Annotated in this window: 109 protein-coding genes, 1 tRNA gene, 1 other RNA gene and 1 pseudogene (1 of these 112 cut by a window edge); 47 read left to right on the forward strand and 65 right to left on the reverse strand. The window is 66.0% G+C overall.

The genetic code is table 11. The features are described 5' to 3' along the window. Positions 1-736: the 3' portion of an EamA family transporter gene (locus NNX38_RS02540; RefSeq protein WP_255796580.1), read on the forward strand. The gene continues 179 nt to the left of window position 1, outside the view; 736 of the gene's 915 nt are visible here — the last part of the coding sequence; its start codon lies off the left edge, out of view; the stop codon is at positions 734-736. An 11-nt stretch (positions 737-747) separates the two neighbouring features. After that, positions 748-1,641: a dihydrodipicolinate synthase family protein gene (locus NNX38_RS02545; protein ID WP_255796581.1), complete on the forward strand. Its 894-nt coding sequence runs from the start codon at positions 748-750 to the stop codon at positions 1,639-1,641. A gap of 579 nt (positions 1,642-2,220) precedes the next feature. Here NNX38_RS02545 and NNX38_RS02550 read toward each other — a convergent pair. The 4 genes from NNX38_RS02550 to NNX38_RS02565 all read right to left on the reverse strand — a co-directional run bounded on the left by NNX38_RS02550 (position 2,221) and on the right by NNX38_RS02565 (position 8,016). After that, positions 2,221-5,130 carry a molybdopterin cofactor-binding domain-containing protein gene (locus tag NNX38_RS02550; RefSeq protein ID WP_255796582.1) on the reverse strand — a complete coding sequence of 970 codons (2,910 nt, stop codon included), beginning with the start codon at positions 5,128-5,130 and terminating at the stop codon, positions 2,221-2,223. Beyond that, entirely contained in the window at positions 5,127-6,047 is a 921-nt protein-coding gene (locus tag NNX38_RS02555) for a xanthine dehydrogenase family protein subunit M (RefSeq protein WP_255796583.1), read from the reverse strand. Before NNX38_RS02555 ends, NNX38_RS02550 begins: the two co-directional genes overlap by 4 nt. A 10-nt stretch (positions 6,048-6,057) precedes the next feature. Then, positions 6,058-7,197: an XdhC family protein gene (locus tag NNX38_RS02560; RefSeq protein WP_255796584.1), complete on the reverse strand. Its 1,140-nt coding sequence runs from the start codon at positions 7,195-7,197 to the stop codon at positions 6,058-6,060. 288 nt (positions 7,198-7,485) lie between these two features. Continuing rightward, complete coding sequence (locus tag NNX38_RS02565; protein WP_255796585.1) at positions 7,486-8,016, reverse strand: DUF3995 domain-containing protein; 531 nt, start codon at positions 8,014-8,016, stop codon at positions 7,486-7,488. 238 nt (positions 8,017-8,254) lie between these two features. Here NNX38_RS02565 and uraD point away from each other — a divergent pair, with 238 nt between their 5' ends. From uraD to NNX38_RS02610, 9 genes and pseudogenes are all read left to right on the forward strand, one after another. Next, entirely contained in the window at positions 8,255-8,782 is a 528-nt protein-coding gene (uraD, locus tag NNX38_RS02570; RefSeq protein ID WP_255796586.1) for a 2-oxo-4-hydroxy-4-carboxy-5-ureidoimidazoline decarboxylase, read from the forward strand. Continuing rightward, positions 8,779-9,120 (forward strand): hydroxyisourate hydrolase, encoded by a 342-nt coding sequence (gene uraH / locus NNX38_RS02575; RefSeq protein ID WP_255796587.1) that lies wholly within the window; start codon positions 8,779-8,781, stop codon positions 9,118-9,120. Before uraD ends, uraH begins: the two co-directional genes overlap by 4 nt. Before the next feature lie 3 nt (positions 9,121-9,123). Next, positions 9,124-10,074 carry a factor-independent urate hydroxylase gene (gene pucL, locus NNX38_RS02580; RefSeq protein WP_255796588.1) on the forward strand — a complete coding sequence of 317 codons (951 nt, stop codon included), beginning with the start codon at positions 9,124-9,126 and terminating at the stop codon, positions 10,072-10,074. Next, positions 10,074-11,561: a nucleobase:cation symporter-2 family protein gene (locus NNX38_RS02585; protein ID WP_255796589.1), complete on the forward strand. Its 1,488-nt coding sequence runs from the start codon at positions 10,074-10,076 to the stop codon at positions 11,559-11,561. The genes pucL and NNX38_RS02585 overlap by 1 nt, the downstream gene beginning before the upstream one ends. Positions 11,562-11,571: 10 nt before the next feature. Next, positions 11,572-12,897, forward strand: coding sequence for an aldolase/citrate lyase family protein (locus NNX38_RS02590; RefSeq protein WP_255796590.1), 1,326 nt, complete (start codon positions 11,572-11,574; stop codon positions 12,895-12,897). Beyond that, on the forward strand, positions 12,897-13,721 hold the full coding sequence (locus NNX38_RS02595) for a bifunctional allantoicase/(S)-ureidoglycine aminohydrolase (protein WP_229950767.1): 825 nt from the start codon (positions 12,897-12,899) through the stop codon (positions 13,719-13,721). Before NNX38_RS02590 ends, NNX38_RS02595 begins: the two co-directional genes overlap by 1 nt. After that, a pseudogene (locus NNX38_RS02600) lies at positions 13,721-14,476 on the forward strand (hydroxypyruvate isomerase family protein); the annotation flags it as partial. The gene NNX38_RS02595 and the pseudogene NNX38_RS02600, both read left to right, overlap by 1 nt. Further along, the gene (gene allB, locus NNX38_RS02605; RefSeq protein WP_370646356.1) at positions 14,465-15,865 is read left to right on the forward strand and encodes an allantoinase AllB; all 1,401 of its coding nucleotides are present in this window, start codon (positions 14,465-14,467) and stop codon (positions 15,863-15,865) included. The pseudogene NNX38_RS02600 and the gene allB, both read left to right, overlap by 12 nt. A gap of 82 nt (positions 15,866-15,947) precedes the next feature. Further along, entirely contained in the window at positions 15,948-16,793 is an 846-nt protein-coding gene (locus NNX38_RS02610; protein ID WP_230022352.1) for a CoA ester lyase, read from the forward strand. Here NNX38_RS02610 and NNX38_RS02615 read toward each other — a convergent pair. The 3 genes from NNX38_RS02615 to NNX38_RS02625 form a co-directional block, all read right to left on the reverse strand. Beyond that, positions 16,790-17,377 (reverse strand): dienelactone hydrolase family protein, encoded by a 588-nt coding sequence (locus NNX38_RS02615; RefSeq protein WP_255796591.1) that lies wholly within the window; start codon positions 17,375-17,377, stop codon positions 16,790-16,792. The genes NNX38_RS02610 and NNX38_RS02615 overlap by 4 nt on opposite strands. A gap of 8 nt (positions 17,378-17,385) precedes the next feature. After that, complete coding sequence (gene rraA / locus NNX38_RS02620) at positions 17,386-17,853, reverse strand: ribonuclease E activity regulator RraA (protein WP_255796592.1); 468 nt, start codon at positions 17,851-17,853, stop codon at positions 17,386-17,388. Between the two features lie 201 nt (positions 17,854-18,054). Further along, positions 18,055-18,621, reverse strand: coding sequence for a TetR/AcrR family transcriptional regulator (locus NNX38_RS02625; RefSeq protein ID WP_255796593.1), 567 nt, complete (start codon positions 18,619-18,621; stop codon positions 18,055-18,057). Positions 18,622-18,748: 127 nt separating this feature from the next. Between NNX38_RS02625 and NNX38_RS02630 the strand changes: the two genes are divergently transcribed. Beyond that, positions 18,749-20,272, forward strand: coding sequence for an MFS transporter (locus tag NNX38_RS02630; RefSeq protein WP_255796594.1), 1,524 nt, complete (start codon positions 18,749-18,751; stop codon positions 20,270-20,272). Positions 20,273-20,351: 79 nt separating this feature from the next. Here the strand turns inward: NNX38_RS02630 and NNX38_RS02635 are convergent, their stop codons facing one another. Next, on the reverse strand, positions 20,352-20,792 hold the full coding sequence (locus NNX38_RS02635; RefSeq protein WP_255796595.1) for a universal stress protein: 441 nt from the start codon (positions 20,790-20,792) through the stop codon (positions 20,352-20,354). Between the two features lie 219 nt (positions 20,793-21,011). Here NNX38_RS02635 and NNX38_RS02640 point away from each other — a divergent pair, with 219 nt between their 5' ends. After that, on the forward strand, positions 21,012-21,920 hold the full coding sequence (locus NNX38_RS02640) for an SDR family oxidoreductase (RefSeq protein ID WP_229950751.1): 909 nt from the start codon (positions 21,012-21,014) through the stop codon (positions 21,918-21,920). Positions 21,921-22,395: 475 nt separating this feature from the next. On the opposite strand, the gene NNX38_RS02645 is transcribed toward NNX38_RS02640, so the two are convergent. Next, complete coding sequence (locus NNX38_RS02645) at positions 22,396-23,583, reverse strand: hypothetical protein (protein ID WP_255796596.1); 1,188 nt, start codon at positions 23,581-23,583, stop codon at positions 22,396-22,398. Between the two features lie 196 nt (positions 23,584-23,779). Here NNX38_RS02645 and NNX38_RS02650 point away from each other — a divergent pair, with 196 nt between their 5' ends. Together NNX38_RS02650 and NNX38_RS02655 are read left to right on the forward strand one after the other, a co-directional pair. Further along, positions 23,780-24,280 carry a DUF456 domain-containing protein gene (locus tag NNX38_RS02650; protein ID WP_229950747.1) on the forward strand — a complete coding sequence of 167 codons (501 nt, stop codon included), beginning with the start codon at positions 23,780-23,782 and terminating at the stop codon, positions 24,278-24,280. 42 nt (positions 24,281-24,322) lie between these two features. Further along, positions 24,323-25,078 (forward strand): class I SAM-dependent methyltransferase, encoded by a 756-nt coding sequence (locus tag NNX38_RS02655; RefSeq protein ID WP_255796597.1) that lies wholly within the window; start codon positions 24,323-24,325, stop codon positions 25,076-25,078. A gap of 3 nt (positions 25,079-25,081) precedes the next feature. Here NNX38_RS02655 and NNX38_RS02660 read toward each other — a convergent pair whose 3' ends face one another. Further along, the gene (locus NNX38_RS02660) at positions 25,082-26,563 is read right to left on the reverse strand and encodes a S10 family peptidase (protein WP_255796598.1); all 1,482 of its coding nucleotides are present in this window, start codon (positions 26,561-26,563) and stop codon (positions 25,082-25,084) included. 196 nt (positions 26,564-26,759) lie between these two features. On the opposite strand from NNX38_RS02660, the gene NNX38_RS02665 reads away from it, so the two are divergent. Both NNX38_RS02665 and NNX38_RS02670 read left to right on the forward strand, forming a co-directional pair. After that, complete coding sequence (locus NNX38_RS02665) at positions 26,760-27,641, forward strand: manganese catalase family protein (RefSeq protein ID WP_255796599.1); 882 nt, start codon at positions 26,760-26,762, stop codon at positions 27,639-27,641. 216 nt (positions 27,642-27,857) lie between these two features. Continuing rightward, the gene (locus NNX38_RS02670) at positions 27,858-29,219 is read left to right on the forward strand and encodes an MFS transporter (protein WP_255796600.1); all 1,362 of its coding nucleotides are present in this window, start codon (positions 27,858-27,860) and stop codon (positions 29,217-29,219) included. Between the two features lie 5 nt (positions 29,220-29,224). Here the strand turns inward: NNX38_RS02670 and NNX38_RS02675 are convergent, their stop codons facing one another. The 5 genes from NNX38_RS02675 to NNX38_RS02695 all read right to left on the reverse strand — a co-directional run bounded on the left by NNX38_RS02675 (position 29,225) and on the right by NNX38_RS02695 (position 33,681). After that, complete coding sequence (locus NNX38_RS02675) at positions 29,225-29,614, reverse strand: META domain-containing protein (RefSeq protein ID WP_255796757.1); 390 nt, start codon at positions 29,612-29,614, stop codon at positions 29,225-29,227. Beyond that, the gene (locus NNX38_RS02680) at positions 29,614-30,609 is read right to left on the reverse strand and encodes a magnesium and cobalt transport protein CorA (RefSeq protein WP_255796758.1); all 996 of its coding nucleotides are present in this window, start codon (positions 30,607-30,609) and stop codon (positions 29,614-29,616) included. The genes NNX38_RS02675 and NNX38_RS02680 overlap by 1 nt, the downstream gene beginning before the upstream one ends. A gap of 34 nt (positions 30,610-30,643) precedes the next feature. Beyond that, a complete protein-coding gene (locus NNX38_RS02685; protein ID WP_255796601.1) occupies positions 30,644-32,569 on the reverse strand; it encodes a heavy metal translocating P-type ATPase in 1,926 nt (641 codons plus the stop codon). 74 nt (positions 32,570-32,643) lie between these two features. After that, entirely contained in the window at positions 32,644-33,360 is a 717-nt protein-coding gene (locus NNX38_RS02690; RefSeq protein WP_255796602.1) for an IclR family transcriptional regulator, read from the reverse strand. A gap of 96 nt (positions 33,361-33,456) precedes the next feature. Next, positions 33,457-33,681: a hypothetical protein gene (locus NNX38_RS02695; RefSeq protein WP_255796603.1), complete on the reverse strand. Its 225-nt coding sequence runs from the start codon at positions 33,679-33,681 to the stop codon at positions 33,457-33,459. A gap of 147 nt (positions 33,682-33,828) precedes the next feature. On the opposite strand from NNX38_RS02695, the gene NNX38_RS02700 reads away from it, so the two are divergent. Both NNX38_RS02700 and NNX38_RS02705 read left to right on the forward strand, forming a co-directional pair. Continuing rightward, positions 33,829-34,347: a DinB family protein gene (locus NNX38_RS02700; RefSeq protein WP_255796604.1), complete on the forward strand. Its 519-nt coding sequence runs from the start codon at positions 33,829-33,831 to the stop codon at positions 34,345-34,347. A gap of 5 nt (positions 34,348-34,352) precedes the next feature. Next, positions 34,353-34,622, forward strand: a complete 270-nt coding sequence (locus NNX38_RS02705) for a hypothetical protein (RefSeq protein ID WP_255796605.1) — start codon at positions 34,353-34,355, stop codon at positions 34,620-34,622. An 8-nt stretch (positions 34,623-34,630) separates the two neighbouring features. Here NNX38_RS02705 and NNX38_RS02710 read toward each other — a convergent pair whose 3' ends face one another. Beyond that, positions 34,631-35,038, reverse strand: a complete 408-nt coding sequence (locus tag NNX38_RS02710) for a four-helix bundle copper-binding protein (protein WP_255796606.1) — start codon at positions 35,036-35,038, stop codon at positions 34,631-34,633. Positions 35,039-35,247: 209 nt separating this feature from the next. Here NNX38_RS02710 and NNX38_RS02715 point away from each other — a divergent pair. The 6 genes from NNX38_RS02715 (at position 35,248) to NNX38_RS02740 (ending at position 38,775) form a co-directional block, all read left to right on the forward strand. Then, positions 35,248-35,320, forward strand: a tRNA-Ala gene (locus NNX38_RS02715). Positions 35,321-35,413: 93 nt separating this feature from the next. Further along, on the forward strand, positions 35,414-35,701 hold the full coding sequence (locus tag NNX38_RS02720; protein ID WP_255796607.1) for a hypothetical protein: 288 nt from the start codon (positions 35,414-35,416) through the stop codon (positions 35,699-35,701). Positions 35,702-36,202: 501 nt separating this feature from the next. Beyond that, complete coding sequence (locus NNX38_RS02725; protein ID WP_255796608.1) at positions 36,203-36,379, forward strand: hypothetical protein; 177 nt, start codon at positions 36,203-36,205, stop codon at positions 36,377-36,379. A 24-nt stretch (positions 36,380-36,403) separates the two neighbouring features. After that, positions 36,404-36,949, forward strand: a complete 546-nt coding sequence (locus NNX38_RS02730) for a GNAT family N-acetyltransferase (RefSeq protein ID WP_255796609.1) — start codon at positions 36,404-36,406, stop codon at positions 36,947-36,949. Between the two features lie 33 nt (positions 36,950-36,982). Then, positions 36,983-37,903, forward strand: a complete 921-nt coding sequence (locus NNX38_RS02735; protein WP_255796610.1) for an ABC transporter ATP-binding protein — start codon at positions 36,983-36,985, stop codon at positions 37,901-37,903. Then, the gene (locus NNX38_RS02740) at positions 37,900-38,775 is read left to right on the forward strand and encodes an ABC transporter permease (protein WP_255796611.1); all 876 of its coding nucleotides are present in this window, start codon (positions 37,900-37,902) and stop codon (positions 38,773-38,775) included. Before NNX38_RS02735 ends, NNX38_RS02740 begins: the two co-directional genes overlap by 4 nt. A gap of 16 nt (positions 38,776-38,791) precedes the next feature. On the opposite strand, the gene NNX38_RS02745 is transcribed toward NNX38_RS02740, so the two are convergent. Genes NNX38_RS02745 through NNX38_RS02755 form a run of 3 tightly spaced genes read right to left on the reverse strand, consistent with a single transcriptional unit; the run spans position 38,792 to position 40,350 of the window. Continuing rightward, positions 38,792-39,349, reverse strand: coding sequence for a GNAT family N-acetyltransferase (locus tag NNX38_RS02745; RefSeq protein WP_255796612.1), 558 nt, complete (start codon positions 39,347-39,349; stop codon positions 38,792-38,794). Next, the gene (locus NNX38_RS02750; RefSeq protein WP_255796613.1) at positions 39,346-39,807 is read right to left on the reverse strand and encodes a hypothetical protein; all 462 of its coding nucleotides are present in this window, start codon (positions 39,805-39,807) and stop codon (positions 39,346-39,348) included. The genes NNX38_RS02745 and NNX38_RS02750 overlap by 4 nt, the downstream gene beginning before the upstream one ends. 24 nt (positions 39,808-39,831) lie before the next feature. Then, positions 39,832-40,350, reverse strand: coding sequence for a GNAT family N-acetyltransferase (locus tag NNX38_RS02755; RefSeq protein ID WP_255796614.1), 519 nt, complete (start codon positions 40,348-40,350; stop codon positions 39,832-39,834). A gap of 106 nt (positions 40,351-40,456) precedes the next feature. Between NNX38_RS02755 and trxB the strand changes: the two genes are divergently transcribed. Then, positions 40,457-41,434, forward strand: coding sequence for a thioredoxin-disulfide reductase (gene trxB, locus NNX38_RS02760; protein ID WP_255796615.1), 978 nt, complete (start codon positions 40,457-40,459; stop codon positions 41,432-41,434). A 2-nt stretch (positions 41,435-41,436) separates the two neighbouring features. On the opposite strand, the gene NNX38_RS02765 is transcribed toward trxB, so the two are convergent. The 8 genes from NNX38_RS02765 to NNX38_RS02800 form a co-directional block, all read right to left on the reverse strand. Continuing rightward, positions 41,437-42,693, reverse strand: coding sequence for an Nramp family divalent metal transporter (locus tag NNX38_RS02765; protein ID WP_255796616.1), 1,257 nt, complete (start codon positions 42,691-42,693; stop codon positions 41,437-41,439). 161 nt (positions 42,694-42,854) lie between these two features. Beyond that, entirely contained in the window at positions 42,855-43,343 is a 489-nt protein-coding gene (locus NNX38_RS02770; RefSeq protein ID WP_255796617.1) for a DUF5684 domain-containing protein, read from the reverse strand. A 61-nt stretch (positions 43,344-43,404) separates the two neighbouring features. Further along, a complete protein-coding gene (locus tag NNX38_RS02775; RefSeq protein WP_255796618.1) occupies positions 43,405-43,764 on the reverse strand; it encodes a DUF1622 domain-containing protein in 360 nt (119 codons plus the stop codon). Between the two features lie 157 nt (positions 43,765-43,921). Then, positions 43,922-44,248, reverse strand: coding sequence for a hypothetical protein (locus NNX38_RS02780; protein WP_255796619.1), 327 nt, complete (start codon positions 44,246-44,248; stop codon positions 43,922-43,924). 32 nt (positions 44,249-44,280) lie between these two features. Beyond that, on the reverse strand, positions 44,281-44,721 hold the full coding sequence (locus NNX38_RS02785; RefSeq protein ID WP_255796620.1) for a hypothetical protein: 441 nt from the start codon (positions 44,719-44,721) through the stop codon (positions 44,281-44,283). Positions 44,722-44,842: 121 nt separating this feature from the next. Then, positions 44,843-46,309: an amino acid permease gene (locus NNX38_RS02790; protein ID WP_255796621.1), complete on the reverse strand. Its 1,467-nt coding sequence runs from the start codon at positions 46,307-46,309 to the stop codon at positions 44,843-44,845. Positions 46,310-46,705: 396 nt separating this feature from the next. Continuing rightward, the gene (locus NNX38_RS02795) at positions 46,706-47,626 is read right to left on the reverse strand and encodes an SMP-30/gluconolactonase/LRE family protein (protein ID WP_255796622.1); all 921 of its coding nucleotides are present in this window, start codon (positions 47,624-47,626) and stop codon (positions 46,706-46,708) included. 102 nt (positions 47,627-47,728) lie between these two features. Beyond that, positions 47,729-48,391 (reverse strand): nucleoside/nucleotide kinase family protein, encoded by a 663-nt coding sequence (locus tag NNX38_RS02800; protein WP_255796623.1) that lies wholly within the window; start codon positions 48,389-48,391, stop codon positions 47,729-47,731. Between the two features lie 114 nt (positions 48,392-48,505). On the opposite strand from NNX38_RS02800, the gene NNX38_RS02805 reads away from it, so the two are divergent. The 7 genes from NNX38_RS02805 (at position 48,506) to NNX38_RS02835 (ending at position 53,926) form a co-directional block, all read left to right on the forward strand. Further along, positions 48,506-49,000, forward strand: a complete 495-nt coding sequence (locus NNX38_RS02805) for a hypothetical protein (RefSeq protein WP_255796624.1) — start codon at positions 48,506-48,508, stop codon at positions 48,998-49,000. Between the two features lie 52 nt (positions 49,001-49,052). Continuing rightward, a complete protein-coding gene (locus tag NNX38_RS02810; protein ID WP_370646353.1) occupies positions 49,053-49,349 on the forward strand; it encodes a hypothetical protein in 297 nt (98 codons plus the stop codon). A gap of 167 nt (positions 49,350-49,516) precedes the next feature. Further along, positions 49,517-49,886: a transfer-messenger RNA gene (gene ssrA, locus NNX38_RS02815) on the forward strand. A 138-nt stretch (positions 49,887-50,024) separates the two neighbouring features. Then, complete coding sequence (locus NNX38_RS02820) at positions 50,025-51,077, forward strand: glucose 1-dehydrogenase (RefSeq protein WP_255796625.1); 1,053 nt, start codon at positions 50,025-50,027, stop codon at positions 51,075-51,077. 99 nt (positions 51,078-51,176) lie between these two features. Next, on the forward strand, positions 51,177-51,464 hold the full coding sequence (locus tag NNX38_RS02825; protein WP_255796626.1) for a hypothetical protein: 288 nt from the start codon (positions 51,177-51,179) through the stop codon (positions 51,462-51,464). 167 nt (positions 51,465-51,631) lie between these two features. Then, on the forward strand, positions 51,632-52,354 hold the full coding sequence (locus NNX38_RS02830) for a trimeric intracellular cation channel family protein (protein WP_255796627.1): 723 nt from the start codon (positions 51,632-51,634) through the stop codon (positions 52,352-52,354). A 192-nt stretch (positions 52,355-52,546) separates the two neighbouring features. Further along, positions 52,547-53,926: an NAD-dependent succinate-semialdehyde dehydrogenase gene (locus NNX38_RS02835; protein ID WP_255796628.1), complete on the forward strand. Its 1,380-nt coding sequence runs from the start codon at positions 52,547-52,549 to the stop codon at positions 53,924-53,926. Between the two features lie 44 nt (positions 53,927-53,970). Here the strand turns inward: NNX38_RS02835 and NNX38_RS02840 are convergent, their stop codons facing one another. The 8 genes from NNX38_RS02840 to NNX38_RS02875 all read right to left on the reverse strand — a co-directional run bounded on the left by NNX38_RS02840 (position 53,971) and on the right by NNX38_RS02875 (position 61,595). Further along, entirely contained in the window at positions 53,971-55,014 is a 1,044-nt protein-coding gene (locus tag NNX38_RS02840; RefSeq protein WP_255796629.1) for an ABC transporter substrate-binding protein, read from the reverse strand. 26 nt (positions 55,015-55,040) lie between these two features. Then, positions 55,041-55,934, reverse strand: coding sequence for an ABC transporter permease (locus tag NNX38_RS02845; protein WP_229950701.1), 894 nt, complete (start codon positions 55,932-55,934; stop codon positions 55,041-55,043). Then, positions 55,931-56,698: an ABC transporter ATP-binding protein gene (locus tag NNX38_RS02850; RefSeq protein WP_229950699.1), complete on the reverse strand. Its 768-nt coding sequence runs from the start codon at positions 56,696-56,698 to the stop codon at positions 55,931-55,933. The genes NNX38_RS02845 and NNX38_RS02850 overlap by 4 nt, the downstream gene beginning before the upstream one ends. Next, positions 56,695-57,660: a DUF6282 family protein gene (locus tag NNX38_RS02855; protein WP_255796630.1), complete on the reverse strand. Its 966-nt coding sequence runs from the start codon at positions 57,658-57,660 to the stop codon at positions 56,695-56,697. The genes NNX38_RS02850 and NNX38_RS02855 overlap by 4 nt, the downstream gene beginning before the upstream one ends. 172 nt (positions 57,661-57,832) lie before the next feature. Further along, entirely contained in the window at positions 57,833-58,303 is a 471-nt protein-coding gene (locus NNX38_RS02860) for a GtrA family protein (protein ID WP_255796631.1), read from the reverse strand. 142 nt (positions 58,304-58,445) lie between these two features. Then, positions 58,446-60,008: an ATP-binding protein gene (locus NNX38_RS02865; protein WP_255796632.1), complete on the reverse strand. Its 1,563-nt coding sequence runs from the start codon at positions 60,006-60,008 to the stop codon at positions 58,446-58,448. Between the two features lie 7 nt (positions 60,009-60,015). Continuing rightward, positions 60,016-60,831, reverse strand: a complete 816-nt coding sequence (locus tag NNX38_RS02870) for an alpha/beta fold hydrolase (protein WP_255796633.1) — start codon at positions 60,829-60,831, stop codon at positions 60,016-60,018. 221 nt (positions 60,832-61,052) lie between these two features. After that, complete coding sequence (locus NNX38_RS02875) at positions 61,053-61,595, reverse strand: dihydrofolate reductase family protein (protein WP_255796634.1); 543 nt, start codon at positions 61,593-61,595, stop codon at positions 61,053-61,055. A gap of 230 nt (positions 61,596-61,825) precedes the next feature. Here NNX38_RS02875 and NNX38_RS02880 point away from each other — a divergent pair, with 230 nt between their 5' ends. Then, positions 61,826-63,619 carry a thiamine pyrophosphate-requiring protein gene (locus tag NNX38_RS02880; RefSeq protein WP_255796635.1) on the forward strand — a complete coding sequence of 598 codons (1,794 nt, stop codon included), beginning with the start codon at positions 61,826-61,828 and terminating at the stop codon, positions 63,617-63,619. 90 nt (positions 63,620-63,709) lie between these two features. Here the strand turns inward: NNX38_RS02880 and NNX38_RS02885 are convergent, their stop codons facing one another. The 3 genes from NNX38_RS02885 to NNX38_RS02895 form a co-directional block, all read right to left on the reverse strand. Continuing rightward, positions 63,710-64,996: an ammonium transporter gene (locus NNX38_RS02885; RefSeq protein ID WP_255796636.1), complete on the reverse strand. Its 1,287-nt coding sequence runs from the start codon at positions 64,994-64,996 to the stop codon at positions 63,710-63,712. Between the two features lie 244 nt (positions 64,997-65,240). After that, positions 65,241-65,837 (reverse strand): HdeD family acid-resistance protein, encoded by a 597-nt coding sequence (locus NNX38_RS02890; protein WP_255796637.1) that lies wholly within the window; start codon positions 65,835-65,837, stop codon positions 65,241-65,243. Positions 65,838-66,001: 164 nt separating this feature from the next. Continuing rightward, positions 66,002-66,679, reverse strand: coding sequence for a phosphoribosyltransferase (locus NNX38_RS02895; RefSeq protein WP_255796638.1), 678 nt, complete (start codon positions 66,677-66,679; stop codon positions 66,002-66,004). 134 nt (positions 66,680-66,813) lie between these two features. Between NNX38_RS02895 and NNX38_RS02900 the strand changes: the two genes are divergently transcribed. Beyond that, positions 66,814-67,566, forward strand: a complete 753-nt coding sequence (locus tag NNX38_RS02900) for an SDR family oxidoreductase (protein ID WP_255796639.1) — start codon at positions 66,814-66,816, stop codon at positions 67,564-67,566. An 83-nt stretch (positions 67,567-67,649) separates the two neighbouring features. On the opposite strand, the gene NNX38_RS02905 is transcribed toward NNX38_RS02900, so the two are convergent. Genes NNX38_RS02905 through NNX38_RS02915 form a run of 3 tightly spaced genes read right to left on the reverse strand, consistent with a single transcriptional unit; the run spans position 67,650 to position 71,007 of the window. After that, complete coding sequence (locus NNX38_RS02905) at positions 67,650-68,522, reverse strand: VOC family protein (RefSeq protein ID WP_255796640.1); 873 nt, start codon at positions 68,520-68,522, stop codon at positions 67,650-67,652. A 9-nt stretch (positions 68,523-68,531) separates the two neighbouring features. Then, positions 68,532-70,142: an FAD-dependent monooxygenase gene (locus NNX38_RS02910; RefSeq protein WP_255796641.1), complete on the reverse strand. Its 1,611-nt coding sequence runs from the start codon at positions 70,140-70,142 to the stop codon at positions 68,532-68,534. A gap of 28 nt (positions 70,143-70,170) precedes the next feature. Further along, positions 70,171-71,007, reverse strand: coding sequence for a fumarylacetoacetate hydrolase family protein (locus NNX38_RS02915; RefSeq protein WP_255796642.1), 837 nt, complete (start codon positions 71,005-71,007; stop codon positions 70,171-70,173). A 180-nt stretch (positions 71,008-71,187) separates the two neighbouring features. Between NNX38_RS02915 and NNX38_RS16885 the strand changes: the two genes are divergently transcribed. Beyond that, positions 71,188-71,862 (forward strand): GntR family transcriptional regulator, encoded by a 675-nt coding sequence (locus tag NNX38_RS16885; protein WP_255796643.1) that lies wholly within the window; start codon positions 71,188-71,190, stop codon positions 71,860-71,862. Between the two features lie 59 nt (positions 71,863-71,921). On the opposite strand, the gene NNX38_RS02925 is transcribed toward NNX38_RS16885, so the two are convergent. The 13 genes from NNX38_RS02925 to NNX38_RS02985 form a co-directional block, all read right to left on the reverse strand. Beyond that, positions 71,922-72,638, reverse strand: coding sequence for an SDR family oxidoreductase (locus NNX38_RS02925; RefSeq protein ID WP_255796644.1), 717 nt, complete (start codon positions 72,636-72,638; stop codon positions 71,922-71,924). After that, a complete protein-coding gene (locus tag NNX38_RS02930; protein WP_255796645.1) occupies positions 72,635-73,279 on the reverse strand; it encodes a TetR/AcrR family transcriptional regulator in 645 nt (214 codons plus the stop codon). Before NNX38_RS02930 ends, NNX38_RS02925 begins: the two co-directional genes overlap by 4 nt. A 99-nt stretch (positions 73,280-73,378) precedes the next feature. Continuing rightward, positions 73,379-75,358 (reverse strand): NAD(P)/FAD-dependent oxidoreductase, encoded by a 1,980-nt coding sequence (locus NNX38_RS02935; protein ID WP_255796646.1) that lies wholly within the window; start codon positions 75,356-75,358, stop codon positions 73,379-73,381. Beyond that, positions 75,355-76,188, reverse strand: a complete 834-nt coding sequence (locus tag NNX38_RS02940; protein WP_255796647.1) for an ABC transporter ATP-binding protein — start codon at positions 76,186-76,188, stop codon at positions 75,355-75,357. Before NNX38_RS02940 ends, NNX38_RS02935 begins: the two co-directional genes overlap by 4 nt. Next, complete coding sequence (locus tag NNX38_RS02945) at positions 76,181-76,954, reverse strand: ABC transporter permease (protein ID WP_308219811.1); 774 nt, start codon at positions 76,952-76,954, stop codon at positions 76,181-76,183. Before NNX38_RS02945 ends, NNX38_RS02940 begins: the two co-directional genes overlap by 8 nt. Further along, complete coding sequence (locus NNX38_RS02950) at positions 76,951-77,775, reverse strand: ABC transporter permease (protein WP_255796648.1); 825 nt, start codon at positions 77,773-77,775, stop codon at positions 76,951-76,953. The genes NNX38_RS02945 and NNX38_RS02950 overlap by 4 nt, the downstream gene beginning before the upstream one ends. 82 nt (positions 77,776-77,857) lie before the next feature. Next, entirely contained in the window at positions 77,858-78,856 is a 999-nt protein-coding gene (locus tag NNX38_RS02955; protein WP_255796649.1) for an ABC transporter substrate-binding protein, read from the reverse strand. Next, complete coding sequence (locus NNX38_RS02960; RefSeq protein WP_255796650.1) at positions 78,853-80,568, reverse strand: bifunctional 3-(3-hydroxy-phenyl)propionate/3-hydroxycinnamic acid hydroxylase; 1,716 nt, start codon at positions 80,566-80,568, stop codon at positions 78,853-78,855. Before NNX38_RS02960 ends, NNX38_RS02955 begins: the two co-directional genes overlap by 4 nt. Continuing rightward, on the reverse strand, positions 80,565-81,311 hold the full coding sequence (locus NNX38_RS02965) for an HpcH/HpaI aldolase/citrate lyase family protein (protein WP_255796651.1): 747 nt from the start codon (positions 81,309-81,311) through the stop codon (positions 80,565-80,567). Before NNX38_RS02965 ends, NNX38_RS02960 begins: the two co-directional genes overlap by 4 nt. After that, positions 81,308-81,760, reverse strand: coding sequence for a nuclear transport factor 2 family protein (locus NNX38_RS02970; protein ID WP_255796652.1), 453 nt, complete (start codon positions 81,758-81,760; stop codon positions 81,308-81,310). Before NNX38_RS02970 ends, NNX38_RS02965 begins: the two co-directional genes overlap by 4 nt. Continuing rightward, a complete protein-coding gene (locus tag NNX38_RS02975) occupies positions 81,753-82,553 on the reverse strand; it encodes a 2-keto-4-pentenoate hydratase (RefSeq protein WP_255796653.1) in 801 nt (266 codons plus the stop codon). The genes NNX38_RS02970 and NNX38_RS02975 overlap by 8 nt, the downstream gene beginning before the upstream one ends. Before the next feature lie 3 nt (positions 82,554-82,556). Further along, entirely contained in the window at positions 82,557-83,423 is an 867-nt protein-coding gene (locus tag NNX38_RS02980; RefSeq protein WP_255796654.1) for an alpha/beta fold hydrolase, read from the reverse strand. Beyond that, a complete protein-coding gene (locus NNX38_RS02985; RefSeq protein ID WP_255796655.1) occupies positions 83,420-84,364 on the reverse strand; it encodes a 3-carboxyethylcatechol 2,3-dioxygenase in 945 nt (314 codons plus the stop codon). The genes NNX38_RS02980 and NNX38_RS02985 overlap by 4 nt, the downstream gene beginning before the upstream one ends. Positions 84,365-84,589: 225 nt before the next feature. Here NNX38_RS02985 and NNX38_RS02990 point away from each other — a divergent pair, with 225 nt between their 5' ends. From NNX38_RS02990 to NNX38_RS03010, 5 genes are all read left to right on the forward strand, one after another. Then, positions 84,590-85,585, forward strand: coding sequence for an alpha/beta hydrolase (locus tag NNX38_RS02990; protein WP_255796656.1), 996 nt, complete (start codon positions 84,590-84,592; stop codon positions 85,583-85,585). A gap of 139 nt (positions 85,586-85,724) precedes the next feature. Continuing rightward, the gene (locus NNX38_RS02995; protein WP_255796657.1) at positions 85,725-86,690 is read left to right on the forward strand and encodes a RimK family alpha-L-glutamate ligase; all 966 of its coding nucleotides are present in this window, start codon (positions 85,725-85,727) and stop codon (positions 86,688-86,690) included. Positions 86,691-86,771: 81 nt separating this feature from the next. Continuing rightward, complete coding sequence (locus NNX38_RS03000) at positions 86,772-88,460, forward strand: long-chain-fatty-acid--CoA ligase (RefSeq protein ID WP_255796761.1); 1,689 nt, start codon at positions 86,772-86,774, stop codon at positions 88,458-88,460. A 216-nt stretch (positions 88,461-88,676) separates the two neighbouring features. Further along, positions 88,677-89,639, forward strand: a complete 963-nt coding sequence (locus NNX38_RS03005; protein WP_255796658.1) for a DUF2382 domain-containing protein — start codon at positions 88,677-88,679, stop codon at positions 89,637-89,639. 968 nt (positions 89,640-90,607) lie between these two features. After that, on the forward strand, positions 90,608-91,423 hold the full coding sequence (locus NNX38_RS03010) for a hypothetical protein (protein WP_255796659.1): 816 nt from the start codon (positions 90,608-90,610) through the stop codon (positions 91,421-91,423). A 222-nt stretch (positions 91,424-91,645) separates the two neighbouring features. Here the strand turns inward: NNX38_RS03010 and NNX38_RS03015 are convergent, their stop codons facing one another. Continuing rightward, positions 91,646-92,551 carry a LysR substrate-binding domain-containing protein gene (locus tag NNX38_RS03015; protein ID WP_255796660.1) on the reverse strand — a complete coding sequence of 302 codons (906 nt, stop codon included), beginning with the start codon at positions 92,549-92,551 and terminating at the stop codon, positions 91,646-91,648. A 140-nt stretch (positions 92,552-92,691) separates the two neighbouring features. Here NNX38_RS03015 and NNX38_RS03020 point away from each other — a divergent pair, with 140 nt between their 5' ends. Then, positions 92,692-96,156 carry a bifunctional proline dehydrogenase/L-glutamate gamma-semialdehyde dehydrogenase gene (locus NNX38_RS03020; protein ID WP_255796661.1) on the forward strand — a complete coding sequence of 1,155 codons (3,465 nt, stop codon included), beginning with the start codon at positions 92,692-92,694 and terminating at the stop codon, positions 96,154-96,156. Here the strand turns inward: NNX38_RS03020 and NNX38_RS16790 are convergent. Both NNX38_RS16790 and NNX38_RS03025 read right to left on the reverse strand, forming a co-directional pair. After that, positions 96,153-96,479 carry a hypothetical protein gene (locus NNX38_RS16790; protein ID WP_304661473.1) on the reverse strand — a complete coding sequence of 109 codons (327 nt, stop codon included), beginning with the start codon at positions 96,477-96,479 and terminating at the stop codon, positions 96,153-96,155. The genes NNX38_RS03020 and NNX38_RS16790 overlap by 4 nt on opposite strands. Positions 96,480-96,525: 46 nt before the next feature. Then, positions 96,526-97,785 carry an AMP-binding protein gene (locus NNX38_RS03025; RefSeq protein ID WP_304661415.1) on the reverse strand — a complete coding sequence of 420 codons (1,260 nt, stop codon included), beginning with the start codon at positions 97,783-97,785 and terminating at the stop codon, positions 96,526-96,528. A gap of 189 nt (positions 97,786-97,974) precedes the next feature. Between NNX38_RS03025 and NNX38_RS03030 the strand changes: the two genes are divergently transcribed. After that, the gene (locus NNX38_RS03030; RefSeq protein ID WP_255796662.1) at positions 97,975-98,736 is read left to right on the forward strand and encodes an SDR family NAD(P)-dependent oxidoreductase; all 762 of its coding nucleotides are present in this window, start codon (positions 97,975-97,977) and stop codon (positions 98,734-98,736) included. Positions 98,737-98,760: 24 nt separating this feature from the next. Here NNX38_RS03030 and NNX38_RS03035 read toward each other — a convergent pair whose 3' ends face one another. Then, complete coding sequence (locus NNX38_RS03035) at positions 98,761-98,994, reverse strand: hypothetical protein (protein WP_255796663.1); 234 nt, start codon at positions 98,992-98,994, stop codon at positions 98,761-98,763. Between the two features lie 113 nt (positions 98,995-99,107). Between NNX38_RS03035 and NNX38_RS03040 the strand changes: the two genes are divergently transcribed. The 4 genes from NNX38_RS03040 to NNX38_RS03055 all read left to right on the forward strand — a co-directional run bounded on the left by NNX38_RS03040 (position 99,108) and on the right by NNX38_RS03055 (position 104,560). Next, a complete protein-coding gene (locus NNX38_RS03040; RefSeq protein WP_229950649.1) occupies positions 99,108-99,434 on the forward strand; it encodes a DUF6221 family protein in 327 nt (108 codons plus the stop codon). 64 nt (positions 99,435-99,498) lie between these two features. Beyond that, positions 99,499-101,685, forward strand: a complete 2,187-nt coding sequence (gene malQ, locus NNX38_RS03045; RefSeq protein WP_255796664.1) for a 4-alpha-glucanotransferase — start codon at positions 99,499-99,501, stop codon at positions 101,683-101,685. Between the two features lie 252 nt (positions 101,686-101,937). Further along, the gene (locus tag NNX38_RS03050) at positions 101,938-102,951 is read left to right on the forward strand and encodes an ABC transporter substrate-binding protein (protein ID WP_255796665.1); all 1,014 of its coding nucleotides are present in this window, start codon (positions 101,938-101,940) and stop codon (positions 102,949-102,951) included. Positions 102,952-102,955: 4 nt separating this feature from the next. Next, on the forward strand, positions 102,956-104,560 hold the full coding sequence (locus tag NNX38_RS03055) for a long-chain fatty acid--CoA ligase (RefSeq protein WP_255796666.1): 1,605 nt from the start codon (positions 102,956-102,958) through the stop codon (positions 104,558-104,560). A 68-nt stretch (positions 104,561-104,628) separates the two neighbouring features. Here the strand turns inward: NNX38_RS03055 and NNX38_RS03060 are convergent, their stop codons facing one another. The 7 genes from NNX38_RS03060 to NNX38_RS03090 form a co-directional block, all read right to left on the reverse strand. Beyond that, positions 104,629-105,858, reverse strand: a complete 1,230-nt coding sequence (locus tag NNX38_RS03060; protein ID WP_255796667.1) for an ABC transporter permease — start codon at positions 105,856-105,858, stop codon at positions 104,629-104,631. Beyond that, entirely contained in the window at positions 105,855-106,736 is an 882-nt protein-coding gene (locus NNX38_RS03065) for an ABC transporter ATP-binding protein (protein WP_255796668.1), read from the reverse strand. The genes NNX38_RS03060 and NNX38_RS03065 overlap by 4 nt, the downstream gene beginning before the upstream one ends. 107 nt (positions 106,737-106,843) lie before the next feature. Further along, positions 106,844-107,599 (reverse strand): response regulator transcription factor, encoded by a 756-nt coding sequence (locus NNX38_RS03070; protein WP_255796669.1) that lies wholly within the window; start codon positions 107,597-107,599, stop codon positions 106,844-106,846. 71 nt (positions 107,600-107,670) lie between these two features. Further along, positions 107,671-109,074: a sensor histidine kinase gene (locus NNX38_RS03075; protein WP_255796670.1), complete on the reverse strand. Its 1,404-nt coding sequence runs from the start codon at positions 109,072-109,074 to the stop codon at positions 107,671-107,673. 149 nt (positions 109,075-109,223) lie between these two features. Then, the gene (locus NNX38_RS03080) at positions 109,224-109,865 is read right to left on the reverse strand and encodes a hypothetical protein (RefSeq protein ID WP_255796671.1); all 642 of its coding nucleotides are present in this window, start codon (positions 109,863-109,865) and stop codon (positions 109,224-109,226) included. Next, the gene (locus NNX38_RS03085; RefSeq protein WP_255796672.1) at positions 109,862-111,763 is read right to left on the reverse strand and encodes a hypothetical protein; all 1,902 of its coding nucleotides are present in this window, start codon (positions 111,761-111,763) and stop codon (positions 109,862-109,864) included. Before NNX38_RS03085 ends, NNX38_RS03080 begins: the two co-directional genes overlap by 4 nt. Before the next feature lie 4 nt (positions 111,764-111,767). Further along, positions 111,768-112,130 carry a DUF6507 family protein gene (locus tag NNX38_RS03090; protein WP_255796673.1) on the reverse strand — a complete coding sequence of 121 codons (363 nt, stop codon included), beginning with the start codon at positions 112,128-112,130 and terminating at the stop codon, positions 111,768-111,770. Positions 112,131-112,279: the final 149 nt, after the last annotated feature.

Genomic DNA, 112,279 nt, shown 5'->3' on the forward strand with positions numbered 1-112,279 from the left:
CGGCTGGTGGTGGCGCTCGGCCGTGCTGGGGACATTGAACATCGGGCTGTTCTTCGCCCTGCTGTTTGTGGCCGCGTACCGGTTGCCCGGCGGGGTGGCCGCCACCGTGGGTGCGGTGCAGCCGCTGCTGGTGGCCCTGTTCGCCTCGCGGTGGATCGGCGAACGCCTAACCGGGCGGAAACTGGCGGCAGGCGTGGCCGGGCTGGCCGGCGTCGGACTGCTGGTACTGCAGGCCCAGGCACGGCTGGATGCCTTGGGTGTGGCCGCCGCGCTGGGAGGAGCGGTGGCTATGGCGGCCGGGGTGGTCCTGACGAAGAAGTGGGGCACACCGGACACGCTGCTGGCCACCACGTCCTGGCAGCTGGTGGCCGGCGGGTTGTTCCTGCTGCCGGTGGCCCTGCTGGTGGAGGGTCCGCCGCCGGCACTGACCGGCGTCAACCTGGCCGGGTACGCCTACCTCGGCGTGATCGGCACGGCACTGGCCTACTGTCTCTGGTTCCGGGGCCTGCACCGGCTGCCCGCCTCAAGCACCGCACTGCTCGGGCTGCTCAGCCCGGTGGTTGCGGCCGCCGCCGGCTGGCTGCTCGCCGGGCAGGTCCTCAGTCCGGGCCAGTGCCTGGGCGCGGCGATGGTCCTGGCCACCCTGGTGCTGGCCGGCCCGGCCGGACATCGGCGTGCCACCGCCGCGGCCGTGCGCACACATGATGTGCTGGGCCGGTCGGTTTCCCCACGCTGAAACGAGGTCCCGTGTTCACAGGTCTGTCCGCCTTTCCCCTGACACCCGTTATCAACGACACGGTGAATGAGGACCTGTTTGCCGCGCTGGTCCGCCGCGCGGTGGCGGCCGGGGTGGATTCCATCGGTGCTTTGGGCTCCACCGGAAGTTACGCCTATCTGTCCCGCGAGGAACGACGCCGGGTGGCAACGGCCGCGGTGCAGGCGGCCGGGGCGGTGCCCGTGATCGTAGGGATCGGAGCGCTGCGGACCTCCGATGTCCTGCGCGGAGCGGAGGATGCCCAGAACGCCGGTGCCGCCGGCCTGCTACTCGCGCCGGTGTCCTACCAGCCTCTGACCGAGGACGAGGTGGCCGGCCTGTTCGAGGCCGTCTCCGCCGCCAGTTCGGTGCCCATCTGCATCTATGACAATCCCACCACCACCCGGTTCACGTTCACGGACGAGTTCTATGCCCGGCTCGGTGCCCTGCCGCAGGTGGAGGCGGTGAAGATTCCGCCCCGGCCCGTTGACGAAGCGGAGCGGCGGATCCGGGAGGTGCGGGCCGCGCTGCCCGCCAATGTGGCCCTGGGAGTCAGCGGCGACGAGTTTGCCGCCCCCGCACTGCTCGCCGGCGCGGACGTGTGGTTCAGCGTGCTGGGCGGCACCCTGCCGGATCTGGCGCTCGCCATCGCCCGCGCCGCGCAGACCGGCGACGCCGAGACCTCCCGGCGTTTGTCGGCGCAGCTGGCACCGGTCTGGGAATTGTTCCGGCAGTTCGGCAGCCTGCGGGTGACCTCCGCAATTGCCGCGGAGCTGGGCCTGCTGCCGAGGGAGAATCTGCCGGCCCCTCTGCGGCCGCTGTCCGGGGACGTTCAGAGGGGGATCGGCGGAGTGCTGCGGAAGCTTCTAGGTTCAGCGGCCGGTTAACGCATGGCGCGTCCCGCCGCAGGACGCAAAACTCCTCCGGTTTGGGAAAAACCCCACGGTTTGGGAAATCCCTGCCACGGCGCAGCGGAGGGATTTCCCAAACTGGAGGGAAAACGCACAAACCAGCGGGTTTCGCACCTGATTTCCGGGCTGCAGCACGCAAAAACTCCTCCGCTTCGGGAAAACCCCTCAGTTTGTGACAAATCCTGCCGCGCGCGGCGCAGGGATCCGGACAAATCGCAGGGATCCGGACAAATCGTAGGGAATCGGACAAATCGTAGGGAATCGGACAAACCGCAGGGATTCGGACAAACCGCAGGGATTCGCACCTGATTTCCGGGCTACACCGCAGACGCCGGGCTACACCGCAGACGCCGGGCTACACCGCAGACGCCGGGCTACACCGTCGGAGCCGGGGCCCCCGGAGCCGGAGCCTCCCGCTCAGCCGGAGCCTCCGCAGGAAGCAAAACTCCTCCGGTTTGGGAAAACCCTGCCGGTTTGGAAATCCCTGCCACGGCGCAGGGGAGGGATTTCCCAAACTGGAGGGAAAATGCACAAACCGGCGGGAAACCAGTCGACCTACACCGCAGAAGCTGGCGCAGCCTCCGGCTCCGCCGGTTCTTTCCCGTCAGCCAGGCCACGGGCGGCCCGCAGCCCCAGATACACCCGGTCCCGGGCAAACGGCGTCCGGGTAAACCGGATCCCGGTGGCATCCCGCAGGGCATTGGCCAGCGCCGGAGCCACGGGATTGAAGGGGCTTTCGCTCATGGACTTGGCGCCCATCGGGCCGAGGGAGTCGTCCGTTTCCGCGAAGAAGATCTCCGTGCGCGGCACGTCGGCGAACGTGGGGACGTGGTACTGGCGCAGGATCCGGGTTTCCACCGTGCCCTCCGCGTCGATCCGCACCTCCTCGAACAGGGCCGCCCCGAGTGCCTGGGCAATGCCGCCCTCGATCTGGCCACGGCACTGCATCGGATTGACGACGACGCCAGCGTCCGCGGCGTGCACGCTCTGCAGGATCCGGATTTCTCCTGTCCCTTCATGCACCGCCACCCGGAAGCCCTGCACGTTGAACGCGACCGACCGCGGAGTGCCACCCCACCGGCCCTCCGCAGACAGGTCGATGCCCGCCTCGCGGGCCCGGGCAGCGACGTCGGCCAGGGGTACGCGTTCGCCGCCGCATTCCACCGCGTCGGCCAGCAGATGCACCTGCGCGGAGGTGTGGCTGAACAGGGACGCGGCGAAGCCCTTGAGCAGGGTGGCCAGTTCCTCCGCCGCTGCCAGCGACGCCTTGCCCGCCACCACGGTGCCGGTGGAGCCGTACGCGCCGGTGTCGTGGTCCACCAGATCGGTGTCCGACTGCCGGATCACCACCCGGTCCGCGGTGGTGTGCAGCGCCGTCGAGACCAGCTGCGCGTGCACGGTGGTGGTGCCGTTGCCGAACTCGGCGGTGCCGACGTCGAGCCCGTACCGGCCGTCTTCGCGGAGGGAGATCTTTGCGTGGCTGATGTGCCCGCGCGGCGGCACGGTGTCGATCATGGCGACGGCGGTGCCCTCACCGATCAGCCACCCGCCGTCGTCGGCCGCCGAAGACGAACCGTCGCCGGAGGGCGCGGCTGGAACAAGCTCCGCGCCGGAGGTCTCCGGCCGCTCCCGCCCCACGGTCAGCGCACCGGAGACCAGCTCCAGGCACTGGTCGAGGCCGTAGCTGCCGTAATGCACGTCTTCGGCAGGTTCGGGGGCGGTGGAGACCATGCGGTCACCGTGCGCCACCACGTTGCGGCGCCGGAAGTCCAGCGGATCCATGCCCAGGCCGCGGGCGAGTTCGTCCATGGCGGACTCGATCGCGTAGATCATCTGGCTCAGCCCGTAGCCGCGGAACGCCCCCGAGGGCAGCGTGTTGGTGTAGACGGAGCGGGCGTCCACCTTCTTGTTGGCGCACCGGTATACGGCCACGGATTCCCCGCAGCCGTGGAACATCACGCCGGGGGCATGGTTGCCGTAGGCCCCGGTGTTGGCGGTGACATCCAGGGCCAGCGCGGTCAGGGTGCCGTCCGCGGCGGCCCCGGCCCGGACCTTCACGGCGAAGGGGTGGCGGGTGGTGGTGGCGGTGAACTGCTCCTCGCGGGTCAGCTCGAGCTGCACCGGCCGGTTCAGCTTCAGCGCGGCCAGCGCGGCGAGGTCCTCGGTGAGCACTTCCTGCTTGCCGCCGAACCCGCCGCCCACCCGGCCGGCGAGCACGCGCACCGAGGCTAGCTTCAGCCCGAAGACCCGGCACAGCGTCCGCCGGACCAGGAACGGCACCTGCGTGGAGGTCCGCACCACCAGCCGGCCGAGGTCATCGAAGTACGCGATCGAGCCGTGCGTCTCCAGCGCCACGTGCTGCAGGCGCTGGCTGTAGTAGGTGTTCTCGTGCACGACGTCGGCCGCTGCGAGGCCGGCGGCGATGTCGCCGACCTCGGAGTGCAGTTCAGCCACGACATTGCCGGCGGTGCCGGGATGGACCTCCGGAGCGCCGGGTGCCAGGGCCGCCTCGGGATCCAGGACCGCGGGCAGCAGCTCATACTCCACCTTCAACGCACGCACGCCTTCGGCCGCGGCGCCCACGGTGTCGGCGACGACGGCAGCCACCCGCTGGCCGCGGAACCGGACTACGTTGTCCAGGACCCGGGTGTCGTCGGGATCGTCGGTGTGCAGTTCGTGCTGGGCGGTGGAGAAGAGCTGGTCCGGTGCATCTTCGTGGGTGAGCACCGCTTCGACGCCGGGCACGGCCAGCGCGGCGCTCGCATCAATGGACAGGATCCGGGCATGGGCGTGCGGGGAGCGCAGGATCTTCAGGTGCAGCAGCCCGGGCAGGTCCTCCGCCGGGACATCCAGGGTGTAGCGGGCACGGCCGGTGACGATGTCCGGTCCGGCGGGAGCGGGCACGTTGGCGCCGACAGTCCGGGCACCGACGGTCGAGGCGGGGTTTGCCGTCTGCGCTCCGTCGGAGGTTGGATCGCTGTCAGCGGTGCTCGTTTCGGTGTGCCGGTGCCCGCAGACGGCATCCTCAATGCTCCGGTAGCCGGTGCAGCGGCAGAGGTTGCCCTTGAGGTTCCGGGGTAGGTTCTCCTTCTGCTGCTCGTCGAAGGTCGCGGCCGTCATCACCATGCCGGCGGTGCAGAACCCGCACTGGAACCCCTGCGCGTCCAGGAACTGCTGCTGCATCGGATGCAGTGCGTCGGCGCCGGCCACGCCACGGCCGTTGGCCGGCCCCGCGGCGTCGGCCAGTCCCTCGATGGTGGTGATCTCCCGGCCCTCGGCCCGGACCGCGGGGTAGATGCAGCTGTGCACGGGCTTGCCGTCCACATGCACCGTGCACGCGCCGCAGTCGCCGGCGTCGCAGCCCTTCTTGACGCCCAGGTTCCCCTGTTCGCGCAGGAAGGTGCGCAGGCACTGGCCGGGGAAGGGGGAAGCCTCCACCTCGGCCTTGTTGATCCGGTAGGTCACAGGGAACCGTCCTTTGGTGCAGGTGCAGGTGCAGGTGCGGGTGGGGGTGCGGAAGCCGGTGCGGCTGCGGCCACGGAAGCAGGTGCTGACGCGGGTGCGGCCAGCTCCGCGCGGATTTCCTCCGCCAGGCGGTAGGTCATGTCCTGCCGCCATTCGGGCAGTCCGTGCACGTCGTCGTGCCAGAGTCCGGCGTCGATGGCATTCTCCAGCCCGGCCCGCAGTCCGGCGGCGTCGGGCACAGCGGGGAAGCGCAGCTGGACCGGACGTTTCGTGGCCGCAGTGACGGTCAGGACAAAGGTGCCGTCCTCATCGGTTCGCCCGATCAGCAGCACCCCGGACCGGCCCAGGTTGGTCAGCGAGAGCCGCCGGAATGCAGTGCGCGCTCGCAGCGCGGCGGCGGGAAGCCAGATGCTGCGCAGCAGTTCGCCCGGCGCCAGCGCGGTACGCCCGTCGCCGGTCACGAGTTCGGCCACCGGCACCCGGCGGGAGGCGCCGCCGGGGGAGTGGATCAGTCCGACGCCGTCCAGCGCCGCGGTCAGCGAGGTCATGGGCCCGGCGGGCAGGCCGGTGCAGATGTTCCCGCCCACGGTGGACACGTTCCAGACCTTGAAGGAGGCCACGAAGGAGTCGCAGCACGGCTGCACCAGGTCCAGTGCCGGCCAGGCCTGCCGGAGCCCGGGCGGTGCGGCGTCGGGGAAGGCATACAGCTCGGCGATGGTGCAGGTGGCGGCGATCTCGAGTCCGTTGTCGTTCAGCACCAGCGGTTCCCAGCCGGCTGCCGTGACATCCAGCAGCCGCTGCAGGGTTTCACTGCCGTAGGAGAACAGCACGGTGCCGCCGGCGAGCCAGGCGTCACCGGGACGCCACTGCTGCGGGTCCGCGGTGCGGATCAGCTCGGAAACGGTGGGCAGGTCCATAGAGGTTTCCTCAGCTGGCGCGGAGCCGGTTGGTCGGATGGATGGGTCCAGAAACGTCGCGCAGCGGCTGTCCGCTGGCGGCCGCTCCGGACCGGGCGGCCACGATCTCCGCGAAAACGGACACCGCGGTCTCCTCGGGGGTGGCGGCGCCGATATCGAGCCCGATGGGGGAGTGCAGCTTCGCCACCTCGGGTCCGGTCAGCCCGGCCGTATGCAGGGCGGCCAACCGGGCGTCGTGGGTCCGGCGCGACCCCATTGCCCCGACAAAGGCCAGCTCCCGGCGCAGGGCCTCGGCCAGGACCGGGACGTCGAACTTGGCGTCGTGGCTGAGCACGCACACCACGGTGCGGGCGTCCAGCCGCCCCGCCGCTGCCTCCCCGCGCAGGTAGGAGTCCGGCCACTGCACGTGCACCTCGTGGGCGTCGGGGAAACGACTCGGATTGGTGAACGCAGCCCGTGCGTCGCAGATGGTCACGTGGTAGCCGAGCATCCGTCCCTGCCGGGCAAGGGCCGCGGAAAAGTCGTTGGCGCCGATCAGCACCAGCCGCGCCGGCGCCAGCCGGGACTCCAGGAACAGGACGGCGCTGCCGCACTCCGGCCCGCCGGATTCCCGCAGCTCGACGACGCCGGTGCGGCCGGCTGCCAGCAGCGGAGCGAGGCGGGCGGCGGCACGCGCCGGGTCGACGCCAAGCAGCGCGGCCAGCACGGGGCCGTGGGCGGAAAGCAGACCTGCAGGCGTGGCCGCTGCCGGGTCCTGGATCAGCAGCGGAACGGAAGCCGCGCCGTCGTCGATCCGCCGGAGCAGTGCGCAGGGCTCGCCGGGAGGCGGAACGGAGGGAACCGTGCCGGGGAATACCGGGGAGATGAAGACGTCCATGGTGCCGCCGCAACTGAGTCCGACGGCGAACGCATCGGTGTCGCTGTAGCTGAAGGACTCGAACCGCGGGCGGCCGTCGGCGAGGACCTCCTCGGCGGCGGCGGCGACGGCGGCCTCCACGCAACCGCCCGAGAGGGACCCGGAAATGACTCCTGTGCCGCTGACCAACATGGTGGTGCCGACGGGCCGGGGAACGGAGCCGGAGGCGCGGACGATCGTCGCCGCGGCGCAGGGAATACCGCCGGCCGTGGCGGCTGCCAACTCCTCCAACATGTCCAACAATGCGGCCTACCCTCCGGCAACCCGGCGGCAACCGCCACCGGTTAGCCCAGTAACCAAAGCGGTGAGTTCCCCCTGCGGGAAATGACGGGCAGGGGCCTTAAGTCCGCAAAACAATGAAACATTTCAAAAGCGCATTACTTTGTATCTGCGAGCGGCGAAAGAATGTTCTTCCGGCACCGTAAATCCGGTCCAAAACCCGCAGGGCTCCGGTAATTGCAGGGAAGCGTACCACGCGGTTCTTTCCGGCGGGATACCCCGCCGGAAATGGCGTGTTCAACCTCAGCGCGTGCGTTCCCGGCGGTTGTCCCGGCCGGCACGGGACAGCACGAGGTAGCCGAGCAGGGCCAGGCCCCACAGCAGGAACAGCGGGTCCCAGAGCCAGGCATGCCCGATCGTCGCCATGCGGTTATAGCCGGTGTCCGGGCGGATCAGCCCGGCCAGCACGGCATTGCTGACCACTGTGTTCGTACCCCCGTACAGCACCAGCACCACGGCGCCGATCCAGCTCACCGTCCGCCAGAGACCCGGCCACGGCACCCGGCCGTACGCCGCCGCCGTGGGAACCAGTGCGGCCGCCGCCTTGAAGGCGGCCACGGCTGCCAGCAGCAGCCCGGTCCGCAGCGGCGCTTCTTCGGATTCCTGCACGGCCCACTGGCCCACGGTGTCCAGCAGCCAGCGGCCGCCCAGCGCCCAGTAGAGGCTGAAAGCGGCGTGCAGCAGCCCGGCGGCGCAGGCCGTCCAAAGAAAGGCGCGGCCGAGCCCGGTCGGGGCCTGCCCGCTGCCTGCCTTCCGTTCAACGGAAGCGTCCATGGAAGTCATTGTGGAAGCCCTCCCGCCGGACGGGAAGTGCCTGCGGAAGAGCGAGCAAATTAACCTGCGGTAATACGGCGGGTTTAATAACGAACAGTTCCTTGACAGATACTGCGGGGGCGCACAGACTGTCCCAAATATAAATTCCGTTCCGGAACATCGAATCAAGTCGGCGTCGCCGATGGTCAAGGGTGTCCAGCGCCGGCGGCGGATGAGCTCTGACTGAAAGCTGACACCCGTGCCCCCAGAAAACACGCCTCCCGAAGCAGCGGATTTCCTTGCCGCCTTCAATGCAGCGTCCCGGCCGGATGCCGAAGCCATGCTGCGGCCCTGCCTGGACGTTCCCCGCTGGTGCAACGAGGTAGCTGCCGCCCGTCCGTTCGCCACGCCCGGAGAGTTGCTGAGCTTCGCCGAGCTGGCCGCCCCGGATTTCACCCAGGCCGAGATCGACGCCGCCCTGGCGCACCACCCGCGCATCGGTGACCGCGCCGACGGCACCGGGGATGAAGCCAGCTTCTCCCGCAGCGAGCAGGCGTCCGTGGGCGGGCTCGAGGGAATCCAGGACCGGCTGCAGGCCGGCAACCGCGCGTACGAAGACCGGTTCGGCCGCGTATTCCTCATCCGTGCAGCCGGCCGCACTGCGGAGGAAATCCTGGCCGTCCTTGAAGAACGGCTGCAGAACACCGACGCCGAAGAACTCCCCGTCATTGCAGCCCAGCTGCGCGACATTGCCATCCTCCGACTCGAAGGACTCTTGAACGCATGACCCGCAGCCACGTCACCACCCACGTCCTGGACACTGCCGCCGGCAGGCCCGCCGCCGGCGTCGCCGCCTCCCTCTGGTCCCTGCATGACGGCGGCGAGACCCGGGTGGGGGAGGGAACCACGGACGGGGACGGCCGGATCGGGAGCCTCGGTCCGGCGGAATTGGAGCCGGGCACCTACCGGATCGACTTCGCCACCGGCGACTACTTTGCCGCCGCCGGAACGGAGACCTTTTTCCCCAGCGTCTCCCTGACCTTTAGCCTCACCGACCCGGCCCAGCACTACCACGTGCCGCTGCTGCTAAGCCCGTTTGCCTACTCCACCTACCGAGGAAGCTGAGCCATGACCGAAGCAACGCAGGCCCCCGCAGGGGACAAGACCGCCACAGCTGCAAGCCCCGAATCGAAGATCGTGCTCGGCCGCAACCAATACGGCAAGGCCGAGGTCCGGCTGGTGAAGGTCACCCGCGACACCGCCCGTCACTCCCTGGAGGACCTCAGTGTCACCTCCCAGCTGCACGGCGACTTCGAGGCCGCCCACACCCAGGGGGACAACTCCTCAGTGGTGGCCACGGACACGCAGAAGAACACCATCTACGCGTTCGCCCGCGACGGCGTCGGTTCGCCCGAGGCGTTCCTGCTGCGGCTGGAACAGCACTTCACCGGCGGGTTCGGCTGGGTTACCGGCGGACGCTGGGCCGCGGAGCAGTACTTCTGGAACCGGATCAGCGACCATGACCACGCCTTCGCCAAGGACAAATCCGAAATCCGCACCGCGGTCCTGGTGTCGGCCGCCGGCAAGCAGCACCTGATCTCGGGGATCAGCGGCCTGACGGTGCTCAAATCCACCGGATCGGAGTTCCACGGTTTCCCACGCGACCGGTACACCACCCTCGCGGAAACCACGGACCGGATCCTCGCCACGGACGTCACGGCCAAGTGGCGCTACGCCCCGGACGCGGACCTGGCCGCCCTGGATTTCAACGCCCTCTACGCCTCCGCGCGGACCCTGCTCCTGGACGCCTTCGCCACCACGCACTCCCTGGCCCTGCAGCAGAGCATGTATGAAATGGGCAAAGCCGTGATCGCCGCGCACCCGGAAATCGTGGAAGTCCGCCTCTCCCTGCCGAACAACCACCATTTCCTGGTTGACCTGTCCCCCTTCGGCCTGGACAACCCCAACGAGGTCTTCTTCGCCGCAGACAGGCCTTACGGACTGATCGAAGCGTCCGTGCTCCGCGATGGCACGGACCCGGATGCACCGGTGTGGAACACCGTGGGCGGGTTCTGCTGATGAGCCGCGCACACCGCGCCGCGCCGGATCGGGCCGCCGCCCGCCCCGAGGATGCCCGGCTGCCGCTGGGCAGCACGTTCGCGTACGGCTTCCAGCACGTGCTGACCATGTACGGCGGGATCATCGCCCCGCCGCTGATTGTCGGCACCGCCGCCGGCCTGGATCCCACCGACGTCGGCATGCTGGTGGCCGCCTGCCTGTTTGTCGGCGGCCTGGCCACCCTGCTGCAGACCGTGGGCATCCCGTTCTTCGGCTCCCAGCTGCCCCTGGTCCAGGGTGTGTCCTTCGCCGGGGTGGCCACCATGACCGCCATTCTCGACGGCGGCGGCGGGCTGCAGTCCGTCTTCGGCGCCGTGATCGTCGCGTCTCTGATCGGGCTGCTGATCACCCCGGTGTTCGCCAGGGTGATCCGCTTCTTCCCGCCGGTGGTCACCGGCGTCGTCATCACCACCATCGGCCTGACCCTGATGCCCGTGGCGGCGAACTGGGCCATGGGCGGCAGCAGCGCCGCCCCGGACTACGGCAGCGTCTCCAACATCGGGCTGGCCGGGCTGACCCTGCTGCTGGTGCTGCTGCTGAGCAAACTGGGCAGCTCCGCCATTTCCCGGCTGTCCATCCTCATTGCCATTGTCCTGGGCACGGTCTTCGCCCTTGTCACCGGCAAGGCCGATTTCTCCGGGGTGGGCACCGGCCCCGTGTTCGCGTTCCCGCAGCCCTTCGCCTTCGGGCTGCCCACCTTCGAGGCGGCGGCCATCATCTCCATGGTGATTGTCATCCTGGTGACCCTCACCGAAACCACCGCGGACATCATCGCCGTGGGGGAGATTGTGGACACGAAGGTGGACGCCAAGCGGATCGGCAACGGCCTGCGGGCCGACATGCTTTCCAGCGCCCTGTCCCCGGTCTTCGACTCCTTCACGCAGAGCGCCTTCGCCCAGAACGTGGGTCTGGTGGCGATCACCGGAGTCAAGAGCCGCTTTGTGGTCAGTGCCGGCGGGCTGATCCTGGTCATCCTTGGCCTGCTGCCGATCCTTGGCCGGGTGGTGGCGGCGGTGCCGACGCCGGTGCTCGGCGGCGCCGGAATTGTCCTGTTCGGCACGGTGGCGGCCAGCGGGATCCGCACCCTGGCCAAGGTGGATTACCGGGACAACATGAACTTCATCATCGTTGCCACGTCCATCGGCTTCGGCATGATCCCGATTGCTGCCCCCACCTTCTACGACCGGTTCCCCAACTGGTTCGGCACCATTTTCCACTCCGGCATCAGCTCCGCCGCCGTCATGGCCATCCTGATGAACATCCTGTTCAACCACATCCGCTCCGGCAATCCGAAGGACCCCTCCGTCTTCGCCGAAGGAGCCGACCGGATTGTGCGCGTCGACAACCTGGCGGCATTGAAAGAGGGCGACCATGTGCAGGACGGCAAACTGCTGGACGCCGACGGCCAGGAAATCCCGCTGACCACCACCGGAACCGAACCCCATTAGGATCTCCACCGTGACACCACCCAATGCCCACCAACCCGTCCTCGGCGCCGAGGACCTGGCCCGGCTGGACGCCGTCCTCGCGGACACCGACCGGCTGCTCACTACGGCCTACCCCGGCGACGACGGCAGCCGCCAGCCCGTCCACACCGTCTACGTTCCGGCAGACCGCTGCGTGCCCGCCCTCCCCGGAACCTGGGGCGAGGAGGGGCTGGCCGCTTTGGCGGCCCACGGATCCCTCGCTGAGCTGGCGGACCGGCTGGGCCTGGACGCCAAAGTGGCCGGCGCCGTCGTCCCGCTGGTCGAGGCGAAACTGCGCACCGAACCGATCGAGGACCTACGCCTGGACTTCGAGGACGGCTACGGTGTCCGGCCCGACGGCGAGGAGGACGGCCATGCCCGGCAGGCGGCCGCCGCCGTGGCCGGGGCGGTGACCGCCGGAACCGCCCCGCCGTTTGTCGGCATCCGGTTCAAGTCCTTCGAAGCTGCCACCCGCGCCCGCGGCGTCCGCACCCTGGACCTGTTCCTGGCCGAACTGCTGGCAGCCGGGCCGCTGCCGGACGGACTGGTGCTGACCCTGCCCAAGGTCTCCACCGTGGAACAGGTCGAGGCCATGGTCTACATCTGCGAACTGTTGGAGGACGCCCACGGGCTGCCCGAAGGAAGGCTCCGGTTCGAGGTGCAGGTGGAAACCCCGCAGCTGATCCTGGCCGCCAACGGCACGGTGCCCGCCGCACAGCTGATCCACCGGGCCAAGGGCCGGGTTTCCGCCTTGCACTACGGCACCTACGACTATTCCGATTCGGTGCAGATCGCCGCGGCATACCAGTCCATGGAGCATCCGGCCGCGGACTACGCCAAGGCCGTGATGCAGGTGGCCGCCGCCGGCACCGGCGTCCGGCTTTCCGACGGCTCCACCAACATCCTGCCGCTGGGTACGCCCGCCGAGATCCGTGCGGCCTGGCAGCTGCATGCCCGGCTGGTGCGCCGATCCCTGGAACGCGGCTTCTACCAGGGCTGGGACCTGCATCCGGCGCAGCTGCCCACCCGCTTCCTGGCCACCTACGCCTTTTACCGGGAGGGGTTCGACGCCGCCGCGGGGCGCCTGCGCAATTACGTGCAGAAACGCGGCGGCAGCGTGCTCGACGAACCGGCCACGGCCCGCGCGCTGGCCCGGTTCGTCCACCGAGGACTGCTGTGCGGAGCACTCACCGAAGCCGAGATTGCACGCGGCACCGGGCTCACCGGCGTCGAACTTGCCGCCCTCGCCCATCCAGCCGCCCATCCCTCCGCCTCCGCCACCGCGGAAGCCGCCACCGCCGAAGAAAAGGTCCGATAGTGAACACGCCCCGCTACTACGCCCCCGAAGGCGGACTGCCCGCACAGACCGATCTGCTCACCGGACGGGCCGTGGTCACCGAGGCCTACACCGTGATTCCCCGCGGCGTGCTGCGGGACATCGTGGTCAGCGTGCTGCCCGAATGGACCGATACCCGCGCCTGGATCCTCAACCGGCCGGTGGCCGGCGGCGCCACCACGTTCGCCCAGTACCTGATGGAGGTGGCCCCGGGCGGCGGCTCCCGCGCCCCCGAACCGGAACTTGAAGTGCAGTCCTTCATTTTCGTCCTCGAGGGCACCCTGACCGTCCGCCGCCTGGGCCGGGACCATGAACTCACCCCGGGCGGGTTCGCCTACCTGCCGCCGGAAACGCTGTGGGGCGCGTTCAACGAGGGGCAGGAAACGGTGAAATTCGCCTGGATCCGCAAGGCCTACCAGCCGCTCGTCGGACATACTCCGGCGCCGGTGTTCGGGAACGAGGCGGACATCGCACCGACGCCCATGCCAGGCACGGACAACAAATGGCGCACCACCCGGATGATCCCGGTGGACGACGTCGCCTATGACATGCACGTGAACGTGGTGACCTTCGAACCCGGTGCCGTAATTCCCTTCGCCGAAACCCACGTGATGGAGCACGGGCTGTACGTGCTCGAGGGCAAGGCGGTGTACCGGCTCAACCAGGACTGGGTGGAGGTGGAGGAGGGGGACTACCTGTCCCTGCGCGCGTTCTGTCCGCAGGCCTGTTACGCCGGGGGCCCCTCGAACTTCCGCTACCTCCTTTATAAGGACGTAAACCGCCAGGTCCTGCTGGGAGGCCGGTGATGCACGACGGCGCCCGCGCCGGATACTCGGTGAACTGCTCCATCCTCTTTACCGAGCTTCCGCTGCTGGAACGTCCGGCCGCCGCGCGTGCCGCCGGGTTCGACACCGTGGAATTCTGGTGGCCGTTTACCGAACCGGTCCCGCCGCAGGCACAGGTGGCCGAGTTCGAGGCAGCCATCCGTGACGCCGGGGTTCGGCTGGGTGCTTTGAACTTCGACGCCGGGGCAATGCCCGCGGGCGAACGAGGATTGCTGTCCCTGCCGCACCGGGGAGCGGATTTCCGGGCCAACGTGCAGGTGGTGGCGGGAATCGGGGAACGGCTGGGCTGCCGGCTGTTCAACGCCCTCTACGGCAACCGCAATCCCCGTTTCACCCCGGAGGAGCAGGACACCGAAGCCGGACGGAACCTGCTGGAGGCGGCCCGCGCCGTCGCGCCCTTCGGCGGAACCGTGCTGCTGGAACCGCTCAGCGGCGCTCCGGACTATCCCCTGAAAACGGCGGCGGACGTGTTCGCGGTGCTGGACCGGATGCACAGCGCCGGGGCGGCCAACACGGCGCTGCTCGCCGATTTCTACCATCTGGCGGTGAACGGCGACGACGTCGCGGCGCTGGTGGCCGCCGACGCCGGCCGGTTCGGGCACATCCAGATAGCCGATGCTCCCGGCCGCGGGGCGCCCGGAACCGGAAGTCTGCCGCTGGCCGACTGGGTCCGGGCGAGCCGCAGCGGCGGCTACCGCGGGGAGGTGTCGCTGGAATACGCGGCGCCGGTTTCCGGGGCTTTCGGCTGGTTGAAGTCGGATGCGGACGCGGAGGCGGACCGCTACGACCTGGTGATCCGCGGCAACGCGGTCCTCACCCCGGAAGGGATTGTTCCGGCGGAAGTAGCCGTGCGGAACGGCTCGATTGCCGCCGTCGTCCCGCTGGGCACCGGGCTGGAAGGCGAGCGGCTGCTGGAACTGGCCGACGATGAAGCCCTGCTGCCCGGACTGGTGGACACCCATGTCCACGTGAACGAGCCGGGCCGCACCGAGTGGGAGGGATTCGCGTCGGCCACCCGGGCGGCGGCGGCCGGCGGAGTCACCACGCTGATCGACATGCCGCTGAACAGCATCCCGCCCACCGTGAACGTGGAGGCGCTGGAGACCAAGCGGGCCTGCGCCGAGCCGCAGGCCGTCGTTGACGTCGGATTCTGGGGCGGAGCGGTTCCCGGAAACGAAGCGGACCTGCGTCCCCTGCACGACGCCGGCGTGTTCGGCTTCAAATGCTTCCTGGTCCACTCCGGCGTCGACGAATTCCCGCACCTGGAACCGGCGGAAATGGAAACTGTCCTCGCCGAACTGAAGACCTTCGACGCCCTGCTGATTGTCCACGCCGAAGACCCGGGCAAGATCCGGGACACCCCGGCCGGTTCGCGGTACGCCGGCTTCCTCGCCTCGCGCCCGCCGGAAGCGGAGAACACCGCCGTCGGACAGGTCATCGAGGCGGCACGGCGCACCGGGGCACGGGCACACATTCTGCACCTGTCCTCCGCCGAGGCGCTGCCCCTGATCCGCGCGGCGAAGGACGACGGCGTCCGTCTGACCGCCGAGACCTGCCCGCACTACCTGACCCTGACCGCCGAGGAGATTCCCGACGGCGCGACGGCGTTCAAATGCTGCCCGCCGATCCGTGAGGACGCGAACCGGGAACAGCTCTGGGCAGGGCTGGCGGACGGAACCATCGACTGCATTGTGTCGGACCACTCGCCCAGCACCCAGGATCTGAAGGACCTGGTGCGCGGGGACTTCGGTGTTGCCTGGGGCGGGGTGTCCTCGCTGCAGTTGGGCCTGCCGCTGATCTGGACCGAGGCCCGTACCCGCGGGATTCCGCTGGAGCGGGTGCTGCACTGGATGTCCGCGGCGCCGGCGGCGCTGGCCGGGCTGGATCGGAAGGGCGGCATTGTGCCGGGCAAGGACGCCGACTTTGCGGTCTTTGCGGCCGGGGACACGTTCACCGTGGATCCGGCGGCCCTGCAGCATAAGAATCCGGTCACGCCGTACGCGGGGAAGCAGCTCACCGGCGTCGTGCGGCGGACGCTGCTGGCCGGCGTCGACGTCGACCCTGCTGTTCCGGCCGGCAGTCTGCTGCGCCGGGGCGGGGCGTAGCCGGGGACGGTTTAGGTGACGGTGCCCACATGACGCCCGTCGCATTTTCGGAACCGCCCGCCGTGAAAGTAATGTCTTATTTATGGCCCCCTTCCGAAACAGCCGCGCTGCTGCCCTCCCCGCAAAACTGTCCCGTTCCTGGCTGCTGGCATCCGCCGCAGACGAAGCGAACTTTGCACCGGCGCTGGCGTCCGAGGCCGATTCCGTGGTCTTCGACATGGAAGACGCTGTTCCGGCCGGCGGCAAGGCCGAGGCCCGCGAACGAGTCGTCGAGGCACTGTCCACCGGCATGACGGCCTGGGTTCGCGTCAACGGCATTGAAACCGACTACTGGGCCGATGACCTCGCCGCCCTGTCCAAGGCCCCGGGCCTGCGCGGCGTGATGCTCGCGATGACCGAGAAGCCCGAGCAGGTCACCCACACGGCCATGCGGCTGCAGGCCGGCACCCCGGTGCTCGCCCTCGTTGAATCCGCCCTCGGCATTGAAAACGCCACCGCCATCGCCAGTGCGCCGGGCACGTTCCGCCTCGCGTTCGGCGTCGGTGATTTCCGCCGCGACACCGGCGCCTCGGATGATCCGATGGCCCTGGCCTACGCCCGCTCCAAGCTCGTGGTCGCTTCCCGTGTCGGCCAGCTCCCCGGCCCCATCGACGGTCCTACCGTCGGCGCGCTGGGCGAGAAGCTGCTGGAGGCCTGCAAGGTCACCCAGAGCATGGGCATGACCGGCAAGCTGTGCCTGATGCCCGAGGCCACGGACTTCATCAACCAGGGCCTTTCGCCGAGCGAATCCGAAATCACCTGGGCCCACGAGCTGCTGGAAGCGCACGCTGCCGGCGCCGTGGTGGGCGACGGCTCCTACCTGCCGCGCCTGGCCCGCGCCCAGAAGATCTCCTCGCTGGCGGACTCCTACGGACTCTGGAACGCCTAAGCGGGTTTGTCTGCCCGCTCCAGCAGCTGCAGCACCAGCCGGGTGAGGGTGAACGCGGCGTCCATGTCGTAATCCGGCTGGCTGATGTCCGCGAACAGGTGTGACGCTCCCATGTAAAGGAAGAGCTCGGCGTCCGGCGTGGACGCGGCCAGGTTCTCCGCGGCGTCGAGGTCCCCGCTGTCCACGAATTCCTCATCGGCGTCCATGCCGTGGATCTGCACCGGCACGCCGGCCGGCCAGGTGTCGGCGAAGGCGCGAAGCGGGATGCATCCGCTGACCAGCACCGCGCCACGGGCACCGGGCCGGGTCTGCGCCAGCCGCTGGGCCGGGATCACGCCGAGCGAGAAGCCGATATAGACCATTTCCGCAGGGAACCGGTTCGCAATACTGACGCCGAGCTCTTCGATGGTGTCCATGCCCATCTCCTGGGCATAGGCCACCCCGTCCTCCAGCTCGGTGAAGGTACGCCCGTCATAGAGATCGGGCACCGTCACCGTGTGGCCCGCTTCGCGCAGGACCTCGGCAAAGGCATCCATGCCGGAGGTCAGGCCGAGCGCGTGGTGGAAGAGCAGGACGTTGGCCATGGGGACTCCTAGGGTTCGACGAGGATTCCGTCCTCGTCGGCGTAGAGCGTTGCGCCGGGACGGAAGGTGACGCCGCCGAACTCTACGGGCACATCCACCTCGCCGACAGAGTTTTTGGCGCTCTTGCGCGGATTCGAGCCCAGCGCCTTCACGCCCAGCGGCAGCTTGGCGACGGCGGCGCGGTCACGGATGGCGCCGTTGATGACGACGCCGGCCCAGCCGTTCTCCACGGCGGCCCCGGCAATCAGGTCCCCCATCAAGGCGGTGTTCAGCGACCCGGCGCCGTCGACCACCAGTACCGCGCCCTCGCCGGGGGAGTTCAACAGGGACTTGATGATGCCGTTGTCCTCCAGGCAGCGGACGGTGCGGATAGGGCCGGTGAAGCCCACATGTCCGCCCAGATCCTGGAACTGCAGGGACACCGACGCCAGCTCGTGGCCGCGTTCGTCGTACAGGTCAGCTGTGCTTGTGTTCATGGCACCACTGTGGCAGACGGCACAGTGGTGAATCACCCTGCCACGCCGAGGGTTGGCCGTCAGCCGGCCCTCGGTTTGTCCGGATCCCTGCAGTTTGTCCGGATCCCTGCGTCGCGCGGCGCAGGGATTGTCACAAACCGCAGGGTTCTTCCCAAACCGCGGGGAATTCCGCGCCGGACACCGCCGGGTGTCCCCGGGAGGTTACGTCTGCGCCTGCTGGGCGTGGGATTTCAGGACGTCCACGATTTCCAGCAGGTCGGAGACGGAATGCGTGCGGCTGTCACGGGTGGCCTGCGGCCAGCCGCCGGGCAGGCCCTCGTTGTAATACAGGCCGTCGGCCAGCAGGGTGATGGCACGGGCAATGCCCGGATCGCCCACCTCGTCGTGGACCAGATCGAACCAGCTGCGGTGGATGTCCTGCAGCAGCTCCGAGGCCACGGGATCGGAGGCCTGCGCCAGGCGGACGACGCCGATCAGTGCCCGGTCCAGCTCGCTGCCGACGTATACGGAGCTGCGGACCAGATACCGCGCCGGCCCTTCCGGATCCTCGCGCATGGTCTGCAGGTCTGCCGCGGCCAGACCGCGGAGCTTTTCGATCAGGGCGCCGGCCATCGCTTCCTTGTTCTTGAAGTGATAGAGCAGGCCGCCTTTGGAAACTTCGGCGCGCGCGACGACGGCATCCAGGGTGGCGCCGCGTGGGCCTTCGTTGATGAGGAGCTCCTCATAGGCATCGAGGATGCGGTCCCGGGCGGGACGAGAGTTGGGCATGCTTTTACGCTACGCCATCAGCGGACGAAACAACCGCAGATTCGCCACCGTACAGTCTAGACGGTACAGTAGTTATTCGGGTATTTCCCGTTATGAATCCCTAACGCAGTTCCAGAAGGAGGAAGCCGTGCTGGCGGTCCAGGAGAAACCCGCAGTTACGCGTGCAGGAACGCGCGAATGGTGGGGGCTCGCAGTCCTGATGCTGCCCGTTCTGCTCATCTCCATCGACAACAACGTCCTGAGCTTCGCCATCCCGTCGCTCTCGCAGGCGCTGGCCCCCACCGGCGTCGAACTGTTGTGGATCGTGGACGTGTACGCCTTGGTCCTGGCCGGCCTGCTGGTGCCCATGGGCAGTCTCGGTGACCGGATCGGCCGGCTCCGCCTGCTGATGATCGGCAGCGTGGGCTTCGGCGTCTTCTCCCTGGTTGCCGCATTTGCACCCTCCGCGGCACTGCTGATCGTGGCCCGAGCCCTGATGGGCGTATTCGGCGCCATGTTGATGCCCGCCACGTTGTCGCTGATCCGCAACATCTTCACCGACCCCTCCCAGCGCCGGATCGCGGTGGCCATCTGGGCGGCCGGCTTCTCCGGCGGCGCGGCCCTCGGCCCGATCGTGGGCGGCGTGCTGCTCGAGCACTTCTGGTGGGGCTCGGTGTTCCTGCTGTCCATCCCGGTCCTGCTGCCGCTGCTGATCTTCGCCCCGATGCTGCTGCCCGAGTCCAAGGACCCCAGCCCCGGCGCCGTCGACATTCTCGGCGTCGTCCTGGTCATGGGCGCCATGCTCTCGGTCACCTACGGCATCAAGGAGTTCGCGCACGACGGCGCCGCGGCCGGCCTGCCGTTCATCGCCGCCGGCCTGGTTCTGGGCTTCCTGTTTGTCCGTCGCCAGCTCTCGCGCGAAAAGCCGATGCTCGACGTCCGGCTGTTCCGGAACCCGGTCTTCACCGGCTCCATAGCCGCGAACCTGCTCAGCCTGTTCGCGATGGTCGGCTTCATCTTCTTCCTCTCCCAGCACCTGCAGCTGGTGGTGGGGCAGACGCCCATCGAAGCGGGCCTGACCATGCTCCCCGGTCTGGTGCTGACCATCATCACCGGCCTGGCCGTGGTGCCCCTGGTGAAGCGGGTCCGCCCCGCGGTTGTGGTGGCCGGCGGGCTGCTCTTCAACGGAGCCGGCTACGCCCTGGTTTTTGCCGCGGGGGAGTCGGTGACCGTGTTCGAACTGGTTATCGCGTTCCTGCTGCTGGGCGTGGGCGTGGGGGCCGCGGAAACCATTTCCAATGACCTGATCCTGGCCAGCGTTCCGCCGTCCCGTGCCGGATCCGCCTCGGCCATTTCCGAGACCGCCTATGAGATCGGATCCGTCCTGGGCACTGCCGTCCTGGGCAGCATCCTGACCGCTGCCTACCGCAGCGGCGTTTCCGTTCCGGGAGGCTTGACCCCTGAGCAGACGGCTTCGGCCGGGGAAACCCTTGGCGGCGCCGTCGAAGCGGCCCGGGAGTTGCCGGCGGAGGCTGCCTCGGCGCTGCTCCATTCAGCGCAGTCGGCCTTCGATTCCGGCGTCAACATCACCTCGCTGATCGGCCTGGTCACCATGGTGGTTGCCGCCGTCGGTGCCGGCGTCCTGCTGCGTCGGGTTCCGGCCCACCGGTAGTTCCGGTCCGGCCTCGGGGATTCCCGGTGCGACGCCAGGACCGGGCCGCCGTCGTCGACCGTCCCGTGAGCTACGGGGCTCAGTCCCGGTGGGGACGGGCGATCAGCACGGGGCAGTAGGCGTGCGCGGCCACAGTGGTGCTGACGGAACCGAGCAGCAGTCCGGCAAAACCGCCGCGCCCGCGGTTGCCCACCACCAGCATCTCGGCCCCGCGGCTGGCTTCCATCAACACCCCGGCCGTCTGCCCGGCCACCGCTGACTGGGTTAGACCCTCCGGAGTGCCCTTACCTTCGAAGGCTGCTTCCACCGCTTCGGCCAGGCCCCGCTCGGCTTCCACCCGCGGCGACCAATCGGCGGTGGGAAACGGTGTCGCCAGCATTGCCGGATACTCCCACACCGTGATGGCATCAATGCGGCAGTCCAGCAGGTCCGCCAGCCGACGGGCCAGGCGGAGCGCCTCCAGTGACTCCTCTGAGCCGTCCACGCCAACGACAATCCGCTTCCGGGTTCCCTCAGTCATGATGCTCCCTTCGAGGCAGTTGCATATTCAGCAGTTTGCGCCCCGGCAGCTGGCAGGGCCAGAGCAGCGGCGGTTTGTGTGGCGGAACCGCAGACTTGAGCGGAACCGCTAATCGGGCATAGGGTAATAAGCATGCTTACTTAGCGTGAGCGCCCGCCTTTTACGGCGGCCCTAACCGGACCGCCCGAATGGACTGACCTACCGAAAGTGGGAACTTCTATGACAAACGGCAACAAGTCGGACCAGTACACCTTCCAGAACCCCGTGGACCGCTACCCGTCCATCGCCCCGCCCATCCAGGACCAGCCGGAGCCGGGCCTGGACAAGGACATGACCCCGCATGTGGACCACGGCGAGGACACCTACCGCGGGACCGGGCGTCTGGAGGGCCGCAAGGCGCTCATTACCGGCGGCGATTCCGGCATCGGCGCGGCTGTGGCCATCGCCTTCGCCCGCGAGGGGGCCGACGTCGCCATCTCCTACCTTCCCGAGGAGGAGCCGGACGCCCAGCACATTGCCGAGGTGGTCGAGAAGACCGGCCGCAAGCTGGTGCGGCTTCCCGGTGATCTCAAGGATCCCGAGTACTGCCGCCAGCTGGTCGAGGACGCCGTTTCCGCCCTGGGCGGGCTGGACATCCTGGTCAACAACGCGGGCAAGCAGATTGCCGTGGAGAACCTCGAGGATCTCTCCGACGAGCAGCTGGACCACACGTTCAAGACCAACATCTACTCGTTCTTCCGGGTGACGAAGGCCGCGCTGAAGCACCTGCCGGCCGGATCGAGCATCATCAACACCACCTCGATCCAGGCCTACGAGCCGTCCGCCGACCTGCTGGACTACGCCAGCACCAAGGCGGCCATCAACAACTTCACCAAGGGTCTGGGCCAGCAGCTTGCACCCAAGGGAATCCGCGTGAACGCCGTGGCGCCGGGTCCGTTCTGGACCCCGCTGCAGCCGTCCGACGGACAGCAGAAGGAAGCGCTGACGGAGTTCGGCCAGAGCACCCCGCTGGGCCGTGCGGGCCAGCCCACCGAACTGGCCCCGGCCTACGTCTTCCTGGCGTCGCCGGAATCCAGCTACGTGATCGGCGAAACGCTGAACGTCAACGGCGGCACCCCGTCCCCGTAACGTCTGCGGTTTCATCCCGTTAAAACTGAGGCCCCGCATCTGCGGGGCCTCAGTTTGTTTAAGCCCTTGGGCGCCGATTTCTGCTCGGAGCGCGCCGTGGCGGACACAGCATCCCACGATGTGGGGTCGGTGTTGCTGGTGAGGTCACTGGAGCCACAGCAGTACCGGTTTGTGGGGCGTTCTGCTCGGGAGCGCGCCGTGGCGGACACAGCATCCCACGATGTGGGGTCGGTGTTGCTGGTGAGGTCACAGAAGTCACAGCAGTACCGGAATGTGGGACGTTCTGCTCGGAGCGCGCCGCGACGGGCACAGCATCCCACGCTTTGGTGCCCCTGTTGCTGGTGAGGTCACAGGAGCCACAGCAGTACCGGATTGTGGGACGTTCTGTTCGCCGGGCACCCGAACAACAAAAAAACGGCCGCTGCAACGCCCGGAACCGGGAGTGCAGCGGCCGCAGAAACCGAAATGGACCGGGTTAGCGGGCGACGGTCTCTTCCGTGCGGAAGTCGGCACGGTCAATCCGACGGTGGTAACGCATACCGGCCAGGCCGCCCAGGATGGCGCCGAGCAGGGTGGCCACAAGGCTGGCAGCGACGGCGATCCAGGTGCCGGCGTCCATGCCTTCCAGGTTCTCGGGCAGCGGTGCAACCGAGTTCAGCTGGCTGATGCTACGGATATCGTTGCCGAAGATCAGGCCCAGGACGATGACGACGGCGGCCGCCACCAGCGCCCACAGCCAGACGGCCAGGCCCTGCTTGGCACCGTTGAAGCGCGCCATGCGGCCGGCGACGTATCCGCCGGCAAAGTAGGAGAGCAGCAGTACCAGGAGCATGATGATCGCCCCGATGATCCCGGCGGACTGGTTGGCTGCGGCAGATTCCAGCGCCTGGCCCAGGTTGGTTTCAGCCGAAAGACCCACAGCAGCGCCGATCGCCGCTGCCAGTGCCGAAAGCAGCACCACCATTCCGGTAGCGGTCAGCCAGCCGAAGAACGCTGCACCGAACTTGAAGCCGCCGAAGCGTTCCTTCTCCCGGGCGAGCAAAGCCTCACGGTTCGGCAGGGCTGCCTCGCGGGTGTGGGCAGCGCCGCGGTCATCATTCCGGCGGTCGCGGTCGTCTGCGGAAACACCGGCAGCCGTCTCGCCGTGGTCGCGCACGGCGTCGCGGTCATCGTTGCGGTCGTTGCGGTCGTCACGGTCTTCGCGTCGATCATCCGTCGTGGCGTGCCGGTCACCGTTCCGCACGACGTCGCCGTCGCGGGCAGTGTCACGGTGGTCACGCACGGCGGATACCGATGTTGCGCCGCGGTGCTCGCCGGCGCGCTCCCCGGTGCCGTCAGCGCCGTCGGTGTCAGCGGAGCGGGTGGCGGTGACCGGTGCGACCCGGGTGCGCGTATCTTCGGAGTCCGAACCGGAGACCGGCGTCGTACGGCCAGCGGCGTCGTCGTTTGTGGCGCCAGCTACCGGTTCGGCAGCATGGCTGCCCGAGCGGCGTCCGGTGGCCTGCGACGGAGAGGCAGCCGTGTCCTCCCGGTATCCGTCCACGGGAACGGCCTGGCTGTCGTCGACGGGTGCCGGGCGATCAGACCGGTCCCGGAACGGGCCGCCGTCGGAGGCGCCGCGTCCGCTCGTAGAAGCGTTTGTGTTCCCTGGTTCGGTGCTCATTTACTGCTCTCCTGTTTTCCGTCCGGTTAATCGGGCTGAAGATGCCACCTTATAAGCATCCTTAGTAATACCTCCACCTAGCCGCACCGGTGTGCGCCAAAGCACGTCGCCCAAGTCTCCGCAGGGAAACCGGGAAATCAAACCGTGCGGGCGGCAAATACGCAGGGAAGCCGACCGCTGGTGGAACACTAGGGGAATGGACCCCGACCTTCTTGTAACCATTGCTGCAGCCCTGGTGATCGCCGTGGGCCTGATCGGCATTGTGGTGCCCGTGCTGCCGGGCAGCATCCTGATCATCATCGCCCTGCTGGGCTGGGCCCTCGGAGTGCAGAGCGCGCCGGCCTGGTGGGCCTTCGGGATCGGGGCGGTGCTCCTGATCGCCGGAATGCTCTCCAGCGCCTTCCTTACCGGACGGCGGCTCAAGGAACGGGAAATCCCCAAGCGCTCCGTCGTGGCGGGCGTGGCCGTGGGCATTGTCGGCATGTTCACTATTCCTGCCGTGGGCCTGTTCATCGGATTCGCCGTCGGCCTGCTGCTCAGTGAGTGGCTGCGCAAGCGGGACCTGCCCACCGCCTGGTCCTCCAGTGTGGCAACCCTGAAAGCCATGGGCATCGGCATCCTGGCCGAACTCGCGCTGGCACTGACCGCCGGCGGGCTCTGGGGCGGGGCTGTCTGGCTGCACTTCGCCACCCGGTAACACCGTTCCCCCGGGTGATCCGCTTGGGTAGGGTCCGGGGTTATGAGCGAGCCGCCGATCAACCGCAGCCTGCGGTCCGTTGATGATCTTCTGAGGCTGATGGACGGGCTGTTCGCCCGTGACTCGGTCCGCTGGACCAACGACGCCGGCAGCACCTGGTGGAACAGGTTCTATGCGGACAGGACGCGGTCCGTCCCGTTCTTCGCCGACAAACCCGACGAGAACCTGGCACGGTGGGTCAGCGACGAAGTGTTTGCGCCGACGAGCGTGCTGGACATCGGTTCGGGTCCCGGCCGCAACGCCCTGTTCCTGGCGGAAAACGGTTATGCGGTCGATGCCGTGGACCTCTCCTCCGCGGCCGTGGCATGGGGTCGGGAGCGTGCCGCAGCCCGGCGGCTGGAGGTGTCATTTATCTGCGGCGACGCCTTTGCCCTGCCGCCGGAGGCGATTTCAGGAACGTACGGACTGGTCTACGACTCAGGCTGCCTGCATCACCTTCCCCCGCACCGCCGCATCAGCTACCTGCAACTGCTGCAGCGCACCCTCGCGCCCGGCGGCTATCTGGGGCTGGCCTGTTTTGCCCGGGGCCGGATGGGCTCGGAAGCTTCCGACGAACAGCTCTACCTCGACGGGGCGTTCGAAGCGGGAATTGCCTTCAGCCCCGAGGACCTGCGGTGGGTTTTTGCGGACTTCGAGGAAATCGAAATCCGCCCCATGGCAGCCCAGGAACAGGACTCACCGTGGTTTGGGGAATCTTTCCTGCTGACCGCACTGTTCCGCCGCCCGCCGGAGGGCTGAACCCTAGCCCTCGGTCACGAACCCCGCGAGGTTCCGCAGCTGGTCGGCACGGCAGCCGGGGTTCACGTACATCATGTGCCCGGCCTCGTAGTAGTGGTGCGTGAACCGGGACCGTGCTTCATCGCTCAGCCGCATGTGCGCCCACACGTACTCCGCGGCGAAATGCGGCGTGGCGCCGTCGTAATAGCCGTAGTCCACGTGCACGCGCAGCGCCGGGTTGTGCACCAGCAGCCGTTCCAGCGTGCCGGTGACATCCACGGGCACGCCCTCGAAGGTCTTGTAGCTCCACGGCTGGACCCGGCCGCTGAGGATTTCGTAGGGGAGATCGTTCTCGTAGCCGAGCTCGGCGCGGACATAGTGGTTGATCGCCGCGGAATAGGGCCCGTTGATGGCCACCAGGCTGGGATCGTCCCAGTTGATCCAGTCCTGCTGGTGCGCCGGCGCGGCGGTAAACCGGCCGTCGATGCGCCCCACCGCCAGGTTCTGGTCCCGCAGCAGCTCCGCGGAAAACATAGCGTAGTCCCAGCGCAGGTTGGTACGGCGGATGAAACCCTCGCTCAGGGTGGTGATGGCGGCGAGGCGGGCGACGACGTCGTCGTACTCCTCCGCGCTCAGCCGGGCCCCCTGGGTCAGCGCGTACCCGTACTCCCGGGCGGCGTAGGCTTCGGCTTCGCGGACGACGTCGGCCAGCTCGCGGCCCGGAAGCCGGCCGTGGAAGTGCGCGATGGCGGCGTAGGTCGGCAGATGCAGCGCATAGGGGGTGTCCCGCCCCGGCGCGAAATCCAGGGTGGCCAGGTTCAGGACCGTCGAAATGAGTCCCAGACCGTTGACTGCCAGTCCGTAGGCGTCGAACAGCTTCCCGGCCACGGCCACTGCGCGGAGCGTGCCGTAGGACTCACCGACCAGGTACTTCGGGCTCAGCCAGCGGTTGTTGCGCGTGGTCCAGAGCCGGATGACCTCGGCCACCAGGTCCCGGTCCTCCTCGAATCCGTGGAACTCCGCGGCGTCGTTGCCGTTCACCACGCGGGAGAAGCCGGTGTTCACCGGATCGATCAGGACCAGGTCCGCGTGTTCCAGCAGGGTCTGTGGGTTGTCCACCAGACCGAACGGGGGAGGGGTCAGCGAACCGGCGTCGCCCGAGTCCACCATCCGCGGGCCCAGCAGTCCCATGTGCAGCCAGACCGAGGAGGAGCCCGGCCCGCCGTTGAAGGCAAACACCACCGGGCGCCGGTTGGGGCCGGGCTCCGGGGCGTCCGCCGTGTAGGCGACCAGGAAGATCTCCGCCTTCGGCCGGAAGCCGTCCGACTTCCCGTCGCTGACCTCTTCCTTGCGGAACACCATCCGTCCGGTGGTGGTGGTGTACGCCAGGCCCGAGGGCAGGGTGTGCCGCCGCACCGCGAAGTCGTCGGTGATGTCCGGCGCGGAGGCTGCTTCCGGATCGGCGGACGCGGAGGCGGGGCTGGCGAGGTGTTCCTGGGAGACCATGGCAAGGACACTACCCGTGCATCGGCCGATTACCCGGGAGGGAAACGGCGCGGTTGCGACCTGAGTCCGGCAAGTGTCCTGCGTACTCTTCCGTGGGCTCGGGCACGGGTCTACGTTGGAAAGACCGTGACCGGCCACGGCATTCCGCCAGAGGGAACGCCCACTTCGGTGCCGGTCCAGAAGGTGCGGAGGCATTATGTTTTTCCACAAACAGGAACTCCAATTCAAGTCCACGCCGGATCAACCCGATGCCGTGTTTGCCCGGAAGCTACAAGAGGCCCTGGGCGGACAGTACGGCGAAATCACCGTAGCCATGCAGTACGGATTCCAGTCCTGGAATGCGCACATCCCGGGCAAATACCGGGACCTGCTCTACGGCATTGCCGCAGAAGAAATGGGCCACGTGGAAATGCTGGCCATCATGATTGCGCAGCTGCTGGAAAAGGCTCCGCTGGGGATTACCGGCGACGCTGTCCAGAACGATCCCACAGTCGCAGCGGTGGTGGGCGGCATGGATGTGCAGCAGGCCATTGTGGCCGGCGCCGGTGCCCGCCCCGCGGACAGCAACGGCAACCCGTGGACCGGCGGCTACGTCACGGCCAGCGGCAATATGCTGGCGGACTTTACGTCCAATGCCAACATTGAAATGCAGGGCCGCATTGCCGTTGCCCGGCTTTACCATATGACCGATGACCACGGGGTGCGGGACCTGCTGGCGTTCCTGCTGGCCCGCGACACCATGCACCAGAACCAGTGGACCACTGCGGCCCTGGAACTTCAGGCGGAAAACATGGAACAGCTACCGGTACCCAGCAACTTCCCGCTCAACAAGGAACACCGCGAGGTGTCCTACCAGTACCTGAACTTCTCCGACGGGGAGCATGCGAAGGAAGGCTCCTGGGCCAAGGGCCCGACGCCGGACGGCAAGGGCGAATTCAGCTACCACGACGGTCCCACCACAACGGCCCCGATGCCGCCGCCCACCCGCCCGGACGCCCGGTACTACGGCACCACGGACGTACCCAACCCGGTCGAGAAGGCGGCAGGAGCTGTGCAGGACAAGCTGAACAAGGAATAACCAACCCCTGCCAAAACCGGGCGGAACCGCAGAGGCCCCGCCCGGTTTTCTGCTGCCCTAAGGCAAGGAGAATGGCGGCGGCGGAATCCTCGATGTCCTGAAACTCGCCGGTCTGAATAAGGGTCACGACGCCGGCGGCGGGCGTACGATGCCTGCATCCGGCTGCGGGGACCGGATCCGTTTTCCTCTGTCCGTCTCAAAACAATGGAGTTTTAGATGAGCGTCAATGCCGCGTCCGCCGCGCCTTCTTCCGGCCGGATGAGCCGGGAGGAACGAAAGGTCCTCGCCGGAACCCTGGTCGGCACCACCATCGAGTGGTACGACTTCTTCATTTACGCCCAGGCTGCCGGCCTGGTGCTGGCCACCCTGTATTTCGGCCCCATCAACGAGGGCCCGCTGGGACAGGTGGTCTCCTTCGCCACCATCGGCATCAGTTTCCTGTTCCGCCCCCTGGGCGCCGTCGTCGCCGGGCACCTGGGGGACCGGATCGGCCGGAAGAAAATGCTGGTCTTCACGCTGGTCATGATGGGGATCTCCACCGCCCTGATCGGCGTGGTGCCTACCTACGCGCAGATCGGCGTCGCCGGTCCGATCCTGCTGATTGTGCTGCGTATTATGCAGGGCTTCTCCGCCGGCGGAGAGTGGGGCGGGGCCGCCCTGCTCTCGGTGGAACACGCACCGGTGGGCAAGCGCGGTCTCTTCGGTGCGTACCCGCAGATCGGCGTGCCGGTGGGCATGATCCTGGCGACGTTCGTGATGTACGTGCTGAGCACGAGTCTGAGCGAGGAGGACTTCCTGGCCTGGGGCTGGCGGATCCCGTTCCTGGTCTCGGTGGTGCTGATCATCGTCGGCTACTTCATCCGCCGCTCGGTGGCGGAGAGCCCTGTTTTCAAGGAGATCCAGGAGCGGAAGAAGGAATCCTCCGCGCCGCTCAGCCAGCTGTTCCGGCACAACAGCCGCGAGGTGATCCTCAGTGCATTGATCTTCATTGCCAACAACGCGGCCGGGTACCTGGTCATCGCCTTCTTTGCCTCTTACGCCACCGGTAAGCCGGACGCGGGCGGGCTGGGAATGGACCGGCCCTCGGTGCTGCTGGCCACCACGCTGGGATCCTTCGGCTGGTTGATCTTCACGCTCTACGGCGGGATCCTTTCCGACCGGATAGGCCGGGTCCGGACGTTCCAGATCGGCTACGCCTGGGTGTTCCTGTGGTCGGTCCCGATGTTCCTGCTCATCGACACCACCAACATTGTTCTGTTCGCGGTGGCGATTTTCGTCCTGACCATCGGCCTGGGCCTGTCCTACGGTCCGCAGTCGGCCATGTACGCCGAGATGTTCCCGGCCCGGGTGCGGTACTCGGGGGTCTCCATCGGGTACGCACTCGGGGCCATCCTGGGCGGGGCTTTCGCGCCGACCATTGCCCAGGCGCTGCTGAACGAGACCGGCTGGTCGCCGTCCATTGGCCTCTACATCATGGTGCTGTGCGTGGTGTCCTTTGTGGCCGTGTCCATGGTGAAGGAAACCAAGGGCAACGACCTGCATGTGGAGGGCTCACCGAAGCAGCGGTCCCGGCGCTAGCGAACCTACCGTTCCAGGACGCCGATTTCGGTGCCGGCCTGGTCATAGATCCGCAGGGCGCCGCCGTCGACGTCGGCAGCGGCACCCGCGGCGAGCCACGTGTCCATTCCCGGCGGGCAGGCCATCAGGGTGGTTGCCATGTCCCTGAGCGTGACGTGGTTGCCGGAAATGCTCCAGTGGCCCATCAGCCGGTTGCAGCCGTCCGTGCCGCTGACCCGCCCGTCGGGGCTGAAGTCCAGGGACGGCGCGTCCGGATTATCGACGTCGCCCCACGTACCGGTGACGTCCGCTGCCGGACTCCCGCCGCTTTCCCCGGGATCCGGGGACGCGCCGGCGTCGTTCCCGCAGGCGCTCAGCAGCAGCGCTCCCGCCAGCACCGGGAGCAGCAGTCGCATCAGAGCCACTTGTTCCGTTTGAAGGTCACGTACAGGATGAAGCCCATCCCGAACATCGCCAGAATGGCCAGCGGATACCCGAATTCCCATCCGAGTTCGGGCATATTTTCAAAGTTCATGCCGTAAATGGTGCCCACCAGGGTGGGGGCAAAGAGGATGGCGGCCCAGGACGAAATCCGCTTCACCTGTTCGTTCTGTTCAATGCTGGTCTCCGCCAGGCGGTTGGAGGCGAGCGTGGAGGAGAGGGTGAGTGCGTTGTCCAGGATGGCGCGGTAGGCGTTGACCCGGTCGATCAGGCGCAGCACGTGGTCCATCACGTCCCCGAGGTTGTCATGCAGGTCTGTGGGGATGCCGTACTGGTCCGCATTCTGGCGCAGTTCGCCCACCACGCTTTCCAGCGGACTGATGGCACGGTGGAACTGGATGACTTCGCGGGAGAGTTCGTAGATGCGGCGGGACACTTCGGCGTCGCCGCCGAACAACTGGTCCTCGATCTCGTCGATGTCGTTTTCCAGCCCGGCAGCGACGGGAGCGTATTCATCCACCACCTGGTCCAGCACCGCGTAGAGCACCGCCTGCGGTCCAAGCGCCAGCAGGTCCGGTTCCTGTTCCAGCCGTTTGCGGACGCGGGCGAGATCCGGGGATTCTGCGTGCCGGACGGTCACCACGAAGTTGGGTCCCACAAACAGGTGCAGCTCACCGAACTCCACGCGTTCGACGTCGTCCAGGTAGCGGGCGGGCCGGAGCACCAGGAACAGCTGGTCACCGTACTGTTCCAGCTTGGAGCGCTGGTGGCCCGCCAGGGCGTCTTCGACAATGAGCAAGTTCAAGCCGAACTCCTCGGCCACGGCCAGCAGCTCCACCTCGTCCGGGCGGTACAGGCCGATCCATGCCATGCCGCCGGAGCTGCGGGTCAGCTCGAACGTTTCATCCAGGCTATCCGGGTCATGGTGGCGCTTGCCGTTCACATACACCGCATTGTCGACCAACGTCATGGACATTCCCCTAGCGTCTAAACCGAAAAACCCGTTATCGGCCGGGCACCGGGCGGCGGCCACTGCCCATTATCCCTGCCCGCGGGGCCCGATGCCGCTCGGCGCCGCGGGCGGGGCAGTGTCCCGGCCCGTGCAGGGCACGCAGGGCATTGAGGATGGCAGCCAAATCCACCAGTTCCTGGGTCAGGGCACCGGCGACCGCCGGAATGTATCCGAATGCTGCCACCAGCATCAGGACCAGGCTCAGGGCGATGCCGAGCCGGATGCTCTGCAGCGCCACCCGAAGCGTGTGCTGGCCGATATCCACGGCCACGGCCACGCGGGAGAGGTCGTCGGCGGCAATCACCGCATCCGCGGACTCGCCCGCCGCGGTGGCCCCCCTCGCACCCATGGCAATGCCGACGTCGGCCGCCGCCAGCACCGGGGCGTCATTGACGCCGTCGCCCACCATCAGGACCGGCCGGCCGGGCAGGGCGGCGACCGCCCGGACCTTATCCGCGGGCAGCAGGCCGGCGGAGACCTGGATAATGCCCAGCTCGTGGGCGACGCTGCGTGCGGTTCCGGCGGCGTCACCGGTGAGCATGACCATGGACCGGACTCCCAGCCGCCGCAGGTCCGTCAGCGTGGCCGCGGCGTTGGGACGCACGGTATCGCTTAGCACCAGGGTTCCGGCGAAGCTGCCCTCCACCCCTACGTATACGGCCAGCTCGCCGGGCTGCAGGGCCTGTTCGGCCGGGTCCGCGCCCGTGGCGGCAATGAACCGCTGCTTGCCCACCCGGATCCTGCGGCCGCCGATCAACGCTTCCACCCCGTTGGTCGCCGCCTCCGAGGCGTAATGGGCCGGCAGTAAGGTCAGCCCCCGTGCGGCGGCCGCCGACTGGACTGCGGCGGCCAGCACATGGGAGGAATACTGCTCCGCGGACGCAGCCAGGGCCAGCAGCTCGTCCTCCGTGAACGGCGGCTGCGGATGCACCGCCACCAGTTCCGGCCGGCCGGAAGTCAGCGTGCCGGTCTTGTCGAAGGCTGCCGTGCGGATCCGGGCAAGCTGTTCCAGGGTTGCTCCGCCCTTGACGATGATGCCGTGCCGGGCAGCCCGGCTCATGCCGCCCATGAAGGCCACCGGGGCGGCGATCAGCAACGGACAGGGCGTGGCCAGGACCAGTACCTCCGCGAAACGGCCGGGATCCCCGCTGGCCAGCCAGGCAGCACCGGCAATCAGCAGCGAGAGCCCGGTGAACGGCAGCGCATACCGGTCCGCCAACCGGACCAAGGGTGCCCGCGACGCCGCGGCCTCCTGCACCAGGGCCACAATCCGCTGGTACTGGCTGTCCGCCGTCGTCGCCGTGGCGCGGATGCGGACGGCAGCGGTGCCGTTGACCGACCCGCTGAGCACCGTCTCCCCGGCGCTGCGCAGGGCCGGCAGGGATTCGCCCGTGAGCGAGGATTCGTCGAACTCCGCGGCCGGATCCAGCAGGATGCCGTCCACGGGCACCAGTTCGGCGGGCCGGACCAGCAGGATGTCGCCGGGCCGGACATCGGTGGCGGCAAGATCGACGACGGCGTCCGCTTCCAGCCGGTGGGCTTGCTGCGGTGCGCGCTCCAACAGGGCATCCAGCTCGCTGCGGGCACGGCCGGCAGCATAATCCTCCAGCGCCTCGCCGCCGGAGAGCATCAGCACGATGATCAGCGCGGCCAGGTACTCGCCGACGGCGATGGTGCTGAGGATGGCAATGACAGCCAGGATGTCCAAACCCCAGTTGCCGGCACGGATGTTCCGGACCATCCCCGCGGCGGTCTGCAGCCCCACGGCCCCTGCATACAGGCTGGCCGTCCAGGCCGCGGCGGTACCGGCGTCGACCGCGAGCAGGGCAAGGACCGCCAGACCGACCAGCAGCGTGGCGAACACCAGCGGATAACGGCGCACCGCATCCGGGATCCTGGATAGTCCTCTGCTCCTCATATCTTCAGTTTTAAGCCGGTCGCGGAGCAGTTTCCAGCAAGATAATGCTTACCTAAAATTCCCCTGCCCGGCACTCAGCGGAGGGCCGCCTCGATCCGCCGGGCGGTTTCGGCCAGCCGCAGTCCCATGGCGTCTTCGTCCTTGCCGGCGCCGAAGTACACCACCGACACCGCGGCGGGCAGCTGGCCGGAGGCAGTGACGGGAGCGGCAACGGCGGAGACCCCCTCGATGACCTCGTTGTGGCTGACGGCGTAGCCGCGCTCCCGCGCTACGCGGCTTTCGCTGCGGTACTTCTGCCCCGGGGCCAGCCGGTCCCACTGTTCCTCGGTCATGGCGGACTGGATGGCGATCCCCGGAGCGCCGGCGGTGAAGGAGTGCCGGGTGCCCGGGCGTTGGATGAGGGCGGTGCGGCTGTGGGTGGGTTCCACGGTCATCAGAGTTACGCAGTTCTGCCGGTCCCAGACGGCAACAAAAGCCGTCATGGAGAGCTCGTTGGCCAGCACGCTGAGTTCGGGCAGCGCCGCTGACTGCAGGTCCCGTGACACACCCCGGGCCAGCGCCGCGAGGCCCGGTGCTGCAGAGACCCGGCCGGCGTCGTCGCGCATCACCAGGGAGTGGGATTCCAGCGTCCGCAGGATCCGGTAGGCGATGGAGCGGTGCACCCCAAGTCCTTCGGAGAGTTCGGCAATGCTCAGGGAGCTCTCCGCGTCCGCCAGGAGTTCCAGGGCGCGGATGCCGCGGGAGAGGGTCTGGGACTGGGAGCCTGCTCCGGTTGGCTCAGGGGGTGTCATGGGCCAATCCTAAGCGCACGGCCCTGCGCTACCGTGCCGTGACGGGAGCCGCCGTGCCGCTGACGGGAGCCGCCGGACGTCGCGCTACACGCCCGGCTACACGCCGCGGCGGCGGCTGAGCAGCCCGGACATCAGCAGCAGCAACCCGCCCGCGAGCGGCCAGAGGATGTACATGCTCAGCAGGGCACCGAAGGCAGCGACCACGAGGCTGGCCAGCATGGTGCTGCAGACCAGGATCATTCCCAGAACAATCCGGGCCTGGCCGCGGTGCGGTGATGGAATGGGTGGAAGCCATGCGGGACGCTCATCTGTCCAGCTCATGCGAGCCATTTTAGGACTGCGCGCCGTGGATGGAACCGGCCCAGGCCCGATTTTTGAGCTGCGGCCCGGAAACGGACTCTTCCCGGACACCGGACCGGCGTGAAACGATGGCGAAACCCTGCCGCCAACCCAGAGGGAGCCAGTGCGATGGACGAAAGCGATCTTCTTGTTGATGCCTTCGGACGGCTCCCCGGTGCAGTCCGAAGGGCCGTGAACAATCTCGACGCCGGTGCACTGAACCACCGCCCCTATCCGGACGGAAACTCCATTGCCTGGCTGATCTGGCACCTGAGCCGGGTGGAGGACCACCAGATCGCCGAGGTTGCCGGGCAGGAACAGGCCTGGACCGCCGACGGCTGGGCAAAACGGGTGGGCCTTCCGCTGGCGGTGGAGGATACGGGCTACGGGCATACCTCCGAGCAGGTGGCGCTGGTCCAGGTGCATTCGGCGGAGCTGCTGCTGGGCTATTACGACGACGTGCATTCCCGCACCGAGGCCTTCGTCTCGGGACTATCGGGAGAGGACCTGGGCCGGATCGTGGACCGGGCCTGGGATCCGCCGGTGACGCTGGGCGTCCGGCTGGTGAGCACGTTGGCGGACTGCCTTGAGCACGTGGGGCAGGCGGCTTATGTTCGGGGAATGGTGCTGGCGAATTCAAGGGGGTAATGGGCGTGGTGCAGTCTGTTCGATGGGCACGGATTTTCGGGGACAGGGTGGATCCCCGGGTCCGGATCGAGGAAGCCTTCGGAGGCAGTGCGGCGAATCCGCAGGTCGCCGCGGGACGGTGGGCGAACGAAACACTGAAGGCCAAAGGGCTGGATCCGCGGGCTGAGGACGGCCGGTCACAGATTGCCGCAATCGCCGCCCTGCGCGCGGCGAAGCCGGAGCTGACGCTGAAAACGGTGGCGTACTTGGTCAAGACTGCCCGCTGGCGTGCCTGACAAGACCCCTAACCCAGTGAGGTCAGCAGTTTTTCGCAGGCGTTGATGCAACGGCGGCAGGCCTCCGCGCAGATCCGGCAGTGCTGGTGCATGGCGGCGTGCTGCTGGCATTCCCCGGCACACGCGGCGCAGGCTGCAATGCAGGCATGCAGCAGGCTGGCGCTCGCCGGCCCCGCGGCACCGGTTCGGGACAGCACTGCGGACGTGGTCGCACAGATCTCGGCACAGTCCAGGTCGGTGCGGATGCAGCTGACCAGCTCGCCCACCATTTCCTCGCTCAGGCAGGCGTCCGCGCAGGCATTGCAGACCTGAGCACATTCACCACAGGCCAGCAGGCACTCGACCAGGAGGCGGGGATCGGAAGTGCGGGGGCCGGCAGCGGGATGGTTTTCGAGCATTTCGGTGATCAGGGCCATGGCATTCTCCTTGGTTCCGGTGTGCTTTGCGCCGACCGCTCTCCGCAGGCGAACCGTGCCGGTTCCTCGACGGTAGCGAGGGTCCCAAGGCATTCCTAGGGTGCCGGGGGTTTGGTGCGGGCCGGAGCACGTGTTTAGAATCGGTGTAGCCTAACGGGGTCGGTTGTTCGGTCGTTTCGGTCCGGGTTCGACGCCGACGGTGCAGTTTTGGGGCTTTAGCTCAGTTGGTAGAGCGTTTCGTTCGCAATGAAAAGGTCAGGGGTTCGATTCCCCTAAGCTCCACAGGAAAACCCCCGGGAAACCGGGGGTTTTTGCTTTGTCGGGATCATGCCTCTCCGGGACGAGGCGTCCCTGAGAGAGCGATAGAGTTGCTGGATGAACAACTTCAAGCAGAGTGCAGCGCTCATCTCGTGGGGTGGCGCGGTTCTGTTCCTCGGTGCCCTCTTTATCCTCTTTTCGGCCATGGATGTCCTGATGTCATCCGGTGCTTATTCCGATACGCAGAACAGCGTGATGTTCCTGTATCTGGGCGTGGCTATCGCCATCGCTGGTGTCTCGATGCTCCTCACGGGCTTTTATCGCGTCGTTTCCTCGCTGGGCGTCTCCGGAAGTCCCGTCGTGCAGGATCAGCTCGCCCACAACGAGCCGGCAACCCTGGTCTAGCCCCACTTCCCCGTAACCGAGTGCTTTCGGTGTTGAACAGGTAGGCGGTTGCCAAGCCGGTGGGAGACCAGAGATGGCCCCGATCCCATCAGGGGTGTTAGACACAACACGCTTTATGCGGGCAGGTGCCCCGTGCCGCGCGGAGGCTGGAAGTATGAAAGTCACTGGCATCATGCGTCCTGTCGAAACCCGGGAATTGGAAACCCAGTGGGAAGGGATTCCTCGAAGCGCGGGAATCATTCGAGGCGCAGGTTCCGGAAGGCCGGCAATTGATTATGGTGACCACCTATCCATAACGCTGAATTAGCGGTACCGGAAGTCCCTAATATAATTCTTTAGCGATACCGGGAGTCCCTTTTAGTTCGTAATACTCCCGGAAATCCGCGGATTGCAGGGGAATAGCGGCACTCCCTCGGCCCGTCAATAGCAGGATGAAAAAACGGTGCCGTAAATGTCCGACTTATCGGTGACATAACGCGGAGTGCGTGTCATGATTTGGCAATGCCGACCCGTGAAGAAATAGAAGCAGCACGTACTCCCGCAGGTGGTTTTACCAAACAGCAGCTCGAGTTGTGGGGTATCTCCTGGCCGCCCCCGCGCGGCTGGCGCCTCCGGCTCGAAGAAGAAGCGGAAAAGCCCGCCCAGGCCGGAAGCCAGGACCGGATCGGCGCGCTCTAAAACCCTGCACGTTACACTTCCCGCATGACCATCACCTTCCGCAGGATGACCCCCGCCGATGGTGCTGCCGTTACGGCATTCCTGGCCTCAAACCGGTTCCCCTTCCATGTGAATGCGGCTCCCGACGAGTTTCAGGCAAACAAACGGGTGGCGGAGGGACACTTCTGGAGCAAGGAATCCCAGGGGTACTGGGTGCAGCACGGCGGCAAAGACATCGGGCTGGTAGTGCTGGAAGACCTTGAGGACGACAACCCTGTCTTTGACCTTCGCCTGGCGGAAAGCCAGCGCGGCCGCGGACTGGGCGTGGAAGTGGTTCGGGCCCTGTGCCGGCTGACCTTCACCGAACTGCCGGAAATAGTCCGGTTTGAAGGCCAAACGCGGGAAGACAACATTGCCATGCGGAAAACGTTCATGCGCGCCGGTTTCGTCAAGGAAGCCCATTACCGGCAGGCGTGGCCGACGGCGGACGGGTCCCGGCTTGCCTCCGTGGCCTATGCGATACTTCGCTCGGACTGGGAAAACAACACAGTGACTCCGCTGGAATTCGACGACCTGCTCCTGGACGCATAGAACCGCAAAAGCTAGGGGAGCCAATTGGGAACTATGAATGCCGCAATCTCCGTTCGGGGATTGACCAAACGCTTCGGGCGGGTGGCGGCGGTGGACAACTTGTCCTTTGACGTGGAGCCAGGGAGTGTTTTCGCCTTCCTGGGTGCCAACGGCGCGGGGAAGTCCACCACCATTTCCTGCCTGACCACTGTCCTGCCGTTCGACGCCGGCACTGTCGAGGTGGCGGGGCGCGACGTCCGCGGCAGCGGCGGCGGCGTCCGCGAAGCCATCGGGGTGGTGTTCCAGGATTCGATGCTGGACCCGATCCTCACCGGCCGGGAAAACCTTCAAACCCGCGCACGGTTCTACTCACCCGACAAAGCGGCCAACAATGCCCGCATTGATGAGCTGGGCCGGATGGTCGGCCTGGGAGACTTCCTCGACCGGCGCTATGCGACCTATTCCGGCGGAGAACGACGCCGGGTGGACATCGCCCGGGCACTGCTGCACTCGCCGTCGATCATCTTCCTGGACGAACCCACTGCCGGCCTGGATCCGGCCAGCCGGGCCCTCGTCTGGTCCACCATCCACGACCTGCGGGAAAATCACGGCCTCACCGTTTTCCTGACCACCCATTACATGGAGGAAACCGAGGAAGCGGACCGGGTCTGCGTGATTGAGAAGGGGCAGATCATTGCCGACGGCACGCCCACCACGCTGCGCGCCGAATACAGCAGCAGCATCCTTTCCATCACGTCTGCCGACCCGCAGGCACTGGCATCTTTGGCCAGCGACGCCGGGGTCGACGTCGCCGGCGTGGACGGCAACGTGCTGCGGCTGCGGGTGGACCGGTCGGACACGGCCCGCCGCCTCCTCGCGGCGCACGGCGACAGTGTCCTGGACTTCGAGTTCCGCCACGGGACCATGGACGACGTCTTCCTGGCCCTAACCGGCCGGCAGGGAGAAGCAGCATGAACGTAGTCCTGGACATCACCGGCCGGAACCTGCGCCTGTACTTCCGTGACCGGCTCAACCTGTTCTTTTCCCTCCTCGGCGCCCTGGTCCTGTTCCTGCTTTACACCCTGTTCCTGGGCAACCAGCAGACCGAAGGCCTGGCGGAAATGTTCCCACAGGCCGCCGAGGAGGACATCAAGGGCTTCGTGGACGCCTGGATGTTCGCCGGGATCGTGGGCATCACCGCAATCACCACAGGGCTCGCCGCCGTGAACGTGATCGTGGATGACACCGCCACCGGGCGCTTCCGGGACTTCCTGGTTTCCCCGATCAGCCGCGGCCAGTTGGTCCTGGGGTATCTGCTCTCAACCGTCGCGATCGCGCTGATCATGACCACAGTCGTACTTGCCGTGAGCCTGGGATACCTGGCCGCGGTGGACGGCGTGGTGCTCACAGCGGGCCAGCTGGCCCGCACTTACGGTTACCTGGTGCTTAGCTGTATCGCCTTCGGGTCGCTGAGCGCCTTCATCGTCACTTTCGTCCGTACCCCGGGTTCTTTTGCGGCACTGTCCACACTGGTAGGCACCATCCTCGGCTTCGCCGCAGGGTCCTACATCCCGGTGGGGGCTTTTCCCGAGGGTGTGAAGAACTTCGTCAGCGCGCTGCCCTTTATGCAGGCCTCCATGGTGGTGCGCCAGGAAATGACCGCCGGACCCATGGACGCCGTGACGGACCAGCCCGAAGCCGTGGCCCAGGTGCAGGACATTTTCGGCATCACCGCGTCGGTGGGGGACTGGGAAGTGCCCACCGGCTACGTCGTGTTCGTCCTGATTGCCATGATGGTGGTCTTTGTCCTGCTGGCGGCGCTGAGGATCCGTTCCCGGATCCGCTGAGCGTCAGTGTTGGCTGTCAGGGCCTGGCGTCGCCGGCGAGGACGGCCATTGAGATCGCGTCCGTCCATTCCCCGTCCCAGTGCAGCGCCTCCCGGCGCCTGCCCTCCACCACGAACCCGCACTTTTCATAGACACGCTGCGCCCGCGGGTTGAACTCAAAGACCTCCAGTTCAATCCGGTGCAGTCCGAGGTCGTCAAAGGCATGGCTCAGCACGGCGCGGGTGGCTTCCGTGCCGTAGCCCTGTCCGAAGACCTTCGGGGAGGACAACGCGATGCGGAAGCCCATCGACTCGTTGTCCGGGTCCAGGTCATTCAGCACTACCTCGCCCAGATATACACCGTCCTCGGCCCGGATTATTGCCCAGTCCGCCCGGTCTACTTCACCGGCACGGGTCTGCAGCCAGCTCCGGATCTGCTCCGGAGCAAAAACCGCGTGGGTGCCGGTCAGCCTGCGTCCCTCCGGATCCTGCAATGCCGCCCACATGCCGTCGAAGTGCTCCGGTCCCAGCGGCTCGAGTCGCAGGCGGTCCGTGGTGAGCGTGGACTGCTGAGCGAAGAGGTTCCCGGCAATCACGGGGCCGTCCCGGCGTCGGCAGCGGCTTCGATGCGGGTGCCCAGGTTCTGCAGGCCGGAGCGGATCATGGCGCCGTAGCCTTCGCTGCCGAGCTCTTCGGCGAGGGACAAGCCCTGTTCCAGGTGGCCGCGTGCCCGCCCGGGCTCGCCGCGGCGCAGATAGCCGTCCCCGAGGTTCAAATGCAGCGAAGGAGCGAACCCTCCCGCCGAGGGGATGCCCAACGGTGCAAGATCTTCGTCACTGACCCCGGCATGTTCCGCCAGCGCTGCCTCGTCCCACGAAATCTCCGCATCGAGGTCCGTTTCCGTGTCCGCGAGGTAGTGTGCCAGGACACATCGATAGGCGTGCTCGTCCGGAACCGTTTCCTCCCAGCACGCCAGCAACGCCTGCTGTCCGGCGGTTTTGTCTCCGCCCAGGGCCACCGTGACGGCGGCCGTGATCTCTGTCCAGGTTGTCATTCGAGCGATCCTAGCGGACCGGCGTCAGTTGCCTCCCGCCGGGACTTCATAAACGATCTCCAGCCCGTCCTCGTCATCCCATTGCTCACCCGTGGCCACGAACCCGTACTGTTCCACCAGCCGCCGGGAAGCGCCGTTGTCCGGGCTGATGGTGGCACGGACGGTGCGGATCGAGGGTTCCTCTGCAGCCACGGCAAGCAGCGCCTCCAGGGCGGCACGGGCGTAGCCCTGACGCCGATAAACCGGGTCCACCGAGTACCCGACTTCCACCATGCCGTTGTCGTCCGGAGGACCGTGGAACCCGGCCAGGCCTACCGCCCGGCCCAGTCCGGGGTCAAAGATGGCCCGGGTAATCCATGCCGCGTCCCCGGGATTCTCTTCCAGCTGCGCGCTCCGGATACGCCACAGCGGCTGCCGGTCCTGGGAAAAGTGCAGTTCCAGGGGCGCCTGCCGGTTGGCGCCGGGCAGGTCGCCGGCGGCAAGCGCATCAATCACGCCGCGGGGAAGCTGGATCAGTTCAATGGGTTTGAGTGCCGCTGCCACTACTGGCTCCTTTGCCGGTTCCGGCCCCGCTTAGCGCGCCCGGGCTACCGACCCTAGCCTGCTCCCCGACAGACTTGAAGGACCGCTGCAGCGAAGGGAAGAGCAGATGGGTACAGATTCCGTCCTGATCATCGGGTCAGGTCCGGCCGGCTACACGGCAGGGGTGTACGCCGCCCGGGCCGGATTGCAACCCCGCATCCTCGCGGGCTCCGTCACCGCCGGCGGTGCCCTGATGAACACCACGGAAGTGGAGAATTTTCCGGGTTTCCCCGACGGCATCCTGGGGCCGGACCTGATGGAGAACCTGCGCAGGCAGGCGGAGAAATTCGGTGCCCTGGTGGAGTACGACGACGCCGTGTCGGTGGAGCTGGGCGCCCACACCAAGCGGGTGGCCACAGGCGGCGGGAAAACCTACAAGGCCCGCAGCGTCATCCTCGCCACCGGCTCGGTCTACAAGGAGCTGGGGCTGCCGGAGGAAAAACAGCTCAACGGCCGGGGTATTTCCTGGTGTGCCACCTGCGACGGCTTTTTCTTCCGCGACCAGGACATCGTGGTGGTCGGCGGTGGGGATTCAGCCATGGAGGAAGCGCTGTTCCTGACCCGCTTCGCGGCGTCGGTGACCGTCGTCGTACGCCGGGAGACCCTGCGCGCCTCCCGCATCATGGCCCAGCGCGCCCGGGACCACGCGAAGATCCGCTTTGAGTTCAACAGCGAGGTCACGGCCATCCACGGCACGGACAAGGTCACGGGCATGACCCTTACGGACACCGTCACCGGCGCAACGAGGAAACTGCCGACGCAGGGGATTTTCGTCGCCATTGGGCACGCCCCGCGTACCGATCTCCTTGCGGGACAGGTGGACCTGGATCCGGACGGGTACATCAGGGTCGCGGCTCCGAGCACCCAGACCAACCTGGACGGGGTCTTCGCGTGCGGCGACGCCGTGGACCACCGCTACCGGCAGGCGATCACCGCTGCGGGCACCGGCTGCTCCGCTGCGCTGGACGCCGAGCGGTATCTCGCAGCGCAGGCGGATGCCGACAGCATCGCCACCGCGCTGGTGGAGGGGTCGCTGAAGGGCTAGCGTCAGGCGCCGGTGAAGGTCAGCACCAGCAGGGTGATGTTCAACCCGACCAGCAGCACCGAAACCAGCACGCCCAGGCCCGTGGTCCACCAATGGTTGCGGTGGCTGCCCATCAGGTCCCGCTGCGCGGTCAGCCAGACCAACGGAATCAAGGCAAACGGAATGCCGAAGGAGAGGATGACCTGGCTGAGGATCAGCGCCCAGGTGGGATCGATGCCGACGGCGAGGATCGCCAGCGCGGGGACCAGGGTAATCAGGCGGCGCAGCAGCATGGGGATGCGCACCTTCAGCAGGCCCTGCATGATTTCGGCACCCGCGTACGCGCCCACCGACGTCGAGGCCAGGCCTGACGCGAGCAGTCCGACAGCGAACATGGTGGCCACCACCCCGCCCAGCGAGGCGGCAATGGCGGCATGGGCACCCTCGAGGGTATCCGTCCCTTCCACGCCCTGCAGCGACCCGGCCGCGAGCAGCAGGATGGCCAGGTTCACCGAGCCCGCCACGGCCAGGGCAATGGTCACGTCCCACTTGGTGGCCTTGATCAGGCGGGTGGTGGTGAGTGAGGCAGTGCGTCCGGGGAAGCGGTCCCGGGTCAGGGCGGAGTGCGCATAAATGGCGTGCGGCATCACGGTGGCACCCAGGATCGATGCTGCCAGCAGCACCGATTCGCTGCCTTCGAAACGCGGCACCAGGCCTTCGACCACGGAGCCGCCGTCGGGCGGGTTGAGGAAGACGCCGGCCGTGAAGCCGACGGCGATCACCAGCATCAGCGTGACGATCACGTATTCGAAGCTCCGGTGCCGGCCGCTGTTCTGCAGCTGCAGCACCACCATGGAGATACCGCCGGTAATGACTCCGCCCAGGAACAGCGGAAGGTCAAAGAGCAGCCAGAGTGCGACGGCGCCGCCGATCACCTCCGCGACATCAGTGGCCATCGCCACGAGTTCAGCCTGCAGCCAGTACAGCCGCCGGGCAGGTTTGAGTCCGATGCGTTCGCCGAGCAGTTCGGGCAGGCTGCGGCCGGTGACCAGACCCAGCTTGGCGGACAGGTACTGGATCAGCCACGCCATCACGTTGCCGGTCACCACCACCCAGACCAGCAGGTAGCCAAACTTCGCCCCCGCGGTCATATTGCTGGCAACGTTGCCCGGATCCAGGTAGGCAACCCCGGCAACCAGCGCGGGGCCAAGCAGCCACAGGATGTGGCGGGGACGCGTTGCTGGGCTCGGGGTATCGGGTAGCTGGACGGTACGGGCCATGACAGCAACCTAACACCTTAAGTTCGGCATGCCTAACAATTCTTCGGGGTGCGCCTCCGCAGGGGTGGAATTCCGTGTACCGTCCGCTGGCTGCCTGCGGACGGGACAAAGAAAAGGCGCGCATCCCCAGGGGATGCGCGCCTTGTACGGATGGGGTGTGGTTAGCGTCCGGCCGGCGTGTAGGCAGGCTGGTGCGGGTTCTCGGCCAGGCCGAAGGGGCCCTTGCTGGCCTGCGGGCCGAAGTACCGGGCGGAGCTGTAGGAGAGGTAGAAGTACATCACCAAGCCGAAAAGGGCGATCAGTACGGCAATGAGGGCGCTCTGGCCGAAGACCTTGGCAAGGTTGATGGCCAGGAAAATAATAAGAACGAAGCTCGCGAACGGCACCAGGGCCAGCAGGATCCACCAGGCGGACATGCCGGCGATGCGGAGCAGCACCACCGTGGAGTAGACGGGAATGAACGCTTCCCAGGTCTTGCGGCCGGCCTTCTTGAACATACCCATCATGGAAAGGCCGCCAATAACGAAGCCGATAAGGACAGCAATGAGCCCGCCAACGACGGCGCCGGCTGTCATGGCCGGGTCGGGGGTGGTAGTAGTGAATTCGGATGCAGAAATGACAAATGGAAGGCTCGAGACTGAATTGATCATGCCGAGAACGATATTGGGTGGAGCACCTATGTCAAGGCCCGAGGTCGTGTTTACTGAACCGTTATTCGTTCTTACTCTTAAGCTCTCCCGCCGGACGCTTCCACGGCAGTGATCCGGTGACTTCCAGTTGCAGTGAATAACTTAAAAACGTGCGGATAAGCACGATTATGGCAAGTATTCCCACCGACTCGAAGGTAGGCGTAACGGCCACAGTGCGGATAATGTCCGCAGCTACCAATAATTCCAGTCCGAGCAGAATGCTTCGTCCGAGCCGCTGCCGGTATTCCTCATAGACCGGGCCGCGTCGGCGCATCGCAGCGGCGGCGGCGATGGTGGCGGCCACGGCACCCAGGACTATGGCGGCTACGCCCGCCAGGTCCATCAGTTCCCCTACGGATTCGATCAAATGCTGAAAGTCCATGCGCCAACGTCCTGCCCCAAACACCGCCGGAACAAAGTTCCGCGTGCCGCGGTTCTGCCGCACCCTTCTATCAGTCCCCTCCTGTCGTGAAGGGGTCAAGGGTGCATTGGCAGTGCAGTGCTGCCTCCAGTCGAATCCGGGCGGAATCCGGGGCGGGTCAGGCGGCGGCGGGGGAGGACTGGTAGTAGAACCGGAAGTCGTCATAAGGGTCGCGCCAGGCGGAATCGTCCCGGGCAATCCGTCGAACAGTGGAAGCCGGCGTCCACCGGTTATGGGCCTGGCCGTCGTCGTCAATCCAGTGCAGGAGGACCTCGGTGCGCGTCCAGGCCACGGCCTTTCCGTCAACGGTCCCGTTTCCGGCCCGGCAGCGGACGTAGGGTTCCCGGCGGTAGTGCGCGTGGGTGACAGGGCCGGCAGGGGCGGAGGGCATCCGGGTGCCCAGTGAGGAAGTCATGACCTCCACAATGGCAACCGCCTCTGACATTCCTGCCTAAGGGCCTGCCCTGCCGGTGCGGGCTAGGAAGCGCGGTCCCGCCATTTGGCTGCGGCACGGCTGGTGAGGGCTGCGCCACGGACTGCAGCCCGGCTGGTCAGGGCGGCACCGTGGACGGCGGCACGGCGGGGCATCATCCGGATCACGGGAGCCAGGCCATTGCCTTGTGCCTCGCCGGCCTGCGGTGCAACAGACGGTGCGGCGTGCACCTTCGGCCGGTTGAGTACGAGGTACGCAATACAGATCGGGAGGAAAAGCAGTGAAATAAGCGTGAGTGCGCCAAGTGCAAACACAGCAAGAGCAGCATGTATGGGCGAACCGAAAAGAGCTGCCACAAAGTCCGCGGCACCGAAAAGCATCCATAGCCAGAAAAGTGCAATCAGTACGAGACCGCTGCGGGCGCGCCGGAAAAGCATGGTGGACCGCCTCGGTGCAGAAGGCGTGGCCTGAGACTGACTGCCCATTCGGTTATTCTCCCCAACTGAGGGTCCATTTCTACGGAACCCGTAAGGCAGATAATAGCCGCTATTTGTTGAATCGGAAGGCAGGATGCCGTGTTTTGTTCTGTGTTGACGACGCTAATAGTCAGTTTTCCGGCAGGGGATTTCCCCTGAGGCTCCGATGCCGCGGGCTGTTTGGATTCAGCAGGGAATGCCGATACCCGTAGAACGCGTAAACCAGCATCCCGATGGCCAGCCAAATACCGAAGCGCAGCCAGGTTTCCCAGTGGAGCTGCAGCATCAGGAACCCCGAGGCCAGTACGCCGAACGCCGGTACCCACGGCATCAGCGGGAGCCGGAATTCCCGCGGGGCGTCGGGTTGACGGTAGCGCAGCACAATCACTGCCACGCACACCACAACGAACGCGGCGAGGATGCCGATGTTGGTCAGATCCGCCACGGCGCGAATGGGGAAGAAGCCGGCCAGTAAAGCGGAGGCCCCGCCGGCGATCCACGTCACCCGCTGCGGCGTGCCCCGCTTGTCCGTTCCGGAGAACCAGCCCGGCAGCAGCCCGTCCCGGCTCATGGAGAACCACACCCGGGTCACGCCGAGCAGGAACGTCAGCATCACGGTAAGGATGGAAAGCACGGCGAAGGCTGAAATGACGGTGGCAATGACGGGCAGCCCGACGGATTGGAACGCGGAGGCGAAACCGGCAGTGGGGCTGATGTCCCGGTAATTCTGCATTCCGGTCAGCACCAACGTGGCGAGGATGTACAGGACCATGGCCACGGCCAGGGAGAGCAGGATGGCTTTGGGCATGTGTTTCTTGCCGTCCGTGGCTTCCTCGGCGGCCGTGCTCATGGCGTCGTAGCCGAAAACGGCGAAGAAGACGGTGGCAGCGCCGGTGAAGACCGCCCCGAAACCGCTGGGCAGGAACGGCGTGTAGTTGTCCGTGTTGATGTAGAAGAACCCCAACCCCACGATGAACAAGATCAGCAGGACTTTCAGGCCCACGGCCACCAGTTCAAAGCGTCCGAAGGTTTTGGTGCCCCGGCTCAGGATCCAGGTAATGAACAGGCAGACGACGGCGGCGGGCAGGTTGATCAGCCCGCCCTCCACCGTGTCCCCGGTCCCCTGCATCCAGACGGGCATGTCGATGCCGAAACCGGCGAGGAATTCGGTGAAGTAGCCGGAGATGCCGATGGCCACCACTGCCACGATTGCGGTGTATTCCAGCAGCAGGTCCCAGCCGATGAACCATCCGATCAGTTCGCCCAGCGCCACGTAACCGTAGGTGTAGGCGGAACCGGCGCGGGGCACCATTCCGGCGAACTCGGCGTAGGACAGGGCCGCCGCGGCGCTGGCCAGGCCGGCAACCAGGAAGGAGATCAACACGGCCGGCCCCACGGGAGAGGCATCGGCACCGCCGTTGGCCACCAGGCCGGCGAGGGTGAAGATGCCGATGCCGATGATGCCGCCCACGCCGATGGCTGTCAGCTGCCAGAGGCCAAGGCTCTTGAACAGCTTGTTGCCCGTTTTCTCCTCGTCGATTTCCTCAATGGGCTTGCGGCGGAGGACGGAACCGCCGCTTCCGGCGACTGTGGACATGTCTGCTCCCATCCGTACCCGGCGGGCCGCCGGAATCAAGGTCTACGGCTTCAGCTACGGCAGAAGTATGGACCTTCATCCGACGGCGGGGTACCCCCGCCGCCTACTTTTCCGGCGGTGCGCCGAACGCCTCAGAGCTTCGAACGCAGGGCCGCCGCGGCCGGTGTCCTTTCTGTGTTCCGGCGGAGGGCGGGGTCGAGAGTCCGCAGAGCGTCCCATCGGGTGGGCCCTGTGCTGCCTCCTGTTGTCCCATCTGTCACAGGAGCACCAAGCCGTGGGACCCCGTGCGGCCATCCGGGCACAGCCTCCCAGCGGGTGGGGCCCGTGCTGCCTCCTGCTGTCCCACCTGTCACAGGAGCACCAAACGGTGGGACCCTGTTCGGCAAAACGGCGTAACTACCGCTTCGAACGCAGGGCCGCCGCGGCGTCGCTCGCCGTAGTGCGGATCCGGTACAGGCTGGTGGTTGCCGTCATGTACAGCGTCCGGCCGTCCTGCCCGCCGAAGCAGACGTTGCTGACGGTTTCGGGCACGGGGATGTGTTCGAGCAGCTCGCCGGCCGGTGAAAACACCCGTACGCCGTCGCCGCCGGAGGACCAGATGTTCCCGTCCGTATCCACCCGGAACCCGTCCGGAACACCGGGGGCGACGCGCACGAACACCCGGCCGTTCTTCGCCTGCCGGCCCTCGACGACGTCGTAGGCGCGGATCGGATTGCCTTCGGACTGAGCCGGACCGTACGGAGAGACGGCCTCTTCGGCGGTGTCGGAAACGTAGAGGACGGACTCGTCCGGGGAGAACGCCAGCCCGTTTGGGGCCATGATGTCGGTGATCACAGCGGTGAGTTCCCCGCTGGCCGGATCGAAGCGGAACACGTACCGGTCCCCGTACTCCAGTTCGCCAGGGTGGCCCTCGGCCGGGTTGTCGATCCCGTAGGAGGGATCCGAAAACCAGATGGTGCCGTCGGACTTCACGACGACGTCGTTGGGCGAGTTGAAGCGGACCTCGCCGAAGCGGTCCACCAGGGTTTCGACGGTGCCGTTGCGGTCCCGTTCAATGGCCCGGCGCCCGTGCGAGCACTGCACCACGGACCCGTCCGGGTCCAGCGCACGGCCGTTGGTGAACTCGATGTCGGAGCCGTAGACGCTCAGCTCGCCGGTGGTTTCGCTGTACTCCAGGACCCGGTTGGACCGAACGTCGCTGTAGCGCAACGCGTTACGTTCCGGGACCCACGTGGGACCCTCCGCCCAAACCGCGCCCGTACCCACCTGCTCCAGCGAGGCTCCGTCTTCCAGCAGTGTCGAGGGGCGTGCGTCCATTGCGTTATCTCCTTCTCAAGGCCCGCCGGGCCTGCTTTTCACGCGGGTGGTCTGCGTCCTTTTATACGCGAGGCATGGGCGGCGGCCCAAAGGCTGCCCCCGTCACGTCCAGGCCGGGCGGATTACGAAGTCGGCGCGGGCTTTGGACGCCTGGACCAGACGAGCGTTGGGGCCGTCTACGTTCCGCACCCAGGCGGCGGCTTCCTCCGCTGCCTTGCCGAACCGGATATGCCGCTCCACCAGGCGCTCCGTGCGCAGCTCTTCGTCGGGCTCGCAGTACCAGACCTCGGTGCACCTGGACCGGAACTCCTGCCATTCCGGCCGGTCCAGCAGCAGATAGTTTCCCTCCGTCAGGATCACCTTCGCGGCGGGAAATACCGGAATGTCGCCGGCCAGCGGCTGTTCCAGCGTCCGCTCGAAACCGGGCGCGTAGACCACGGCGGTCCGCGGCAGCCGGAGGCGTTCCAGGAGCGCAGCATAGCCGTAGGCATCGAAGGTTTCCGGGGCGCCCTTGCGCGCCAGCAGCCCGAGACGGGTCAGCTCCCGGTCGGAGAGGTGGAAGCCGTCCATGGGAACATGGGCAAAGCGCTGCGACTCGACGTCGTCGACGGCGCCGTTCAGCTCGCGGACCAGTGACTCCACCAGGGTGGTCTTTCCTGCCCCGGGGGCACCGGCGACGCCGATGACCACGGTTCCAGCGGAAGCCGAGGCCAGCGCGGAGATCCGGTTTTCCAGCTCCGTGAGTAAGGGTCGGGAATCTGCCACGGTCCTCCGTTCGTGCAGCCGCTATTGGCGAGCACCAGTCTACGGCTGCTGGGGGTTGCAGGATCAGGCGGCCAAACCGTACGGTGCGGGGACACCAGGAACCAGGAGGCAGACGTGGCACCTTCCCGTGGACGCATGCTCGCAAAAGCCGCCGGACAGGGAGCCGTGGCAGGTCTTGCCGGCGTGGCCGTAATGACCGCCGGGGAGAAGCTGGAGCAGGCGCTGACCCACCGCCCCAACTCCTACGTCCCCGCCCGCACCCTGCTGAGCCTGCTGGGCCGGCATCCGGCACCGGACGCCCAGCCGCCGCACTGGAACCATGCCATGCACTGGGGGACCGGTGCGGTACTGGGGGCGCTGCGCGGGGTCTGGTCCGTCACGGGGATCCGCGGCCCGGTGGCCAACACCACCTTCAGCGTGGTGCGGCTGGCCACCGACCAGACCTTGGAAAACGCCACCGGCATCGGAGCTCCCCCGACGTCCTGGCCGCTGCAGGAAACGGTGGTGGATGTCGGCCACAAGGCGGTGTACGCCTGGGCAACGGGGCTGGTGGCCGACGCCTGGATTGCCCCGGTTCTGGAATCCCGGCAGGGGACCACTAGCCACTGACGCCCGGACCCCGGCATAAGCTGGGGGTGTTGCCTATTTCGAGGAGAAAACCTTGTCCCTGCTGACCCCTTTGATCACCACCGCCGGCCTGATCGGCGGCTACCAGACCGCCCGCTCCACCGGTAACCGCCAGCTGGGCGGGGCCGTGCTCGCCGCCGCCGGTGCCGGTGCGTTTGCCCTCTGGAAGCGCGACGCCGGAACGGGCACCGCCGCGGCACTGACCGCGGGCTACGTGGCCGCCTTCGGCCTGTCCCATCCGCTGGCCAAGAAGATGGGCGCCTGGCCTGCCGTTTACACAGTCACGGGTGCCGTGGCCGCGGCCTCGCTGGTTTTCGGCCGACGCCGCTAGCAGCCCGGCCGGCCCGCGGCTCCCAACATCCCGGGGCGCATCAAAAGGTGCGGCCGGGCGGGAATGATCCGCGGGCCGGCGTCGTTGAATCTATTGAACGGTCCGAGAGGGCCGCGACGCGGGAGCCGGGAAACCGGCCGCCCGCAGCTGGATTGGTAACTCAATACGGGGATGATCGGTTTCGACGATGTTTGTTGAGCCAGGGGAAGCGGGCCGAGAACGCAGAGTTATCTCGTTAACGCTCTCTGCAAAACAATAAGTGCCAAACCTATGCGCACTGACTTCGCTCTCGCTGCCTAAGCAGCCGGAGTAGTCCGTCAGCCCGGAGTCGCTCTCGCTCCGGATCCTGGCGTCGTTTAGAGGGCCACTGCCGAACACTCCCGCCGTCGGGGTGTTCGGGACATTTTGACGGCTGGGCCCGGATCAGCCACCTGTATGCAAGATGGCTGGGGCCAAGAAAATCCGACGCATACTGCGCCCGGAGAAGCCCTGACAATACAACACCGGACGGGGGTTCGATTCCCCCCATCTCCACCAGTCTGAAGGCCTGCCCCGTGGGGCGGGCCTTCTTTGTTTCCACGGCCGTTCCGCCTCTGCGTGCGCTGAGTCTCAAGCGCCGGGGGCGCGGCGCTAATCTGGGATACAGACAGCAAGCAGCCGCGGGAAGGAAAACACATGCAGGCATTGATAATTACCCCCGGGCAGAAGGACTCGCTGGAGCTGCGGGAGCTTCCGGAGCCGGAAGCCGGTGAAGGCAGCGTGCTGGTGGAGACGCTCGCGGTGGGTCTGTGCGCCACGGACCGTGAAGTCATTGCCGCCGAGTTCGGCACGGCACCCGCCGACCGGGATTACCTGGTGATGGGACACGAGAACCTCGGCCGCGTTGTCGAGGCCCCCGAAGGCTCGGATCTTGCCGCCGGGGATCTGGTGGTCGGGATCGTCCGCCGTCCCTGTGCCGAAAACTGCCGTGCCTGCGCCGCCGGCGAGTGGGACATGTGCCTGACCGGGACCTACACCGAACACGGTATCGAAGGGCTCGACGGCTTCGCGCGCGAATACTGGCGTGGGGACCCCGAAGACATGGTGAAGCTCGAACCCTCGCTGGAACGCGTCGGCGTGCTGCTGGAACCGGCCACCATCCTGGCCAAGGCATGGGAACAGATCGACCGGATCGGCGGCCGCGCCTACTTCCGGCCGCAGGTAGTCGCCGTGACCGGTGCCGGGCCCGTGGGGTTGCTCGGTGCCTTGTTCGGGGTGCAGCGGGGACTCGAAGTGCACGTCTTCGACCTGGAAGAGGACGGGCCGAAGGAAAAGCTGACCAAGGACCTTGGTGCCGTCTTCCACACCGACACCCTCCCCGAATCCGGCATCAACCCGGACATCATCATCGAATGCACCGGCGTACCCACGGTGATCAATGATGTGCTGCAGCACGGCGCCAAAAACTCGGTCACCTGCCTCACCGGTGTGTCCGAGCCCGACGGCGAGCAGCCGGTGGACCTGGGCGCCCTGAACCTGAACCTGGTGATGGACAACCGCGTGGTCTTCGGCACCGTCAACGCCAACCGCCGCCACTACCTCAAGGCCGCCGCGGCCCTGGCCAAGAGCGACTCCCGCTGGCTTGAGCAGCTGATTTCGCGCCGGGTTCCGCTGGCGGACTATGCACAGGCCTTCGAGGACCGCGACGGCGACATCAAAGTGGTGCTGGACCTGCGGGACAACGCCTAACCCGTTCCGCAGGCTATTTCTCCTGGGCGGCTTCGGTGATAGACAGAAGAGACGGAAGCCGCCCAGGCGGCCACGGCAACCTGCATAGGAGGCACGCGCATGCGCAAGGACGCTGACCAGCCGGTAATTCCCGGCGGTTCGGAAGCTGACCGGGCCGAGCAGTCGATGCCCGCGGTTCCCGGTGCGGGCGACGCCGGACCGGCCGGGGAAATCCACCGGGACGGTTCCGAGGCGGACGGCATTGAGCAGGACATTCCCGCAGTTCCGGGCGCAGGCGACGCCGGACCGGAAGGAGAGGTCCACCCCGAGGGGTCAGAGGCCGACATCCTGGAACAGAAAGCGGACGTCCCGGGGAGCGACGAGGACTATCCTCCCGGGGACGGCTGATCCCGTTCAGCCAGTGCTTGGTAAGTGATTCCTCCGGGTTCTCAGATTCCCTGGGGTCTGAATAATTCCCCCGTCGCGCAGCGGAGGGAATTACACGCACCTTTCCCGGCCCGCAGCCACGTAGAATGGACGGCGGCAGAACGGACAACGGAAACAGCAGGTGCGGCGTGGATCTTTTCGACCCGGGGGCGGTGTTCGACGTCGTCGACCTCGCGGGTGTGCTCGCTAACGGAGTCCTCGGCGGCGCCGTGGCGCGGCAGCTGCGGATGGACCCGGTGGGCTTCCTGGTCCTGGCGCTCACCTCGGCGCTGGGCGGCGGCGTGCTGCGTGACACCCTCCTGCAGGCAGGACCGCCCGTAGCGCTGACCAATCCCGCCTATCTCTTCACGGCCATCGCCGGCGCCGTCATTGCCTATGCCATCGAGCTCAAGGGCAAATGGGCCAACCGGTTCCTGATTGTGATCGATGCCTTCGCGCTGGGTTGCTGGGCCGCCACCGGCACGGCCAAGGCGCTGGGCCTGGGGCTGGAATGGCTCCCGGCCATCCTGATCGGCGTCGTCACCGCCGTGGGCGGCGGCATGATCCGCGACATTGTGGTGGGCCGGGTGCCTGCCATCTTCGGCGGCAACACCCTGTACGCCACCGGTGCCCTCGTGGCCGCCGTCGAAATGGCGATCCTCTACGATCTGGGCCTGCAGAACGTGGGCATGGGCGTGGCCATCGGGACCTGCGCCGTGCTGTGCACGGTGGCCCGCCGCCGCGGGTGGCGGCTGCCCGGGCCGGGGGAGTTCAGCGTCCGGCTCAGCCGGCGCCCGCGCACGGAGGACCGGAGAAGCTCGGGCCAGGGCTGGCCGCGGCCGAAGTTTTGGAAAACCCGGACCCGCCGCTGACCCGTCCGCGACCCGCCGCTGACCCGTCCGGGACCTGTCCGGGGCCGCCAAGCGCTGAAGCGCTGCCGGCAGCCGCAATTCAGCTTTGCGGTAATTCGCCCCGGAAACCCCCTGAAACAAGAACAGACGCGGATTTAGTCCCGGAAATTCAGGCTTTCGCAGACTGGATTTGCAGGGAGTAGCGTGGCCAATATGAGTGCTTACAAGAGCGTAAATCCAGCCACCGGAGAAACCCTTCAGGAATTCGCTGAAGCCACCGACGCAGAAATCAACCAGGCCGTCACGGCAGCCCATAAGGCCTTCGCCAGCTGGCGGAACGAGCCCGTGGAAAACCGCACCAAGGTCATCACCCGCGTTGCGGAACTGTACCGGGAACGCGCCGACGAGCTCGCCCAGCTGATTGCCCTCGAAATGGGCAAGCCGCTGCGCGAGGCGAAGAGCGAGGTTGCCCTCTCCGCCAACATCTACGAGTACTACGCCACCCAGGGCCCCGGCTTCATGGCGGACGAGCAGCTCGACGTCAAGGGCGGCGGCAACGCCGTGGTCCGCACCGAACCGGTGGGTGCCCTGCTGGGGATCATGCCGTGGAACTACCCGTACTACCAGGTGGCCCGCTTCGCCGGCCCCAACCTGATGCTCGGTAACACCGTGCTGCTCAAGCACGCGAACAACTGCCCGCAGTCCGCCCTGGCGATGGCACAGATCTTCGCCGACGCCGGCGTGCCCGAGGGCGCTTATATCAACCTGTTCGCCACCAACGAGCAGGCCGCGGACATCATCGCGGACGCCCGGATCCAGGGCGTTTCCCTGACCGGCTCCGAGCGGGCAGGCTCCGCCGTCGCCGAGGTGGCCGGCCGGAACCTGAAGAAGTACGTCCTCGAATTGGGCGGCAGCGATCCGTTCATCGTCCTGGACACCCAGGACCTCGACGCCACGGTCAAGGCCGGAGTCCTCGGCCGGATGGGCAACGGCGGGCAGGCCTGCAACGCCGCCAAGCGCTTCATCGTGATGGAGGACCTTTACGACGATTTCGTGGAGAAGTTCACCGCCCGGATGTCCGCCATTGAACCCGGCGATCCGCTGCAGCCGGAGACCCGCTTCGGCCCGCTCTCCACGCAGGCTGCCGCAGACGGCCTGGTGGAGCAGATCCGCGACGCCGTGGACAAGGGCGCCACTCTGCACACCGGCGGCAGCCTGATCGACGGGCCGGGTGCCTTCGTACAGCCGACCGTGCTGACCGATGTCACGCCGGAAATGCGGGCCTTCTCCGAAGAGCTGTTCGGCCCGGCCGCCGTCATCTACAAGGTGTCCAGCGAGGAAGAAGCCATTGAACTGGCCAACAACTCCCCGTTCGGTCTGGGCGGAGCGGTGTTCAGTGCCGACGAAGACCGCGCCCTGAACGTCGCCGACCAGCTGGAAAGCGGCATGGTCTGGATCAACGGCACCTCCGGTACCCAGGAGGACCTGCCCTTCGGCGGCGTCAAGCGCTCCGGCGTGGGCCGCGAGCTGGGCCGCTTCGGCATGGCCGAGTTCGTCAACAAGAAGCTGATCCGCACCCCGCAGAAGCGGTAGGTCCGGTAAAAAGAACCCGGGGCGGGTCTACCGCCCCGGGTTTTTTATGCCTGCGAGGTTTTGAGGACGAAACCGGCGTAGTCCGGTGCCTCTTCCACCAACCCGGAGTCGGTGTGGAAGGCCGACGCCACTTTGTAGGACTCCTCGGTGACCTTCGTGGAGGTGGCGATTTCCTTGGGCAGCAGGGCCACCAGCGCGTCCACGGTCTCCGGTTGGGTGTCCTTCAGATACTCGCCCAGGAGGGTCCGGGCCTTTTCCGGGTCGTCCTGGATCAGTGCCAGCGACTTATCCAGTGCCCGGTTGAATCCGTCCACCAGATCCTGTTTGGCCTCGATCTGGGCACCCGTGCTGAACACTGCGCCGTGGATAGGGGACCGCAGGGTTTCGACATCGCCGCGGGTCGGCGAGATGTAGATGCTGCCCTCGCCTGCGGTTTCCACCTGTTGCCCGATCGGCTGGAAGAAACACAGCGCGTCTACCCTGCCGGCGGTCAGGGCGCCGATAGCAGCGGTGGCGGCGCTGCCGATGTTGACCATGGTGGAATCTGTCTGGGCGTTCTTGCCGATCTTCTTGAACAGGTACGTCATCAGCGCTTCTGTTCCGCTGCCCGGTCCGGTGATGCCGATCTGCTTACCCACCAGGGCTTCGATCCGTTCCTCCAGCGGTGCGTCAGCAGAGGGTCCGTCAAAGTTGTTCCCCACCACCACGTCCACGTAGTACTCGGTGACCAGGCCGCTGACCAGCTTCGCGTCGTCGTCGATCTTGTACAGATTGAACGCGTCCGTAATGACGCCGGCGCCGAGATCGATGCTGCCGGACTTCAGGGCGGCAGCCACCTTGGCACCCGTTCCGAGCCGGGGGCGTTCTCCCATGGTGACTCCTTCAGCGGTGAAGAAGCCCTCCTGCTCGGCTACGAACAAGGGGAAAAACGCGATCGAGTCGCTGATCTGGCCCACATTCAGCACTCCCGAATCGGAGCTGCCGGCGTTGTTGGCGCAGGAGGCCAGGGCAGGGACGGCGGCGATGGCGGGAAGGACGAGCATCGACTTGAGCATGGTGCGTCTGGAGGGGGTAACCGTTTCAAGCATTGGAGTTCCAATCTGTGGAGGAAGAGTTAGTGCTCGTCCAGCGGCTTCCAGCGGTTGATCCGCTTGCTGAGGACGGCGACGCCGGAGTTCAGGATGGTGGCAACGATGGTCAGCACCACCAGGGTCGCGAAGACGCCGGCAGTGTCGAACTGTGCGGCGGAGGCGTTGATCAGGTAGCCGAGTCCTTGGTTGGACGCGACGAGCTCGCCGATGACCGCACCGATCAGTGCGTACGGGATGGCTACCTTCAAGCCGGTAAGGAACCCGGTCATGGAGGAGGGCAGTACCACCTTGAAGGCAACATGGCGGCGGTTGCCGCCCATCAGCCGGACGGCGTCGATCAGGCCGCGGTCCACTTCGCGGACCCCGGCGGCGGTATTGAGGAAGACGAGGAAGAAGACCGTGGCGGCTGCCAGCAGCACCTTCATGTCCATGCCGATGCCGAACCACACAATGAACAGCGGTGCCAGGGCAACCTTGGGGATGGAATACAGGGCGAGCATAAACGGATCCAGCACCTGGTAGAGCAGGTTGAACGAGGCCAGCAGGTATCCCACCAGGGCACCGGCGAGTGCTCCGAAGAAGAACCCGAGGAGGATCTCCTGCAGGGTGATCCAGGTGTGTGTCCAGAGCGTGCCGTCAGTTATCCAGTCCACCAGCCGTTCCAGGATCAGGCTGGGCTTGCTGACGAAGGTGATATCGATGACCGGCCCTGCGGTGATCTGCCACAGGGTCAGGAAGGCCACCAGCACTGCCGCACGCAGGCCCCAGACAATGGTTGAGTGGCCGAACTTGTCCCACCAGGTGCGGTTCAGGTCTTCCTTGACCGGACCGGACCCGGCCGACAGCGGCGGTACCCGGTCCGTTCCCGGTGCCGTTGCCGCCGGCAGTGCCGGCTCGGCCGCGGATGCAGCACTCATGCCGTGGATCCTTCCTTGAGGGCGGCAGCAAGTTTCTTATGCAGTGCCACGAATGTCGGGTCAATCCGGGTTTCATCCACCGACCGGGGACGCGGAATGTTGATCGGCTCATCCAGCAGGATCCGGCCGAGCTGGCCCAGGACCACAACACGGTCGCCCAGGAGGAGGGCCTCCTCGATGTCATGGGTGACAAAAACCACCGTCTGCCCGGAGCCCTGCCACAACCGCAGCAGTTCCTCCTGAAGTTCGTTGCGCAGCTGCGCATCCAGTGCACCGAAAGGCTCGTCCATCAGGAGGGTTTTCGGCGCCCCTGCCAGCATTCGGGCGAGGCTGGCGCGGCGCCGCATTCCGCCGGAGAGCTCCCGGGGATAGTGGTTCTCGAATCCGGACAGTCCGACCTTGGCGATGAGTGCCTGCGCCACCTCCCGGCGCTTCTCCTTGGATTCGCCGCGGATTTCCAGCGGCATTTCGACATTGCGAACGACGTCGCGCCACGGCATAAGCGTGTCCGACTGCGTCAGGTAGCCGATATCCACGTTGGGTCCGTTGAGTACCGAGCCTTGGTAATGCACGGTTCCCGAGCTGGGCCGGGTAAGCCCGGAGAGCAGGTTCAGCATGGTGGATTTCCCGCAGCCGCTGCGGCCGAGGATGCTGACGAATGTGCCTTCCTCGATGGAAAGGTCAAAGTCCCGCAGGGCAACCGTGGCGGTATTATCGCGCTCGAACTGCTTGCTCAGTCCGGAGATTTCCAGTAGGGAGCTCATACGGCCTGCACCTTGCTCCGGTGGTGGGACGGGGCATCCGGGAGCGGTTCCGCGCCGGCCAGCCAGCGGCTGTTATGCACCGTCATCAGCCGGACCTCTTCCTCCGTGAAATCCTGCGCCAGCAGCAGGTCCGCGGCGATGGCCAGCCCGTCCTCGACGGGAGGGTTGAAGGGCTGTCCGAGGTCACTGCTGATGACTGAGTTCTCAGGGCCGGCATGGCGGATGTTGGAGAACCAGAGGTCCCAGGAGACCTTGCCGGTAAGGGGAGTGGTCAGGCACCGCTCCAGCAGGGCTCCCTGCTCCGCCAGCTCCCGCTGCTGATCCAGCAACATGCGCTGGGAGGTGAACTCCGGGTGGGTAATCACCATCCGGCGTACGCCCAACTCCACGGCTGCCGGAATCAGGCTGCCCGATTCGTCGGCGTGCAGGTGGCCGGTTGCGAGCGTCATGTCGTGCTTTGCGATCAGCTCCAGGACCTGGCGGGCCTCTGGAACGAGTCCGCCCCCGGATTCCACCTCCACAGCGGGTGCGGCCATGCCGGCGGCGCGCAGGTCCTCCTGCAGCTGGGCCCACATGGGCGGGGTGGCGCCTTCGGGTTCTTCCGAGAGGCAGGACCGCTGGTTTGAGCTGTCCACGGTTGGCAGCCAGACAAACTGCGCTCCGCCACGGGCGGCGATCTCCACGGCGATAGGGTTCAGGCCCCCCACGGAGGCGTTCAGGGTGATGGCCCCAAGGACATCCACGTCCGGGTGTACCTTGCGGACGACGGCGGCGCGCTCTGCGGTGGGCGTGTAGTGGGACTTGAGCACAAATCCGGCCATTCCGAGCTCCGCGAAACGGGCGGCTAGATCAATATCGTCAATTCGGCGGCGCATAACGTCCGGTGCAATGTGCACGTGGACGTCATAGGCGTCCCGGACCAGGTCCCGTGCGCGGGCGGAGGGCTGGTGATGGTCGGACATAAGGCTCCCTTGCCTGTTCAGCGGTTGGTGCCCAAATTGTCGCCAATAATGTCAACGGTTGTCAATGTTCAAAAGTGACCTGCTTCACAATCGCCCGCAATTCGGGCAGGACAATGAACAGCGCCGACGCGAAATGCGCCGGCGCGGGGATTCTGGTGGCGGCGGGGTGCGGCTAAGCCGAGCGGACGTTGTCCGGTTCCGATTGCCCCGCGCGTTCGCTTCGCCCGTTGAACACCACATACCGGTAGGCGAAATAGCGGAAGATATTGCCCAAGGCGATTCCCACCACGTTGCCGGAAATGTTGTCCGCAAACGTGCTGCGGAAACCCAGCACGTAGTGGGAGATGTACAGGCAGCCGGTGGAAATGAGCAGTCCCACCAGGTTGGTGAGGGCGAACAGCAGCGTCTCGCTGCGGATGCTCCGGGTGCGCAGCTTCCGGAAGGTCAGGTAACGGCTGCCCAGCCAGGAAACGGTCGTGGCCGCCGCCACGGAGATGGTCTTGGCAAGAATCGGGCTGTCCGGTACCAGGGTGGCGGAGAGAATATTGAACAGGCCTACGTCAACCACGAAGGCGACGGCGCCGACTGCCGAAAACGAGCCCAGACGGCGGACGATTGCGCGCACCTTGCTGGTTTCTGCCATTACCGAAAAATCCGTTCAACGCATTGCTGCGGGACGCAGCTTCCTGCCCTTGCCGGTGCGCACACGCGGGGAGGGACTTTTACCTTTCGGATGATGGCACAAAGTGGATTTGGCCTCAAAATCCGTGCCGATGCAAGCCGGATCAGGGCAATGTGACCGTAAATACAGTGCCTTTGCCGGCCTCGCTTTCCATTGCGATGGTGCCCCCGTGCTCTTCCACAATGCGCTTGGTGATCACCAGGCCGAGCCCGACGCCGGGGATCTGCGCCCGGCGTGCGGTTCCGGAGCGGAAGAACTTGGTGAAGACCTCCGCCTGCTCGGCCTCGGTCATGCCAATGCCGGCGTCCGCTACCCGAAGGACAGTGGAGCCGCCTTCGGTGCGCCAGGCGCTGACCGTCACCTGGCCGCCGTCGGGCGAGTATTTCACCGCGTTGGAGAGCAGGTTATCCAGCACCTGGGAAATGCGCTTGGGATCGACCATTGCAGGCAGGGTCTCGGGGACCTCGGCAACGATGGTGACCGCGTTGATTTCGGCACGTGGTGCGGCGGAGGTGATGCCGGAGCGGACCAGATCGCTGAGGTCCGTGACTTCCTGCTGAACGTTGGCGGAACCGGCTGCGGCCGTGAGCAGGTCCGAGACCAGGTGCAGCAGCTTCTCGGAATTCCGCTGGGCCACCTTCAGCGAGGAGGCCACATATGCCGGGATCGCATCCTCTTCATCCAGCGCCAGTTCCAGATAGCCCATGATCGAGGTCAACGGGGTACGCAGTTCGTGGGACACGTTCGCCACGAAATCGTCCTTCGCCGCCACGGCGTTCACCAGGCCGGTGACGTCGCTGTAGGCGATCACGGAACCGCGGAAGGCGTCGCCGTCGCCCTTGACGGAGCGGGCCGAGACGCTCAGCGCCTTCTGCTCTTCGCCGGTCCCGTACCAGACCAGTTGGTCGGAAAAGGACTGGCCCCGGGCTGCCCGCTTCACCGGGCGCTGGTCCACCGGGATGGGCGTGGTGCGGTCCGGCCCGAAAATGTACATCTCCGCTTCGGTGGGGCGGGTGGTGAAGGAAGGGGCGGCGAGGCGTTCGTGGAGCTGCTGGCGCGAATTAGTCAGGATGCGTCGGCCGTCCCCGTCAATGACCGCCACCCCCACCCGGATGGTGTTCAGGATGGTTTCCAGCATCGATTCCTTGCGCAGGCTCTCCATCAGCGAAGCCTGCAGGACAACGTCCTTTTCCTGCAGCACCACTGCCTGGGCGGTGAGGCTGGCCTCAGCCTCGGCGCGGGCGGCCTCGGCGTCCTCGGCGGTGCGCAGGGCCGAGATGAGGTCACGCTCATACAACCGGCGCTCGTGCGCATAGAAGGCAACCACCTGGTCAAGGGCCGGCCGGCCGCCGGCTGCGGGGGAGCGGGTGGCGGAGAGCAGGACCGGGATGCGCTGGCCTTCGGGGCCCAAAAGGTCGACGGCGAGTTCGGCAAACGCGGCGTTCAACGCCAGCTGCGGCATGGCGTGGGTGGTGTAGACAATCCGGTCGCCCACGGGCAGCAGCTTCAGGAAGCTGGTGCCGCGGACCTCGTCCAACGCCTTGCCGATCCATTTCTGCGCGGTGCCGTTGGCGTCCACCACCGTGCCGTCCGTCAGGGTGATGAAATAGCCCGCCGGAGCGGTTTGGGACAGGGCGCGGTAGTCGAGCCGGAAATCCAGGTCCACGATGCGCCTACTTCGACTGTTGCAGGTAGGCGAGGATGATGTCTGCGGTCTCCTCGGGCGCACTGACATGGGGGAGATGGCCGGTGGCCTTCATCTGCACCAGCGTGCTTTGCGGAATGTGTTCCTGCAGGTAGCGGCCCACATGGTCCGGGGCCAGCAGGTCCGCGGATGCCTGCATGATCAGCGCGGGGACAGACACCCGGGGCAGCAGGCTCCTGACATCGGTCAGGAATGCCACGCGGGCAAACTGGCGGGCGATGCCGGGGTTGACCCGGCAGAAACTGCCTTCGAGTTCGGCGCCCAAAGCCGGAGCTGCCGGGTTGCCCATGATTACCGGCGCCATGGTGGCGGCCCAGACGAGGTAATTGGTGTCCAGGGAAACAAGAAGTTCGTCCAGGTCCGCCCGGCTGAAACCGCCTTCGTAGCCGTCCTCGGGATAGTCCAGGTAACTGGGCGACGGGGCTACCAGGATGATCCGGGCAAAGCGTTCCGAATCGGTGGCCCCGGCAGCAATGGCCATCATGGCGCTGACACTGTGGCCGATAAAGGTGACGTCCCGCAGGTCCAGATCAACACACAGTTTCAGGACATCGGCTACGTAGCCGTCCAGCGTGGCGTACTTCGCCGGGGTGTAGGCAGCGAGGTCGGAACCCCCGGCACCGACGTGGTCGAAGAGAACCACTTTGTACTCGTCGGTGAAACGGGGCAGTACCCGGGACCACATGCCCTGGTCGCAGCCGAAACCGTGGGCGAAAAGCAGTACCGGTCCGTCCGCTCGTCCCAGTACGCGAACATTGTTCCGGGTGCGGATATCAGTCTTCATTAACCTGTACGCCTGCTTTTCTTCTTATTCCGTGCCCGCATTGCCGTGAGCCGAGTCTCAGCAAATATTACAGGTCCAATACCGCTTAAACGGCCAGCGGGGACGCATATGGAAATGCGCTGTCGAGGGCCGGTGGTAATGCCGGGAAAACGGTTGTACTTCCGGCCCCACTCACCAATCGAAAGTGCATCAGTTACCGTTTAGCACCCCGAAAACGGTAACTACCGCTTTTTCGCCACGGCATAGCGGAGTTCCGCTGCGCCGCCGTCGAACTGCGTGCTGGCGATCATGCGCATGGGGGCGGTGGGACCGGACACCGGCAGGAGGCGCCGCCCGCTGCCCAACGCCACCGGCATGTAAGTGACCCACAGTTCGTCCAGCAGTCCGGCTTGGGCGAACTGCGCCGCCACGTTGCCTCCGCCCACCACCCAGATGTTCCCTTCTCCCGCCGCATCACGAGCCGCCTCGAAGACCTTCCGTACGTCACCGGAGGCAAACCGTACGTCCCCCTGCGCCGGAGCGGACTCCTTCCCGTGCGTGAGTACCCAGCACGGCTGGGTGTACTCCCAGCTTTCCGGTTGCTCCGCCCGGACCCAGCGGTAGGTTTCCGCCCCCATAACCACCGCGCCGACGTCGGCCATGAACCTGTCGTAGTGGTCCTGGAACGCCTCGAAACCGAACTGGAGCAGCCAGTCCAGGCGGTCGTCATCGGTGGCAATAAAACCGTCAAGGGAGGATGCGACGTAATAGATGACCTTGGGCATGGGATGAGGATAGTCCTCGGCAACGGGAGGGAAGTAGTGGCGGGCGGGCTTAGCAGGCCGGAATGGAATTACTTGCCCAAGAATGTTCCGAGCGGAGTCTTTCGCGGCTGCAGGGGGGCGTTCGACCAAGCATCTGGGATAGGTTGATAGGCAGTGAACCATAAGTAGCCTGATCATTTCCGAGTCGGTGATTTCAGCCGGCCGGGCGCGACAGTACGGAAGGAAAAAACATGAGTGAGCGGCTCGTAGCGGATCTGATTGTCGAACGACTGCAGGCCTGGAACGTGGACCGGGTGTTCGGCTACAGCGGAGACGGCATTAACACGGTCCTGGGCGCGATGCGCCGCAGCGGCGACCCCGAGTTCATCCAGGTCCGGCACGAGGAGAACGCCGCATTCATGGCGGTGGGGCACGCGAAGTACACCGGCGGGGTAGGGGTGATGATGTCCACCCAGGGGCCCGGGGCAATCCACCTGCTCAACGGCCTGTACGACGCCAGGCTGGACGGGGCGCCCGTGGTGGCCATTGTCGGACAGCAGTCCCGCAGCGTGCTGGGGTCCTCCTACATGCAGGAGGTGGATCTGATGAACCTGACCCGGGACGTTGCCTCGGCGTTCCGCCAGCAGATCAATTCCCCGGAGCAGGTCCCGCTGGTGCTGGACCGCGCGTTCAAGAAGGCGCTGGCCACCGGCACGCCCGCCGTCGTCATCATCCCGCATGACGTGCAGCAGGCCCCGGCGCCGGAACTGGAACAGGAGCACGGCATCCTGAACACCGTCCCGGTGTTCAGCCCCGCGCGGACCTCACCGGACGAAGCGGACATCCGGGCTGCCGCGGATCTGATCAATTCCGGCGAGCGGGTGGCCCTGCTGGTTGGGCAGGGCGCCCGCGACGCCCGCGCCCAGGTTGCCGCCCTGGCCGAGAAGATCGGTGCGGGCATCACCACCAGCCTGCTCGGCAAACCGTACGTGGATGAAACCCTGCCGCTCGCCGCCGGAACCATGGGGCACCTTGGCACCAGTTCCGCCGGCTACGTGATGGACAACTGCGACACCCTGCTGATCATCGGGTCCAGCGACCCATGGACGGAGTTCTATCCCAAGCCGGGGACCGCGCGCGGGGTGCAGATTGACCGGGACGCTTCGGCAATCGGGAACCGCTACCCGGTGGAGGTCGGCATCACGGGAGATGCCGTAGCCAGCCTGGACGCCCTGATTCCGTTGCTGGAAGCTAAACCGGATGCCCCCTGGCGGCGGCAGGTGGAGGAAAGCGTGCGCCGCTGGCACGACCTGGCCCGGGTGCGGGCCATGACGCCGGCCGATCCGGTGAACCCCGAACGCGTGGTCTATGAGCTGAACCGCCGCCTGCCGGACAATGCGCAGGTGGCGGTCGACGTCGGCAGTTCCGTGTACTGGTACGCGCGGCAGCTGCACCTTCCGGAGGGCGTGCCGGCGCACCTGTCCAGCACGCTGGCCAGCATGGGCTGCGCCGTGCCGTACGGACTGGCCGCGAAGCTCGCCTATCCGGACCGTCCGGTGGTGGCGCTCTCCGGCGACGGCGCCATGCAGATGGCCGGGGTGACCGAACTGATCACCCTCAGCCGGCTCTGGCAGAAGTGGGAGGATCCGCGGTTCGTTCTCTGCGTACTGAACAACCGCGAGCTGGCCGAGGTCACCTGGGAACAGCGCGAGATGGAGGGCGATCCCCGGTTCGAGGACAGCCAGTCGCTGCCGGACTTCAAGTACGCCGAGTACGCCAAGCTGCTGGGACTGGAAAGCATCCGGGTGGAGGATCCTGAGCTCCTGGGCGAGGCCTGGGACGTGGCGCTCGCCGCCACCCGGCCGTTCCTGATCGAGGTAATCACCGATCCCGCAGTACCGCTGCTTCCGCCGTTCCCCAGCGGGGCCGCCCAGGCCGAAACCATGAAGGACGGCCTGGCGCAGGAGGGCGCCGCGGGCGAGCACGCGCGCCGGCTGCTGGATATTTACCTGGAGCAGGAAGAAGGCCTGTACCGGGACCTCTGAGCAGGCGGAGGGGGAGGCAGGGAACAACCCCGGACACCGGAACGGGCGCACCCGCGGTGGGTGCGCCCGTTCCTCCGTTCGGTGCCCGTCCTAGGTGCGGGTCGGCGCGCCGAGCTCCACGGGTTCCTCATCATTCAGGTAGGCAGACTCGGAGTGGGCCATGAGGTCGATGCCCCGAAGTTCACTTTCCTCGGGGATGCGCAGGCCGATGGTCAGCTGCAGCACCTTGGCAATCAGCCAGGTCACCACGAAGGAGTAGACCAGTACGGCTCCGCAGGCGATTGCCTGGCTGCCGAGCAGGGAGAAGCCGCCGCCGTAGAAGAGGCCGCTGACTCCGTTAGGTGCCGCCTCGGTGGCGAACAGGCCAATCAGGAGGGTGCCCAGCAGGCCGCCGACGGCGTGTACCGCCACCACGTCCAGCGAGTCGTCGAAGCCAAGGCGGAACTTCAACTCGATGGCCAGCGAGCAGACCAGTCCGGCGATCGCACCGATGGCGACGGCGCCCAGGGGGCTGACCGCCCCGCAGGCGGGGGTGATGGCCACCAATGCGGCGATCAGGCCCGACGCCGCCCCCAGACTCGAGGAGCGGCCCAGCCGCAGGCGTTCCATCAGCATCCAGCCGAGCATGCCCGCAGCTGCCGCGACTGCCGTATTAAGGAAGACAACGGCGGCTGAGTGGCCGGCGCTGAGGGCGGAACCGGCGTTGAAGCCGTACCACCCGATCCAGAGCAGGCTTGCTCCCAGCAGGATCAGCGGGCGGCTGTGCGGCTGGCCGTGCGAGTGCGGCCAGCCTTTGCTGCGGCCCAGGACCAGTGCCAGGGCCAGGGCGGCAACGCCGGCGTTCAAGTGCACCGCGGTACCGCCGGCGAAGTCGATGGCGCCCAGCTGGTTGGCGATCCAGCCGCCGACGACGGTGCCCTCGGCGTTGTCGAAAGCGAACACCCAGTGCGCCACCGGGAAGTAGACCAGCGTGGCCCAGAGCCCGGCGAAGACCATCCAGGCCCCGAACTTCATCCGTCCGGCCGCGGAGCCGGCAACCAGGGCGGTGGTTACACACGCAAACATCAGCTGGAAGACGGCAAACAGAGCCACCGGGATGGATGCGGCCGGATCTTCTGTAAGGAGTTCGGAGAGGCCGAGGTATTCCAGCGGGTCGCCCAGCAGGCCCATGCCGCCCAGCGAGTCGCCGAACGCGGCGGAATAGCCGTAAAGCACCCAAAGGACGGCCACGAGGCTGGCCCCGCCAAAGCACATCATCATCATGTTCAGGATCCGCCGTGAGCCCACCATGCCGCCGTAGAAGAAGGCGATTCCGGGGATCATCAGGCAGACCAATGCGGAGCTGGCCAGCAGCCAGGCCGTGTTTCCAGAGTCCATGGAGGTACTCCCGTTCGGGTTGTGCGCCCGTTCCTGCCTCTGCCGATGCAGCCGGGCGGAGAATATGGACGGGCCAGCCCCCCGCGGCTGGCCGGCACCCCGGTACCGGCGGCGCTGGTTTAAGCATGGGGCCGGTATGTTTCGGCCGGGAGCGCCTGCAGGTTAGCGCTGCGTTAACGCGGTCTGGATGTCTGCTGGGAGGTTTCTGGACGTGCAGGGCGGAGGCGCGGGTGCCGACCGCGGACTAAGCGTTACGGGGCATGCCGCGGCCGAAGGCAAAGGCTCGGACAATCTGGATTGCGCCCAGGACAACAAGGAAGATCCCGCCGTAAATCACCAGAACCGCGAGGGTCTCCAAGGGGAGGAAGAGCACCACTATTCCGGCGAGGATGCTCAGGATGCCCAGCACAATGGCGAACCAGCGGGAGCCGCCGCGGTCGGACTCGGCCAGGGCCATCACGCCCTCCACAATCCACGCGATCCCGATTACCAGCCCGAGCGCCGTCAGGCTTTCCATGGGGTTGCGCATGGCGATCACGCCGACCACCAGCAGGGCAAGGCCCACCAGGATGTTGAGGATCTTCAGCCCTGCGCCCAATCCGGTGAAAACGCCGAGCAGGATGCGGACGGCACCGGCAATGAGGAAATACAGGCCGAAGAGGACCGCGAGCACCTCGAGCGTCGCTCCGGGCCAGAAGAGGATAAGCAGCCCCAGGACCACGGAAACCAGACCGGTGATGCCCAGTCCGAGGCGGATTCCCCGCACTACGGACTTGGCCAGGTTCAGGGCGTCCAATGCGAACCCGCCCTGTTGATGGAACTCGCTGCCTGAAGCGGACATCCTCAAGACCTCCAGAGAGATTCCCCCATCGGCCCGGCGGGGCGCCGGTCTCCCCAGTATCCGATGCCAACACCCTGCTTCTCTAGGGAACAGCCGCAGAACCGGCCGGCCGGACCCGGATCACCACTGCGGCTGCCCGGCACCGTCGGGAACAGGTGCACCCGTTAGAAACCCAGCAGGTCCCGGACCTCGGCATCGGTGGTCTGGCCGAACCGGCGGTACGCCAGTCCCACGGCGTCCAGTCCGCTGTGCGGCCAGGGCACCACGACGTCGTCTGCCGGTGGGCTGAGCAGCTCCGCCGCACTGCCGCACGCTACCGGCGCGGCGGCGACCAGCCGGGCCGGGTCCAGCTGCCGGACGGCACCAAGTGCCGCGCGCATGGTCGCTCCGGTGGCCAGCCCGTCATCCACCGCAATGACCGTGCAGCCGGCAATGCGACGTTCCGGTAATCCGTGGCGGAACAGCTCCTCCCGTCTCCGGACCTCGCCGAGCTGTTCCTCGGCGGCGGCCGCGAACAGGGCCTCTGCGTCCTGCGTGCGGCTGCGCCAATACCGGAGCACGTCCTCATTGCGGACAGTGCAGACCGTTCCCGCGATGCCGGCCACTGCGCCGGCGGCCAGTTCGGGCTGTTCCGGATAGCCGATCTTCCGCACCACCACCACATCCAGCGGCGCGGACAATGCGCGGGCCACCTCGGCCGCCACCGGAATCCCGCCGCGGGGGAGGCCCAGCACCAGCAGGCCCGGTACACCCGCGTAAGCCGACAGCCCGACGGCGAGCGCGCGGCCGGCGTCGGCGCGGTCCTGCCAGCGGGGGGAGGGGGCGGAGGAGGAGAAGAACATGGGATGGGGTTATCCGGTGGGACGGAGAATGGGGTTCGGTGCTCCTCCCAAGCTAGGGACCGCGGCAGGCACCGGCAAGGGGTCCACCCAACCGCCGCGTTGCCAAACCGGGGCCGGCATAGAAAGGTGGCCTTATGACGCAGACAGCAGTGATTACAGGAGCCACTTCCGGAATAGGTGCCGAGTTCGCCCGCCAGCTGGCACAGCGCGGCTATGACCTGGTGCTCACCGGCCGGAATACCGAGCGGCTGGAATCCACTGCGGCGGAACTGGCCAGGGACTACTCCGTGAAGACCGAGTGGATCGCGGCCGACCTCGCCACCCGGGAGGGAGTGGACGCCGTCGCCGACCGCGTGCAGAAGCCCGACGTCGGACTCCTGGTCAACAACGCCGGATACGGCTTGAAAAACGATTTTGCCCGGAACGAGCTGCAGGCTGAGATCGACCACCTGAACGTGCTGGTGGGGGCACCGCTGCAGCTGAGCCACACTGCACTGAACGCGATGCAGTCCAACGGCGGCGGCCGGATCATCAACGTGGCCTCGGTGGCCGGCTTCATTCCCCGCGGAACCTACAGTGCAGCCAAGGCGTGGGTGATCAACTTCAGCCGCTGGGCCAACCTCTACTACCGGGGCCGCGGCATCACCGTGACCGCGGTATGCCCGGGCTTCGTGCACACGGAATTCCACGCACGGATGGAAATGGACAAGAGCCTTTACCCCAAGTGGATGTGGCTCAATGCGGACCGCGTGGTGCGCGAAGCCCTGGCGGACGCCTTCGCGGGCAAGGGCGTCTCGATTCCGTCCAAGCGGTACCGGGTCCTGGCCACGGTGGGCAGCCGGGCGCCGCAGGCACTGGTGGCCCGGCTGGCGGGCCGGGGGCGGTAGGGGAGCGGCCGACGTCGGACGTCACGGAAGCTGGCGCAGCCGTGGCAGCGGGCCTAGGCACGGCCCTTTCCCTCCGGCGCCGCTTAACGCCGGTTCGAAACCGGAGGTATGCCAAAGGTGCGGAATTCCTCGGGACGGTAGGAACCCCACATGTTCCACCAATTCTCCTCCGCGCCCCATTTCACCGGTGGGCGGGTGTCATCGTAGACCTGTTCCAGGTCGGTATAGAGCTCCACCACTGCGCCGGAGGTTTCAACATAATAGGCGGCAATGTTGTGCCCGGCGCCGTGGCGCACCGGTCCCCAGATCAGCTCGCGGCCAACCCGGTTCAACCGGTCCCCGAGTTTTCCGAGGTCAGCTATGGACTGGGTCTGCCAGGCGTGGTGGTGGAATGTACCGCGGCCCTGGATGAGGGCGATGCCATGGTGGTCGGCATTACAGCGCATGAAATAGGCAAAGTCATCACCAATGACATCGGAGAGCCGGAAATCCAGTACACGGGCCAGGAACTCCATCATTCCGCGCACGTTGCGGGGGTGGAGATTCACATGGCCGTACCGGTCCGGACCGAAGGACAACGCCCCGGGCCGGTGTGGCTGCGGGTCGGTATAGATATCGAAGACCCATCCTTCTGGCCCAATGAAACTGAAGCCGTCCTGCACTCCGCCAAGCGGCTTGTCGCTGATCACGGGCAGGTTCTCGGCTTCCACCCGCCGTCGGATTTCCTTGAGGGCGTCTCCGTCACGCGCCACCAGACCCAGCGCATGGATCCCGTTGGTATCCGATTCCACGTACACCAGTTCATGGTGAACTGCCGCCGCTGCCAGGTAAACCTCGCGTCCTGCCTGTTCCGTGACACGCAGTCCAAGAAGCCCGGTTGCATCAGCGATCGACGCTTCGATGTCAGTTGTCTGGATGGCCACATGGCCCATTTCCCGAATTAAACCCCACGACATGAGTGCTCCTTAGCTGGTTTGTTGTAGCGGTTTGCCGGACGGATTCGGTGCCGAAGGGGCACCCTGTTCCGTCCCGGGGTGCAAACCGGGGACGAGGCGGGACAAATCCGCCAAAGCGGCCTGCTCCGCTGCGGCGGGGACTGCAGCAGCGACATACCGGTCGGGGCGGACAATGAGCGAGGTGCCTGCAGGCAGCCCGTTGAAAGCACCGCCGGTGTCGGTGATCCCGGCAGCAGCTGTGCGGGCATCCGAACCTGCCGGAAGTGGAATAACCTCAAAGCGGCTGTTTCCGTGAAAGCGCAGCATGCTCCAGCCCTGCCCGAGCAGGGAATCGAGAGAATCGGTGCTGCCGGAATCGGATTGCACCGCAGGTTGGGGCAGCGCACGTCCAATGAAAGCAGCCACCGCCGTGGCCTGGCGGGATCCTGCGTTCACCAGGCACCCGTCGGAGTAGTGGGGCTGCTTGAGGAACCTCATCCCTGTGACCCAGCGTTTCAGCGGCGGGACCAGTGCTGTCGCGGAAAGGAGTCCATCCCTCACCGTGGCGGCCAGCGGATTCGTGGCCATAACCACCTTTCCGATGAGGTGCGAGAGGCGCACCATTTCCGCGGTGTGGGGCCTGCGTTCTGCGGCGTACGTGTCCAGCAGGGTCTCAGGGGCGCCGTCCAGGACATTGGCGGCAAGCTTCCAGGAGATGTTTGCGGCATCCCTTATGCCTGCATTCAATGCCTGGCCTGCGAACGGCGGCATCAGATGCGCAGAATCGCCGGCAAGGATCACCCGTCCCTGCCGGTAAGACTCGGCAATCCGCTGGTGGGCAACGTACACCGCGGCGCGGCGGATATTCTGGGGCTCTACGGATTCGAACGGTGACACGAGGCTTTGAATGAAGTCGGGCGCGGTGACATCACCGGCCGTTTCTCCCGGGAGCAGCATGAACTCGTAACGCCGCCGTCCGTTCGCCCCGGGGACCACGACCACGGGCCGGCTGGCGTTGCAATGGAACTCGGCGAATTTCTCCGTTGGAACCTGTGAATTGATGATGTCTACGACGATCCAGTGCTGGGTTTGGGTGCTGCCTTCCAACGCGATACCGAGCTGGGAGCGGATCGGGCTCCGGCCGCCGTCGCAGGCCAGAACCCACTGCGAGCGCACCGTTGTCTTTCCATCCCGGCCCGACAGGACGGTTTCTGCATGATTGCCGTGCTCTGAGATCTGCAGGGCCTCCGTGCTGAACCGCAGATCGATGGTGGATGACCGCCGGCGCACTGCGTCGAGGAGCAGGGATTCCATCACCGGCTGGTCGAACTGCGATTTGCCCGGGTGGCCCAGTCGGGCCTGGCCGGGACGTACCTCGGCAAGAAGCTGCCCCCGGCGCCCGTAGTACCGCGCACCGGTGTCCATCAGCATCTCCGGGGCAAGCCGGTCCAGCACCCCGATTTGCGCCATGACACGCAGCGTCTCATCGGTAGCGCTTATGGCGCGGGGCGCATCGCTGGTCGATGCCTGCTTCTCGACGAGGACTACCTTCAGTCCATGGTCAGCAAGCAGCGCAGCTGCAGTCAACCCGATAGGTCCGGCCCCCACAACCAGTATGTCCGTGTCGATCACCTGTTCCACGCCGTGGTTCCTTCCGCCGTTCCGATGACTAGGCCACGCGTTCGACGGTGTTGCGAAGCACCCCGAGGCCGCTGATTTCGACCTCCACGACGTCTCCGTCATTGAGCAGCCCCTGCGGTTCCATGAAGAGTCCAACCCCGCCCGGAGTACCAGTGACAATGACGTCTCCGGCTGAGAGCTTCGTGAAGCCGGTGACGTATTCAATGAGGTCCGGAATCGGGAAGTAGAGATCGCGCAGCGAGGCTTTCTGCCGGACTTCGCCGTTGACCCGGGTCTCCAGGACCATTGAGTCCAGCTCCTCAACATCGGCGGCCGGCACGAGGTAGGGACCGAACGCTCCGGTGTCAGGGAAGTTCTTTCCGGGAATCCACTGCGACGCGGCGCGCTGCCAGTCACGGACGGAGAAGTCGTTGTAGGCCGCATAGCCGGCCACGTAGTCAAAAGCCTCGTCCTTTGACACATGCCACGCGTCTCGGGCGATGACCAGCGCCATTTCGCCTTCGTAATCGAACTGGGTGGTGCTGTCCGGCATTCCGGCGGGCTGAAGGTGTCCCATTTGCGTATCCGCGAACCGGGTAAAGACGGTCGGTGCCTTCTGCTCTGTCTTGCCGGTCTCCTCCTGGTGGCTGCGGTAGTTGACCCCAATGCAAATGATCTTGCCCGGCGCCGTGATGGGCGGCAGGAACGTAATGGCATCCTCATTGCTGGCGGGGGCTGCGGCGTACTGTTCCCGGGTGACCGTGCCGAAGACGCCGCTGCTGACCGCGTCGGCCAGGGTGGGCGCCAGATTAAGGCCGCTGGGACCGAGATCGTAGGCAGTGCCGTTCTCCACGATTCCCCAAGTGCGGTTTCCTTCAGTTGACACGAAACTTGCGTAATTCATGGCGGTCCTTTTTTCGGTGTTCCGGGAAAACAAACTCATATGTGTGTGACAGGTCACAACCCTAGGTCAGCAATAGACTACTAGTCAACAAATAAAATACTATTTACCTATTGGGGGTAGGCCCGGTGTAGGTTTAGGCGGAATTCGGACGAGGGAGATGCAGTGGCGAGTACCGGATACCGCGTAGTGGGCCAGATACGCGAGCAGATCCTGAGAGGCGAATGGGGGCCGGGCGTGCGTCTTCAACCGGTCGCGATGGCAGCAGTGTTGGGCACCAGCAGCACGGTTGTCCGCGAGGCCCTGGCCCGCCTGGCCGGAGACGGCCTGGTGACCACAAAGCCCAATCGGGGCTTTTTCGTACGTGACCTTAATCTGCAGGAGCTTTCGGATCTGACCGAGCTGCGGTGCGTCACCGAGGAGCTGGCCGCCAGACTGGCCCTTAGCCGGGGGGATGTAGCGTGGGAATCCGAGCTCATCGCCGTGCATCACCGACTTGCACGCATACCGCGGCGTTCAGCCGAGGACCCCGGGCACGTGGATGCCGCATGGCAGAAGGCGCATAAGGCGTTCCACCTCAAGTTGCTCGAGGCCTGTGCGTGCCAGCCGATGCTAAAGCTCGCATCTGATCTTTCCGATTCCACCGAGCTGTACCGCTGCTGGGCGGCGCCCCACGTGGAGCCCGGCAGCCGGGACGTGGAGGGGGAGCACCGGGCAATACTGAATGCGGCTTTGGGTCGGCATGCCGATGAGCTGGTCCGGCTGCTGCGGGAGCACTACGAGACAACGGTGCGGGTGGTATTGGACTCAGGCATAGCCGAAGAGTCCGCAGGGAGCTGAACTTCCAGTGCCCGGCTGCCGCCCAGCCGGGCACGGAACGTTTACCTCCGAAAGGTCGGTTACACGGCGCGGGTGACTCCGCCGTCCACACGGATATTCTGGCCCGTCACGTAGCTGGACTCTTGGCCGGCCAGGAACCGCACCACCTGGGCTATTTCCTGGGTGCTGGCTGCCCGCCGCAAGGGGATCCGCTGAGTCCACTCGGGCGGCACAGTGCTTGGATCCTCCTTCGTGTATCCAGGCAGAACGTTGTTCATTCGGATCCCCGCTGGCCCGAATTCGTCCGTGTAGAGCTTGGTAAAAGACGCCAGAGAGGCGCGGAACACGGCGGAAACCGGGTAGCGCGGGTTTGGTTCAAGGGGTGAACTTGTCGAAATGTTCACTATCGACCCGCCGCCGGCCTTCTCAAAATACGGGGTGACAATGCGGGCCATGCGCACCACGTTCATCAGGAACCCGTCCATTCCATCTTCCCAATCGGCATCCGACAGATCCAGGACCGGGCCGGACGCCCCGTGGCCGGTCCCGTTGATCACTGCGTCAATCCGGCCAAACTCCGTCAGGGCCAGGTCAACAATGGACTGCAGATCCTGTACTGACCTGTTGGAGCCGGTCAGGCCAACGCCTCCGTGCTCCCGGGCCAGCTCTGCGGCCCGCCCGGAGGGCGAAAGTGCTGCAACCCGATACCCGTACGACGAAAGGTCCCGCACCACGGCTGCACCGATACCCGAGCCGCCGCCCACAACCACGGCTGCTCTTTTCAGTACTTCTGTCATTGTTTCTCCTCGTCGGCAGCAACAGCGGCGGCCCGCCGGGCTATAAGTGCCTCCACCGCCGAGGCGGAGAGATCGGCAAACTCTAGAAAATCGATATCGTCGCCTGAGGACGCGGCGATGTAGAAACCATCCGTAAGTGCCCGGCCCAGCACCACCATTTTCCGGCCGAATTCGGGGTCCACGGCAAGCACTGAGTCCGGGATCTGCGGTTCCACCCGCTCGACCATCAACTCGAACATCTGCTTGCGGACTTCCAAGTACCGTTCACGGGCCAGGTTGCCGGTCAGCCGCTTTTCGAGTGCGAAGAGCAGCGCCAAAATCCAGAACGCCTCAGCCTTGTTTTCCGGATTTACCGACCCGCCGGCGGATCCGGCAATGCTGCGGCGGAGCAGGTCGCGGTTGGTGGGGCCGGTGTGGTCCGCTTTCCATGTTTCGAAGCAGTAATCGATCAGCTCCGAAAAGAGCTGTTCCTTGTTATTGAAGTGCCAGTAGACGGATCCCACCGGCAGCCCGGACAGGCGTGCCACCTCTGCCATGGTGGTTCCCTCGTAGCCGGCAGTCACGGCCAGGGTCAGGGCTGCATCCAAAATCGCCTGCTCGTTGCTGGGAGTGGACTGATGCGTGCGGCTTCTCCTTGTCACGGTCATTTCCCTCCTCTCTCGATCCGTAGTAGTACACGCCGACGATACGTTATTCCGATCTTGCCCTTTGTAGCCGCGGCGCCGGCCCCGGAGCCGCATTCAGGCGAGGAACTCATAATCCTCCGGGTCGATTGATTCGGTTGCGTCCCAGTATTCGATATTGGTGAATGGCCAAATCTGGGATACGCGGCCGGCGCTGTTCTGGTACCAGGTGCGCACATAGGGCTGTCCCCAGGCCATTTGCCTGTTTTCGCTGTCCACCCATGCCGTGAACCGTTCCAGCGCAGCCTGCTTGACGTCGAGCGCGCTTGCCCGACGTTCAAGAAGTTCGCGGACCGCTTTGAGGGCATATTCGCCTGCCCTCTCAAGCATAAAGTGGAGGCTTCCGGCCACGACCCCGCCAACGTTGGGTCCGTAGACCATAAAGAAGTTCGGGAATCCCGGGACGGTGACTCCGTTGTACGCACGAGCGTCCCCTTCCCAAACGTCATGGATTTCGTGCCCGCCGCGGCCGAGAATCTCCATTCCTTCGAGGTACTCGGAAGGGCGGAATCCGGTGGCGTAGACGATGATGTCGACGGCGTGTTCGGTGCCGTCTTCAGTCACGATGCCATTGGGCGTCAACTCACGGATTGGGGACGTAGCGAGCGTGGTGTGGGCGGAAGTGAGGGCCTTGGCCCAGACACCGTTGTCCCGCAGCATCCGCTTGGCCCCCGGCGGGTATACAGGGATTGCATGCTTGAGCAGCTCTGGATATCCGGCAAACTGCTCGGTGAGAATACGGGTCAGTTCCTCCCTGACCTCCTGGTTTTTCCGTGACACGCTCAGAGGTGCGCCCTCCCAGCCGCTTTCGGCACGGACCGTGTGGAACCGGCCGGGGATTCCCAGGATCAGGACCCAAAGTCGGAACCATTGGGCGTAGTGCGGCACTTTGCGCGCCAGCCATGAGAATGTCTCACTCATTCCATCGTGGTAGTTCGGTGCGGGCAGCATCCATGGTGCACTGCGCTGGAAGACCACCAAGCTGTCAACGTCATCACAGACGGCGGGGACAATCTGGTACGCGCTGGCACCGGTGCCGATGACAGCTACCCGCTTTCCGCGCCAGTCCACGGATTCGTCCCAGTCCTGGGAATGCATGGCAATGCCGGTGAATGAGTCCTGTCCGGGGAAATCCGGAATATTGGGAATGTCCAGTTGGCCGCACGCGCTGATAACCGCGTTGAACTCACGCGTTTTCTCGCCGCCGTCTCCGCTCCGGGTGGTCACTCGCCAGACGCGTGCCGATTCGATCCACTCGGCCCGGACCAGACGGCTGCCAAACTCGATGCTTTCATCCAAGCCTGCCCTGCGCGCCACTGTTTCGAGATACTCCCGGATTTCACACCCCTGGGCGAACTGATGGGGCCAGTCAGCGCGCTGCGCAAAAGAGTATGAGTAGCCAAAGGTCGGTGTGTCCAGGCGTACTCCGGGATACCGGTTTTTCTGCCAGGTGCCGCCCAAGCGGTCTCCGGCCTCGATGATTGTCAGAGGAACGCCGGCTTGGCTGAACCGATGTGCCGCGGCAATGCCTGCTACACCCGAGCCGACGATAAGCACCGAGAAGTCCCGCCCGTCGGCGATGTCCTCAAAGCGCCATTGCGGGGCGCCGCCTTTGTTGGGTGCCAGGTCAAGCTCGTGCTGCAGCATGCCGGTCCACTCGCTGTGTCCATTGCAGAGGAACTCAAGAATCGTGTTGGTGTCGTCCGCGGAGAGGATACCCACGCTGGTGATTTCCTCGTCGCGCAGACGGCGCAACGCGCTGAGGGCCGTGCGCCGCCCCCGTTCTTGTTGGTCGGGGGTCATCCCGCCGTGGGGGTGGTTGACGGTATCAACGGGAACCAGCGGCGGGCGCAGGTTCGGTGTAAGGATGGTTGTGTCTCCCGTGGCGGCTGCCAGTGCCGCAAGGAGCGCCGGGAGGTCGGCCCCTTCGACAATCCGCAGAAGTTCCTCATCCGACTCGATGACCGGTTCGTAAGTGTCCTGCCAGAACAAGTCATCGGCGGCAGCCTGTACGGAGCGCACCCCGGCGGCGCTCATGCGAGCACCTGCCTGGCCGGCTCAACCTCGCCGTTGATGTTGGTCTTGGCGAACTGCACTCGTTCGTAGACCTCCGCGCGCAGTTCGGCAAAGCGCGGCGCCGAGCGGGTCACCAGTTGGTCGCGTTCCTCCGGCAGATCAATCTTGATGTCGTTCTGGATTACGGTGGGCGAGCTTGAAAGGACCAGCACGCGTTCAGCCAGGTACACGGACTCATCGATGTCGTGGGTCACGAACAGGATGGTCATGTTGTGTTCTTTCCAGATTCGGCGGACGAGGTCCTCAAGCTCGGCACGCGTCTGGGCATCGACGGCGGCGAAGGGCTCATCCATCAGCAGCACACTCGGCCGGGCAGCGACGGCGCGGGCAATCGCCACACGCTGCTGCATTCCGCCCGAGAGCTGCCACGGATACTTCGCTCCGGCAGCGCCGAGTCCCACGGCTTCCAAGGCCTCGCGCACACGTCCAGCACGCTCGGACTTGGGGACCCCGCCCGTTTTCAGCGGAAGACCCACATTGGCGGCAACTGTCATCCACGGGAACAGGCTGCGCCCGTATTCCTGGAACACAACGGCCATGCCGGCGGCGGGCCCGGAGACCGGGGACCCATCCAGCGCCACCTCACCCGAGGTTGTCTGCATCAGGCCGGCGATGCACTTAAGAAGCGTTGTCTTCCCGCTTCCGGACGGGCCCACCAGACAGGCGAATTCACCGTCATGCAGATCGAAGGTCAGGGACCGAACCGCTTCGAACCGGGTGCCTGATCCTGTCTGGTAAATCTTCTGGACCCGCTTTACGCTGAGCCGGACCTGCTGGGATCCACTAGTCATTTTCGTTCTCCTTCAATCCTTCGTACCAGGCAAGAATTCGTTTCTGAATCCAGTGGAAAACCACTGAAAGGACGACGCCAATAATGCCCAGCAGCAAAATACCGCTCCACATTTCAGGTATGGCGACGCGGTTCTGGAAATTGATTGTCCAGTGGCCGATCCCGTCGGTGGACGCGAACATCTCCGAAACCACCATCAGGATGAGCGCCACGGCCAGGCTCTGGCGGATTCCCGCCATGATCTGCGGCGAAGCGGCCGGGAGCACGAGATAGCGCATGCGGTCCAGCTTTTTGAGCCCTATGACTTTCGCTGTGTTCTGCAGGACCTCATCGATGGACGTCACACCGGCAACGGTGTTCAGCAGAATGGGCCAGATGCAACTGCAGACGATCAGGGTGATCTTCATGGCGTCATTGATCCCGATCAGCAGCAGGAGCACCGGGATGAGGATGGTAGAGGGAACCGCTCGAATGAACTCGAAGAGCGGCTCGAACAGCCACCGGATCCAACGCACGTAGCCGATAATCACACCGATGGTGACGCCGGCGACGATGGACAGCCCCAGCCCCGCAAGAAGCCTGCCAATGCTGGGGAGCACATCGGACATCAGGCGTTCGGAAAACCAGATGTGGAAAAAACGGTCGGCCAGCACAGCCGGTTCGGGGATGAAGAAGTTTGTCTGAACGGACGTGTAGCCGATCCATGCTGCCAGCAGGATCAGGGGGAGCCCCAGAAAGTATCCGGCTCTCTTCAGTGTTGATATCACGCTGCTCCTCCGCGTACGGACTCATGCCAGAAAAGGGATTTACGCTCGATGAACCGCATGAGTGAGTTGATTGCGATTCCCAGCAGGCCGCTGGTGATGATCAGGGCATAGATGGCCGGTGCCGATCCGTTGATCTGGGCAAAGGCAACCTCCTGGCCAAGACCCGGTGTGCCGACAATCAGCTCAACACTGATGGCAAGGACCAGGGCCACCGTGGCGGCCAGGCGCAGGCCGGTCATGAGGTACGGAAGCAGCGTCGGGAAAACGACGTACCGGACCCGCTGGAGGAAACTCAGGCGCAGGGTCCGAGCTGTGTCCATTGCAACCCGGTCGAGGTCTGCAATGCCGTACAGCACCTGAATCAGTACGACCCAGAAACAGGCGTAAATGATAATCATCAGCTCGGATCCGAGGCGGGGGCCGAAAAGCAGCGCAGCGAGGGGGATCAGCGCCACGGCCGGAATGGGACGCAGGAATTCGATGGTTGAATGCGTTGCCCGAACTAGGAACCGGCTGGAGCCGATGATGACGCCCAGGACCAGGCCGCCCACCGAGGAAATCAGGACGCCCAGTATCCAGGCACGCAACGTGTGTCCTGTGGCTACCCAGAACTGCGTGTAGGCCAGGTTCTCGAAGAACCGTGCAAAGACCACCGTGGGCGGCGGCAGGTGCCGGGGATCAACAATCCCCGTGACGGAAGCCGCCTGCCAGATGCCTAGGAATCCGAGGATCCCGCAGGTTCCCAGAAGCGCCGGCCCAAACCTGAGCCAGAGCAATGAACGTCGGGCGCCAAGCGGCACCGATGTCGTCGGGTTGGTCATGATGACCAGCTCCCCTTTCAGTTTTTGTGATCGTGCCCAGGGCGGGCGGCCGTTCCCACGGAGAGGCCGCCTGCCTCCGCCGTTACTTGCTCCAGACCGTGGCATCAAGGTCCGGGCGCGTCTCGACGATGCCGTGTTTCGTCATGAGATCGGCAAACTGTTTCAGGGCGTCAACATCCAGGTGGGCGTTCCACGCAATGAAGTCTGTTTTGGCCGCCATCTCGGGGGACGTTCCGAGAACTTCGGGCAGTAGGTCCCGCACCTCGTCCTGATGCTCTTCTGCGTAGCTGAGGGTCTTGTCCAGGGCGGAAATGAAACTTTCCACCACCTCCGGATCCTGTTCGACGAGGGCGCCGCTGGAAGCGATGACCAGTTCCGCGCCGCCGAGCCCGGCCTCCTGGATAAAGTCGCTAATGACAGCACCGCCGTCAGCGGTGATCTGCTGCATGAACGGAGGGCCCACCATTCCGGCCTGGATCTGGCCGCTCTCAAGCTGGGCTCCGACCTCGTTGAAACCGAGCTGCACAAAGGTCACCTTGTCGGGGTCGCCGCCGTCGAGCTCAACGGCTTCGCGGATACCGATGTCCCCGATACTGCCCAGGGCGTTGATGGAGACTGTTTTGCCCTCCAGGTCCTTCGCCCTGTGAATGTCGGAGTTGGGACCGACCATCACCGCGACGGAGTCTTCGACCATTTCCGGCCGATTGCTGGCGTATCCGGAGACGATCTTCAAGTCGAGCCCCTGGGCCGTGGCCACCAGTGGGGTGGTGGGGCTCGAGAGCATGAAGTCCAGGCTGCCGGAACTCAACGAGGGCAACTGGGCGGCGCTTCCCTGTCCCAGGAGCATTTCGAGGTTCAGGCCTTCCTCTTCGAAATAGCCCTTGTTAACGCCCAGCTGAATAGCAGCCACAGCCGACGAGGGGAACAGGCCAATCTTGACGTCGCGGAGCTCGGAGTCGGATGCACTGCCGCCTGCACCTGTGTCCGCGCCTCCGGAGATGGAACCGGATGCGCAACCGGTCAGGGTGAGTGCGGCGGCGAGCGCGCCGCTGCCTAGCAAGCGGAGGGTTCGAGTGGTCATGACGTGAGTTCTCTCTTCCTTGAGGAAACGAAGTGTGAAGAATCTGTCCCGGGGCCGGACCCCGCGGGGAGTGGAGTGCCATCTGCCGGGAGCAGATAGGCACTGCCGAAGACCTTCTGCAGAGTACGGTTCAGGTCCTGAGCCAGGCATTCGGCGGCAATGACGTGGTCAGGCCGGACGATCGCGACGGAAACCGGACGCGCATGGAACCAGGACTTCAACATTCCCGAAGCGTCTCCGACCACACACACGCCCGGGGTTGCATGGGCGGCGGTCCAACGGAGCTGGGTTGCCGGCACCGCATGGACGAGGGTGGCGTCCAAAGCGGTCAGGGCAGCGAGGGAATCCGCGGAAAGGAAATGCTCCGGGTTGTTGTTCCAGACGAAGATCCGCCATCCGTCACCCGTGACGTCGTCGAGCAGGACATCCTCTCCATCAGCGGTGCGGACGTGCGGCTGCGGGAACAGCGTGCCCGTGCCCGGCTGCACTCCGTCCTCGATGGGCACCGACTTCGACTCCGGCCACTTTCCCGGGACGACCACGCCGCGGGTGTACTTCGGCATGGGTTTGAATCCCTGGCCCGAGACGTAGGACTTGAGTTTTGGCAGGCGGTCGATCACGGCGGCTGCGGTGTCACGTACTGCAGACGTGACCTTGCTCCGGTTCGTCACGACCTTGGACATTCCTACCGACAGGTCGATCATTGCCTTGACATGGTCGCGGCGTTCCTCCGCATAGGTGTCGAGCAGCCGGTCATCGGCCAGCCCTCGGACAACTGCCGGCAGCTTCCAGCCAAGGTTCAGGGCGTCACGGATGCAGGAATTCCATCCCTGCCCGGCGACCACCGGCATTACATGGGCGGCGTCGCCGGCCAACAGGACCCGCCCGTCCCGGAAACGGTCCGCAAGGCGCGCGTGGTGCTCGTAGACGCGGCGGCGGATGACATCCAACTCGGCCGGCTCCGCCACATGGTCCCGGAGCAGTTGATGGAGAAATTCGTCGCTGTTGATTAGGTCGTCGTCCTCGCCGTCCAGCAGCATGAACTCCCACCGGCGTATGCCGTGCGGCAGGCTTAGGGTGGCGTATCCCCGGGTGGGGTCCCCGCCGAAGACCGCGTGGGGTGTCCCCAGCGGATCATTGGCGACGTCGATCACCAAACCGCGTTGGCGCCGGGTCTCGCCGGTGAAGGGAATCCCCAGCTTTTGGCGGGTGAATGAGCGCCCGCCCTCGCAACCCACCAGGTATTCCGCGCGAATGGAGGAGTCTTTGCCTTGGGAATGCACCGTGACAGTGACTCCGTCGGCGTCCTGAACCACATCGGTGGCCTTGGCTCCGAGGCGGACCTCGACGCAGTCATAGCGCTGTGCGCCTTCCAGGAGGATCTGGTCCACCAGCGGCTGCACGAATCCGTTGCGGCGGGGCCAGCCAAACTCGCGGGTGGTTGGATTGATTCCGGCGATGATCTTGCCCGCACCGTTGACGATGCGGATCTGCTGATCGGGGACAGTGTGCTCAAGCACCTTGTCCACCAGTCCCAGCCCCTGCATGGCGCGCAGCGACTCGTCGTCGATGCCAACGGCCCGCGGGTAGTCGATGAGCTTGTCCCGTGCCTCGATGAGGATGGTACGGATGCCCCGGCGGCCCAGCAGATTGGCCAGCGTCAGCCCGGTGGGTCCCGCTCCGATGATCAGGATTTCGGTTTGTTCCGTCATGATGCCTCCTTGAGAGCCGCGAGGGAGGCGCGGGCCTGTTTGCTGATGAACATCAGGTCGATGCCCAGTCCCACATAGTCCAGGCCGGTCTGCAGTATCTGCCCGGCGGCGAAGGCGGGGTCGCTGCAGTACAGGCCCACTTTGACTCCGTGGACCCGTGCCCTTTCGGCGAGGTGGGCGACGGCGTCGGCAACCGGGCCGTCGGACCAGTCCGGGCGCCCGGGTAGGCCGTAGGAGACCGCCAGGTCGGAGGGTCCGATGTAGAGCGAGTCCACACCGTCCACACTGAGTATCCGGTCTGCTGCTTCAACACCGGCAGCGGTTTCAATTTGCACCACTGTGGATACAGCTTCGTTCCCCGCAGCGCAGTAGTCGGCTCCGGAGTAGAGGGCGGGCCGGCTGGGGCCAAGGCTGCGTCGACCGAGCGGCGGGTACTTTGTAGCCGATACCAGTGCCTGTGCCTGTTCCGCGGATTCGACCGTGGGAGCGACTATCCCGCGGGCGCCGCTGTCCAGCAGCCGCCCGATGACACCGGAGTCAATGCAGGCGACGCGGGCAAACAGGTATGCATTGCCTCGGGGTATGGACCGCAGCATGTTGCTTGCCTGGTCCAGTCCGATCTCTCCGTGCTGCAGGTCGAGCATGACGCCGTCGTAACCGGCGTCCAACGCGTTTTCAGCGGCAGCCATTGAGGGTGTGGCAATGTGAAGCAGCACAGGCGCTGCCGACTGGCCGAGACTCATTTGGCCTCTCCTGCGGCTATGCGCTGTGCGTGGGCAGCGGCGTTTGCCGCGCCGAAAATCGGAGCGATCTCACGGCGATGGATAAGCCACCGGCCATCCACTTGGGTGTACTGCTCACGGAACTCTCCCACGCTGGCCGGATGGAGCGGATCGGACTGACTGTCCCGAAAGGTCATGTAGTAGGTGGTGCCGCACAGGACGCCGTTTTCGAAGGCCAACCGGGTTCCCCCGGAAAAGTGCCGGACGACCCCCGCATCCATCTTTGCCCGGCGTTCGCCCCAGGCCTTCACGGCCTCCCGGCCGTCCATCGTTCCCAGCGGCCCGGTGGACACCGCGTCCTCCGCGTACAGCGTGTACAAACGGTCGGCATGCCCATGGTCAAGCAGCCAGTGGTGCTCCGTGACAAGCTGTTCAATTTCAGCGCGTATTTCGCTGGTGACTTCAGGCATGGTGTAGATCCTTGGAATCGAGAGTGGCTGACACGGAACCGAATCCGTGCGAGTAAACAGCGGTGTAGGGGACATCGGTCTCCCAATCGACGATCATGCCGATTGATCCGGAGAGTAGGATTTCGCCGGCACGCAGCGGCTTATTGATCCGAAGCGATGTCTCGGCGAGCCACTGGATGGCGTTGACCGGACCGGCCAGGACATTCCTGCCGATGCCCCGGGTCACTTCCTCGTCGCCGCGGTACAGGATCATTTCGACCTCGTTGAGGTCGATTTCACCGTAAGGTTTGCGGACCGCCCCGGTCACCACGCCCTCACAGGCCGCGTTGTCCGCGACGGTATCGAGAATGCTCATTCCGTAGTTGTGGTACCGGCAGTCCACGAGCTCTATCGCGGGCACCACGTAATCGATGGCAGCTTCAACGGCAGCGAGGTCCGAGGAGAGCAGGTCTTCCTTGAGGACGAAAGCGAGCTCCGCCTCGATCTTCGGTTTGATGAATGCGGATCTCGGACGGACCACGCCTCCCGGGAAAACCATGTCCTCGAGAATGATGCCGTAGTCGGGCTGATCCACACCGGCCTTTTTTTGCACCATGGGATTGGTCAGGCCGACTTTGCGGCCAACACGCCGAAGCTTCTGCTCCTGGACCCGCCGTTGGGTGTTGATCTCGGAGATTGCATAGGCGGCAGCCAGATCGCCACCGGGCAGCTGATGCCGGATGTGGTCAATCGGTGTGAGGTTCTGCCGGGCCGCATAGAGGTCGTCGGCAATTTTTTGGATAATCGGTGACATCCGTCACCCCTTTCTTGCCAGGAAATCGAGGGCGCATTCGTTGAAGGCCTCTGGGTCTTCCCACTGGGGCCAGTGGGCTGCGTTGCGGATAACCAGCAGTTCGCCGTCGGGTATTGCCGCTGCGAACCGTTCGCCCGTCTCGATGCCGCCCGAGGGCTCATGATCCGTCCACACGAGCAGAGTCGGGACGGTCAGGGCCGCGTAATCTTCCTCAGTGACTCGGTTGCGGAAGCGGATCTCCGGCTGCTGCAGGGCCAGGATGTGATCCATGGAGCGGGCAAAACCCTCCCGGCTGTAGACGGCCTGGCGCATGTGCACTAGCTCGTCAGTGATGAGCTCGGGATCATGGATGACTACCTGCAGCCTCGCTTTGACGTTGGTAAAGGTTGGATTCTCGACGGCCTCGCGGCTGACCGAACGCGCCTTACCCATCGCTGAGGTTTTGATGATCTGCCCGCCCGGAGCGCTCAGGATCAAGGTCCTGACCCGATCCGCGTGTGACTGGGCAAACTTCAGTGCGATCCATCCGCCGAGCGATTCACCGCAGAGATGTGCCCGGTCGACATTCAGGGCATCCAGCAGCCCGACCAGGTGTTTTTCATAGTCCGCTATCTCGAGGTCGGCTCCTGCCAGACTGGAGAATCCGTGGCCGGGGTAGTCGTAGGCGATCACGGTGTGGGTCCGGGCCAGCGCCCGAATGTTCTGTGTGAAGGCCTCGAGGTGACCGCTGGTACCGGCCATCATCACGATGGTGTCGCTGCCCTCGCCCACCGACAGGACGCGGGTACGCCAGCCCCCGATCTCGAGATAGAACAGTTGATGGGGGAGGTCCCCGATCTGCTGCCACAGCGACTCAAGCTGATGGCTCATGCAGCGCTGTCCGTGACTGCTGCAACTACACCGAATCCGGCACCCCAGGTTTCAACCGGCCAGTAGCGGTCAACCTGGAAGCTGTAGCTGCCGGCAGTGGACAGGGCGCTGAAAGCAGCGATCCAGGTGCGCACCTCATGTGCTCCGCTGCCGCCTTCGGCGCCGAACCACTCGTTGGTCCACGAGTCCACGACAGTCATATCGCCGGCACGGAAGACGTCGAGCACCTTGGTGTCCCACTCGGCATTGAGGGGCTGGGTGGTCGCCTTTCCCTCAGCAAACTTCCGGATGTTGTTGAGCATCGTGGATTCGCGGACCTCGCGCTGTTCCGGCGTCATTTCCAAGTGGATGAGCCGTTCCTTCACCTCGTCGGACGCGCCGTCCCAGACCGGGATGGGAGGGTTGTGAGACAGCCCGCCGGAGGCGAAGATCAGAACCTTCTTGTCGAGTTTCTGCGCGGCCCGGCCCACTGCTTCGCCAAAGGCACGAACACGGTTCATGGGTGTGAGCGGCAGCCCCACAGAGTTCACGAAAATGGGTACAAACGGATTCTTGAAGTCGTGTCCGTAGACAAACTCCAGGGGCTGTAGTACCCCGTGATCCACCTGAAGCCGTTCGGACCGGGCGATGTCGATACCGTCCTCGAGGATGAGTCGGTGCAGCTCCCGCGCGGTATCGCTGTCAACGGGCAGCGGGCCGGCAGCGGTGCCCCAGTCTCCGACTCCGTTGGCCTGCGCACCTACGCAGAACGGGGGCATCATCTCGTACATCACGCCATTGAAGTGATCCGGTCCCAGCGCGATGGTGACGTCCGGCGCGAAATCCTCAACGAAAGCCCGGACGTCGTCAATTGCCGAATTGATTTCAGCAAAAATCGTTCCGCCCGGATCTACGTTTCCGAAGGAGGGGGCGTGGGACATTGCGGCCACTGCAAGAGTCATGGCGTCATTTCCTCTCAGGCCTCTGGGGCCATTTGATGAGTTTTCGGCGAGTCTCGGTTCTGGACTACGTCGTCTAGAATGTTGATTCTAGTGAATTACATCACATCTGGCTAGAGGCAATGTGATCTAGACAACAGTGGAGCCCCTCCGGCCGATCGTGTGGCCGCTGCGCAAGCCCCAAACGGCGAACCAGGAACCCAGTAACGAACAAGGAGAAGGACATCCATGAACGGAACACCGGTACGGCCGCCCTACGACCCGCAGATTTCCGAAATCTTCCGGGCCAAGTACGCCGGCGGCGCCGGCTTCACCATGGAATCGCTGGCAGCGGTCCGCCAGGCATCAACGTCGTCTCCGTCCGACGTCGCAGGCCTGCTGAAGTCCGCGGGCCTGCCAATCGTGGCGGAGCACCATGAGATCCCCGGATACCAGGGCGGCCGAATCGGGCTGTCCGTCTTGAGGGGAACACCCACCCCCACCGGTCCGCTGATCTATCACAGCCACGGCGGAGGCATGGTGGCAGGAGACCGTTGGAGCGGGATAACAGCGTTCCTGGACTGGATTGAGATGTTTGATGCCGCCATCGTCACTGTCGAGTACAGATTGGCCCCTGAGTTTCCCGACCCCTTTCCCCGCGAAGACGCCTACGCGGGACTGGAATGGACTGTTGCCCAGGCGGAACGGCTCAACCTTCGCAGACAGCCGCTGATTGTCGCCGGACAGAGTGCTGGCGGCGGCATCACGGCATCCCTGGCCTTAATGGCGAGGGACCGGAGGGGCCCGCGGATTTCGGGACAGCTTCTGCTAAGCCCCATGCTCGATGACCGCGACGCCACCGAATCCTTGCGCCAGTTTGACGGCACGGGTGGATGGGACCGGCAGGCGAACCGGTTTGGCTGGAGTGCGCTCCTCGGGCAGGACCACGGGCGGCGGGCGACGGATCCGTATGCGGCACCAGCACGGACGGGGAACCTCGCCGGCCTGCCGCCGGCTTTTCTCGAGTGCGGCACCGCGGAGGTCTTCCGTGATGAAACCGTCGCCTACGCTGCGGATTTGTGGGCTGCCGGTAATGATGCCGAACTGCACATGTGGGCCGGCGGCTTCCACCGCTACGACCAGCTGGCACCGGACAGTGAGATAACGGCCAGCACCATCAGGACCCGCGCCGCATGGATGGGCCGGCTACTGCGTGAACGGTCTGCTACCCGTGTCCGACTTTGATGTCTGCACCGCGCGGTGCAGCGTCTGGGCCCTTGTTGCCGCGCGTCATGGAAGCTGGCGCGGTTTCCCCGCCGGCCCTAGGGTGGCTTTGTATCCCGGCCTTCCCGGGCCGACGACGAAACCGGTGAAAGCGAGTCCCATGAGCACCCCCACGGTCTATGCCCTGCATGAGAATCCCGAATGGTTCCCGCCCTTTGCCCGCGCCTTTGAGGCCGAAGGCGTGCATGTGGAGGAATGGCTGCTGACGGACGGCGTCCTGGATCTGGACTCGGTGCCGCCGGAGGGCATTTTCTGGTCCCGGATCAGCGCCTCCTCGCACACCCGGGACCACGGGTTGTCCAAGGACTACGCCCGGGCGGTGCTGTCCTGGCTGGAAGCGCATGGACGGCGCACGGTCAACGGCCGCCGGGTGCTGGAACTGGAAATGAGCAAGGTGGACCAGCTGACCGCCCTGCGTGCCGCGGGCATCGACACCCCGCGCACCGTGGCCGCCGTCGGGCGCCACCAGATCCTAGCCGCGGCTAAGGAATTCCCCGCACCGTTCATCACCAAGCACAACCAGGGCGGCAAGGGCCTCGGGGTGCGGAAGTTCGAATCGCACGGGGAACTGGCGGACTACGTGGCGTCGGAGGAGTTCGAGGAGCCTGCGGACGGCATCACCCTGATCCAGGAATACATTGTTGCGGCCGAACCCTTCATTACGCGGGCGGAGATTGTGGGCGGGGAATTCGTCTATGCCATCAAGGCGGACACGGCCCGCGGGGGCTTCCAGCTCTGCCCCGCCGATGCCTGCGCCATCGACCCGTCCACCGGCAAGCCGATCATGCCGCCCGGCGCCACCATTGCACCGGACGCGGACACCCAGCTGTTCAGCCTGCGCGAGGACTTCGACCACCCGGTGCTCGGCAAGTATTTGGAGTTCGCCCGCCGGAACCGGTTGGAGGTCTGCGGCATAGAGTTCATCGAGGCCGCGGACGGTCGGCTGCTGACCTATGACGTCAACACGAACACCAACTACAACGCCGCCGTCGAAGCAGTGGCTCCGCGGTCCGCGCCCCGTGCCCTGGCCCGGTATCTCGCGTCCCTGGTGCCGGCCGCGGAATAGCGTGGTGCGGCTCAACTTTTTTATCCACAGGGCTGCGGCCTCGATATAGTCGTGGTATTGCCCAACTTGAAGGAGACCGCCATGTCCGCTGCCCTGGAGCCGCATTGGGTCAAGAACTACCAGCCCGGCGTTCCCGCGCAGATTGAGCTGCCCACCGAATCCCTCACCGCCATGATGGAAGACGCCGTGGAGCGGTTCGGCAGCAAGGTGGCCCTGGAGTTCTTCGGTGCTGAAACCACCTACAAGGACCTGGGGGACCGGATCAACCGGGCCGCCGAAGGCCTGCGCAAGCTGGGCGTGCGGAAAGGCCACCGGGTGGCGGTCATCCTGCCCAACTGCCCGCAGTACCTCATCGCGTTCTACGCCGTGCTCCGGCTGGGCGCCGTCGTCGTCGGCCACAACCCGCTCTACACGGAGCGCGAGCTGCGCCACCAGTTCGAGAACCACGGCGCCAAGGTGGCCATCGTCTGGGACAAGGCAGTGGAGAAGGTGCAGGATTTCCCCGGCGACGTGGCCGTGGAAACCATCGTGGCCGTGAACATCACCAAGGCGATGCCGCGGATCAAGCGGATGGCACTGGCCCTTCCGGTTCCCTCCCTGCGGCGCACCCGCGCGGGCCTGACCGCCAAGACCGAGCGCACCATGTCCTGGGAGGAACTGCTCGACAACGCTCCGCTGTCCGCGGACCACCCCCGCCCGTCCGTTTCCGACCTGGCGGCCCTGCAGTACACCTCGGGCACCACCGGCATCCCCAAGGGCGTTATGCTGACGCATTACAACCTGCGGTCCAACGCACTGCAGGGCAAGGCCTGGATGCACGGCGCGCAGGAGGGCAAGGAAGTCATTTACGGCGTGCTGCCCATGTTCCATGCCTTCGGCCTCACCCTCTACCTGACCTTCTCCGTCCTCACCGGGTCGCGGCTCGTCTTGTTCCCCAAGTTCGACGTGGATCTGGTCCTGTCCGCCGCGAAGAAATCCAAGCCCACCGTCTTCTGCGCCGTCCCGCCGATCTACGAAAAGACCGCACACGAGTCCAAGAAGCGCGGCGTGGACCTGTCTACCATCCGCTACGCCATTTCCGGGGCCATGACCCTCCCGGCCGCCACGGTGAAGCTCTGGGAAGAGGTCTCCGGCGGTCTGCTGGTCGAGGGGTACGGCCTGACCGAATCCTCTCCGGTGGCCCTGGGCAACCCCTTCGCCGAATCGCGCCGCAACGGCACCATCGGTGTTCCGTTCCCCAGCACCGAGATGCGCGTGGTGGACCCGGAAAATCCGGTGAACGACGTCGAACCCGGCGCCGCCGGCGAGCTCCTGGTCCGCGGGCCGCAGGTCTTCGCCGGTTACTGGAACAACCCCGAGGACACAGCGGAGGTGCTGCTCGACGGCGGCTGGCTGCGGACCGGCGACATTGTCACCGTCGATGAGGACGGCTTCGTGAAGGTGGTGGACCGCCGCAAGGAACTCATCATCACCGGCGGTTTCAACGTTTCGCCGTCGGAGGTTGAGGACGTGCTGCGCACCCACCAGCACATCCTCGACGCCGCCGTGGTGGGCCTGCCCCGGGCCGACGGCGGCGAGCAGGTGGTGGCCGCCGTCGTCCTGCAGGAAGGTGCCGAGCTCGATGAAGCAGCTCTGCGTGCCTACTGCCGTGAGCGGCTCACGCCTTACAAGGTGCCCCGGAAGATCGTGGTGATCGAGGACCTGCCCAAGTCCATGCTGGGCAAGGTGCTGCGCCGCCAGGTGCGGGACGCACTGCTGCAGGACGCGTAGTCCCCTCCTCGCAGTAAGTACCTATTGACGGGTATCCGGCGGAGGGCTGGAATTGTAAGTGGGCTTGGTATGTATGCCAGGTTCCTCACCAGTCAACCAGCCGGCCCGGAGCCGCAGGCGGATACCGACCGCCTCGTCGTCTGTCTCCGAACAGGCCGGTGGTGAATCACCGTCGGTCAACCGATTCGGCGGATTCGCTGTCGCGAGGAGAACAAGATGATCACGAATCAGCAGGTCGAAGGACTCATGAGCGGTTCGGGCAGTGTAGTTGGCTCGAACGGTGACCGAATCGGTTCCGTTGGTACCTTCTACCTGGACGACCAGACCGACGAACCGGCATGGGTCACCGTGAACACCGGCCTCTTCGGCACGTCGGAAACGTTTATCCCCCTCAGTGAGGCAACCGTCGAGGGCGCCGACGTCCTGGTGCCCTACTCCAAGGAAGAGGTCAAGAACGCGCCGCACATTGAAAGCGACGGTTCGATCAGCCCCGATGAGGAAGTCACGCTCTACCGGTACTACGGCTTCAGTTACGACGACGGTTCTTCGGAATCCGTTTCGGAAACCGATACCATTACCGAGACGCGGGACAGCGGCATGCGGGGCAGTGACATGAGCAGCGGCACCTCCACGGTGTCGGAGAGCCAGACATCCGGGACCTCCAGCAGCAGCGGCACGTCCGGCCTTTCCTCGTCCTCCGGTTCCTCCGGTTCGGGATCCAGCGGGGACGACGCGATGACCCGTTCGGAGGAGCGCCTCAACGTCGGCACCGAGAACCGCGCTGTGGGCAAGGCCCGGCTGCGCAAGTACATCGTGACGGAGACCGTCACCAAGCAGGTGCCGGTCAGCCACGAGGAAGTGCGGATCGAGCGGGAGCCCATCACGGACGCCAACGCGGGGGATGCCCTGTCAGGTGCCGAACTCAGCGAAGACGAGCACGAGGTGACGCTCCACGCCGAGGAAGCTGTGGTTTCCAAGCACACCGAGCCGGTGGAACGCGTTCGCCTGGACACCGAGACGGTGAGCGGCACCGAGAGCGTTTCCGAAGAGGTCCGCAAGGAGCAGATCGACACGGACGTCAACGATTCCTCCTCCCACGGGAAAAAGTCCGGCGGGTCGGGGTCCTCGGGGTCCTCGGGGTCCGGGTCGGGGTCCGGGTCCGGCGGCAGCCGCCGCTAGGTCCTAGCTCTTCAACGTACGACGGCTTCATCAGCACGACGGCGGGTCCCGGGTTTCCGGGGTCCGCCGTTTTGCTGTGTCCGGTCGGGGGCTGCTTTGTTGCTCCGCTGGCCGGGGCACCTGAGCGGACGATGGGGTTTCTGCGGGCGGCCCGCACTTTGCGCGGGGCTCCCGGATCTATTGAGCGGGCTTATCCGCGGGGTTCCCGGATTTGTCCGCGGGGTTCCTGCAACTAGTGAGCAGATAACGGGCTTATGGAGCGGCCATAACCCCAATAACTGTTCAGTGGATGAGTTGTGCAGACTGGAACATCCGCTGTTCCAGCACAGCATCCCACAGGGTGGGGTCTGTTGCCTCGTGGGACCCCATCTGCCACAACGGCACCGCGTGGTGGGATCCTCTGTCCGCTGCCGGCCCCGGGCCGGGGGTTCCCGGATCTATTGGGCAGATAACGGGCTTATCCGCGGGGTTTCTGCATCTAGTGAGCAGATAACGGGCTTATGGAGCGGCCATAACCCCACTAACTGCTCAGTGGATGAGTTGTGCGAGCTGGAATATCCGCAGTTCCAGCACAGCAGCATCCCACAAGGTGGTGCTGCTGTGGCCTCGTAGGACCCATCGGTCACAACAGCACCACGTGGTGGGATCCTCTGTCCGGGTGTCGGCACAGCATCCCACAGGGTGGGGTTGCTGTTGCTCGTGGGACCCCATCTGCCACAGCGGCACCACGTGGTGGGATCCTCTGTCCGATGCCGGCCCGGCTGGAGCCCGGCACCCGGCCGAAGCCCGACGGCGGCCCAAGCCCACGGTCCCGACATTCATAGTGCAGTAGACGCAGCCTGGCCCCTCACCGGCAGCATCTACTGCACAATGAATCCGAAGCCCGGCTCCGCAGCGGGACCAAAACCCCCGCCGGTCCGATGCAGGTGCTAGGTTGGGGCAACTGTCCACGAAGTCCCGGGGGAACCATGAAAAAAACCGCAGCCATTCCGGCCTTGGCCCTGCTGTTAGTCACGGGCTGCGGCGCAGAAGCAGCGGAGCCCGGACCTGCCTCCGCCGGTGCCTCCGCCCCTGCTTCCGCCGCGGCAGCTGCCGGGTCAACCGCCGAGACGGTGGCACTGGACTCGGCAGAGGGAACGTGCCGCAAGCTCCTAGGGACTGACGGTAACGGCCCCCTCTATCGGGCCATCTACTTCGTGAAAGACAACGGTTCAACGTTCGGCTTCGAGGGCTCCGACGGTACGGGTGCAAACGCGCTCAACACGGAAGTCCGCGGTATAGCCGACAGCGCGCCGGAGGGCATGGACGTCCTGCTAAAGGAGTTGTCGGCCCCGATTGAAAGCGTCATACCGGTGGCCGGGGAGTCCGGTTCCGCCTCGTACTTCGATATCTACGCCTGGAGAAACGCTGTTTCGGAGATCCTGGCCCAGTGCGCGCCCTACGAGGTCACGGCCAGCGACGCCGGCGCGGCACCCGATGCGTCTGCCCCGTCCAAAGCGGCCGAGGCCAGCGCCGCGTTCCCGGGCTACCCACTGATCGTGAACGCCGCCTCTGTGGACTATCGGGTGGCCGGCTGGTTCGACAGCAAGCTCGTTGACGGGCTGGTGGTTGCACTGGCGCCGGGACTCTACGCGCCATACGACCCCAACGTTCCTGACCTGTTGTCTTACTACGTTCCGGGCGGCGTGGCCGGGGACCGCGCCATGAAGGCAACCCTCTTTCCCGACGCCGGGGGTGCCGCCAGCTGGTCCGGCGTGAAGCCGGGACCTGAGGAACCGCAATAGGGCGGTAAGCCGGTGGGCTCATCGGCGGTCGCTGGCATACGCGGGCTTGAACCCTCCGGTTTGGGTCAAATCGACTGGGGGGAACCCTGCCACTGCGCAGCGGAGGGATTTTCCAAACCGGCAGGAGAACCCCACCGGGGGGGATTTCCAACCAGCAGGAGACCCCACAACTGGCAGGATTTCCCCAACCGGCAGGAGAATCCCCACCCAGCCGGCACGCCCCTACGCGGAGGACAGCAGCCGGGCTGTCCGCTCCAGGACCTCCCGGCACGCGAGGATGGCTGGACGCTGGCTCCCCGCTTCCCGGACCGATGTGAAGATGGTCCGCCGCGGCCGACCCGGCAGATCCAGCAGCCGGACCGTCGGTGTGCGGCCCGTCCACACCAACTCCGGCATCAGGCCGACGGCGTTGCCGGACTCGATCAGCCGGATCTGCGCCTGCAGGTCGGCCGTTTCATACCGGACGTCCGGCTCGAACCCGGCCTGCCGGCACGCCTGCTCCGCCCAATGCCGGGAGGCCGCGCCGCGGGGTTCCATCACCCAGGCTCGGGAGGCGGTGTCCGCGATGGAGCGGATGTCCCCGCCGCCCAGGGACTCGGCGGGCACCGCCAGATGGATGGCATCCGTGGTGAGCTGCACGCGGTCCAGGCCGGGATGCCGGGGTGCGGCATGCCCGGGGTACTGTTCGGCGATCACCAGGTCGAAATCCCGGGCCCAGGTTTCATACAGTGCGGTTTCGGGTTCGCGCTGGGTCATTTCGATCCGCACCTCGGGATAGTCCCGCCCCAGGATGGTGAGGGCATCGGGCATCAGGGCCAGTGCCGCTGACTGGAAGACGGCCACCCGGACCGTTCCCGTCACGGTGGTCAGGGACTCGGCCAGATCCGCTTCCGCCCGCTCCATGGCGTCCAGGATTCCGGCGGCGTGGTCCACCAGGATTTCGGCCTGCGGTGTGAGGGTGACCCGGCGTCCGGTCTTGCGCAGCAGGGGCACCCCTACCTCGTTCTCCAGCAGTGCCAACTGCTGCGACACCGAGGACGGACTGAAGTTCAGGGCCGCGGCAACGGATGCCAGCGTGCCCCGGACCTTGAGTTCGCGCAGCAGCCGCAGCCGGCGGATATCGAGCACGCGGGCACCTTTCTAATTAGTAAGCAGAGCCAAACTGTATCGGTCGGAAAAGATCGCTTTATCTAATTGAACAACAGGCGGATACTGAGTCAGTACCTCCGGGGGGATAACTGCCTGTTAGATGAAAAGAGCACCAACTCATGACCGATACCTTTGAGGACCGCGCCAGCGCCGACGCCGCCCCCAGCGCCGAGCTGGCAGAGCAGTCCGTAGCCCTCGTCCGCCGCTGGCTGACCGAGGCCTCGGCCGTCCCCGTGGACGCCTCTGCCGCGCAGCTGGCCGGCGTCCTGAAGGACCCGGACGGCCTGGGCTTCACCGTGGGCTTCGTGGACGGCGTCGTGCGCCCCGAAGATATCCGCGTGGCAGCCCGCAACCTCGCCGCCCTGGCTCCCCGCGTTCCCGGATTCCTGCCCTGGTACATGCGCGCGGCTGTGCGCGCCGGCGGCATCCTCGGTCCCGTGGTCCCGCAGATTGTCATTCCCGCCGCCCGCAAGGTGCTGCGCGAAATGGTCGGGCACCTGATTGTCGACGCCACGGACGCGAAGCTGGGCAAGGCCATTGCCGGCATCCGCAAGGACAACACCCGGCTGAACATGAACCTCCTCGGCGAGGCCGTCCTCGGCCAGCATGAGGCAGCCCGCCGGCTGGAAGGCACCCATGCCCTCCTGGCCCGAGACGACGTCGACTACGTCTCCATCAAGGTGTCCTCCACCGTGGCCCCGCACTCCCCGTGGGCTTTCAACGAGGCCGTGCAGCACGTCATTGAATCCCTGACCCCGCTCTTCCGCCGCGCCGCGCAGTCCCCGGTGAAGAAGTTCATCAACCTGGACATGGAGGAGTACAAGGACCTGGAGATGACCATGGCGGTCTTCACCGGAATCCTCTCGCAGCCCGAGTTCAAGGACCTGGAAGCCGGCATCGTGCTCCAGGCCTACCTCCCGGATGCCCTCTCGGCCATGATGCGCCTGCAGGAATTCGCTGCCGAGCGCCGCGCCGACGGCGGTGCCGCCATCAAGGTCCGCGTGGTCAAGGGCGCCAACCTGCCCATGGAACAGGTGGAAGCCTCCCTGCACGGCTGGCCGCTGGCCACCTGGCACACCAAGGCGGACAGCGACACCAACTACAAGCGCGTTATCAACTACGCCCTGCACCCGGACCGCATCAAGAACGTGCGGATCGGCGTCGCCGGACACAACCTGTTCGACGTCGCGTTCGCCTGGCTGCTGGCCGGGGAACGCGGCGTCCGGGACGGCATCGAGTTCGAAATGCTGCTCGGCATGGCCGCCGGCCAGGCCGAGGTGGTGCGCCGCGACGTCGGCAGCCTGCTGCTCTACACCCCGGTAGTGCACCCGGCGGAATTCGACGTCGCCATCGCGTACCTGATCCGCCGGCTGGAGGAAGGCGCCAGCTCGGAGAACTTCATGTCCGCCGTGTTTGAACTGGCCGACAACGAGGCATTGTTCGAACGCGAGAAGCTGCGCTTCCTGGCCTCGCTGGAGAATCTGGACACCGCTGTTCCCGCCCCGCACCGCGTGCAGGACCGCAGTCTCCCCGCAGCGGCTGCCGCCACGGACAGCTTCGACAACACCCCGGACAGCGATCCGTCGCTGCCCGCCAACCAGGCCTGGGGCCGGGGCATCCTCGCCCGCGTCCCCGGATCCGAACTAGGCAAGGCCGCCGTGGCCGCTGCCGCCGTCGGCACCGAGGCGGAGCTCGACGCCGTCATCAACACCGCCGTCACCAAGGGCAAGGCATGGGGTGCACTCAGCGGTGCCGAACGCGCCGAGGTCCTGCACCGCGCAGGTGAAGTCCTCGAGGCACGCCGCGCCGACCTGATGGAGGTCATGGCCGCCGAAACCGGCAAGACCCTGGACCAGTCGGACCCCGAGGTTTCGGAAGCCATCGACTTCGCGCATTATTACGCCGAGCTCGCCCGCGAACTCGACAACGTGGAGGGCGCCCGCTTCGTCCCGTCCCGCCTGACCGTGGTCACCCCGCCGTGGAACTTCCCGGTAGCCATCCCCGCCGGCTCGACCCTCGCCGCCCTGGCCGCCGGGTCCGCCGTCGTCATCAAGCCCGCCCGCCAGTCCGCCCGCTGCGGTGCGGTCATGGTGGAAGCGCTCTGGGAAGCCGGCATTCCGCGCGACGTCCTGCAGTTCGTCCAGCTGGGTGAAAAGGAACTCGGCCGCCAGCTGATTTCCAACCCGGCCGTGGACCGCGTGATCCTGACCGGCGGCTACGAAACCGCCGAGCTGTTCCGCTCCTTCCGTCACGACCTGCCGCTGCTGGCGGAAACGTCGGGCAAGAACACCGTGATCGTCACCCCGAGCGCGGACTTCGACCTCGCCGCCCGCGACGTCGCCGCGTCCGCCTTCGGGCACGCCGGGCAGAAATGCTCCGCGGCCTCCCTGGTGATCCTCGTCGGTTCCGTGGCCAAGTCCCCGCGCTTCCGGAACCAGCTCGTGGACGCCGTCCAGTCATTGAAGGTCGGCTACCCCGAAGACCCCACCACGCAGATGGGCCCGGTCATCGAGCCCGCCGCCGGCAAGCTGCTTCGAGGCCTCACCGAGCTGGGTGAAGGCGAGGCCTGGCTGCTGCAGCCCGAACAGCTCGACGAGAGCGGCCGGCTGTGGAGCCCGGGCATCCGCACCGGCGTCCGCCGCGGCTCGGAGTACCACCTCACCGAGTACTTCGGCCCGATCCTCGGCGTCATGACCGCCGAGACCCTCGAAGAGGCCATCGATATGGCCAACGACATCGACTACGGCCTCACCGCCGGGCTGCATTCCCTCGAGCCGGCGGAAATGGACGTCTGGCTGAACCGCATCCAGGCAGGCAACCTGTACGTGAACCGCGGCATCACCGGCGCCATCGTCCGCCGCCAGCCCTTCGGCGGCTGGAAGAAGTCCGCCGTCGGTGCGGGCACCAAGGCCGGCGGCCCGAACTACCTGATCGGCCTGGGCAACTGGGAAGCAGTGAACGGGACCTCCGAGGCACCCGCCGAGCTGCCCGCCGCGGCGCCGGCTGCACGCCTGATCGCCGCCGCGGAATCGGCAGGCTCGGCCTTCACCGCCGACGACGCCGCCTTCCTCCGCCGCGCCGCGAACAGCGACGCGCGGGCCTGGAACGGCGAATTCGGCACCGCCAAGGACGTGTCCGCCCTGTCCGCCGAGCGCAACGTCTTCCGGTACGTACCCGTTCCGGTGACTGTCCGCCTCGCCGAAGGCCAGCCCGCAGCCCTGCTGGTCCGGGTCCTGGCCGCAGCGCTGACTGCCGGATCGGCAGTCAGCGTGTCCACCGCCGTCGACCTCCCGGCCGGCCTGCGGGCCGTGCTGACCGAACTCGGACTTCAGTTCCGGGTTCAGGACGACGCCGCGTGGCTGGCTTCCGCTGCCTCGCTGACGTCCGGACGGGTCCGGCTGATCGGCGGCTCCGCACAGGCGCTGGCCGAAGCCACCGGCGGCACTCCGGACATTGCCGTCTACGCCCAGCCCGTCACCGAATCCGGCCGCCTGGAGCTGCTGCCGTTCCTGCATGAGCAGGCCGTCAGCATCACCGCGCACCGCTTCGGAACGCCGAACTTCCTCTCGGACGCCCTGATCTAGGCGTTCACCGGAGGTTCGGAATCCGACGCCGAGCGGGAAGCACGCAGCACGAAACGCTGCAGCTTCCCGCTCGGCGTTTTGGGTAGCTCGTCCACAAAGTGCACGGCCCGCGGGTAGGCGTGGGCGGCGTACTGGGTTTTCACCAGCTGCTGCAGTTCCGCCGCCAGCTCGGGGGAGCCGGAGCCCGAGCGGAGCACCACGTACGCTTCAAGCCGTTCCCCGCGCAGCTCGTCCGGTACGCCGATCACGGCGCTCTCGGCCACCTCCGGGTGCGTGGCCAGCACGGATTCGACCTCGAACGGGCCGATCCGGTAGCCGGCCATGATGATCACATCGTCATCCCGGGCGGAGAAATAGGTGTAGCCGTCGTCATCCCGCGAACCGGTCGCCGGTGTAGTACCAGCGGCCGTCGCTGCTGTAGCGTTCGGCGGTTTTCTCCGGATTGTCCGTGTAACCGCTAAACCACATCAGCGGGCTGGCCGGAACATCAATGGCCACCCGTCCCTTCTCGCCCGTCGCGGCCGGGGAATCTTCTTCCAGCGACAGCACTTCGGTGCGGTAGCCGGGCAGGGCATGGCCCATCGAGCCGGGCCGGATCTCCCGGGACACGGACGCTTCCCAGCCGTTCACAATGCACATCCCCATTTCCGTCTGCCCGTAGTGGTCCCGCACGGCGGTGCCCAGGCAGCGCGTGGCCCAGTTGATGGTTTCCGCGTCGAGGGGCTCGCCAGCGCTGGAGGCGCGCTGCAGGGCCAGGGGGCCGACGCCGTCGGACGCCTCGGCCCGGAGCGAGCGGAAGATGGTGGGCGCGGCCGCAAAGTTCGTGACGCCGAACCGCTCCAGCACCTGCCAGCACAGCTTCGCGCTGAAGCCGCCACGCAGCAGCAGGTTCCGGCGGCCCGCGGCCATCGGCGCCAGGATCCCGTAGTAGAGGCCGTAGGCCCAGCCCGGATCGGCGGCGTTCCAGAACACGTCCTCCTGCTGCACGTCCAGTCCGTAGTGGAAGTAGGCGGAAAACGCTTCGAGGGCCCGCACCGGTACGGGAACGCCCTTCGGTGCGCCGGTGGTGCCCGACGTGAAGATCTCCACGAGCAGGTCCTCCGGGTCCAGGACTGCCGCCGGCATGCCGGGCTGCTCGGCGGAGAGCAGCTGAGCCCAGTCCAGGGCATCCGCGGCCCCGGCAGCGTCGGCATCCGCCGCACCGTCCGTTCCGACAGCCAGGACCGTGAGGCCCAGCTCCGGGACCAGGGGCGCCACTTTGGCCAGCTGGTTTCCGTCGGCGACCACCAGCCGGGCACCGCTGGAGGACAGGCGTACGGAAATGGCCGGCGTGGCAAACGCCGTGAACAACGGCACGTGAACCGCGCCCAGGCGCCACAGGCCCAGCAGCACCGTCACCAGATCACCGCTCTTGCCCATCAGGGTTGCCACCCGGTCCCCGGGGCGTACCCCCAGCCGGGCGAAGGCCGCGGCGGCCCGCTCCGAACCCTCCCGCAGCTCCCCGTAGGTCAGGTCCGTGGCCGAGAGGTCCTGCTCAATGACGGTAAAAGCAACCGAGTCTGCGGGATGCCGGTCGCACAGCAGTGCGGCAGGCGCCACCGGTTCCTGGACAGTGAGGGCGTTGAACATCTTATGCGGCTCCGTTCCATCAAGTGTGCCGTGGATCACTCCCGGCCGTAGTCTCCATGCTAGGCCCGCTCGGGCGGGGACAGGACATTGCCTCCTCGCCGGGCGCGGTCCATGATGGGGACCGAAAGCCGTCGGGGACGGATCGGGACGGTCGGGCCGTGACCGGCAGGGCAACCGGGAGGCGGGACCATGGAGCAACTGCTCATCGGGAAGAACGCGGTGGTCTACGGCGGCGGAGGAGGCATCGGCGGCGCCGTGGCGCAGGCCTTCGCCCGGGAAGGCGCGCGGGTTTTCCTTGCCGGACGCACGCCGGAGCCGCTCGAGGCCGTGGCGGAGCGGATCCGGCATGCCGGGGGTATGGCGGACATCGCGCTGCTGGATGCCACCAACGAGCGGGCGGTTAACGAACATGCCGACGACGTCGCGGCCGCCGCCGGGAGCCTGGACATCTCCATGAATGTGATCCAGCACGGGGACGTGCAAGGCACGCCCATGGCTGAAATGTCCGTCGCCGATTATCTGCGGCCCGTTTCCACGGCCGTTCAGACCTTTTTCCTGACCTCGCAGGCGGCCGCCCGGCATATGATACGCCAGCACTCCGGCGTGATCCTGGCGTTCGGCGGTTCGGGTGACCCGGTGCCCGGTCTGTACCTGGGCGGGCTGCAGACGGCGTTTGAAGCGATGGAGTCCATGCGCCGCCAGCTTTCCAGCGAACTGGGAACCCACGGGATCCGGGTGGTGACCCTGCGCAGCGGCGGTGTCCCGGAGACTCTGCCGGAAAACATGGAAGGCGCCGGCGAGATCGCCGACGCCATGATTCGCTCCACCATGCTGGGCCGCGCCGCCACGCTGGAGGATGTGGGCTATGCAGCAGCCTTCGCTGCTTCGGACCGGGCTGCCAGCATGACCGCCGCAACGCTGAACATCAGTGCCGGTGCCCTGATCGACTGACCAGGTTCCACGGCAGGGGTGCCGCTACAGCTTCCAGAGGGTGAAATCGTCCATGCTGGCCGCAGTCCGCTGGCCGGTGGATTCATCGCGGATCCAGACGGTGGACAGACCCGGGGCCGTGTCCTGGACCTCGCCGTGGAAATAGATTGTGCCGCCGCTGCGCGCTTCAACAATGTCTCCGCGGCGGAGGGAACGGATGCTGCGCACGCGCTTTGCACGTGCTTTCGTGGAGGGGGAGTGGGCACTGGCTACCGGCAAAAGGCATCTCCTGAATTAGTTGATACTTACACTAACCAGCGCATAGCCCTTAAATATTCCCGTTCGCGTATGGACCCCTGACCGGCGGGCAGTGCGCCGGGTAGGATTCGGCCATGGATATCGTCGATTTCCTGGTCACGCGTTTCCAGGAAGACATCTCCGAGGCCCGCAAACTACTCGCATCCTCCGACGTTTCGCTCTCCGACCGCTGGTACGAGGAGCGGCTGTTGAAGGAATGCGAAACGAAGCTCATGCTCATCGAGATCATCGGGGGCGCCCGCCGCCATGCCCTCTCGCGCATGATTGTGGACCCGGACGACGATCCCCAATTCCGTGAGGAGCTGGAGTGGACCCGGCTGGCGCTCTCCGCCCTCGCCGCCGTGCACGAGGACCATCCGGACTTCCAGGACAACTGGCGCCTGACGCAGGAACGGCCCTAACGGTCCGTTCGCTGCCAGCGATGCCGAAGGTGCGGCACCGGCCTGCGGGCCATAGATTGGTTGCATGAGTGAAAAGCCAAAAGCCCCGTCCGCCCAACCTGTTCCGGACGCCGCCGGCCTCCTCCGCCAGCTTGCCGACTTTCACAAGGTAGCCACCACGTTCACCGGCTGGGATGGTTCCGAGCAGCAGGTATCCGACGCCACGCTGCGCAGCGTCCTTTCCGCGCTGGGCCTGGCCGTCGAATCGGAACAGGACCTGGAACGGTCCCTCGCGGAGTCAAAGGCGGCTGCCTGGAAGCGCCCGCTGCCGCCGACCGCCGTCGTACGCCAGGGCAAGCCCGGCAGCGTGCCCGTCCACCTGCCGCCCGGCAGCACTGCGAAACTGACCCTGCGGCTGGAAGACGGCTCAGAGCAGGAACTCGCGTGGCCGGAGCAGCCTGAGGAGGAACGGGACATCGACGGCTCGGCCGTGGCACGTACCCTGGTTCCCCTGCCCGAGGGGCTGGAACTGGGTTGGCACCGGCTGGACGTGGCAAGCGGCGACATCTCCGGCAGTGCCGTGCTGGTGGTCACCCCGGACCGGCTCGACACCGCGGATAAGCTGGAAACCGATCGCGCCTGGGGCGTGCAGGCCCAGCTCTACTCGGTCCGCTCTTCCCGATCCTGGGGGATCGGCGACCTGACCGACCTGGCGGATCTCGCCGCCGTCGCCGGCACGGATTACGACGCCGGGTTTGTCCTCATCAATCCGCTGCACGCCGCGGAACCGGTGCCGCCCATTGAACCCTCCCCGTACCTACCCACCACGCGGCGGTTCTTCAACCCGCTGTACATCCGGGTGGAAGCAGTGCCGGAATACGCCTACCTGACCGACGGCCAGCGGCAGGCCGCCGAAGAGGCAGCCCGATCCCTGTACCCGGCCAACACCTCCGCGGCGGAACTGGACCGCAACGCCAGCTATGCGGCCAAGCTCCGCGTGCTGCAGGACGTGTACCAGGTGGAACGCAGCCCGAGTAGGCAGAAACAGTTCGACGCCTTCAAGGCCGACGCCGGGCAGGGCCTGGAGAACTTCGCCCGCTGGTGCGCCCTGGCCGAGGAACTGGCCCCCGACGCACCGGAATGGGCCGAGGCCACGGGCCCGGAGAGCGACTACGTGGTCCGTCAGCTGCCCCGGCTGCAGGAACGCATCGACTTCTTCAAGTGGCTGCAGTGGATTTGCGACGAACAGCTTGAGGGCGTGCAACTGGCCGCGAAGAAGGCGGGCATGGGGATCGGTGTGATCCACGACCTCGCCGTGGGTGTGCACCCGAGCGGCGCCGATGCGTGGATGCTCCGCGACGTGCTGACCTCCGGCATCTCCGTCGGCGCCCCGCCGGACATGTTCAACCAGCGCGGCCAGGACTGGAGCCAGCCGCCGTGGCACCCCGGACGGCTGGCCGAGTCCGGCTATGCCGCCTACCGGGACATGATCCGCACCATCCTCCGGCACGCCGGCGGCATCCGGGTGGACCACATCCTGGGCCTGTTCCGGCTCTGGTGGATCCCGCAGGACGCCGCTTCACCGGGCGAGGGCGCGTATGTCTACTACGACCACGAGGCGATGATCGGCATCCTCGCGCTGGAAGCGCAGCGGGCCGGCGCCGTCGTTATCGGTGAGGACCTGGGCGTCTTTGAACCGTGGGTCCAGGAATACCTCGGGGAGCGCGGGGTGCTGGGCACCTCCATCCTGTGGTTCGAGCAGACCGAGGACGGCCCGCGCGATCCGGAGGAATACCGGGTGGGCGCCCTGACCAGCGTCAACACCCATGACCTCCCGCCGACCGCCGGCTACCTGGCCGGTGAACACGTGAACCTGCGCGAGTCCCTCGGCCTGCTCAACCGTCCCGTGGAGGAAGAGCGGAAGGCGGACAGCGAAGCGCAGGAAGCCGTCCTGGAGGCGCTCCGGCAGCGCGGGCTGCTGCCCGAATCCGCCTCAGACCAGGTGGCCGGCCAGATGCACGGCGAGGAAGTGCAGCAGACGGTGGAGGCGCTGCACGAGTTCATCCTGCAGACGCCGTCGGTGCTTCTCGGCGTGGCCCTGGCCGACCTGGTGGGCGAGAAAAAGACCCAGAACCAGCCGGGGACCGCCGATGAGTATCCGAACTGGCGGATTCCCCTCTGCGGTCCCGACGGCGAGGCGGTGCTGCTGGACGACCTGGAGCAGAACGAAAGGTTCCGCTCCCTGGCCGCCCTGATGCAAAAGGGAATCTAGGGTTACACCCGCCCTCGCCTTTGGGCGTTGCGGCGGTCAAGATCAAGTGCCGGTGCGGCGGTCTGCTTTTGCGGACCGCCGCGCCGTTTTTCGTGCGCTTGCTGAGCCCCTGGCGGTATGCGGGAAACAATACTGTTGACATTCTCAACGATCCGGGGTGACATGGAGCCATCCGCCGTCGCGGGTTCCGGGATTCCCCGTCCGGGTAACGGCCAGGGCACCACTCTTACCACCACAATGAAGAGGTAGGTCATGAGGAACACGATCACCAGGAAACTGTCCACGGCTGCGGCAGGCGGAGTTCTGCTGGCACTGGCACTGACCGGCTGCTCCGGCGGTTCGACCGCCGGATCCGACGCCGAGTCGTCGCCGTCGGGCAGCGAAAGTTCCGGCAGCGGTGAACTCCAGCAGGTAGTGGTGGGGGTGTTGTCCATCGCACCGTCCTCGGCCATGCAGTACGGCATCGATGAAGGCATTTTCGAGAAGCACGGGCTGGAGATCGAGCTCCAGCGCGGCACCGGCGGGGCAGCCATGCTGCCGGCGGTCTCCACCGGCGACATCCATTTTGCCGTGGGTAACCCGCTGTCGGTCATGGTGGCCAAGGACAAGGGCCTGGATATGAAGATCGTGTCCGGGTACTCCAATTCCTTCGCCGAAGGCGACGACATCAACGGCGTGGTGGCGCGTGCGGACTCCGGGATCACGTCCTTCGCCGATCTGGAAGGCAAAACCACCACCGTCAACGCGGTCAACACCCAGGGCGATCTGACCATCATGGAAAGCGCCGCCCTGGCCGGCGCCGATCCGGAGCAGCTCAACTTCAACGAGCTGCCGTTCCAGGACATGGAAGCCGCGCTCGAGCGAGGCAATACGGACGCGGTCTGGCTGCCCGAGCCTTTCCTGAGCCGCGCCCTGGCCAATCCCGACTACGTCCTGGTGGGCTATCCGAACCAGGAAGCGGTCGCCGGGATGCCAACGATGGTCACGTTTACCTCCGGCCGGTATGCGGACGAAAACGAGGAAACCGTGGCGGCGTTCAAGGAGGCCGTCACCGAAACACTCACCCAGGCACAGGCCAACGTCGACGACGTCCGCGCCACCCTTCCGACGTTTATGGGGATGGACGCGGCGGTCGCCGAGAACCTGAAGATGGAGGAGTTCGACGGCGAACTCCGAAGCGACGAGCTGGATGACCTGGGCGCACTCATGCTGAAGTACGAGTTCGTGGCAAAGGAACCGGACGTCGATGCCATGACGGTGCAGTAGCGCCATGGAGAACCAGGGGCTGGGATCGTGGATACACCGCCGGCGCCTGAAGTCCGCCGGCCGGACGGCGCTGGTCTTCCAGGGCCGGGGCATCAGCTACACGGAGCTGGACGAGCGGATCAACCGGCTGGCACAGGCACTGCGGGCAGCCGGTGTGGACCACGGCTCCCGGGTGGCTTTCCTCGGGGATAACCATCCCGCATTCCTGGAGACGTTTTTCGCCGCCGGAACGCTGGGCGCCGTCTTTGTTCCGTTGAACACCCGCCTGGCGCCGCCCGAGATTCAGTTTGCGCTGCAGGATTCGGGCAGTTCGGTGCTGGTGTACACCGGTGCGCTCACCCGGCTGGCACAGCTGGGGTCAGCCGGCACCTCGGTGACGGTGCGGCTGGAGGTGGCCGACGGCGCGGCGCAAGCCGGCGGCGCGGCGCAAGCCGGCGGCGCGGCGTCGGCCGACGGTCCGGCAGCGGCCGAGGAGGGCGGATCGGGCGGAGAAAATGTGTCCGACTTCGACGCCGTGATCGCCGCGGCATCCCCTGACCGGCTGGACCTGCCGGTCGGGGGAGACGACGGCGCGATGATCCTCTATACCTCCGGCACCACCGGCCGGCCCAAAGGCGCCCTGCTGTCCCACGCCAACCTGGCCTGGAACTGCTACAACGTGCTGGTGGACTATGACGTGTCCGGGACGGAGGTCGCACTGATGATCTCCCCGATGTTCCATGTCGCTTCCCTGGACATGGGCGTCCTGCCGGTGCTCCTCAAGGGCGGGACGGTGGTGCTGGAAACCAGGTTCGAACCGGGACGCACGCTTGCCGCGATTGAACAGTATGCAGCCACCTACATCAGCGGCGTTCCCACCACGTACCAGATGCTGTGTGAACATCCGGACTGGGACAAGCGGGACATCAGCTCGCTGACCACCATCACCTGCGGCGGATCCGCGGTGCCCCTGCGGGTCCTGGAAGCCTATGAAGCCCGCGGCCTGTCCTTCTCCAACGGCTACGGAATGACCGAAACGGCCCCGGGAGCCACGGCGCTTCCGGCCGCCCGGTCCAGGGAAAAGGCCGGTTCCGCCGGATTGCCGCACTTCTTTACGGACGTTCGGATCACGGGTCCGGACGGCGGGGTGCTCCCGGCGGGTGAGGTGGGGGAGATCCAGATTTCCGGCCCCAACGTCGTCCGCTCCTATTGGAACCGGCCCGACGCCACTGCGGAAGCCTATGCGGAGGACGACTGGTTCCGGTCAGGCGACATGGGCTATTTCGACGACGACGGGTACCTGTTCATTTCCGACCGGCTCAAGGACATGATCATTTCCGGCGGGGAAAACATTTATCCGGCCGAGGTCGAGCAGGTTATCGCGGAGCTGGAGGCCGTGGCAGCCGTTGCCGTGATCGGGGTGCCGGACAGCAGATGGGGTGAAGTTCCCCGCGCGGTCATCAGCCTGCGGGAGGGATACGCGCTGACGGCCGAAGAAGTGCAGGAACACCTCTTCGGCCGCCTGGCCCGGTACAAGGTGCCGCGCACCGTGACGATGGTGGAGGACTTTCCCCGGACGGCGAGCGGAAAGATCCGCAAGGCCGAGCTGCGCCGGCAATACCCGGACTGACTGCAGTACAAATGAAACAGGCGGGGAGCCGATGCTCCCCGCCTGCCTCTGAGATTCTCCCGCCGGGGCTACTGCTCCAGCTTCATGGCCTTGCGCAGCGTCAGCGAGCCTCCGCTCTGCAGCACGGCCCGCCGGTAGATCTTCGCGGCAAAGCCCAGCAGGGCGTACGCAGCGGCCAGCGCGATGGCCAGCGAAGCGAAGGTCTGCCAGAGCGGCACCTCCGAGCTGAGCATCCGGATAGGCATGGCCACTGAGGAAATCACCGGCACAAACGAGGCGATGACCAGCAGCTGCCCCTTGGCGAACATGCCGGCAAACAGGGCGGCGAAGATGACCGCCATCACCGGGGTGGAGCTGCTGTTCAGGTCCTCTGAACGGCTGGCCATGGAGCCGAGCATCGCCCAGCCGGCGGCCAGGATCAGGAACCCGATCAGGAAGAAGACCAGGAACCAGCCCGAGATCGGAATGATGGATCCCACCATGTCCGCGGTACCGGTGAGGTTCAGCGCCAGGAGGGCCGCTCCGCCGTAGAGTGCCAGCTGCACCACGGCCAGGACGGTGTTGCCGATCACCTTGCCGTAGAGGAGCTGGCGGATGGGGATGGCGGTGGCGAGGATTTCCACCACCCGGTTCTGCTTTTCCTCCAGCACGGAGGTTGCGATCGCCAGGCCGAAGATGATCGTGGCCATGTAGAAGAGGAAGCTGAACGCGAAGCCGACGGCGGCCGCGATTCCGGCCTGCTCGGCGTCGCCTTCCAGCAGCGCTTCTTCGAGCTCGCTGCCGGCGGTCAGCTCCGCTGCGGTGGTGCCGGCCGCAGCGGCGTTGGCACTGATGACGTAGCTGGTCAGGGCCTCGGAGACAGGTCCGCGGATCCCGGAACCGATTTCGTCCTTCCCGGTCAGGGTCCAGCTGCCGTCATCGTCCTGAATCAGGGCCGCGTCGGCTTCTTCATCGCGGACCAGCTGCAGGGCGGCTTCGGGGGAGTCTGCCGTTACGGCTTCGAAGGTGGTGTTCCCGTCTCCCTCCTGGCCGGCGGCATCGGCGGCAGTGATGATCTCCGTGGCGGCGGTATCTGCCACAGCCACGGTATGGTCCGAGCCGCGGGATGACATATAGGCGTTGAACAGGATCGTGCCCACGATGAGGACCAGGGTCGCGACTGTGGACAGCAGATAGGTGCGGTCACGCATTTTGACCATGACTTCGCGCAGCGTCACGATTGCCCAGGCCGGCGTGGTATCCGGGGCATCGGGTGCCTGCCCGGGTTTGGCTACGGGAGTGCGGGTTTCGGTGCTCATGCTGTCACCTCACGGTAGATGTCGCTCAGGGACGGGCGGATGGGGGCGAATTCCTGCACCGTGCCGCGGGAGAGGGCGGCGGCCAGGGTGCGCTGGGCGTGCGCGTCGTCGTCGAACTCCACGAGTGCGGAGGGACCGGCGACGTCGATGACGGTGAGTCCGGTTTCCTCGCGCAGCCAGCCGGCGTCGGGGGAGACCGTGATGCGGTGGCGGCGGGGTGCCGTGGCACGAAGTTCGTCGCCGCTGCCGGCAGCCATGAGGCGCCCGCCTTGCAGGACCACCAGGTTGTCGCAGAGCCGGTCCACCAGGTCCAGCTGGTGGCTGGAGAACAGTACCGGGACACCGGCGGCGGTCCGTTCGCGCAGCAGCTCCACCATGGAGTCGACGGCGATCGGGTCCAGGCCGGAGAACGGCTCGTCCAGGATCAGGGCGGTGGGACGGTGCAGCAGTGAGGCGGCGATCTGCACGCGCTGCTGGTTGCCCAGGGAGAGCGATTCGAGCTTGTCCTTGCTCCGGTCGGCCAGATTAAACCGGTCCAGCAGTTCCATTGCCTCGCGCCGGGCCGAGGACTGGCTCATCCGGTGCAGCTGGCCGAGGTAGACCAGCTGGTCGATGATGGGCTGCTTGGGGTAGAGGCCGCGCTCTTCGGGCATGTATCCGAATTGTGCGCGCTGCGCGGCGGTCACGGGGGCCCCGTCCAGCAGCACATCGCCGGCCGTGGCGGTCAGGACGCCCATGATCATGCGCATGGTGGTGGTTTTACCGGCGCCGTTCGCGCCGACGAAGCCGGTCATGCGGCCGGACGGAATGTCGAACGTGACGTCGTCGACGGCGGTTTTGTCCCCGAAGCGTCGGGTGAGATTGCGGACCTGCAGCATGTGCTGCTCCTTCCCCGGAAGAAGCCGGGCCTAGTGATGAACTTCTGCTTCGAGCTTAGGCAGAAGAGCAGCACGGCGGATCGGCCGCGGGATGGAACCTGCCCGGGTCAGCCGGAGGTCGGTTTGTCCCCCGGGAGGATGAGGCCGGACTCGTAGGCGAACACCACTGCCTGCACCCGGTCCCGGACCTGGATCTTGCCCAGCAGGTTGGAGACATGGGTCTTGACGGTCGCCTCGGCTACGAACATCCCCGCCGCGATCTCGGCGTTGCTCCGGCCCGCGGCAACGTTCACGAGCACTTCGCGCTCGCGGGAAGTCAGCGAGTCCAGCAGTTTCTGCTGCTGAGCGGACCCCGACGGCGGACGGGTCCCGACGGCGGCGGGGGTGGCGGTTGGGCGGCCGTTTGGGTGGGCAGCCGCGCCGGCAGCCTCTGCGTGCAGCTGCCGGGCAAAGCGTTCGATGACCCGCACCGTCATTTCCGGTGCCAGCAGGGCGTGGCCGCCGGCGACGGCGTGGACCGCTGCCACCAGGTCGTCCGGGTCGGAGTTCTTCAGCAGGAAGCCGCTGGCGCCGGCGCTGATGGCATCAAAAAGGTAGTCGTCTCGTTCAAAGGTGGTGAGGATGATGACCTTCGCGGTGCCGGCCCGCACCACCTGCTCGGTGGCCCGGATCCCGTCCAGGACCGGCATCTGCACGTCCATGAGGATGATGTCCACGGGGTGTGCGGCGGCAAAGTCCACGGCTTCGGCGCCGTTGGCGGCCTGGCCCACCACCTCGATTTCGTCCTCCACTGAGAGCATCATGGCAAAGCCCGCCCGCAGCAGGGCCTGGTCATCAGCCAGCAGGACGCGGATCGGTTCCATTACTTACGCTTCTCCCTTTCGAAGGAGTTCTGCCGGCCGCAGTATGCGGCCTTCGGCAACCACGGTAACGGTCAGTGCAGCGGAAACCGGACCCGGACGCGCCAGCCGCCGCCGGAACGCGGTCCGATTTCGGTGATGCCGCCGTGCAGGTCGGCCCGTTCCCGGATACCGCGGATGCCGAAGCCGGAACCGGCGGTGCTGCCGGTGCGCGGCCTGCCGTTGTCCACGGTCTCCACCTCCACCCAGCTGTTGCCGGTCCCCGTGGTGCCCGTGCGGAGTGCGACGACGGCGGAGCCTGCGGTGGAGTGCCGGCGGACGTTGGCGAGGGACTCCTGGACGGTTCGGTAAATCGAGAGGCCCAGCGGTGCGGGGACCCGGTCCAGCGAGCCGGGCACGTCTTCGGACCGGTGGTAGGACACGGACAGGCCCAGTTGCCCGTGCTCTGCCACCAGTGCCGGGAGGTCCGCGAGGCCGGGCTCGGGGGTTCGCCGCGCACCGCCGTCGGACTCCGATCCCGGTTCCTCGCCCGCGCGGAGTACGCCCAGCAGGGAACGCATCTGTTCCACTGCTTCGCGGGAGGATGCCTCGATGGTCTGCAGGGCGCCCGCGGTGGCCTCGGGTTTCTTCTCCAGCACCCGCCGGGCTGCGCCGGCCTGGACACCGATCACCGCGATGTGGTGCGCGACGACGTCGTGCAGTTCCCGGGCGATGCGCAGCCGCTCATCCAGCACCGCCTGCCGGGCCAGTTCCGTCGCCTGTATTTCCAGCTGGGCGGACTGTTTGACCAGCAGCTCGCGCTGGTGCGCGCTGCGCCAGGCGCTCATGCCGAACATAATGGCTCCGCCGAAGAAAGCGGCGTTGATGGCGAAGTTGTAGAGCGCCAGGGATGCCAGCGGCGGCAGGAAACCGCGGTAGGTGTCATCGCCCTCCATGACCCGTTCCAGCATGCCGTCATAGGCGGAGGAGACGGTGAAGGCAAGGATAATCCACAGTGCCATCACGGCAATGACCACGGTGGTGCCGAGCCAGAGCATCCTGCGGTCCTTCGCCCAGGCCACGGCGGTGTAGAGCGACGCAAAATAGGCAGCCTGGAAGCTCGTCTGCGTGGCAACCATGGGCACCAGCAGTCCCAGGCCCAGGAACGCGGCGCTGCAGACCAGCATCACGGCCACCGGGTAACGGCGGCGCACCGCCAAGGGCAGGATGATCAGGGCCAGCGCCAGATGCTGGAGCCAGATGGGCCGGGTTTCCCCGGCGAGGGCACCGATTCCGCGGCTCACCTCCATAACGAGAGCGGAGACCAGCAACACGACCAGGGTTCCGATGACGTCGTGGCGCTGCTGCGCGACGGTAGGCCCCGGGCGTTCCCAGTCCTCCCCGGTTCGCCAGGGGAGGCGGGCGAGCCAGCCGGGCCGGGTCCGTGCGTGCTGTTCCGACCCGGCGTCGGCCGTGTCGAAGGCCATGGTCTCGATCATGGTGCCCAGTCTAGGAGTTGCACCGCCGGCGGGGGCTCCGCCGCAGGGATGAACGACGTGCGGCGGATCCAGTGGGCAGGTCTCTCGGTGACCTGCGCGGTCGAACCGGTTACGCGGATTCTCTGCATTGGAACCGTACTACCGGCTGCTCATGGGGTGGAGACTGCGCCGGAACCGTCTGCCTTTTCGGCGTTGTGGTCATAGTGCTGGCTGAAGGAACCGTACTCCGGGTCCAGGCTGGAGCGGATCATCTGGTGGTCATCGGGGTTTTCCACGCAGGGCGACGTGATGACCAGCTCCACAAAACGCCTTCCGTCACGGGCGGCGTGATCGTATCGAGCGGTAAGGGACAGCTCATCCTTGTGGAAGCTGACCTCGTAGACCACCCCGTTATTGTTCTCCTCGTTCCGCACCTCATCATCCAGTGCCCAGCCGTCCTCCTGCAAATAGGCCTTTAGCGCGTCCATTGATCCCTGGGCGGACGGGTGATCAGCGTACCTGCCGTCCACCGATGCCATGGTTCGAGTGAGGGTGTTCCAATTGTCATCGTGCGTGAGGTCCAGACAGGATTCTTCTTTCGCGTCGCTGATCCGCAGGGGCGACCCTTCGCCGGCCGCCTCGAGGAGGTTGGGCAGGAGGGGGTCCAAGCCGGGCAGCACGGCAGCCGCGGGGCGGGCGGACGGCGAGGCGGATTCGGCGGTGCCCGGCGACAGCGCGGGGGCGCATGCTCCGAGGGCAGCAACCGGCAGCACGATAAGGCACATGAGGAGGGAGCGACGCATTGTCCTCACTTCCCGGAACCTGGAATTGAGTGCATCCGGTGCCCCTTGTAAGCCTCCGGGGTTTCCTCCAGCGGATTACTCAACACGACACCCCCTTCAGTGATGAGGTAGTTGTCCGGTCCATAAGGTACGAAGGGATAAAGTTCCTGCCCGTAAATCACGCCCCGCATGTTCCTCATCGCCGTAGAGTCCTTACGGAAGTATTCCGTGTGCCCGCTCACCACTTCTCCGCCGTCGTCGTGATTGATGAAACCTGATTCCAGACGTGTCACGCCCATATCGTTGGGATCAGCGCCCTGGAATATCCCGCCGCCCCACAGGGCCAAGTTGATCGGATCATCCCGGGACTGGATCCAGTATCGGTTTGCGTCCGGGGTGGTCGTGTTTTCGACGCTGCTAACCCCTTCACCCACTCCCGAAGGTGCCAGATAAATTACGTTGTCGATATCCAGGCCCATCCGTTCCGCCGTGCCCAACATAGCCGCTCCGGCGCTGTAACCGATGCCTGTGGTGGATGCGTCTGACGGCAGTTCAAGGTCCAGTGCCGCGTCGAAGGCGGCCAGTTTTCGTCCGCCCTCCGTGTTGTAGTAACCCGTGGCGTTGCTGCCTATCTTGTCGGGAAGGTCTGCGCCCTGCCAGTAGAAGGAGAGATCGTCTGCTCCTGCCCCGGCCGTGAGGTCCGCCAGCTTGCCGGTGTAATCCCCCACGCTGGCCAGATCGGCCTCCGTCCCGGGGACCAGCAAGGTGCTGGTCCTGGTGCGGGGCGAGGGGGTCCCGTTCATGGTGACTATGCTCCCATCCGCCTCAATGTTGACCATCACCGTCTGCAGGTCGTTGTTGATGACGTGGTCGAGGCCCTGCTTCTTTTTGGTAAGCGACTCCCGGATCTCCTGGCCCCTTTTACTCCCGTCGCCCTCGCCCAGAGCCGCCAGCTGCCGGGTAAGTTCTTCGCGGTAGCCGGCCGCCGTCACCGTGTTTGCACGGGCCCGCTGGGCCATGGGCACACCGTTGAGGTTTCCGAAGACAGCCGGATACAGCAGGAGAAGCCGCTTCTGATCATCCTCCGAGAGCAGTCCCCAGGCCTCGTTGATCTTCCTGATGCCTTCGGCGGCCAGATCGGCGGGCAGATCAGGTGTCCCCCGGGGGCGGTCATACATGGTGTTCATGACCTCCAGCATCGCTGCCTCGGCAGACCCCGGAGGCGGTGGTTCGGGAAGTTTATTGTTCGAGAGCAGCAGGGCTGCTTCGGGATTCACCTTTGCCCACTCGCGCAGTTCCTCTTCGTTCAGATCGATGAGCGAGGCGGCCACGGCCGCGGGATCCAATTCCCCGAAATCGTCCAGGGTGGAGGTCAAGCCGATCCAGTCGGGGGAGGGAAGCACCGGGCCGCCCAGGGCAGCAAGCACCGGCAGGGTATCCCCTGTTCCGCCGGATATCAGAGACAAATCCGAGACGGCGGTTTCCACAGTCTGGGACCAGTTGCGCTGCAGGCTCAGAACCCGTTCGTTGAGCTCCGAGACTTCACGGTTCAGCGCGTCCTGCGCTTCATCATCACCGGGAATATCGGAGGACGCGGTTCTGCTGAGCAGCCCGGTCCGCTCCGTCTTGAGGGTTTCGGCCTCCTGCTGCAGCGGCTTACCGGTTACGGCGAAGTCCTCGAGTACGGCTGCGGCGGAAGAGAGCGCAACTGCCCAGTCAACGGCAGGGTCGCGCAGGTCCGTGAGCGCAGCGTAGACCCGGTCCTGTGTGTGACTTTCCTTGTAGGCCTGCTGCAGCCCATCCCATGCAGCGGAGGCAGCATCAAGTTGACTGATTGCAGAAGAAGCCTTGTCCCGCATGACGGCAGCCGCCTCGCCCAGTTTCTCCCACGGTACGTCGATGTCCGGAATGCTTTCTATGACGGCCATGGCGCTAGTCCAGCGGGGTCAGCGGTTGGGGGCGGAAAAGCGGGGGAACATAGCCGGTGTCTACCCGCGTCATGATGCTGTGGGCGTTGTAGTGCATCTCATCGTCTCCGGCCAGGAATGCCTGGGTAGCCACGGCAACTGTCTCTGCCTTCCGGAAGACCAGGCTGGATATCCTCTGGCCCACGTCGGCGCGCGGAGTCCAGAACGAGGTAAAGGCTTCCGCCACTTCCGTTGCGGTACCGAACTGGCCAGCGGTGTCATCCCCGCCGGTTTTGGCTGCGTTGACGGCGTCGTGGAGCGCCGTGCCCTCCGTGGCCACAGCCATCAGTATGGCCTGCAACGACGGAACATCTATGTCGTAAGACATTCCCTTCCCCCCCTTTATGTGCGGTCACTATACATAACCTCGGGGTGGTCAATAACGTCCATGGGGAGAAGTACCCATGGACGCGTGGCGGGCAGGCGGTGGGACCGGCGTCCTAAGGCGTTGGTCCCGACTATTACCGCCCGGCTGCG

The sequence above is a fragment of the Arthrobacter sp. zg-Y238 genome, assembly GCF_024385525.1.
Lineage (GTDB): Bacteria > Actinomycetota > Actinomycetes > Actinomycetales > Micrococcaceae > Arthrobacter_B > Arthrobacter_B jinronghuae.

What these genes read in the sequence shown, in the direction of transcription:
- NNX38_RS02555 (WP_255796583.1), bottom strand. Translation starts at nt 6,047, where the DNA reads ATGGACCTGCCCACCGTTTCCGAGCTGATCCGCACCGCGGACCCGCAG.
- NNX38_RS02560 (WP_255796584.1), bottom strand. Translation starts at nt 7,197, where the DNA reads ATGTTGGAGGAGTTGGCAGCCGCCACGGCCGGCGGTATTCCCTGCGCC.
- NNX38_RS02565 (WP_255796585.1), bottom strand. Translation starts at nt 8,016, where the DNA reads ATGGACGCTTCCGTTGAACGGAAGGCAGGCAGCGGGCAGGCCCCGACC.
- uraH (WP_255796587.1), top strand. Translation starts at nt 8,779, where the DNA reads ATGACCCGCAGCCACGTCACCACCCACGTCCTGGACACTGCCGCCGGC.
- pucL (WP_255796588.1), top strand. Translation starts at nt 9,124, where the DNA reads ATGACCGAAGCAACGCAGGCCCCCGCAGGGGACAAGACCGCCACAGCT.
- NNX38_RS02585 (WP_255796589.1), top strand. Translation starts at nt 10,074, where the DNA reads ATGAGCCGCGCACACCGCGCCGCGCCGGATCGGGCCGCCGCCCGCCCC.
- NNX38_RS02610 (WP_230022352.1), top strand. Translation starts at nt 15,948, where the DNA reads ATGGCCCCCTTCCGAAACAGCCGCGCTGCTGCCCTCCCCGCAAAACTG.
- NNX38_RS02615 (WP_255796591.1), bottom strand. Translation starts at nt 17,377, where the DNA reads ATGGCCAACGTCCTGCTCTTCCACCACGCGCTCGGCCTGACCTCCGGC.
- rraA (WP_255796592.1), bottom strand. Translation starts at nt 17,853, where the DNA reads ATGAACACAAGCACAGCTGACCTGTACGACGAACGCGGCCACGAGCTG.
- NNX38_RS02625 (WP_255796593.1), bottom strand. Translation starts at nt 18,621, where the DNA reads ATGCCCAACTCTCGTCCCGCCCGGGACCGCATCCTCGATGCCTATGAG.
- NNX38_RS02635 (WP_255796595.1), bottom strand. Translation starts at nt 20,792, where the DNA reads ATGACTGAGGGAACCCGGAAGCGGATTGTCGTTGGCGTGGACGGCTCA.
- NNX38_RS02640 (WP_229950751.1), top strand. Translation starts at nt 21,012, where the DNA reads ATGACAAACGGCAACAAGTCGGACCAGTACACCTTCCAGAACCCCGTG.
- NNX38_RS02645 (WP_255796596.1), bottom strand. Translation starts at nt 23,583, where the DNA reads ATGAGCACCGAACCAGGGAACACAAACGCTTCTACGAGCGGACGCGGC.
- NNX38_RS02650 (WP_229950747.1), top strand. Translation starts at nt 23,780, where the DNA reads ATGGACCCCGACCTTCTTGTAACCATTGCTGCAGCCCTGGTGATCGCC.
- NNX38_RS02655 (WP_255796597.1), top strand. Translation starts at nt 24,323, where the DNA reads ATGAGCGAGCCGCCGATCAACCGCAGCCTGCGGTCCGTTGATGATCTT.
- NNX38_RS02660 (WP_255796598.1), bottom strand. Translation starts at nt 26,563, where the DNA reads ATGGTCTCCCAGGAACACCTCGCCAGCCCCGCCTCCGCGTCCGCCGAT.
- NNX38_RS02665 (WP_255796599.1), top strand. Translation starts at nt 26,760, where the DNA reads ATGTTTTTCCACAAACAGGAACTCCAATTCAAGTCCACGCCGGATCAA.
- NNX38_RS02670 (WP_255796600.1), top strand. Translation starts at nt 27,858, where the DNA reads ATGAGCGTCAATGCCGCGTCCGCCGCGCCTTCTTCCGGCCGGATGAGC.
- NNX38_RS02675 (WP_255796757.1), bottom strand. Translation starts at nt 29,614, where the DNA reads ATGCGACTGCTGCTCCCGGTGCTGGCGGGAGCGCTGCTGCTGAGCGCC.
- NNX38_RS02680 (WP_255796758.1), bottom strand. Translation starts at nt 30,609, where the DNA reads ATGACGTTGGTCGACAATGCGGTGTATGTGAACGGCAAGCGCCACCAT.
- NNX38_RS02685 (WP_255796601.1), bottom strand. Translation starts at nt 32,569, where the DNA reads ATGAGGAGCAGAGGACTATCCAGGATCCCGGATGCGGTGCGCCGTTAT.
- NNX38_RS02690 (WP_255796602.1), bottom strand. Translation starts at nt 33,360, where the DNA reads ATGACACCCCCTGAGCCAACCGGAGCAGGCTCCCAGTCCCAGACCCTC.
- NNX38_RS02695 (WP_255796603.1), bottom strand. Translation starts at nt 33,681, where the DNA reads ATGAGCTGGACAGATGAGCGTCCCGCATGGCTTCCACCCATTCCATCA.
- NNX38_RS02700 (WP_255796604.1), top strand. Translation starts at nt 33,829, where the DNA reads ATGGACGAAAGCGATCTTCTTGTTGATGCCTTCGGACGGCTCCCCGGT.
- NNX38_RS02710 (WP_255796606.1), bottom strand. Translation starts at nt 35,038, where the DNA reads ATGGCCCTGATCACCGAAATGCTCGAAAACCATCCCGCTGCCGGCCCC.
- NNX38_RS02720 (WP_255796607.1), top strand. Translation starts at nt 35,414, where the DNA reads ATGAACAACTTCAAGCAGAGTGCAGCGCTCATCTCGTGGGGTGGCGCG.
- NNX38_RS02725 (WP_255796608.1), top strand. Translation starts at nt 36,203, where the DNA reads ATGCCGACCCGTGAAGAAATAGAAGCAGCACGTACTCCCGCAGGTGGT.
- NNX38_RS02730 (WP_255796609.1), top strand. Translation starts at nt 36,404, where the DNA reads ATGACCATCACCTTCCGCAGGATGACCCCCGCCGATGGTGCTGCCGTT.
- NNX38_RS02735 (WP_255796610.1), top strand. Translation starts at nt 36,983, where the DNA reads ATGAATGCCGCAATCTCCGTTCGGGGATTGACCAAACGCTTCGGGCGG.
- NNX38_RS02740 (WP_255796611.1), top strand. Translation starts at nt 37,900, where the DNA reads ATGAACGTAGTCCTGGACATCACCGGCCGGAACCTGCGCCTGTACTTC.
- NNX38_RS02750 (WP_255796613.1), bottom strand. Translation starts at nt 39,807, where the DNA reads ATGACAACCTGGACAGAGATCACGGCCGCCGTCACGGTGGCCCTGGGC.
- trxB (WP_255796615.1), top strand. Translation starts at nt 40,457, where the DNA reads ATGGGTACAGATTCCGTCCTGATCATCGGGTCAGGTCCGGCCGGCTAC.
- NNX38_RS02765 (WP_255796616.1), bottom strand. Translation starts at nt 42,693, where the DNA reads ATGGCCCGTACCGTCCAGCTACCCGATACCCCGAGCCCAGCAACGCGT.
- NNX38_RS02770 (WP_255796617.1), bottom strand. Translation starts at nt 43,343, where the DNA reads ATGATCAATTCAGTCTCGAGCCTTCCATTTGTCATTTCTGCATCCGAA.
- NNX38_RS02775 (WP_255796618.1), bottom strand. Translation starts at nt 43,764, where the DNA reads ATGGACTTTCAGCATTTGATCGAATCCGTAGGGGAACTGATGGACCTG.
- NNX38_RS02780 (WP_255796619.1), bottom strand. Translation starts at nt 44,248, where the DNA reads ATGTCAGAGGCGGTTGCCATTGTGGAGGTCATGACTTCCTCACTGGGC.
- NNX38_RS02785 (WP_255796620.1), bottom strand. Translation starts at nt 44,721, where the DNA reads ATGGGCAGTCAGTCTCAGGCCACGCCTTCTGCACCGAGGCGGTCCACC.
- NNX38_RS02790 (WP_255796621.1), bottom strand. Translation starts at nt 46,309, where the DNA reads ATGTCCACAGTCGCCGGAAGCGGCGGTTCCGTCCTCCGCCGCAAGCCC.
- NNX38_RS02795 (WP_255796622.1), bottom strand. Translation starts at nt 47,626, where the DNA reads ATGGACGCACGCCCCTCGACACTGCTGGAAGACGGAGCCTCGCTGGAG.
- NNX38_RS02820 (WP_255796625.1), top strand. Translation starts at nt 50,025, where the DNA reads ATGCAGGCATTGATAATTACCCCCGGGCAGAAGGACTCGCTGGAGCTG.
- NNX38_RS02825 (WP_255796626.1), top strand. Translation starts at nt 51,177, where the DNA reads ATGCGCAAGGACGCTGACCAGCCGGTAATTCCCGGCGGTTCGGAAGCT.
- NNX38_RS02835 (WP_255796628.1), top strand. Translation starts at nt 52,547, where the DNA reads ATGAGTGCTTACAAGAGCGTAAATCCAGCCACCGGAGAAACCCTTCAG.
- NNX38_RS02840 (WP_255796629.1), bottom strand. Translation starts at nt 55,014, where the DNA reads ATGCTTGAAACGGTTACCCCCTCCAGACGCACCATGCTCAAGTCGATG.
- NNX38_RS02845 (WP_229950701.1), bottom strand. Translation starts at nt 55,934, where the DNA reads ATGAGTGCTGCATCCGCGGCCGAGCCGGCACTGCCGGCGGCAACGGCA.
- NNX38_RS02850 (WP_229950699.1), bottom strand. Translation starts at nt 56,698, where the DNA reads ATGAGCTCCCTACTGGAAATCTCCGGACTGAGCAAGCAGTTCGAGCGC.
- NNX38_RS02855 (WP_255796630.1), bottom strand. Translation starts at nt 57,660, where the DNA reads ATGTCCGACCATCACCAGCCCTCCGCCCGCGCACGGGACCTGGTCCGG.
- NNX38_RS02860 (WP_255796631.1), bottom strand. Translation starts at nt 58,303, where the DNA reads ATGGCAGAAACCAGCAAGGTGCGCGCAATCGTCCGCCGTCTGGGCTCG.
- NNX38_RS02870 (WP_255796633.1), bottom strand. Translation starts at nt 60,831, where the DNA reads ATGAAGACTGATATCCGCACCCGGAACAATGTTCGCGTACTGGGACGA.
- NNX38_RS02875 (WP_255796634.1), bottom strand. Translation starts at nt 61,595, where the DNA reads ATGCCCAAGGTCATCTATTACGTCGCATCCTCCCTTGACGGTTTTATT.
- NNX38_RS02880 (WP_255796635.1), top strand. Translation starts at nt 61,826, where the DNA reads ATGAGTGAGCGGCTCGTAGCGGATCTGATTGTCGAACGACTGCAGGCC.
- NNX38_RS02885 (WP_255796636.1), bottom strand. Translation starts at nt 64,996, where the DNA reads ATGGACTCTGGAAACACGGCCTGGCTGCTGGCCAGCTCCGCATTGGTC.
- NNX38_RS02890 (WP_255796637.1), bottom strand. Translation starts at nt 65,837, where the DNA reads ATGTCCGCTTCAGGCAGCGAGTTCCATCAACAGGGCGGGTTCGCATTG.
- NNX38_RS02895 (WP_255796638.1), bottom strand. Translation starts at nt 66,679, where the DNA reads ATGTTCTTCTCCTCCTCCGCCCCCTCCCCCCGCTGGCAGGACCGCGCC.
- NNX38_RS02900 (WP_255796639.1), top strand. Translation starts at nt 66,814, where the DNA reads ATGACGCAGACAGCAGTGATTACAGGAGCCACTTCCGGAATAGGTGCC.
- NNX38_RS02905 (WP_255796640.1), bottom strand. Translation starts at nt 68,522, where the DNA reads ATGTCGTGGGGTTTAATTCGGGAAATGGGCCATGTGGCCATCCAGACA.
- NNX38_RS02925 (WP_255796644.1), bottom strand. Translation starts at nt 72,638, where the DNA reads ATGACAGAAGTACTGAAAAGAGCAGCCGTGGTTGTGGGCGGCGGCTCG.
- NNX38_RS02935 (WP_255796646.1), bottom strand. Translation starts at nt 75,358, where the DNA reads ATGAGCGCCGCCGGGGTGCGCTCCGTACAGGCTGCCGCCGATGACTTG.
- NNX38_RS02940 (WP_255796647.1), bottom strand. Translation starts at nt 76,188, where the DNA reads ATGACTAGTGGATCCCAGCAGGTCCGGCTCAGCGTAAAGCGGGTCCAG.
- NNX38_RS02950 (WP_255796648.1), bottom strand. Translation starts at nt 77,775, where the DNA reads ATGACCAACCCGACGACATCGGTGCCGCTTGGCGCCCGACGTTCATTG.
- NNX38_RS02955 (WP_255796649.1), bottom strand. Translation starts at nt 78,856, where the DNA reads ATGACCACTCGAACCCTCCGCTTGCTAGGCAGCGGCGCGCTCGCCGCC.
- NNX38_RS02960 (WP_255796650.1), bottom strand. Translation starts at nt 80,568, where the DNA reads ATGACGGAACAAACCGAAATCCTGATCATCGGAGCGGGACCCACCGGG.
- NNX38_RS02965 (WP_255796651.1), bottom strand. Translation starts at nt 81,311, where the DNA reads ATGAGTCTCGGCCAGTCGGCAGCGCCTGTGCTGCTTCACATTGCCACA.
- NNX38_RS02970 (WP_255796652.1), bottom strand. Translation starts at nt 81,760, where the DNA reads ATGCCTGAAGTCACCAGCGAAATACGCGCTGAAATTGAACAGCTTGTC.
- NNX38_RS02975 (WP_255796653.1), bottom strand. Translation starts at nt 82,553, where the DNA reads ATGTCACCGATTATCCAAAAAATTGCCGACGACCTCTATGCGGCCCGG.
- NNX38_RS02980 (WP_255796654.1), bottom strand. Translation starts at nt 83,423, where the DNA reads ATGAGCCATCAGCTTGAGTCGCTGTGGCAGCAGATCGGGGACCTCCCC.
- NNX38_RS02985 (WP_255796655.1), bottom strand. Translation starts at nt 84,364, where the DNA reads ATGACTCTTGCAGTGGCCGCAATGTCCCACGCCCCCTCCTTCGGAAAC.
- NNX38_RS02990 (WP_255796656.1), top strand. Translation starts at nt 84,590, where the DNA reads ATGAACGGAACACCGGTACGGCCGCCCTACGACCCGCAGATTTCCGAA.
- NNX38_RS02995 (WP_255796657.1), top strand. Translation starts at nt 85,725, where the DNA reads ATGAGCACCCCCACGGTCTATGCCCTGCATGAGAATCCCGAATGGTTC.
- NNX38_RS03000 (WP_255796761.1), top strand. Translation starts at nt 86,772, where the DNA reads ATGTCCGCTGCCCTGGAGCCGCATTGGGTCAAGAACTACCAGCCCGGC.
- NNX38_RS03005 (WP_255796658.1), top strand. Translation starts at nt 88,677, where the DNA reads ATGATCACGAATCAGCAGGTCGAAGGACTCATGAGCGGTTCGGGCAGT.
- NNX38_RS03010 (WP_255796659.1), top strand. Translation starts at nt 90,608, where the DNA reads ATGAAAAAAACCGCAGCCATTCCGGCCTTGGCCCTGCTGTTAGTCACG.
- NNX38_RS03020 (WP_255796661.1), top strand. Translation starts at nt 92,692, where the DNA reads ATGACCGATACCTTTGAGGACCGCGCCAGCGCCGACGCCGCCCCCAGC.
- NNX38_RS16790 (WP_304661473.1), bottom strand. Translation starts at nt 96,479, where the DNA reads ATGGCCGGCTACCGGATCGGCCCGTTCGAGGTCGAATCCGTGCTGGCC.
- NNX38_RS03025 (WP_304661415.1), bottom strand. Translation starts at nt 97,785, where the DNA reads ATGTTCAACGCCCTCACTGTCCAGGAACCGGTGGCGCCTGCCGCACTG.
- NNX38_RS03030 (WP_255796662.1), top strand. Translation starts at nt 97,975, where the DNA reads ATGGAGCAACTGCTCATCGGGAAGAACGCGGTGGTCTACGGCGGCGGA.
- NNX38_RS03040 (WP_229950649.1), top strand. Translation starts at nt 99,108, where the DNA reads ATGGATATCGTCGATTTCCTGGTCACGCGTTTCCAGGAAGACATCTCC.
- malQ (WP_255796664.1), top strand. Translation starts at nt 99,499, where the DNA reads ATGAGTGAAAAGCCAAAAGCCCCGTCCGCCCAACCTGTTCCGGACGCC.
- NNX38_RS03050 (WP_255796665.1), top strand. Translation starts at nt 101,938, where the DNA reads ATGAGGAACACGATCACCAGGAAACTGTCCACGGCTGCGGCAGGCGGA.
- NNX38_RS03055 (WP_255796666.1), top strand. Translation starts at nt 102,956, where the DNA reads ATGGAGAACCAGGGGCTGGGATCGTGGATACACCGCCGGCGCCTGAAG.
- NNX38_RS03060 (WP_255796667.1), bottom strand. Translation starts at nt 105,858, where the DNA reads ATGAGCACCGAAACCCGCACTCCCGTAGCCAAACCCGGGCAGGCACCC.
- NNX38_RS03065 (WP_255796668.1), bottom strand. Translation starts at nt 106,736, where the DNA reads ATGCTGCAGGTCCGCAATCTCACCCGACGCTTCGGGGACAAAACCGCC.
- NNX38_RS03070 (WP_255796669.1), bottom strand. Translation starts at nt 107,599, where the DNA reads ATGGAACCGATCCGCGTCCTGCTGGCTGATGACCAGGCCCTGCTGCGG.
- NNX38_RS03075 (WP_255796670.1), bottom strand. Translation starts at nt 109,074, where the DNA reads ATGATCGAGACCATGGCCTTCGACACGGCCGACGCCGGGTCGGAACAG.
- NNX38_RS03085 (WP_255796672.1), bottom strand. Translation starts at nt 111,763, where the DNA reads ATGGCCGTCATAGAAAGCATTCCGGACATCGACGTACCGTGGGAGAAA.
- NNX38_RS03090 (WP_255796673.1), bottom strand. Translation starts at nt 112,130, where the DNA reads ATGTCTTACGACATAGATGTTCCGTCGTTGCAGGCCATACTGATGGCT.